Source organism: Halarsenatibacter silvermanii, from assembly GCF_900103135.1.
GTDB classification, from domain to species: domain Bacteria; phylum Bacillota; class Halanaerobiia; order Halanaerobiales; family Halarsenatibacteraceae; genus Halarsenatibacter; species Halarsenatibacter silvermanii.
In genome coordinates this window covers 1-115,343 of the sequence record NZ_FNGO01000007.1, presented here as the reverse complement: position 1 = coordinate 115,343, position 115,343 = coordinate 1, and the positions used below count along the sequence as shown (strand labels likewise).

Sequence of the window (115,343 nt, the reverse complement as noted above, 5' to 3'; positions counted from 1 at the left end):
TCAAAACATCATAGGATTCGGAGCGCAATTTTTTCATGGCCTCCTGGCCATCTTCCACCTCATCGACTATAAAATCCTCTTTTTTTAGTTTAAAGCAGATAAGCCTGCGGACAGAAGGCTCATCCTCCGCCACCAAAATCTTAATATCTTTATCATCGGCCATCTATTTCACCTGCCATTTAATAATCGTCTTCCTGGCTGCTGAATTTTTTTCTTTTTTGTTCGCCCCAATCACTTCTGCCTCGAATTATATCAAAAATTCCCTGCAGGCGCCACCAGGTGTGCAGCTGTCTGTAGCCAAAATTTTCCAGGAAGCCAAAAGTGAATAACTTCAAAATATCTTTCAGACCTGTATATTTACGAAAAGTCAGCTCCTCAAATAGGATAGAAAGAGTGGACAGCAGTACGCCCAGCAAAATTGCCGTCAGGAAAAATAAACTGTAAATTTGTATATTGCCGATGCCCAGAATCAAAGACAGTAAAACCACCGCATAACCGGTAAATTCAAAGATGGGGCTTAAAAACTCCACGAAAACAAAAAAGGGAAAAGCTATCAGACCTTTTAGACCATAACGGGGATTGAAAAACATCTCCTTATTTTTGGCCAGGCTTTCTCCCAGCCCCCGCTGCCATCTACGCCTTTGTTTGCCCAGACTTTTCCTGTCTTCAGGCACCTGCGTCCAGCAGACCGGATCGGGCAAAAACACAATTTTTAGCTCCCGACCGTAATTTTTAATATACCGGGTTAATTTTAATACCAGCTCCATATCTTCCCCCACGGTATCGGTGCTGTATCCCCCGGCCTCAACCAGATATTTGCGCTTGAAAACCCCAAAAGCTCCGGAAATTATCAATAAACTATTTATGGCCGCCCAGCCCACGCGTCCGAAAAGAAAAGCCCGGAGATATTCAACTACCTGAAAAATCACCAGAGGTCGGGAGCTCAATCTGACCTTCTGCACCTGTCCTCCTTTGATTTCACAATCATTGGCGATCCTTATACTGCCCCCGGCTGCCACAACTCTCCAGTCATTGGTGAAAGGTTCCACTACCTTTAATAGAGCTTCACCATCGATCAAAGAATCGGCATCAATATTACAGACGAGAGGAAATTGAGCAACATTAATGCCGGCATTAAGAGCATCGGCTTTCCCACCATTACATTTATCAACCACCGTCAGCTGAGGATAATCAGGCGACTTATATATTTCCTTTATCTCCTCAGTTTCCAGCTCAGCAGTTTCCACCCGGCTGGAGGGTATTAGATCAAATTCATTCTTAAGCCTATCAATTGTATCATCTTTAGAACCATCATTGATCACTACAATTTCAAACTCTGGATACTGAAGTGCCAGAATGGATTTGATGTTTTCATTAATGGTTTCTGCTTCATTATAAGCCGGCACAATAATGCTTAGCGGTTTATAAAACTCACTCCGAAAAGTTTTTTCGTAATCTGCCACACTCTGAAAAAACCAGCTCTGACGGATGGAAAAAAAAGCTGCTATATTCAACAGAATGTAGGAACCATTTATGATAGCAAAGAAAATAATAGCCAGATAATCCATTCTTAAAATTATGTATTCCAGCAGCTCCATATATAACTAACTCCTGTTTGAAATTTTACTAAACTCTGTAAATTATCTAATCTCTATTCTTTATTGAGAATATACTCGCTCATCCGGGAACCAGCAGCCTGAGTTCCAGCGAGAGTTTCCAGAATTTCAGTTTCTCCAATTTTCAAAATCGTCTCGCCTGCATAATATTTAACCCACCAATTATTATCTTCTTTCAGCAATTTTGTATATTCAGCTAAATATTTGTCCTCTCCCACAATTCCAGCATATTTCACCGCCTGACTTCTCACCACCCAGTTTTCATGTTGTAAGTACGGCTCCAGATCAGTATCAATAGGCTGGCCTATCTTAATTAAGGCTTTAAAAATATGAATAATAATCTCCGAATTATCCTCCTTTTTCAAGATATCTTCCAGCAAAGAAGAGGCCCGAACATAATTGAAATGCCCCAAAAGATCGATCAGCAGAGATACGATGATCTCTTTGGAAGACTGGTAGGTATCTTCCAGATCGCTATCAGCTTTCAGCCAGCCCGAAAGCAGCTCGGTGATCTCTTCACAGATCTGTATATCAAATTTGGTCAATAACTCAGTAATACCTTCGTAGGTCATATGAGTTTCATTTATTACTTTTTTTAAAACCAGGGTAAAATACTCCTTATCCGCTATTTCAGCGGCCGCCCAGGCAGCCGCGATCATTAAATCGCTGTCCTCATCGATGAGAATCTCTTTTAATACCGGCAGAGCCTGCTTATCCCTGACCTTGCCCAGAAAATTGGCAGCCTTTATTTTTTCCTTTTTGCTGCCTTTTTTTAATTTCTGCAGATAATGGTCGGTAACCCCTGCCGTTCGGGCCAGATTCACCAGCCTGTCATGATCTTCCCCCCGAAGATTTTTTAAATAGGGCATTAAAAAATCCTTTAAAATTTTGCTGTCGCCGTCCAGTTCCGCAGATAATTCTTCAGCTTCCTTCTCGCCGGCTAAATACTCGTATAAAGCAGGCTCCCACCTTTCTTTTTTCTGCTCCAATTTCTGATTATAACGGGTTTTACTCCAGTGATTGTACAGAATTATCCCCAGTATAACAGCAATCAGGCAGAATAATATAATAATGGCCAGGCCAATAAGATTAATCATTTTGTCACCTTCTTCATATTTGCGTTTACCTGTTATCTTATAATTCTAATAATTTTTCCTGATTCCTTCCTTAACTGCGAAATAACAAGTTTCCAGGTAAAAAATTAAGCCGGCAAAAATGCCGGCTTCTGTTTTCTCTGCTAATAATTCCTGCTGAAAGAACTGCATGAGCCAGGCCAGCCCTTCTTCTTCGCCGGGAGCTGTCCACCAGCTGAATATCTCCAGCTGGCCCGGGTCCGGATCGGGGTTGAGTGAAGCCGGAGATGTCTCTAAATCATACCCGGAGGCAGCGGCCGCAGGCGGCAGCCGGGGAATCTGCAGAAGCGGAAAGGCCAGAAAAAAACAAAACAGCAGCATAATAATAGATGTTAAAAACACTAAAATTTTCCACCTTCATCTCCCGGTTTTCCATCAATTGTCTTACAAAACACCAACCTTCTTCTTAGCAAGATTTATTTAGAACATTTAGGGAATACAAATGTCTGTCTTTTTTAAAGCCTTTAGAGGCATAAACTGAAATTAAATGCTATCAATTTTCTTTTCAAATTCTTCTGATGTTTCAGAATCGTATAAAACATTTTCTACTTCAGTAAGTTTTGATTGCTTATCCAGCTTCTTTACTTTCTTAATGGTAGTTGGATTCAACTCTCCAAATTTTGAAGTGATTTGCACTAAAATATCATAGGTTTTTTCTTTTCCTTCTTTCCTTCCTTCTTCACGTAACTTTTTTTCAATGGTCATCTAAATCATTTCCCTTAATTCTTCAATGCTATCTGCTTTCTCAATCGCAGTATTAATTTCCTCTAACTTATTTACATCAGAATCTTCAATTTCTAATACCAAATCAATAGTTTTATCACTGCCAAATTTGTTTTTCATTTTTTTAATAGTTTCCTTCATGAGGTTTAACGTATCTCTACTGCCTTCTTTTCTACCTTCTTTCCTACCTTCTTCGCGTAACTTTTCTGCCATAGCCATAAATTTTTCCCTCCTTTCGGGGAATTCTTCATTTACAATTTTTTGCATCAAATGAGGCGGCAGCTCAATCGCAGCAATGATGTAACGAAAAACATACTTAAATTCTTCTGATATATTGAATTTTTCCACGGCCTTATCGAAAAAATTCAGCGCTTCTCTTAAAGCATTAACAATTTTTGCCTGTTCATCATACAACTGAGCAGCTTCCAAAAGAAGAGTGTAAGCTTGAAACAAAGGGTCATCAGATTCTTTTTCAGATTTATGAGTTTCGTACACCTGATAGTCAAAATAAGGAGTAAATCTTTCCGCCCAGTCAGGAACATCTGTCAGCACTTCATCCAGTGACTCCCCATAATTCCAATCAGTTTCTCCGTGGTAAAATAGAATGGGTAGTATGACTGGATATTCTTCTTTCTCTTCAAAAGCTTTTTCCCAGATTAATGTCATATACCTGAGTAACTGAAATACCGTATTTCTGTCAGGACTGCTTTTGTGTTCGAAAAGAAAGTAGAAATAAGCATCCTGCCCATCTTCCAGCTTAGTTTTGAACACCAAATCCGTTCTGTAATCATCCAACTTTTCGTCAGTATATTCCTCAGTTTTATCCTTAAAAAGCGACAAATCAACCTTATCTACTATTTTTTCAGGTAGATATTCCCTTATAAAATTTTTGGTAGTCTCCGGATGTCCCATTACATGCTTGAATAGCTCATCGTGGGGCGTATATTTCATTGACATTTTATCACCTTCACTTTATTTCGCAATATTATTATACCACATACCTATCGGGAAGTTAATTTTATCACCTGAAAATATTTTAATTTCTACACCTGTGAAAACTTATTAGATTTTCTTTAACTTTTTATGATTGTTGGGATACCTGCACCTCAAAAATTTTCAGCTCCAGGGCTGAATTCTTTGATTAAAACATTTTCTCCACTTTTAATAGGTTCAGTCATCACAAAAGAATGTATTTGGCGAATAAAAAAAGCTGGAGGAAATTAATCCCCCAGCTCACAATTTAGGCCTGTAATTAAATTGGTCCAAATTGAATTATATGAGCTAAAGCCATAACAATTGAATATATGCTTCAATTCTTTACTGCCGAAAAATCCAGAAATTCAACGAAATTCAAGCGATTCAATGGCAAACTGAATTTCCATATCCTGCTCCGAAGAAGAAAAATCATAGCTGATTACCATCATAAAATCCTCAAACTCGGCCAGCCTGGTTACAGCATTATCTATTTCATATTCTGGTCTATCCTGTATCTCTATGCGGACGATGTCCACTTCCTCTCCAGCTATCTCTTCTCTGCTCCTGCTGACATCCCCCAATTTACTCAAGTCCTCTGCAGCAAATTCTGCAAAATTGTAAAAGGGAAACATTACTGACCGCAGCACTGTATCCTTCATCATTTCAGCCATTTCTGCCGGTATAAATTCCCCATCAACTTCCATCTGGCGAACTTCTTCCCCATCAAACCAGACCTTGAGCGAAGAAAGCTGTTCTTCGACACCTGTCATGGTGAAAGATAAAACTTCGGTTTCTACTCCCTGGAGGGTCTCGGATCCTTCATACTGATAATTTATGAGAGAATCCTGTGTTAACTGTCCCTGAGAATGTACTTTCACGCTATACTCCAGACTGTGGAAGAGCTCAATTAACTCGCTCAATTCTGTGGGAGTCTCAAGTTGTTCCATCGATATATCTTCCGGGTTATCCTGAGCCTGCAGGGGATTAAAGCCAGCGGTTAGGACGATAAACAGAACAGCGATCATAATAAATAAAGTGATCCCGGCAGTTAATCTGCTTTTAACTTTCATTTTATCGGCCTCCTCAGGGGAGTATAAATAACTTCTCATTTTCAAAAAGATTTATTTTGCTTTCAGCAAGGTATCTCGCGTGAGACTCCGGCGCTTAATCACTTAATCAATGGGGTGCAAATTTAATCAAGGCTTAACTAATTCCACCCTGCGATTTTGCTCTCTTCCTTCTTCTGTCTCGTTGGTAGCCTGAGGAGCAAGGGGGCCGACTCCAAAGGAACTAAGTCGGTCTTTATCTATATTATGATTATTTACAAGGAATTCTACCAGAGATTCAGCTCTTCTTTCTGACAGATCAATATTGTAATCTAAATTTCCGGTACTATCTGTATGTCCTACAACATTGAGTTCCAGGTCAGGATTTTCTTTTAAAAGCTCTGCAATTTTTTCTATGGTTGGCACTGATTCATCTTCGATTTCATCATTATCTACTTCAAAGTGGATACCGTAAATAGCTGCTTTACCTTTGCTTTCTATATCCTGCATGACGCTTTCCATGTCAATTAAACCAGTATCAAGCTCGGTTTCCTCCACGACAACCTGGAAAACTGCCGGCTGTCCGTCAGGCCAGCTTCCTCCATAATAACCATGTCGGGCGGTAAAGATAGATATATGGACATCACCCTCGGCCCGGCTCAGTTTAGCCATCAGGTAGCGGCCACTTTGTTTATCAGGATCCAGGCCTTCAAAACTGGTTTCAGAAGCATCCTGGAAGTTTACCTGTTCATAAAGCGGTCTGCTGAACCACTCATCCACATCAGCATCTTTTTGAACTAAAATTTCAAAATTATTTTCTTTTAAAGCTTGCTCATAATTTCTGAATATTTCCAGCGAGGAATGCCTTTCAGGTACCACATAAAAATGCTGGGTTATTTTGCCTTCAAGTCTTAGATCTTTATCCGCAAATTCTTCATATTCATCCTCGAATTCCGCTGTTTCCAGCTCACTAAAAGGAAGGGTAAACTCATCATAATCTTTACTCTCGTAAAATCTGATATAGGATCCGGGAAAGCGGGAGATTAAAGGATGATCGCTGCTGTCTGTAACATCTTCAGCCGGTGTGTCTGCCGGAAAAGCCAGAGCTGTCGTAAAAGAAAAAACCACAAATACCATAATCACCATTATTGTCAGAAAGGCTTTTTTATAAATCATTAATAAACTGACCCCCTTTATCTCGATTCTATTTCAAAATCGCAGCTGAATTTTATTCAACTTTCCGGTTCATCCTTTTCCATCAACTGTTTTGCCGCAAACTCTCCGGCATAGGGCAGTCTGTAAGTTTCTCCCTGATAGGCTTTAACCATAAGTAAAATCCAGAGAACCAGACCCGTTATGAAAATCAGAATAGAAATTAACCAGCCTATAATCGGTATCCAGCCGATGACAACGGATAAAATAAACAGGGAAAGAAAGACCACCAGTGACTGCATGGCATGAAATCTTACATATTCATTTTTCTTTTCTACGACCAGAAATAATATACCGGTAAGCCAGCCCAGAACATAACAGAGCACCGCCTCAAAATTCTCATCGATACCCAGAGCAGTTTCACTGTCAGCCATATAATTTATACCTCCTTTGACTTTCAATTGTCATCTAAAATTTTGGCCCTTTTCTCTTGCAGCTGGTTTAATAACTCCAATTCATCTTCTGCTGAAAGCTTTAAAACCTGCAGGCGGGGATACTTTTTGTATTAATATTCAAAATTTATAATTTATTAAAAACTAATCAACTGTTTCATTGTTTAATTCAATAAAGTATTTAATTCTCCTTCAAAAGTTTATAAAATAATGAATAATTCCACTAAAAAAATAACCCCTGGTCAAAAGCCGGGGGCTTGCGCGCACTATATTAAATTAAATCTTCCGCGATGGTCATGTAATCATCCCTCCTTTCAGGAGTTTCCTTTTCTACAACTTCCCTCATATCCCGGTGGGAAAATCTATAGCTACCGTCACATACTGAAAAACACGCTGGTAATCTTGCTTGATAACTCTGCCGTATACAATCTCAGCTTTATCGATATTTCGAAAAGCTTTCGAAGATTTCCCTTTTACTCGAATTTCTTTCAAAACGGCTTAGGGATGATAACTAATATCTAATTTTTATTTAATCCTGTTCATCATTTTCATAAGGTGAAATAAAATCTTCTTCGCTATCATCATTGTTTATGTTATTGTTATTTTTATGGTTATTTTTGTCCTGCTCAAATTTATCCTTTTTTAAACACTTTAAAGAACAGACAGGTTTTTCACCGCGCCACAGCTTCCAATCAGGTTGTATAAGCTTAAATTTATCACCACACACTGAGCATTCAGTTTCATAAACTCGTGGAGTGAACTCTTCACAGTTTCTGGCCATCTCTTCCGGCATCCAGTTATATTTGTCGCCAAACTGATAACTTATATTAGTATTTACACAATTGTATATGATATCTTTCTTATCTCCGCGTTGAAAATTGTCCCTTTCTGTGGCAGCACGATAATGTTTGCAATCATAGCAGGATTTATAAAGTCTTTTGATTACCACAATTATCACCTCGCACCTTATTTATATTAATTTTATATCATAAGCCCCACATCATCAAGGATATCACGCATAGTATCCAGATGATTTAATGACTCCCGTAAATCTTCCACTCGAAAATAGCACATGCTGTTTCTAAAATCCTCACTCAAGGTGGATATTTCATCTTTGAAAGCCTCAATCTCCTCTTTATATGAAACCAATATTACTTTTTGAATTGAGTGTTCAAGTCTTAAAACTCTCTGCAAGTTTAATATTGCCGAATCTCTGCTTCCTTTTCTATGAACTTCAAAAGCATAAGAAATAGTACCGAGATTAGCAATTCTGCTGCGCCAAATAGCATCTATACGGCAACCTGGAGCTACTACATACTCACTTTCAACTTCAAATCCTAAACCATCACCTAATTGTGTTACCTGTTCAATAACCGCATCATGAGCAAAATCTTTTGGAGTTAAACCAGTTTTTTGTGAGGATTCTTCTCCATCTTCATCGTCCAATTTGTTATTCGATATATAAAATAGAAGAAAATCTAACTCAAGCAAATCATTTACCAAATTAGTCTCTTGATTTATTTCTTGCAATACTTCCCGGCATAATTCACAAAAATCTTCATACTGACTACCTTTTAAATTGTTTTCAGCTAATCTTTCACTCTCAACCCCCAGCCATTTCAAACCATCTAAAGCTCTTCTATTCCAGATAGCATAATTTGTGTCAATGTGAGCTAAAATTTCTGAAATTCCTGCTGGCCCCATCATTCTAATATTTTCATTTACATAGTCAAACCGCTCTGAGATTGGTCTCTCCACATCATGCAACAATATTTTAAAGCCTTCTTTTATTTCCTCCATACCAGTCTTCATCATCTCTGTAGCAGGATAGTTTTTGTTATTCCAGCTGAAAAATGCCCAAAGCTTTTTTATAAGTTCTCTTATAACCCCTTCATCAATATCTTCTATATTATCTTCCGAAAAATATTTATCAAGAAATCTGTTCTTTTCAATTCTTTCCTCTTTGTGTTTCTGACCTTCACCATCCATGAATTTTTCAAACTCATCGATTACACTACTTATTTTTTTAATTTCAATGTGTTTGTGTTTCAAGGTTCCCTCCCCCTAATAATTCTTAATTAATTTGGTATTCACTCTAAAAATCCAGCCTCCTGCCATTAACCCTAAGCCACTCCCGCCGCTCATCATAGTCGGGAATTATCGTTTCTACCGTCTGCCAGAAATCCTTTGAGTGATTGGGATACTGCAGATGTGTAAGCTCATGAATAACAATATAATCCACTATCGTCATGGGAGCCATGATTATCTTCCAGTTGAAGTTTAAATTGTTTTTGCTGCTGCAGCTCCCCCAGCGCTTTTTCTGCTTTTTTACCCTGACATTATTGGGACTTACACCTACTTTATCTTTATATTTATCCACTCTTTCTTTAATTTTTGTTTCTGCATGATTTCTGTACCAGCTTATGAGTTCCTCTCTGATGGCTTTTTTTCTTTTCTCCTCATTCTGCTCCAATTTCTCCGGATAATATATCATAAATTTACCTCTATACAGTTTAACATTTACACTGCCAATACTATTTTTAGCATTTACTTTTAATCTATATCTTCTGCCCAGATAGGGAAGCTTCTCTCCGCTCAAAAACTCTTTAGGCTGTGGTCTGGGTTTGATTTCCTCTATTTTGTCCAGCTTCTCTTTAATCCAGCTGGATTTATCCTCCACCAAATCTTTTATCTCGCTTTCCGACAAATCCTTAGGAGAACGAACCACAATGCCCTTCTCAGGGTCGATGTTTATCCCCACAGTTTTCCTGTCGGTCCTGACAACATCATATTCAACTTTCTCTGAACCGAGCTCAAGTACCCTCATTATCTTCCTCCAGTATATGCAGTATATGATATAATGTCATATCTTTTTAAAGAACAAATACTTTTCTGGCCAGTTTCATGATTTGAGTGGTAATACCGTCCAGCTTGGATTTAAATTCCTCATATTCACAAAGGTTAATCTTTATTTCCTTGCGCATCTTCTTCTGCACCTCTGATTTTTCCTTCCAGAGGTCTATTTCCGTGTATTCTTCTATGCTGTCCATGATATTTTCCGTAAGCTTCTTCATCTTCTCGTCTATATTCAAACCGTCACCTTCAGCAGTATATGCTTTTGTTGGTTCACTGAGTTTAATATTATCACTTTCTTTTTCCTTTCCCTCTTCTTTTTCCTTTTCCGTCTTTTGTTCCTGCAGCAAAAGTTCATACAAAGCATACTCCTGCTGGTTAAAGCCCAGCTTTTCCGCTTTCGTTTTAACTGTCCGCATCTCCACCACTATTTCTTCCATCTCCTCTAACTGCTCACAAAAACTCATCTGCTTTTCCTTGCGTCTTTCTATTATTTCCTCCAGTCTCTCGCTCAAACTCTGGTATAAAGCAGGATTTTCCTCCATCCTGACGCTTAACTCTTTCTTTATGGCATGCTCCATCTCTATTGCTTTGGCTTCCTCATCCTCTATCTCCTCCATCACTTCATCAAACTCCTGTTCATCCAGTATCGATACCGGTCCATACAGTCTCTTTATATTTTGAGAGCTTACGTGGTTATCTATTAACTTTCTCACCTTCTTGCCGGCACCCTTTATATTGATGCTGTCATCCCTGTAGGTGTTTCTTACCGCCCGGTAAATCTTGCCTAATTTCTTTAAATCCTTGCGGTAGGGGTCAGCTATGGGGGCGGGCATGATAATATCCATGCTTTTGGAGAATGCTTTAAATTTGTTTTTGAACTCTGCCCGCTTCTCCTCATCTTCAAAAAGTTTAACGCAGGCATCCAAATCATCCATATCCACACCCTCAAATAGCTTCATCACCGCCCGGTAATTGCTCTCCAGCCGGGGCTTTTCATCTCTTATGGGAGTGACTGCATTTTCCACATCTTTGGAGCTGAATATGGCCAGGGCCTTCTGCAAATCATCGAATACGCCGTAGTAATCAACCACCAGTCCGTAGTTTTTATCGGGGAAGGGTCTATTAACCCTGGCTATAGCCTGGAGCAAATTGTGTTCTTTAAGCGGCTTATCCAGATACATAACCTGTTCTACCGGGGCATCGAAGCCCGTAATCAGCATATTGCAGACGATAACAAATTTGAGGCTGGAGCGGTAGTCTTTAAAGCGGCTTACTATCTCGCTTTTTTCCGCATTATCCACGCTGTATTTCTTTATCAAACCCTCATCGTTATTGTCGCCGGAAATTACAGGAACTGATTCGGGACCGTTGAGTTCATCCAGTATCTTTTTATATCTGACCGCAGCCCGCCTGCTTACGGTAACTATCTGACCTTTCAAAGGCTTTATTTTCTTTTCATAGTGGTCAATAATATCATGGCAGATACCTCTTATCCTTTTGGGAGCCTGGGCTATATCGCGTTCTGTGGCGTATTTTTCTTTTATCTTCTTCTTTTCTTCCTCGCTGTAATCGGAGAATACCCTCTCAAAACTTTCATCCAGGTAACTATCCTCCAGGTGTAACTCCGCCAATCTGCTCTCGTATTTGATGGGGAGGGTGGTTTCATCATCGACGGATTCTTCAATGGTATAGGTATCTATGTAATCGCCGAAAGTTCTTAAGGTGCTTTTGCTTTCTTTATCTATAGGAGTACCGGTGAAGCCTAAGTAGGCTGCGTTGGGCAGAGCTCTTCTCATGTTGGCTGCTAACTCTTTGAACTGGGTTCTGTGAGCCTCATCGGCCATGACAAATATACTTTCATCCTCGGATAGGACGGGATATTTTTCCCTCTCCTCATCCTGAAATTTATGGATGGTGGTCATTACAGTTCTGCCAACATCGGAGGTGAGGAGCTCTTTTAAATTCTCCACGCTCTCTGCTCTTTTGGGATTGGGAAAGCCGCATCTTTTGAAGGTACCGGTTATCTGTTCATCCAAATCCACTCTATCCGTCACTATCAAAATGGTGGGATTGCCTATCTCTTTAAAGCGCTTTAGTTTCAGGGCCAAAAACAGCATGGTAAGTGATTTGCCCGAGCCCTGGGTATGCCAGACGGTGCCGCTTCTGTCATCGGGAGAATCAGCATTCTTTATTCTTTCCATGGCTTTGACAACCGCCCTGTACTGCTGGTATCTGGCCGCCATCTTGACCATAGAATTGCCTTCTCTCTCGAATACTATGAAATTGCGGATATAATCCAGGAATCTATCCTTCTTGAACAGGGAAAAGAGCAGTATATTCTGCAGGTTGGGAGAGAAGCCGGTTATCTCGGTAACCTCTTCTTTGCTGTAGGGATAGGGGTCTTTCCAGGGCTTATATACGCGGGCAGGTGCGCCCACCGTGGCGGCAGAGGCGGAATTACCCCAGGCAGTAACCAGTATTTGATTGGGGTAGAATAAATGTTCAGCACCTTCCTCGCCATCGCGGACATTCTGGTATCTTCTCAGCTGCGTTATTGCTTCTTCCTCCGGCTCATTGATGGTAGTTTTATTTTTGCATTCTATAACAGCCAGGGGAATTCCGTTGACAAAGACAACAATATCCGGTTTGATTCTATCGCGGCCTTTGACGGCAAATTGGTTCATGACGGTAAACTGATTGTTTTCCGGGTTATCGTAGTCTATATATTTTACAGTCTGATTTTTCTTGCCCTGGCCCAAATCCTGAGTTAAGGAGATGTGTTTTACCAATCTCTGGTATATGATTTCGTTTGCTTCCATCAGGTCAGTGGCTTTAATCCGGGCCGGTCTGATTTTGTTGACGGCTTTGTTGAGGTTGTTTTCATTTATCCAGGGATTAATTCTCTTTAAAGCATCGCGCAGCTCCTCCTGCAGTATGACGTGATGTTCGGACTCTCTTAGCGGTCTATCTCTCTCGTCATCTGCGTGGAAATCATAGACATCATATCCTAACTTTTCAAATAAATCCAGGGCGGGCTTTTCCGCCTGGTGGTATTCATCCCAGTTTCTCTGCATATTAATCACCTGCTGCCTCTTCTACTTGTTCTATTTGTTCTATTTGAGCATATTCATCTTCATCTACTTCAACCCTCACCTCACCTGTGAGCAGCTTCTGCATGAGGCCTTTTTTCAGGTGTTCTAATTTTTCTTTGTACTCTTTTTCTTTCTGGATTTTTTTGTCTACTGAGGATAGTATAGATGCTATTTTCTTCTGTTCCTGAAGGGGAGGAACCGGAACATTTAAACCTCGTAAGGTTTTTAGGCTTAAATATTGTTGAACCCCTCCTTGCAAAATTCTTTGAATAAAATTTTGAACAATATTGCTCTCTAATGAAAACTTAAAGTATCTACTTTTTACTTGATTATTATCTGGTTTAAATAAAGCTACATTCTTTATGCTGAATTCAAAATTAACATCTACTTCAACAACTTCGCCTATAGTTCCTATATGGGTAAATAAAATATCCCCTTGTTCTGGCTTGCTTCTGCTAATAATCTTTTTATGTTCTTCTGATGAAACATAATTACAATCACTAAAATCCAATTTCCCATTTGTTATATTCTTTGCTGTAACAAAAGGATAACCATTATCCTTAAGCGGCGGCGTATCGTGAGTTCCATCCGTTATTTTATTGCATATGTTCCGCATTTGTTTAATTTCCCAGCTTTGCGGAATAGTACCTAATATAGTTTCCTTAAACTCATCATGCTCAATTCCTTTTGTCAGAAGCTTCTGCATCAAACCTTTTTTCAGCTTTTCTGTCTTTTCTATAATTTCATCTGTTTTCCCGATTGCTTTATCAACTGATGATAATATATCAGCCATCTTTTTTTGTTCGGGGAGTGGGGGAACAGGAACATTTAATGATCTAACACTTGTTCTGCTTATTTCTAAAAAAGTACTCCCCCCTGCTAAAGCTTCTAATCTAGGGGAAATTTTTTCTAACAGATAAAGTAAAAAGTGATTATAAATTTTCTCATTATCACAAATTATATTAGCAAATCCTTGATTTGTAGCCATGGGAACTTCATTAATAACACATTCGCCTATAGTAGCTCTACTTGTTAACATTACTGTACCTGGAGGTAAAACTTTAACTGAGCAACTGTCTAATCCCATCTCTGTTAAATATTCTTTTGTTTCATCAACTCGATTTGCTATATTATCTGTTATTTCTGAGGGAGTTAACCAGGGAATCTCTCCTCCCCAAAATTCTGGATTGCTTCTTTTGGGAGTAGTTCCTCCGGTTACTTCCCCTAATTCGTTTAAAGGTTTCAATTCCCAATCTTCAGGTATGAACCCAAATGAGGTTTCTTTTAAATTCTGCTCAACCATCATACCCCAACTCTTCAAGATAACCATACATCTCATCTTCTACTTCATTTCTTTCATCTTCCAATTCACTCAATTCATCTAACACCTCATCAACATCTATAGGCTCCTCCGGCTCGGTGGTATCAACATATCTCGGCACATTTAGGTTATAATCGTTCCTCTCTATTTCTTCCATATCAACTACCCGACAATATTTTTCTACATCCTCATAATCACGATAAGCCTCAACTATTTTATCTCTATGTTTTTCCCTCAGATAGTTTTGATTGCTGCCTTCTTCAAAATTCTCTTCACCATATATGAATATGACTTTATCCCGGCGTTCACTCGGTTTATCTTTATTAAATATCAGGATACAGCCCGGAGATGAGGTGTTATAGAATAAATTCTCCGGCAGGGCAATAACAGCTTCCACCAAATCATCTTCCAGCACTTTTTTCCTTATTTTACCCTCCGACCGGCTGCGGAATAATGCTCCATTATCGAGCACAACACCGACTTTACCTTCTCTATTGGCGCTGGCCAGCATATGCTGTATCCAGGCCCAGTCTGCGGAGTTTTTAGGTGGGAAACCATAGGAGAATCTGCCGTAAGGATTGGCCTCCTGCAGGTATTCCTTGCTCCATTCTTTCTGGTTCCACATGGGATTGGCGATTACCCTGTCGAACTGCTGCAATTCTCCATCCTGGGTAAATTCGGGCTCCCTCATCGTGTCGCCGCGTTCAATCCGGGCATCAAATAGCTCATGTAAAAACATATTCATTTTGCAGATAGCCCAGGTATTTAGATTTCTTTCCTGACCGAATAAGGATATATGTTCCATACTGTTGCCGTTGTCTCTTATATGTTCGGCGGAATAAACGAGCATACCTCCAGACCCACAGCAGGGGTCATACACTCTCATGTTTTCTTCCGGGTCGAGAATTCTCACCAATAATTTAACCACACCACGGGGAGTGTAGAACTCGCCCCCCTTCTTGCCCGCATCATCAGCAAACTGTCGTATAAGATATTCATAAGCTCTTCCCAGTATGTCGGGGTCATCCAAATCATCATTACCCAGATTTATATCAGAATAGTGCTGTATCAGCTCTTCTAAAACGTGGTCAGGTAATCTCTCTTTGTCATTAAAATCAACCGGTGTCAGCACACCTTCAAGGACAGGGTTTTCCTGCTCCAGCTTCTCAAAGGCTTTATTGATATCTGCTCCTATATCCTGAGTCTGTTCTTTTATGTGTTCCCATCGGGCTCTCTCCGGTACATATACATATGATTCGGTATAAAAATCAGGGTCATCAAGAAATTCTTCGCCATACTCTTCTTTAATATGTTCTCTATTTTCCTGGAAGACATCGCTTAATCTTTTTAAAAATAAAAGTCCGAAAATATAGTTCTTGTAGTCAGCAGAATCTATGCTGCCTCTTAATATATTTGCCGATTCCCAGAGGTGCGATTCCAGTTCATCAAGTGTTAATTTATCTGTCAATAAAATCACTCCTTTAGATATCAAATATTGCTCATTATTACAAGGTTATTATCGCATGGATGCTCCATTTTTATATTTATCCCTTTTTATTCCTGTTTAATTCTGACATATTTCCGATAAATACTGGCTTTTTCAAGGCAACTGGAAGGGTCCATTTCGCAGCTTTGAGAGTCCTTCCTGCAGTCATTGCAGAACTTTTTTAAGGTGATAACCTCCCGATTATTCTCAGCAGGAATATTGTATCGGCCTCGGTTCATGATATCCCTCCAGTTGATGTAATTCTTTTATTCTTCTAATTTATGTAATTCTGAGTAATTCATTAAACACCTGCATAACAGTTATTCATATAAATATTGATACAAACATAATCTGCTTTTATCCTTGCACAATTTGCTATACCCCCACTCCCAGAAGAAAATTTTCGTATATAGTTTATACATGAAGAAGGGAGCTCAACCATCTTATGAGTAATAAGTCAGCACTACCTCGGTTAACCCGCCAGCTCCAGATGAAATACGACAACATTCACTATTCGGTAATTGATATACTTATACCTTTTTCAACAAGACAAAAATTTTTCATGTTTAACAGACCAGCAAATATATGTATAGTTAATGTGTTTTCAGAGAGCGCATTTTTCGAAAGTTCAATAAGGGATGTGAGGGTATTGACTTCATTATTCTTTCATATTATTATTCTCGAAAATCGATATCTTTTTGTCTTATATTTTTATTTCGCAAAAGCTGATTAAAATAAATTGTTGCCTAAACTATCAGTTATTCATTTGCCTTCTTCAAAACGAAGTTATAGAGTTTATCATCTACATGAAATCCTTCTTCTATCATTTTATCCACAAGTGGCTTAACACTATCAATCAGCCCTTCATTTTTAGCTCTCAATAAAACTCCCAAAGTCCCCGTGACATTCAAGTCCAAATACCGGGCGTGTTTTCTTGCTGCGTAGTCGTCAATAATAACCCTGGTTGCCTCGATTTGTTTTGCCAGAGCAATAACTTCTGCTTCCCCTTTATGAATGGATGAAGAGAGAAAATCGCTAGCTTTAATATTCTCTGAATTAAATTTTTTAATATAATCAGCTTTATCCATATTTCGAAAAGCTTTCGAAGATTCCCCTTTTACTCGAATTTCTTTCAAAACGGCTTCCGGAATGTAAATTTCCTCATATAGCTCTTTTATCAGCCATAAATGCCCGATATTAGATAAAAATATTATTACTGTAGAATCAGCAACAACTTCAGGCATTTTCAATATCTTCCTCTAATTCTTCCAAATCATCATATCTAAAAACAGATATTTCTTCTTCTCCTAGATATCTAATAAAATCTTCTTCTGGCATTTCTGCCAGTTCAGCGGCCTGACCTACGGATAATTTTTTCTCCTTAAAATATTTGACAGCCAGCGCCAGTTTCATCTCTTTTATTAATTCATCTTCACTGGTTTTTAAACTTACAAGTATTTCTTCTGGAAATTCCACTTCTTTTTTAGCAGGCATCTTTATCTCACCTCTAAATTAATTTATTTCTCAGCTGAATATTCATTCTTCATAACTAATTATAACACCATTACCTCTAACCTAAAAATCATCTTCAATCTTCACCGGAAACTCGTCATATTCTTCGATATATTCTCTATCCTTCATTTTCTCCAGGATGATATCGTATCTCCAGTCATCGCCGAAATCATATCGATAAATGAAACTCTGTCCCTTTTTCATCAAAAATTTAGCCAGCTTAGTTTTATCCTGCTTATAATAATCTCCTTCGTCACTCTTCGCAAAGCTAAAATGTCCCAGACCATTGGGAGCTCCGTTCTCCTCTGGGGCAACTTTTATGTTCTTTTTTATGATGAATTCATGCAGATGAGTCCTATCATGTCGACCCAATATATCAAATAGAAATTCATGCAGATCTTGAAAGGTATCTTCACTTTCTATCAAAAACCGCTTACAGGTTCCGGTGCCAGGAAATTTAACCTTCAGCTGCAATATTTCTCCCATGTTATCACCCTCTTTATATTTGAGCTTCTTTTGTTGTCCTTCTTAATATACATTTCTAAAAATTTCATCAAAATCCTTTAATATCAAGCAAATTCTACATTGTTTAAATTAAAAAAGCCTGAGCTTAATAATTGCTTAATTATCGCTCAGACCGTTCTTGCCTGCAGTAATATTAAATTTCAAAAGCTGCCATTAATTGAGCTGCCATTAACGATTTAACGGGAAAGAAAAAACCGCAATGCCCAGAATCACAATTTTCCTGCCGGGTGCGGGACGAACTTTGAAGGTGCTGAATAGAATTTAAATCAACCAAATATCACGCCGTTCCCAAAAGCTGCAGCACGGTCTGCGGCTGTTGATTAGCCTGGGCCTGCATCGACAATATGGCCTGATTTAAGATATCAAGCCTGACCTGTTCTGTCAGTTTCCGGGCCATATCGGCATCTTCTATACGAGAACGAGCGGATTCAAGGTTTTCATTATAATTTTCCACGTTGCTCAAAGAATGCTCCAGCCTATTTGTGAAAGCTCCTATTTCCGAGCGGGCAGAACTCAGCTTTTCAATGGCGCCATCTATGGTTTCTAAAGTTTCACTGACAAATTCCTCATCGGAAAAATCACCGTCGAGCCAGCCTTCCTCAAAACCTAAATTTTCGGTTCTAACATTATCTATTTCCAGAAAAATCTTATCAGAGGAATCCGGTCCAACCTGAACCCCAAATTTAGAATCGGTATGCTGCTCGCCTTCTGCCGACATATAGGTTACTTCTGAATTCTCCCAGTTATATTCGACTTCGGCATTATCCAGTTCAAGAAATATCTCCCCGGTACCATAAGGTGCCGGCTGTTCTGCCTCTTTATCGGGAGATAAAGTCTCGCTATCTATCTCAAGGCTGTAAGCAACAGTCCACATAGCCTCTTCTGAGTCGGCTGAAGGGTGAGGTGACACATCGCCATCAGGCTGTATTTCGCCATTTTGTCCGTTATTTTCACCATTTTCCTGGTCTTCCCAGGTTCCAGAAGATGTGACCCCGGTCATAATATACCTTCCCTCTTCGTACTGCCGGATAGATTCCCCGCTGTCATCTCCGCTGCCGCCGATAGCATCAGCCCATTCGATTTCACCATCAGCATCAATCATCATGACAAGCTGATCCTGATCACCTTCAAGTTCCCCGGCTCTGCCAGCAAAATCTTCAGTTGAGGTGCTGCCGGTTAAAACATAATGCGGTTCTTCATCCACGAAAACTTCTTTTATGTGATTTCCATGATCTTCACCGTCATTTTCTGTAAAAGTACTGTAAAAATCCTGGCTGCCGTCACTGTTGAGTTTTCTTGCCCAGACATTGCTGTTGCCATCCTGTTCAACACTGCCTGTCATTACATATCCACCATCATCAGTGGCAGAAATATTGCCAACTTCGTAAGAGTTTTCAGCCTCCATACTATCAATCCAGGCAATCTCCGGCTCTTCATTGCCATCATCGGCTTTGAGTCCAACCGTTATTACATCTTCACTGCCATCCTCTCTTTCTCTGTGAGCAGTCATTACATATCCATCCCATTCACCTTCAGAATCAAAACTATCCTGAACATATACTCCTTCCAGACTATCTTCATTATCTATTATATCAAGATTTTCAGGCATATCATCATTTCGAAGAGCTCGCCCCAGTTCAAAATCCCACTGCCAGCTGCCATTATCATCAACTCCGGTAATAACAGCATCCTTTACAGAAGTGGCCTCGGCATCATCTGCCGAGTCACCTTTAGCCTTTGGATAGGAATAGCTGGTCCTGCTGCTTGCGGCAACAAAGCCGCCTTCATCGGAAGGATGAACATTGCCGGCCAGATCATCATCAGCCCCGTAATCCCGCCGCCACTCTACTTCTCCATCGGAATCGAGCTTCAATGCAGTGATATCCCGCACATCTGTTTCATCGACTTCACCATGATTGTACTGATAAAGCTCATCCGGATTTTCCATCTCCCGATGTCCGGTAACAAGGTATTCTCCTTCCTCAGTCTCACTAATACTTAAACTGCTGAGGGCATCAAATTCCTGAGACCAGTTCTCATCACCATTATCAGCTGAAATACCATACACAAACATTTCTTCCTCATTCAAACTGCCTGTGACAACCAGCTCATCTTCATCCTGTGATAGATGCATATTCTGAACAATTGGTGTTTCACCGTTTTCGGAGATGTCGTTCTCCCACTCAAGTCCACCCTCATCGTTTAGTTTGCGGATATTTCCGCTTTCATCATGCTGGCCCAGATATTCTTTATTTCCCCCAACATATACATTCTCATCCTCGTCGACAGCAATACTGCGAGAAAAAGCCCTGTAATCAGACAGATCGGCTTCGTCGCCAAAATCATCTTCAGCAACTTCAACTCTCTGAAGATTATCGTCAGATGAACCGGAAATAAAACCGGATACCAGACTAATATCTTCATCAAAAGTCAGATCAGAATAATCCATATCAAGGTCTTCTTCATCTGAAATCCGATCCATTACAGCAGCATCATTTTCATCTTTTCCTGCTACAATGAATCCCCCATTATCATCCAGAATTTCAGTAAGTTTTATATTTCCATTATCATCAACACTATCATGGTCTACATTTAAGTCATCATCCACCATCAGTACCCGGGGATTATCTCCGTCAGTCCGGCCGGTGGCTATAAACCCATCACTCCTTGATTGGAGCTGCAGGCCGCCGTCATCTCCAAATATCTTTTCCAAAGTTGTATTTATCCCATTATTTTCTGACTCCAATTCGGCCAGCCACATCCCCCCGAATTCCTCGCTTTCACCGGAGTATTCATCTCCATTTTCTTCATCCAAAGTTATCTCCTTGCCGTCCCAGCTTCTTCCGGCCATTTCAAAATCTATACTATCATCAGATTTTTCAATATCAAATTCATCAAGTTTTAACTCTTCTCCAATCCTAATCGTCAAATTATTATTCTCGATATCATAATCGGTCTCTCCCGGATCAAGATCATCTGTAACTTCAAAATCTATGGTGATATCATCATAATCCTCATGTCTGCCTCCGGTAATTGTAAGAGTAGTATCATTAACATCCTCTTCACCTTCAGCTTCTTCACCTTCATCGGCACCAGTCAGGTCAAAATCACTGTTGTCTAAACCTCCGGAACTGATATTTACGCTGTCTGCGTCATTGTCTGCGTCCGCAAACTCAAAATCTACTGCGAAATTTTCTCCCTCAATATCTTCCAGTTCACCATTTCCATCTTTTGCATCTTCAACTGCATTTTCTATAGCATCTTTCAGATTTTCAGAATTATATTGCTCTGATTCCGCAATATTTACAGTTAGTGTGTCATCTTCATAATTTCCTGTTTCCTCTCCCATATCTACATCTTCATCTTCTTCAAACTCAATATCAATATTATATTCTTCAATTGTTTCATAATCATCTGTATCGCCGCCAAGTATTTCCACATCGATATCTTGATCAATATCTCTAACAGTCTCCTCATCATCCAGATCAAATTCTTCACCCTCTAAATTTTGCGCCAGTAGATCGCCATCAAATTCAAAATTTATATTTTCAAGATCAACCTCATCTGGAAGCTCATCATCATCGTTTGCTTCTCCATGTAGAATATCATCTATATCCCCTTCACTATAAACCTCCTCATCTTCCAAAGTGATTGTTACATCTGTTTGATCATTTTCGGAACTAATATCAAGATCTTCTTCGTCACCAGCTTCAAATGTTATTTCTAATTCATCATATTCATCGGAATGATCATCGTATTCATCTTCATCTACAGACAGCGTAACCTCTATATCATCAGTCAGTGTATCATCTGCAGATGCTCTTTCAGGGCTCTCACCTCCGGAGAGTTCAATTTCTTCCTCAAAATTTTCCAGATCAAGAAAATTTATTTCATCATCAGCTTCAAAGTCCAAATTATTGACACTGGCTTCGTTATCAAAATCATCACCATTTTGATTAGATATTATATCTTCAAAATCTCCACCCTCAAAGTATGTAATGACTTCTTCATTTTCAACATGTTCATCAAAAACATCTTCTACATCCTCAACTCCATAAATCTCATCTTCTTTTAGACCTACAGTTAATTCATCATCTTCGAAACTAACGCCCTCTTCATCGCTTTCCTCAAATCCCACAGTTATATTTTCATATACATCTCTGCCCTCAGCAGAAACCTCTATTGCAGAACCATCACCCGTTTTGCCAGCAGCGGCAATGCCTTCTTCCGTGCGGGTAATCCCATTTATCTCTTCGACATCATAATCCAGATCTGAAAATCCTGTATATTCATCTTCATGTCCTCCGTCTTCATAGACATGAATGCTCAATTCCTCCATATCATTCTCTTCTGTTATAACGGCAAAACCATCTTCGCCCTGATCAAGAAGCTGTAATTGGGAAAAATCTTCCCCGTTTACTTCCTCCAGCTGGAATTCTTCCTGGTTTATATCTCCATCCGTATCAATTTCCGCTGCATACAAATCACTGCTTTCCTCATCCTCTATCAAAACCAGATAGCTGTCTCCAGCAGCTGCTACTTCTTCGATATTAAGGTCACCGCTATCCACTTCCTCAAATACCTCAGTTAAATCCTTTTCCCACTGATAAACTCCCTGTGAATCAAAATGTGCTATTGTGTTCTCAAGCTCATCTTCGTTTTCTTCGGGGTTAAAAGCCAGATAACCCCCGTCACTGTTGGGAGATATCTCTGACATTTTATTGCCGTGAGAACCGCTGTCCAGCTCTGTTGAGTCCCATTCTTCCTCAAAATCTTCATCCAGCTTTACAGTTTTCATCTCCCGGCTTCCATCGTTTTCATTCGCAGATGCTGAAATTATGTATGCCTCCTCATCAGGATCACCATCCGGTCCTTCCACAACCTCCAGGCTAAAATCGTGATTTTCATCAATGTCGGTGAAATCCGAATATTCCGGAGCAGCGTCAATATTGTTGGAGTCCTCTTCTTCAAGCTCGTTACCATTGTCTGCAAACTTTTTGACTTCAAGACCATCATTCCCATCATAACCCGCTGCAATTATATTCCCCTCAGCATCTTCTTCAATATCGATAAAATGATCTAAACTATCTTCAGTATGTGTGGAGAGGATTTCTCCCTCGGAGCTCATTTTATGTAAAGCTGCAGCTCCTTCACTCTCACCCGCTATCACAAAATCACCATCAGATGTCTCTTCTATATCCCAGACGATATCATCACTATCGCTATCCTCTATTCGCTGTTCCCACTCATAGATGCCATCTTCATTCAATTTTAAAACAAGTAGATCTTTATTACCGTGGGCAGCTTCAACACTGGCAGCCAAAATTTTGCCGCCTCCCTCAAGCCCTTCGATGCTGCGTCCAAAATCGTCATTGCTGCCAATAATCTCCTCAAACTCAAAGTCATCATCCAGAAAAATAGATTCATTATCCCTTTCTACTTTCATCAATATTACTTCTCCATCCCCATCTTCACTGCCCGTCTGACCGGAAATTATAAACTCATTTCCTTCCTGATCCAAACGATCAATGCTGATGCCTTCAGCACGCAAATCTTCTTCATAGCGGTAACTGTCCTCCCACTGCACCTCAAGTTCTCCGTCTTCAAAAGCGAATTCAGCTGCAAATATATGTTCTTCCCCTTCGCCTTCATCTGTTTCTGCTGTTCCAACTGCCATAAAAGTATTATCACCATCTCCGGGGACAAAATCTACAACATCTGCGCCGCCGGTGAAGAGAGAATCAAGCTCATCATTAAAATTTAATTCTTCCGGATCACCAGCAGCAGCTTCTCCTTCGATTGGATCCTGGATAAGTTCATCCCGGGCCAGCCTGGTCCCCTCGCTCCAGAGCTCAATATTCAAAATATCATTTCCTTCTTCGTCGACATCTCTCTGGAAACGATATTCGACAGTAAATTCCCCCACTTCTAGCTCCTGAGAATAAAAGTTACCATCATCGGGCACATCTAAACCTGTTTCCTTCTCTCCTTCTACATCCTCAGTTTTCTGGCTTAAACTGCCGTCAATTATAGGAATTTCATTGAATTCCGTCTGCTTGCTGGTGCGGCTCATCTCCGCCTCTAAAGATCTCATTTCCTCCTTTATTGATTCCTGCTCACTGTCCGTCAGTGTTCCATTGGCGGCCTGAATTGTGAGTTCTCGCATTCTTTGGGCCTTGTCCTGCATCTGACCTACAGCGCCATCGGCGGTATCGAGTAAAGACTTGCCATCCTGAATATTTTGCCTGTTCTGCTCAAGCCCTCTATTTCGTGCTTCCATGCGCTGACTGATGCCCAGACCGGCCGGATCATCGGCGGCTCGATTTATTCTCTTACCGGAGGCAAGGCTTTCGGAATTGTTTCGTATTGCTGAATTGTTTTTGCGAAGCCTGTTATTAGCCTGTACAGAGATATGGTTGTGATTTATTCTCATATATTGCCCTCCATTCGATAAAAGACTAAAGAATGAGAAAGTATGTAGAGAAGAAAATTGAAATTACGATATTTCCAGGTTTGAGTTAGCATATTTACTTCATATTTACCTTTTTTATGATTATATTTGTGTTAAATTGTTTTTATTTCCATCTCAATAATATTATCGTAAGATTACCTGATAAATTTGAACATCTTAAATTGCTATTATTAACTATTAAAAGCAATTATATAGTTAAAGCTTTTATTAGCTGCTATATATCCCCGATTTCTTTTATTTTTCGAAATCGCCGACTGGAAAATTCACTGTAAAATAAAAAAATACCAGCATCTCACTGGCATATCATAAAATATTATTTTATATACGGATTAAAGCCCTGAGTATAATTTGTAACTTCACCAAAATATCACGCCGTGTCCAAAAGCTGCAGCACGGTCTGCGGCTGTTGATGGGCCTGGGCCAGCATGGCCAGACCGGCCTGCTGGATAATCTGCTGACGGGTAAAGCGGGCCATCTCGCGGGCCATGTCGGCATCTCTAATGCGCGAGCGGGCCTCGGTCAAATTCTCCTCGGCCACCTCCAGATAGTTAACGCGGTGCTGCAGTCTGTTCTGTATGGCGCCCAGCTCTCCCCTCTGTGAGGAAACTCTGCCTATGGCATCGTCAATCTCCCCTATGGCAGCATCGGCGCTTTCGCGATTTGATACGTCCAGCCCCGCTATGCCCAGCGAGTGGGAGGTCATATCGTCTATCTCCAGGGTGATATTCTGGCCGGAGTTGGGGCCCACCTGGAAGGTAAATTCAGTTCTCTCCTCCTCGTCGGGCTCTTCCACGCTGAAGCTCTCGGTGTACTCGTCGATGTCGGGATTATCCAGCGTATCAGGTAGCTCGTCGTCTTCGGGAAAGTCCAGACCTATCTGCGCCTCATAATGCTCTCCGGTCTCGGGGTCTATCTGGTGGGTGGTAAATTCCACTCCCTCTTCCTGCAACAGCTTCTCCTCCAGAACCAGCTCGGCCGCGGGATTATTGCCTCTATTGAGTCGGATGGCTTCAAGCGCTCTCTCCAGGCCGGGATTGGCCCTGCCGCCTGCTGTCTTCTTATCGCCCTCTGTGGCTTCATCAGAAGCAAAGTCATCTATGCTGAACTCCATACCACCTATCTCGAAGGATTCCTCTCCATCTGATATAGTTATCTCACCGGTCTCGATGGAAGTTGTCCCATCAACATTAACGGTATCCAGCTGGTAGCTGTAGGTGACAGAATCTTCTTCAGTATCAATTACCTCCAGGTATAGCGAGAAGTTGTCCTCAATTGTCTCATCCTCATCTACCGCTTCTACCTCATCATTTATATCCAGCACGGTCTCGCCCGAATCGGTGTACTCCTCTTCGTAGATAATTTCCGAAGTTTCATCCCACACATCGTCCTCCGTATCGACCTCGGGGTCGGTCTCGATGTAGTAATCCCCGGGCATTATCTCCGTTATGTCTGCTACCTCAACTTCCAGCGCGCTTTCCCCTTCCACATCTATCTCCGGCACCGCACCGGAGAGAAGCTTCTGGGTGTTGAACTCCGTGGTTTGGGCTATGCGGTCTATCTCGTCGATTAACTGGTCGGCTTCGGCCTGCAGGGCCTCCCTATCAGAGTCGGTAAGCGTGTCAGTGGCCGCGCTGACAGATATCTCCCTGAGTCTCTGCAGGATGGCATGCGTCTCGTTCAAAGCCCCCTCGGCCGTCTGGATGAGGGAAATAGCATCCTGAGCATTCTCCTGCGCCTGACGCTGGCCTCTTATCTGACCCGTCATCTTCTCGGAGATGGCCAGACCCGCGGCATCGTCGGCGGCGGAATTTATTCGATAACCGCTGGCCAGCCGCTCCATGGTGGTGCGCATGGCCCTATTATTTTGATTTATATATCTATTTGTCCTGATGGCGTTGATATTGGTTCTGATGCGCATCTCTCTCACCCGTTCCAGGAGAAATTTTTAACTTCAACAGACTTGCATATAGCTCAGGAAAATTTTATCTCCACAGTGTTCTTACCAGCTTCTCTTATTCTCAAATCGTCATTGAAATACTCTCCTACCGCCTCGGCCAGGGATTTAAACAATTCGAACATACCTCTCTCGGAGTTATAGGTCATCAGCAAGCTGCCATCGTCTTTTTTTTCGTAATCGAATCTGGGAGGACTGGCATCATCGATGTTTTTGGTGAGGCGCCTATGAACATCGTCCATCTTGAGCAGAAACTCCCTGGCGCTGTCGCTCTGGCTGAAGTACATGTTTATGGCAAAGGTATCGAGTGCGTATTCCAGGATAAAATAATGAGCAAACCTGTCCATCGCCTCTTTTTTGGATATATCCAGCACCTCGGCTGTAGTGTTTAATAGATTCTTGAATTTCTCGTCCTCGACGTCGGCTAAAATATTGACATCAAAATCATCACCGAGCATGCTCGTTTCTATAATCCGCTGCCACATATTCTGGCCGTGCTCATTCTCGACCATTTCCTGCATAGCCTTCACCAGTGTTCCTTTCAAGATAACATCCTCCTCGTTGGTGGAATTATCTATTACGTGCAGAATGTTCTCCCCCAAGCTCTTCATCGTACCTGAAGCTCACCCGGTAGCCGTCCAGGGTGTCGTTGAAATTCACGTCCTGGAAGTTATCGACCTGTTTGGGGGCCACTCTCTCAATATTTCCCGCCAGAAAATTACGGTATTCAGCTAAATCTAAGCTGGAAAAACCCGGGCTCTCTACCTGCATCTCAGCTCAGCTCCTTTTTTGATATAGGGTGAATTCCTACGATAATCCCAAAATTCAAGCTAAAAAGTCTATATTCTCGGCCAGCCCCGGCATCGTAGCCACGTCGAGCTGCTGTTTAACCTCCTGTATCTCCTCCATCTGTTCTAACTGCATCATGGCTGCTTCTAGCTCCTGTTCAGTAGCCTTTTTCTGCACCACGGCATCTATGGCCCGCTGCACCGCCGGTGATAGGTCTGCACCTGAAGCTCTCATCTGAATACACCTCCAGACTCCTTTTGAAGGCTGGGTATGTGATGAAAAGTAAAAAGCTTTCACCTAATCTGCTCATCTTCTATCTTCATACCTGCTTATCCTTCTATCTTTGCCTCCAGCTCCTCAGCTTCCTCTCTCAGTTCCTCGTACCTATCTACAACCTCATCCTTCTCATTTTCTCCATAATCCTCATCTCTTATCTTCACCGCCAGCGCCCGCATGCTTCTAAGTTTCTGCTCTAAGCGCGTTAATCTTCTCTTACGGGTTTTTACTCTCTCCAGCCTGGATTTGAGCCGGTCAATTAGGGCTTCTATATTGTCTATTAACAGTGTTAGGTCGGATAGAATTATGATTAACATATCGATGTCCTCCAAAAATACAGTATCAATCTATCGCAATTTACATTTTACCTTTATCAGTTGAGTTTATCTATCACCGGTGATATTATATATCATAATAGCAGGGATTAATTATTGCCGGGTTTAACAGGATTAGTATTTTAGAAAGGAGTGTTGATTTATGGCGCCTGAAGATATCGAAAATATCAATGAACTATTAAAACTGCTCAAAGAACATGGAAGAAATGAATACGAACAGGGCAACACAAGAGATTTGCGCAAATATGCTGAAGAAAAAGGTATAAAAGTTGATACAGATGAGAGTAAGTGATGGATTTGAAATTTACCTGGCCTCTTAAACTCGCGGTATATTATCTATAAACCAGCACAAATATAGCTCCCAAAATCACCGCCGGCAAAAGCCAGGCGCGTCCTGCGTACTCGGCATAGCCAAAAACGGTCACCACTATCGCCAGATAGGAAAAAACATTTATCCAGGTTTTGCTGCCTGCCGCTTTGAGATAGTACTCCATACCCCAGTAGATGTTGCCCAGAATCCAGAGCCCGGATACACCAAGCCCCACAACTCTCGCCACTTCACTGGGCATGAACTCGAACCGGCCCAGCCAGGGGAAGAATATCAGCGTGCCTCCCTCGAGCAGCACCGGCCTCGCCATAAAGGCTAAAAATACTGTAATCCCCAGGAATAATCCCATACAGATGAACCGGCTCACGGGCTTGCTTTTGCCGATGAGATGATACCAGATTAGGGGGAGGATGATGCTGTGGGTTAGGGCCGAACGGCGCATTATGATATTGGTTACCGGATAACTTAAATCAAAGTTGGGAAATATCAAACCAAATAGAACTGCCAGGACGAAAAATATTACTGCTATTGCGTATTTGATGAGCTTCATTCTCTGCTGTGACCCCCAGATGTGATGACAGGCTGTATATATTATATCATATACTCTGTCTTTCCCCTATCTCATTTTCCTTATCTTTTATATCTTACGCTTTATACCGGTCTGCAGCTGTCAGTTTTTAATCTGCTATTAGCTGCAAAACCAGCTATCCACCTATCAAACCACCTTTTTCTCCGCCGCGTATTCAGATGCCATGGTAGTAACTTCCTGCTCAATGCTCACCTTCTCAATCTCTATCGAGGAGAAATCAACTCTCTCCCTGGGCTCGCCTCCGTTGTGATACCAGTTCTTCAAATCTTTAATTGCCTGCTTGTGGGCTCTGTGGAGTAGATTATTATTCCCTTTCACTCCGTTATCATTATTCTTAAAATGTCCTAACTTCCTGCCTCCGCCGTTTCGTGCACCGTTAATGCTATTACCGGGCAGCAAATTGTTATCTTTGTCTCTTTTCATGCTGTTGAAACTGTTATCGAGAGCCTCCTTCGCTTCTGAATAAAAACTTCTCAGCTCCTCCTGGCCGGGATTGCCGCTTCCGCTCCTTTGCGCGTGGAAGTAATCACTCAAAAAATCAATTATATCGTCGGTCATTGCCTTTGCTCTCACGCTGGTCATGTTGATTTCCAGATAGTCGTAGCTGTAGGAGGTCTCCACCACTTGCTCTCCCGCGTCATTTTCGTAGGTTCTCATCTCCAGCGATTGGGTCATCTGCGCAAAACTCATGGAAGTGCTCTCCGCGATAATCATGCTGCTCAGCTCCTTTTCTAATTTTATCTATTATTGGTGGATTTGTCCCCTGTCTGTGCTTATTCATCTCAGTCCTAAAACAAAAACCCTTCCCAGGCAGGTAACCAGGAAGGGTAAAAATTGGGAGGAGTATTATGAGCGGCGTAAATGATGAAATGTGAAAAGGTTATATTTTGGCTATTATCGTGAATATTGTATTATCGTTTAAGGCAGGTAATTAGACAAAATATCAGGCCAGAAAGTCTACATTCTCGCCCATTCCCTGCATTGATGCTCTGTCGGTCTGTTGAGCTGCTTCCTGTATCTCTTCCACGCTTTCCATGAGCGCATCGATGGTTCCTGCATCCTGGTTCATAGCCTGCCTGGTCACGGCCGTGCTCATGGCCTGCTGTACGCTGTTACCTGCGCTTTCTGCTCCTGGTACTTCCATGACTAACACCTCCAGAGGTGCTTGATTGTGCACAATTAATCTATTTGTCTATTTTATGTCTATATAAACTCTTAATATACTCAATAATACTACAAATTATAAATTACCAATTATTATTTACTATTTATCCTCGCAGATAAACTCTTCTAACTTTTCAGCTACCTCGGCCATCTCCTCTGCGCTCTCTGCCGCTTCATCTGCTTCCTGCCGGAAAAGATTATTTGCTGTCATAGTTAGAACATCAGTATTCTGGTGTTCTTTCTTTATTTCTATAAACTCCTCGCTGGTAAGCAGCTCAGCTTTTTCACCAAATACATCGGTAAGTTCTTCTATGAACCGGTTTAACTCCTGGCCTGCGTCCATGAACATGTCCCAGGCTTTCTCTTCATCTCCCAGCATAAACTCCGAAGCAGCATTCTTTAAAGATTTCCGAAGCTCCGGCACTGTTTCTCTTGCCTCCGCCAGTACATCTTCGCTGGAATCAAAAAGCTCTCCGGTAATGAAGTTTAACCTCTCAACTTCATCTGTATCAATTGTCTTATCTGCAGCATCACCGGGAATGTATCCTTCATCATCGATTTCAACTCTTATGATAGTACCGTCGGAGACAATATCTCCAATACAGTCCATGATATCTATTATATCTACCTCATCCGCATCCATAATTTGTTTGTCGATATTGACCTCATCTCCATTTATATATACCTGCATCTCTTATCCTCCCACAATCGGTTAGTACCATCCAATCATTTACGCATAGTAATCTATATTCTCACCTATACCATCGGGAGTAACTCTTTCATTTTGCTGCGGTGACTGCTGCAGCTCATTCAATTCCAACTCTCTCAATCTATCGGCAGCTTCCTCCACGGCCTCACCATCATAGCTTATATTCTCCCTAATAGTTATAGAACTCATGGCCGACTGAAGAAAATCTGTCCTGCCGCTTACTGGAGTCACCATCGGCGACACCTCCAGATAATGTGATTTGTACTATAATTTATCATCACTGACCGAAAAAATCAATTATCAGGATGTCGTATCTGTTGTATCTGATATCTCTACTAGCTCTTCCAGTCTCTTCACCAAATTGCTTGCCTTTTCTGCCATCTCCGTAAGAGCACCTTTCCGGTCCGTATTTATTTCTGAGTCCAGCTCTTTGAGTATCCCATCGAAGCCTTCCTTTATGGAGTTAATCTCTTCTAAACCGTCCTCGTCATCATTCCTTTTCAAACTGACCTCTATTTTTAAAACAATCCATTCCAGGTTCTTGAGAGTATCATGCACCATTTCATAGCCTTTCTCCTCATCCCCAAGAGCAAATTCAGCCGCTGCCTGCTGGAAATTATCCCGCATCTCAGGTAGTTCTTCTATCACATTGGCTTTGATATTTTCTCTGGCTTTTTTCTTATCGTCAGTGGTTTTTAAGTTCACTCTGCTGACAGCATCCATATCCAGATTGAGTCCCGCTTCTATCTCTTCGGCAGTATATTCTTCCTCGTCAATTTCTACAGTTTTGACGATATCTTCGCCGATAAAGGTGTGTATAAACTTTATAAGTTCCCGCATATCGTCGATTTTATCATACATTCCCAAATCTTGCTTTTTGCCGTTGAGAAGTATCTCCACTATTTGTCTCCTTTTTATCTTTTTATCTTTTTATCGTAAAGTATTATCCTTTTTCGTCTATTACCTTACCCTCAGACTTCTTTTGGCTGGATTGGGACTGCGAGTAACCTTCCATCGTTTTTCTCCCGTCGGCCAGCGATTTAATCTCCTGGGCTAGAGAGGTCATGTGTTCTTCCATGAGGTCAACATTTTCCTCCTCCAGCTTGTTCAGCTTCTCCATAAGCTCTTGAAGTTCACTGAGAGTCTCCTCGGGGTTTTGATGGGCTCGTATCTCCTCTTCTACATTTATACCCTCGAGTTCTTCTATGATTTCCTTTTTATCCTGGAGGATAGACAAGACCTCATCCACATCCTTTTCCTGGATGGCCTCGTTCTGCTGGCGGCTTAAGTCGTACAGTTGATAATATAGTCTGAGGTTATCATTAACCATGGATAACATATCCTTCCCCAATAATTTTTGGTGTAAATGATAGGGAAAAAAGATGGTACAAAATTGTGTTTTGTATTAAAAATCTCGAAAAAACTTTTCGCGGTCAAAAATTACTCTTCGCTATCTGCCTCGATATCATACTTATCCACTAATTTTTCGGCCACTTCTTCGATATCATCCACAAGTTTCAATAATTCATCTATTCTGTTTATCAGCATATCTTCTTCGTTTTGCATCTCCTCGTCTATATCGACCAAATCCAGCATCTCCTGGAAACCACCCGATAATTCAGCGCTCATATCCTTAAGCTTCTCGCTATCTTCCATTTGGGCAATCCTGGTGGTAACGCTTAGACACCACTGAAAGCCCTGCAGAGCCTGTTCTAAAAGGTTGAAACCCTCATCATCATCGCCGAAGTTAAACTCCACCTGAGCGTTCTTAAAACCCCTTCTCACATTGGGCACGTAATCTACCAGAGTATTTACCGTCTCCTCAATTAAATCTTCTACATCTCTCAAACCAATCTCAATTTTATCTATCTCATCCAGGGACGGATTGTACTGCGGCCGGTTGGGGTCGACATTTTTTTCATCATTTATAACCAAGGTATTTACTATCTTATCGTCCAGGTTTGACTTTATCTCGGCAAGTAATTGCTGAAAATCCTCATCGCTTTTATATTGTGATACGTCCTGTTTTTCGCCATCTATGATTACTTCCATTTATATCCCTCAGTTTAATGTCTATTTTCTATTTTTCTATTTATTTATTGAAAATCTATAATTAAATTACTCTTCTAATTCACCATTGCCACAGATATGTTCGTAAAGGTCATCGGAAAAACACTCTATGGCTTCCGCGTAATCGATTAAACTGTCTATATTGTCGGTCATAAAGGAGGTCTCCTGCAGTTCATATCTCTCAGCCATCTCAATGATTTTCTTTATTTTATCGAACATCTGCTCTAAATTCTCTCTGGATTCCGCAGCCATCTCACCATTTTTGAGATTATCCAGCCTCTGAGCAACACCTACACACCACTCCATACCTTCCAGCGAACGCCTCAAAAGAGAATAGCCTTTATCTTTATCACCCAGCCTGAACCCAGCCTGAGCCTTCTCCAGTCCCTTTCTGACTTCTGGGGCGTATTCATGCAGGTTCTTCACGGTTTCTTCCATCAGCTTATTTACATCCTTGAGCTCGATATCTATTCTCTCCACATCATCCAGGTCGGGGTTTATTTCTGGCCGGTTGGGGTCAACCTGCTCACCGTCCACAACAACGGAGTCAACAATCTTCTCACCCAGGTGAGCTTTTGTACCCGCCAGAAGCTCAACCAAATCATCATCAGTTTCGTATTCAGATGGGTCCAGTCTTTGACCATCTATATAGACTTCCATGGTTATCCCTCATTTTTACCTATTATCTAATTACCCTCATCATCTTTTCTCAGCTATTATTTATCTTATTGTCCCTCTGCACTTATTCTTACCTTCTCCTGGCGTCTTTTTTCTTTCCGGGCCTCTTTTGCGGCTTCCTGCCAGGATTCCAGAAGCTGCATCATCATATCTTCAACATTTTTTATTCTTTCGGCATCCTTATCCAGGTTGGCCTGGACTAACTCATTGAGCATATAATCATACAATGCCTCTAAGTTGGCAGCCAGCTCACCACCCTGTTCGAAATCAAGTGTGTTCATAAGTTCCGTGATTATATTCTGCACTCTGATAAGTAAATTGTTGGCTTCCATAGGATTTTCCTCTTCAATCTGCTTCCTGGCCAGTTTCATGAACTTAATCGCACCTTTATATAATTCAACAACTAACTTGCCGTCATCAGCTGTCTCGATGGATGTCTTCTGGTATTTTTGGGCGGTATTGCCGTTCTGGCCGTAGGTTCCTGCTCCATTAACTTCACCATTGCCGCCGTTTCCATTATTTCCGTTGCCGCCGATGCCGTTGTTATTATAGCCGTTGTAACCTCTATTCATTATTAACAACACTCCCTGTAAAGCCTTTGTGATTGAATAGTTTTGTAGAATTAAAGATTATCTGTTAATCAATCTTATAATCAATCCTAATACTCAAATCCGCGATTCTTGCCTGAAGTTTATAAAAATGATGCTGCAAACCTTCTTTCTTAAACCCTTACTCTTCATGTGATTAATATTAGTCTCTGTAATTCCTGATGGAGTTTAATTGCTGTATCTGTCCTGATAGCCAGCTTCTTTGAGCCTGCATCTGATTTAAAGCCACTTCCATGCGGCCAAAGTTGCTTCTAATCTGCCCCTCCCTGCGTTCCACGCGGCGTTCTTCGCTGTCTATCCTTCTGTCTAATCTGTTTACCCTGCTCTCCAGCGAGCGCTCCCGGGAATCCAGTATGCCGCCGTACTGAATGTAGGATTGAATGGAATCGCTTACCCTTTCGGCCACTCCCTGTACGCCTTCATCATCCTCGCGGGCGGTGAAAAGGGCCTGAACACCTTCAGGGTCGGTGTCTATAGCGTCCGTGAGCACATCTTCATCCAGCCTCATTTCTCCCGTGAAACCGGAAGCTAAACCATCTGCATCTATCTCTATGCCTATATCGGCCAAATTTCTAAAATCATACTCTTCGCTGTCCAGAAATACGGTGTTGGTCAGCATGCGCCTGATACCGGAGTTGAGTCTTCTAATTGTGGTATCTCCCTGCAGCATATCGCCTTCGCCCATCTCTTCGCGTAAATTATCGATTAACTCGTTATAGCTTTCCACGAAACTTCTCACTGCATCCAGCGTTCTCTCCGAGTCATTTTCTACAGTAATTGTGACGCTTTCCTCGCTTACTTCCTGCAGATTAAGTGTGACATTCTCTATTACATCCTCTATACCCTCATTAATGCTCTTCTCCACTCTAAGGCCATCGACAAAAAAGATAGAATCCTGGCTCTGTCTTAATTCCTGCTGGAAATCAAGCTCACCATTATTCTCTTCCATTACTCCCAAATCCTGTAGAATATTATCCGTATCTGTAAAGGATATTTCGTTCTCCGCTCCCATCTCCGCATGATTTAATATCAGAGTTTCGTTCATAATCTCCGCTTCTATATCCGCCTCTTCGCTTTCAGCGTTGATTAAAGTTCTGATATCGTCGAGACTCATATTTTCTTCTACGGTAAACTCCATATCATTCAGCTCAAATGTGCCTTCTAAACCTAGCTCAGTATGGATGTTTAACTCTTCACCCTCATCCAGTTCGATATCCAGATTGAGCTCGTGCAGATTCTCCCCCGCCACTCTGTGGGACTGAGCCAGCTGGTCGACCTCTACTCTGTAGCTGCCTCTCGTAGCATTTCTGCTGGCGGTGGCGGTAATTATATTCTCATCATTGGACCTGGCAGTTCTGCTGGTAAATGTAGTGGTCCGTCTAAGTGAAGATATGCTGTTGTCAAACTCGTTCATTACCTGATTTATACTCTGCCAGACTTTTTTCTCATTCTGTGCGTTTTCTTTCTGTAGCTCAAGTCTTCTTATAGAGCTTCTTTCAATCTGTATTAACTGTTCTGTTATCTCGTCGGTGTCTATACCAGAAGCCATGCCTGTAAGTGCTATGCCCTGTACCATGATAGTTCGCCTCGATTCGATTGGATTTAACTTCTCCGGGGGCTGATGTCCTATTTTTATTTATTCTTCCCCGGCGCAGCTTATGGATATTGGACTAAAACCTAATGACGAAAAATACCTCCTCAGATTTTTGCGTAATAGATAATTTAGTACAAAATCTTCCCGTTTTAACTCCCTGACCACCTTTTACCTTTTGATAATCATTGTGTTTAAAACATAAAGGTTTATAAAGGTTTATGTTGAAAACATATTGATTAACTGTAGGTGAGGCAAAATATTTTTAAGTGCTATCAATGTTCAGCTGTCAGGGATAAAATGGATTACTTTAATTTTCGTGCTATCAGTCAATGTTGCTGAGAGTGGTGCTGAGCAACATTTTTGCTGTCAAAAAGGCCCAATTTACTTACAGATGTTGCTGAGATGGTGCTCATTTGTTGCTGAAAAGGGTCTATTTTGCCAGTATCTGTTAATTTATAGCGAAATGTTGCTGGGATGTTGCTGAGTTGTTGCCGGTTTGTTGCTGAGCAACATTACATATATGAACCAACAAGTGAAACAAATGAACCAAAACCTCTCATCATATATTCGGTAAATGATATAATTTATTGACTTTTACTCTAGTATTTACCTTACATCATCATGTCCGAGAAGCTGGCCGAACCTAACTGTTGTATCTGGCTCATTACCTGCTGCTGTTGCTGTTGGGCTTCGTAGACTGCCGTCTCCATTCGAGTAAACCGTTCTCTAAGTCTTTCTTCCCGGCTTTCCATCCGTCTTTCTTCCCGTGCTATGCTATCCTCTATGCGGCCAATCTCGTTCTCAAGGCTATCCTCTCTATCACCAATCAAACCACTTTCATGAGCTCTCTCACGCACGTAGGTCTCTACCTGCTCGTTGACTCTATCAATGAGGCCATCTACTCCTGCTTCTTCATCTCCTAAAAACAGGTTCTGTACTTCGTCCATGTGGTGGTCTAAGGCCTGATTGAACTCTCCCTCATCAGCTATGCTCATAAGCCCGTCAAAATCACCTGTTTCTGAGCTGGCTGCATCAATTTCTATGCCCATCTCGCCCAAGCTAAATATTTCCTCGTTTACCTCACCTATGTCTTCTACAGCTCCCATGACAGCGTTTCTTAAGGAACTCTGCAGTCTTCGAGCGGTAACGTCTCCCTGCAGAGGCTGTTCCTCATCGGTCATCTCAGAAAGATGAGTCTGTACCTCGTTGTAGCTCTCTACGAACTCATTAATGGTCTCATCGAACTGGGCTGTATCCTCTCTAACCTCTATATCGAATGTCTCCTCTTCTGCACTTTCGCCCACAAGGTCGATAGTAACATCATCGGTTAATTCTATATTCTCGTTGGTGGCACTGGTTTCCGTCATACCCTCTATCTGAAACTCAGCATCCCGGGCTTCGGTGTGTTCATCCTGACTTAGAGTTAAAGTCTCCAGTATTTCATCGTCACCAGTATCTTCCCAGGCTATGGCGTTCTCATCTCCAGTCTCGGCTGCTTCTATTAATAGTCTACCTCTAACTATTCTGGCTCCAGCTATATCTCCCGCCTCCTGATTGATGCTGCTTCTGATATCAGCAAGGCTGTCCTCTTCCTCTATATTTATATTCACTTCCGTATTTTCGTCTTCAGCCAGCGATAATTGGAAATCACCATCTAAACCCAGCGCTTCCTCGGTACCCTCTACATCCAAATCTTCAACATCCCATACAGCTTCATCGGCCATAAAAGAATTAGCACGAGCCCGATGTTCAACTCTCATATCTCTATAGGTTGCAGGCTGTGCCCCCGGCTCGGCATCTACTGTCATGACTTCCTCATCACCGGAGATAGCCTCTCTATCCTGGTAGATATCCTCGTTATCCAGGGCGGAGAATGTATTATCAAAGTCAACTAGATTCTGATTTATTTGCTGCCATACTTCCCTTTCGCTCTCAACCTCTTCTATGTCCTGCTGCTGTCTGACGATGGATTGACGTTCTATCTCCATCAGCTGATTTATTATTTCATCTGTTTCCAATCCTGTGGCCATACCGTCAAATGATACTCCCTGTACCATGTATATTCACCTCAATTCCTTACACTTCTTTAAATGTGATTAATGATGCAAATTGTGCTGGTAATAAATTGTGATAGTTGATTTGATTATTGGATAAAATTGTGTGCCCGAAATAGGTGAGTAAATACTAAATTACTTAATCTAATACTTCTCATTCTCTTATCTGGTAAAAGATATATAGTAATTACCTTCTCTCATCAAAGATTATACCTATCATCTCATCCAGTCTGGCCGCCAAGTCCAGCACATCCTCGGGCGGTATCTCTCTAATCAACTCATCCTCTACAATATCCCATACCTGGATAAAATAGTCGTTGGATTCCTCGTGTATCTGGAAGTCAAACCGTTTATCAAATGCCCGAACAAAATCATTTAATCTATCCAGCTCGCCCTCCAGGTAATCGGCCACCAAATCGTCCAAATCTCTATCGAGTCTATCCTCTCTCAGTCTTCTTCGCGGTTCAACTCCGTCTATTTCCAGTTCAACCGGTGCTTCTTGCTCTCTGGTTTCCGTCAAATCCTCGGCAGTTGGTGCATCGGCAGCGTCAGGTGATTCGGGTGATTGGGGTGCATCCTGAGTATCTTGTGCTTCTCTCTGCTGCGGATTTGAGCTTGCTTCGCGGACAGCTTCCGTATTTGATGTGGATTCTACTCTCATAATTTTACACCTCACAGGATTAGATGGCTTACCTTGCACGGAAATATATAATTAATTAAGCTCCTGCCTAACATGTTAACTTTATATTGAGTAAAAAAAGAAGGAAACCTTTTTGTGTAAATGATATATAAATATAGGGAGGTAAAGCCGCTAGCTGACCCGTAAAAGAGCCAGCCAGCAGCGTATTAAGTCCTCCCGGGTTAAGCAATTTGTCCAATCTGTCTATTTGGTCTATTAGTTGTATTAGCCGAGAAGCTGAAGTACGTTCTGAGGAGCCTGGTTAGCCTGTGCCAGCATGGCTGTACCGGCTTCTTCCAGTATCTGAGTTGTGGTGAAGTCGGTCATCTCTGCTGCCATATCTGTGTCGCGTATCCTTGACTCAGCAGCCTGCAGGTTCTCGCTGGCTACTTCCAGGTTGGATACTGTGTGTTCGAGTCTATTCTGTACGGCACCGAGTTCGCCACGCTGTTCGGAGACTGAAGTTATTGCTTCATCTATTGTGCTTATGGCTGCATCTGCTGCTTCCTGAGTTTCAACGTCAGTTCCTCCTACTTCTAGTAAAGTACCATCAACTAAAGCCCTATCATCATCTGGATTCAATACTTCTTCATCGGTCATTACCATTTCGCCATCTTCTTCCTCAACGGCAAAATATGCTCCCTCTTCTTCATCGAATTGTGCTATCATAACGCCATCATCATCTTCTATAATACTACCATATTCCTCATCTTCAACTGCCTCAAACTCGCCAGGTTCTAAACCCAGATTTTCAAATGATTCTTCATCGGCGCTGTCTATTATGGATGCATCGAAGGATTCAATGTCTCCATCTTCATCTACATTTGCTGTAACATCCAGTGTATCGCCTTCCTCAGCTGCTACATCATCGAAACTAAGTGTATAATTAGTTCCGCCTTCTATCCAGCTATTTTGGTCAGCATAAGCATCAGCCTCAAAAGTAATCGTTGTTTCGCCATCTTCTACCGTAACTTCGGTGAATTCTTCTGCTCCTTCGATGACTAAATTACCATCTTCATCTTCAACTATATCACCGTCATACTGTGAGATATCCCAGGTGACTGATTCTGTTTCCCAATCAACATTATCGATATCGGTGGTAACATCTCCAGATATACCACTATCATCTACTTCAAAGGGGTCATTTTCATTTATTGTTAGGGTTTCGTCTGCATTCAAACCATCTGTTGAAAGGGTCACACTCTCAGTTTCAGGGTCATCAGGATTTGCATAAATAGTTAAATCATTATCGACATTATGGTCCCATTCAGCACCCCAAACTTCATCGGTGTCTACGCCATCAAGTTCCACACCTTGCATCGAAGCACCGCTTAAATCGGCGCCATCATCGCCATCTAAATGCACTATACCTGAGGTGACTTCTCCACCAAAGCTAACTTCGCCTCCATCATCTAAGTCTCCATCTTCTATATCTTCAATACTTGTGCGTTCCGTATCTAACTCACTCCAAGTATCACCGTCTTCACTTACAGCATATATCTGGCCATCATCTGCTTCACCGTCTTCTCTACCTTCTAGAGCATAATCATACGTAGTGTCACCTATTTCAACACCATCTTCTACTTCAACTACATTAAATTCAGCATCAATATCACCATCAGCTAAAGTGCCTAACTCTCCATCAGTATCATCTAAACCATCAAGACCATCAATTTGTCTTGCCGTATAATCACCGGTTACATCGTAGTATTGTTCAACATCTTGTGTATTGAATCCATCAATATTATCCAGTTCTACACCCAATGCCTCAATATCACTTACAACATCCAAAGCATTGGCTCTCATATCAGAGATGTCCATATCGATGTTTTGACCTTCATTGGCACCTATATGGAAGATATTATCTTCAAAGGAGCCTTCCAGCAGTTCCTGTGTGTTGAATTCAGTGGTTTCGCCGATTCTGGTAAGCTCTGCAGCCAGCTGGTCCATCTCCCGTTGAATTTCACCTCTGTCCTGCTCGGTCAGAGTGTCGTTAGCAGCCTGTACGGATAGTTCTCTCATTCTCTGCAGAATCTCATGTGATTCATTCAGTGCACCCTCTGCTGTCTGGATGAGTGATGTGGCATCCTGTGCGTTCTCAGTTGCCTGGTCCAAACCTCCAATCTGACCTCTCATCTGCTCACTGATAGATAAACCAGCTGCATCATCAGCTGCGCGGTTAATTCTAAAGCCAGAACTTAATCGTTCCATGTGCTGTGACTGTTGCCTATTAGTCTCCGACAGATTTCTGTAAGCGTTGAGTGATTCAATATTCGTTTGAATTCTCATTAGTTTTCATCCTCCTTGATGAAAGTTTTTAAATAATCTTTTCTTAATTTGTTCCAATGTGGTTCTTTTAATGTGGTTCTTTAGTGAGTCTTCCATTTAGTATCTAGTGTCCAGATTTTCTCCGGTCCGGTGATGCCAGATGATGGTATCTACGTGATGATTTGATATTTTATTTTTTTGATGTAAACTTAATAGATGATTATTTGATGTTGCTGAGCTGCGATAGTTACATCGAGTAGTTTCAATTGCTGTCAGTTATTGAAACCTATTGTTAAAAGCGCATCACCGTCCCCCGCGGGCTTCCCTGCCGTTGGGGCCTTCCTGGTCGCCTACTTCCCCGCCCTGCACCGGGTCGGCCGCCCCCGTTGCTCGGGAAGGGGATTTCAGTAACCATCACTACTGCAAACTTTAGCAGGTTTTCTGCCTGCAGCAGTGAAAGTCACTGAAAAACCAATCGAACAAAACTTTCTTCTTACTTATTTTTCTCTCACTTATTATATCGAAAGATAGGGTGAATTTTTTAAGTATCCTAATTGCAACAGAAGCGCCATCAACTACTTTCAGATAAGTTTAACTGCCATATACTCCCCTATAACCCCTTTTTACTCCCTTTTTTCATCATCTTCGCCGCTGTCAACCGTCAGCTCTCCCAGCTTTTTAAATCCAGCAGCTTTAGCCGCTTCTACGTTCTCCTGACGTATTCTCTCATAAATCTCCTCCCGGTGCACCTCAATCGAACGCGGAGCCTCTATCCCAATCTGAACCTGATTGCCCTCGATCGACAGCACCTGAATTTCTATATTTTCTCCTATCATGATCTTTTCATCTTTTTTGCGGGTAAGCACCAGCATCAGGCGCTCCCCTCCTTAATAGGCTTGAGTTCGATGGGATGCCGCAGCGGATAATGATCCTGATCGAGTATCACCTGACGGGCCAGATTTTTCTCCACATTGATAACAACCGGCGCCGAAAGGTTGGCATAAATGCGATTATTCTCACCCTCCAGGTTAATTATCACCACAACCCCCACTTCTTCCTCTTTTTCTATCTCCAGAAGCTCCTGGGTGGCCTGATTTATCTCAAATTCATAACTGTCAGTAAAACTAACCGGCTCCAGAGTCACAAAGGCCAGCTCCGAATAATCCAGCGACTGCAGAATCAAAAAAGGCGATTCTTTTTTGAGCGGCTTCAATATAAACTCGTGGGCATCATCGAAGCCGGGGAGTCCCCGGGGAAAAGTTATTATCTCATCTTCCTCGATTTTGATCGTGCCAAATTCCTGCGTCTCCACTTCTCGCGTTGCCATATAATTTTACCTCCATCTTTGCTTAATTCTTTATGCAAACTATCTTCACTGAAAAGAACATCAAGCTCTCTCATCCACCTCGCTGCCGGGAGGAATAATCTCCATCCCCGGCTCCTGCCTCAGATAAATATTGATAGAACCCGGTTCAAATCTGTATTCCGGACGGTTTAACCTTCCTTCTCCCTCGCTTACAGCTTCGTATTGAGCCGGGTCCAGATTGAGCTCCAGCTCAGGACCCTCCACCTGAAATTCCGGCGGCGACAGATATTCAACTTCCACCCGAACATCATCATCCAGCATCTCCTCAAAAGCTATATCGGCGATATCGTTATTCTGAAAATCCATCAGCCGATCCCCGATCTCCCCGTAGCGGCCGATAGCTTCTAAAGCCACCTCGAAGCTCTCCTGCACCCGCATCTGCATCCGGTCGCTAAAATTATAAATCCCCATATCCTGACGCATCTCGGTCATATCAATATTGATGTTAATGGATTGGCTCTCGAGCTGCACCTGCGGGCTGTCAGAAGTTATTTCCAGCCTGTCCAGCCGCCCCTCAATCTCCAGCTGATGGGGCTGGATATCTATGCCCAGTTGACCGGACTGCTGATTTATCTGAATGCTGGAAATATCCATGGATTTTCACCCTCTAACTTTTTTCACCTTCTCACTCCTAACTCCTGCTTCCCATAACGCAAATCCAATACACTTAGTTTATTTATTCCTCCAGCAAAACATGAAATTCATGTGATGATCTTGATGTTTTCACCCTTAAAGCAGTCACCCACAGCAAAAATAAGACCGAATAGCATGGACGCTGAGAGTCGAGCGGGGCACAGGATGTGCCCTCGCGAGAGCAGTCTTATTTTTGCTGAAACACACTGTGGCGTTAGAAAACATCATGTGAAGAGCATTAATTTTCATGTTTTGCCGCGTCATTTATTGCAAGAAATCAACCAGCGTCGGCTGAATTATCCTCGCTCCCGTAGCCAGCGAAGCCTGATAAACCGACTCCTCCATGCGCATCTCCATAATCGTCTCAGCCATATCGGTATCCTGATTTTCCGAAAGCAGTTCACGCAGATTTATCGTATTATCCTCCAGCCGGCCTTCAGTCATCTCCAGCCGGTTCATTCTGGCTCCCAGATCCGCCCGCATAGCAAGATTATCATCGAGCGCATCATCAAAATCTTCAATATCACTTTCGCCCAGCATTCGCGGACCGTTGACATCACGAAATTCACCCATACCGTCCTCTTCTGCATATTCGCTGCCCTCGAAGAGCAGTTCTCCCAGAGGAGACTCTGACAGATCAACACTATCACCACCATCATCAACAAAATCTATGCTTAGTTCAGCTTCATCCCCTGTTCCGGGAGAACGAAACTCGATCCTATTATTCCTCAGCCTGGCGTATCTTTCGTTTTCAGTTTCCAGTTCTTCGTTAATTTTATCATTGACACGATTCGCAAATTCGCTGCGTGTGAGATCAGCTACATCTTCGTCATCTTCGACCAGATCAGCTTCGCCTATACTAAAAGACTCAGTTTCTCCAGCTTCTGGATCATATACTTCTATTTCCATATTTATCTCTTCTCCATTTATATCACCAAAATCCTTTCCCAGCGGTCCAGACTGGATCTGATTGCTGTATATGCGGGCGCTGCCTCCTTCCAGATCATCTATCACATTATCCAGAGCATCGATTGCGCTGCCGAAAGCTTGCTCACCATCGACATTCACAGCCATCTCCACGCCCGGACTTATCTGCCTCAATATATTTTTATGATCACCGACAAAATTGCCCTCATCGTCGAAAGGCGCCTCATCAGTCCTCTGACCGCTGAAAACATGCCTGTCGCCGTGCCTGGTCTCAGAAATCGAGATAAGTTCTTCCCGCAGCTGTCTCATCTCACTGGCCAGATTCTCCCGCTCATCTGCTGTAAGCGTATCATTGGCTCCCTGTATAGTAAGCTCCCGGGCCCGGTGTATCACGTTTACCGCATCGTCCATGGCGCTTTCGGTAGTTTCAATCCAGGCCTGAGCTCTATTGATGTTCTCTTCAAACTGCTCGCTGCTGGCGATGTCACCGCCTAAATCCATGCTTCTGGCCGCCTTGATGGGAGCCTCCGAAGGAAACCTGAATTTCTGACCGGAGGAAAGCTGCTGGCTGTAATCATCCAGCCGCTGCATATTGTGCTGCAGATTATTTTTCATGTTGTTTACCATTACGCCCTGAGTTATTCTCATCTGATTCACCCCTGTTTTAACTTTGCTGATCTAATTCCGCCCCGCTCCAAACTTTACTGCATCATGCCGATCAGCGTGTTCATGTTCTCCTGAAAGGTCGTGATAACGTTGGCCGCTGCCGCGTAGGCCTGCTGATATTTAACCATGTTGGCCATCTCTTCATCCAGCGAGACTCCGGAGATGGATTCCCGCTGATTGTGCAGCTGATCCGAAAGCGCTTCAGAATTCTCCACCATCTGATTGGCCCGCTGTCCATCCACGCCCAGCGAGGATATAACTCCTTCGAAATATTCTTTGACCGAGGATCTTTCCTCGCCGATATTAATTTCATCCTCATTTATGGTCCTGGCCAGCGAAGAAGCATTGGAACCGCTGCCGCGGGGAGTATCGAAGGATATGTTGGCCTCACCCCGATCGGCCACGGCCAGGTTGAATTCGTTATCGACGCTGAAAAGAGTTTCTTCATCATCGTCTACAAAAACTTCCTCAGTCGGCATTCTGCCCATGACTTCCCGGTAAATATCCTGACCTTCTAATTCATCCAGCTCTCCTTCCGGCACCCGTACCTCTTCATCTTCCCAATCGACTTCTATCTCTTCAATATCTTCGTCTTCTGGCACGTCCACGTCGAAATCGAGACGGTTGGCCGTGCCCGAGGCCTCTATCTCTACAATATCATCTCCCTCGGTTGAGATATTATCGATGTGAACCTCGCCTGCGCGAATATTATCGTTCTCCGACCCCGTCAAAACCGCATCAAAATCCAGCGAGAGAGGATCATCATCAATTTCCTCAAATTCTAAGTGATCATCTCCCAGCTCTCCATCTGGGTCAATTTCCACCGCTTTTTCCAGTAAATCAAATTCTTCTCTATCCTCGCTGACAGCGACTATCTCGTCGTCATTTTCATCTATTAGACCGTTATCATAGTTTGTTTCATTATTGTCAAAATAATCATCCAAATCTACAATCTCATATTGCTCATCTTCCTCGATGGCAATATCTTCTATATCTTCTTCAGCCGACATCTCCGTGGCTGTATTCGTCCACACATCCAGCTCCACATCTTCCTCGTCGAGCCCATTATCAACGTCGTAGTTCACATCCACCTGAAAATCCTGCTTGACCTCGCCGGCAGCAATCTCCTCAAAATCAAAGCTGGTGCCGTCCTCGCCAAATGTGCCGGCCTCAACCCGATAGCTGTAGCTGTCATCGACAATATCATCGGGATCAAAATCAATAACCCGGGCCACGGAAGGATTATCGCTGTAATTGCCGCCCGCTATATTATCCGTCGACTCGCGAATATTTCTCGATATCTCCAGCCCCCAGGCCGGATTATCCTCGTCCGCCGCATAGGTAAAAAACTCTTCCCCCGGATCGCCATTGAGGTCATAACCGGATTTATGAACATCGTTAAAATGATCGGCAAAAGCCCTGGCCATATCATTGAGCTCATCTATATAACCGCTGTCGTGACCTTCACTGCTCAAACCCCCGATCTCTTCATCCCTGATCTCCAGAAGACCGGAAAGTTCGCCTCCGGCAATGTTGGCCCTCTCCCCGGTATGCTGGTGATACACTTCATTTAAACCATCGTCATTCTCTCTTACCCCCAGAGGTTTAACGTTTTTCCCCGTTACCACCTGCGTGCCGCCCATGGTTATATTGATGCTGCCGGAAGCCTGTTCGCTAACGCTGATATCCGCCAGCTCATTAAGCTCGTCCAGCAGCCTATCGCGGGTATCCATGAGATCATTGGGCTGGTTGCCGCTGCCCTTAACCGCAATAATCTGTTCGTTTAATTCCGCTATCCTGTCAAAAATCGAGTTTATCTCATCGACTCCGGCTTCGACCTCGCCGTCCAGCGAGTTCTGATATTCGCGCATCTGCCGATAGATATCATTGAAAGAATCGGCCAGAGTTACACCTCTTTCGCGCACCGTGGTGCGGGCCGATCTGCTTTCGGGCTCGTTGCTCAGTTCAGATAATCCATCGCGAAAATCTATCATGGCCTGATCGAGATTGTTTTCGCTCGGTTCATTAAAGATCAGCTCCAGGCGCTCCAGACCTTCCGACCTCTGATTCCAGTAGCCGCCGATCTGGTTTTGCCGCCTCAGCTGTCCATCTATGAAATTATCCCGCAGCCGGCTGATCTGCTGCACCTCGACCCCCGTACCCACCTGACCGGCGGAAGTCGGCATGTTCCGGCCGGGTTTGGAATAGGGGCGGGTGGCTGCCAGCTCGGCCCGCTGACGGGTATAGCCGTCGGTATCGGCGTTGGCTATGTTATGACCGGTGGTATCCAGCGCTTTTTGGTGGGATTGAAGCGAACTCAGCGCTGTGTTAAGAACGGTAAACTGACTGGTCATGGCGGTTTACATCCTTTCTGCGATGCTTTCTTTAAAAAATTTTATCAAAAACTTTTATGCCCTGCGGTCGATAATGTTGCGCACCTGCTCCTTATCGACGCCGTCATCTCCGGCGGATCCTTCCTGCTCCGGCTTCTTATATACTCCCTGCTCGTCGGCTCCCTGCAAAAATAATTTAAAAGTTACTTCGTTAAATTTCATGGCCTGCAGCAGCAGCTGGCGATTTTGTTCGTTGACTCTATCCAGCTCCTCCAGCAGCGGATTCAGCTTATTCTGCAGCTTTTTGAGGCGGCGCCGGCGCTCGCCCGACACCTGCTCTTTCAAAGCGGAGATATTCAGCTCATCTTCTCCCGTCAGTCCGGCCAGTTTATCTGCCAGCCGGCCGCGTTCTTTTTCGAGAGTTTCTATCTCCTGCAGAACCTTTTCTTCCCTTTCGACAACCTCGCTCAAACCCTCTATGTCATTTTCTATCAGCCGCTCCTTTTTTTCTTCAGCCAGCTTCAGGGCTTTTTCATGTACATCGGCCATCTCTTTTAATATTCGGCACAGTTTATCCACCAGCGGCTCCAGTTCGGTCAAATTCTCTTCTCTGCCGAACTGACCGCCGGCCTGGGCCTGACCCTCTTTTTCGCTGGAAAATTTGGCCGGTTCTGGACCCTGAACATCCATCTTTTAGCTCTCCTCTCCTGAAGCTGGATTGGCGGCTTCCATCTCATCTATCATGCTCTCGGCTATCTGTTCTGGATCGATCTCATAGGAGCCGCTCTGCACTTCCTGACGCAGCTCGGCCACACGCTCCTGGCGGATATCGGGAGTTTCCTCCATCTGAACGGCGAATTCATGGATCTGCCGCGCTTCGGCGGATATCTCCATTCTATCGCCGCTTTCCCGCTCCTGATTGGCCTCGCTCTCGCTCAGGAGCTGACGCTGCTGCTGATAAATTTTCTGAATCTGCTGGGGATTGACACCATTAATTTCCACTGCAATTCACCTCACAAATTTACTCCGAGAATTGATTCATTCTTTCCTGACTCTTTTTTTGCTTTTCTTTCTATCTTCACTTATATTATCGTCATATTCGCGCAAAAATTAAAAGCAGCTGAGTTCATTTAAACGGCCTCAGCTGCCCTAAAAGCTTATTAGCTCCATTTTTTAGCCTCAAATCCCCTTTTTGCTCAATTTTTGCCCTTCCTTCTATCATTAATCCTGTCTTTCGTATGCATTTCCTTGCTGTCCGAGCGTTTTTTCTTCTCCTGTTTTTTCTTTTTATCGCTGGAATCATCACCGCTCAGGCCTTGGGCCAGCTCCTGTTTGCAGCTGGAACAATAGCGTCCCGAAGAGATCGAAACCCCGCAGCGTTCGCATTCTAAAAGACCGTCCACTACCACCTCGTCGGCCTCCAGCCGGCCTTCCTTGACGAATTCGATAATCAAATCTTTCTCGACTCCGGTCTCCTCATTAACCCGATCGACGGTGGCGTTGGGATTGTCCCAGAGAAAATCCTTAACCTTTTTGTATTTTTCCTCCCGCTCGCCCATGCAGTCAGGACAGAACTTCTCGCCTGCATCGGGAGCAAAAATATTGCCGCAGCTTTTGCAGTTTTTTATATTCACTTTCGCTCACCTCCTCGGACACTGATCAATCTTCCCGACCGCTTATCTCGATCGGCACCGGGTTAAATTCAATTCTTTCCTCGGCCGTTATCCATCCTTCCAGCTGATAAATGCCGGTCTCAAGAGCTTCATCGATTTCAAAGCTTTCCTGCCAGCTTCTGATCTCGCCCGGTTCAAATGTCTTGCTGTGCAGAGCCATGGTGAAACCTCTGCCTTCAGACCAGCGCCATTTGATCTCATCTTCATCATCGCCACCCTCGCGCAAAAGCAGCAGGTCATAAACCTGACCGTCCCGGAAATTCAGCGTCTGTTCTTCTTCTGAAATATTCCAGACCTTCATCTCAACTTCAACTTCGTCGCCGCTTTCTGCCGAAGTTTTATCCGCATCCAGCCAGGCGACGAATAAAGGCTTTATGCCCTCCAGTTCCTGCACCAGAGTTCGAACCAGCCCGGCATCGAGCGGGATATCATCTGAGATATCATCGTCTGCATCCGCATCCGCGGGCCTGGCAAATTGCTTACTCTCTTCTACGATAACCTGATCCTCTGCCAACTCATAATCCCAGTCAAAATGATCGGCCAGTTCGGACAAAAGAATGCCGGGGTCTTCGAGGTCTTCAATATCTTCAATATCTTCAATTTCTTCCACGATCGGCAGATTGAGAATCTGCTCTTCCGGCAGCTCTTCTTTTTCCTCAATCTGAAAACCGTTGGCCTGAACCGATTCTGCCGATCCGCCGCTCAAAAGAACACTCACAACCGCAAAAACCAAAAACATCACCGCCATAGTCAGCCCGACAGCCGTCAATCTTTTCATTGACGATCACCCGCCTTTTTAATCCTGCTGATATTATGCACTTCTACATCGAACTCTCTTTTCCTGCCGGGCTGGACTACAGCAGTAATATATGCTCATCTGTGAGGCCGTTTTAACCCTTCCAAATGATCGAAAATTTTCCCCGCATCAGGGGAGTTCGGTCAACTGCTCCATGTTGCCCTTGATATTTTGATATATATCCAGATACTGTTCGAAGTACTCATCATAAATTTCATAATTTTCTTCAGAGGGCTCGATGGCCGGCTTGAATTCCAGCCAGTCTTCGATCACTTCGGGAGAATCAAATACATCGGTTGCCAAGCCTGCCAGGAGCGCATCACCCAGAGGTGCTTCAACATCATCCTTGATTATTTTCACCGGATAGCCGGTTACATCTGCAAATATCTGCGGCCATAATTCTGATTGAGTCACGCCTCCGCTGATAATTATCTCCTCATCAAGCTCGGCTTCTGTTTTTTCGACCAATTCCACATTATGCTTCAGGGCATAGGCGACACCTTCGAAAAATGCTCTATAAAGATGCTCGCGAGAATGATATAGACTCAGGCCAACAATGGTGCCGCGGGCATTGCTGTCCCAGATTGGACTTCTTTCGCCCATAAAATAGGGCAAAACCAGCAGTCCCTCCGAGCCGGGAGGAATATCTTTTGCCTTCATCTCCAGCAGATCATAGGCTTCCAGATCTAATTTAGCACCAACATCCTTTTCGAGTCTGGCAAATTCATCCCGGAACCATCGGGCCAGAACTCCAGCAGTGCTCGATCCGCCGAAGGTATAAATCTTTTCTTCTGATTCGAGAGAATAGGGCATACTGACAAGTTTGGGCGAGAGGTTTCTCTGCCTGGTTATAAGTCCCCAGCACATGGAAGTGCCGGTCATGGCTACGTGACTTCCTTCCGCAAAAGCTCCTGCACCGACATTGGCCACAGGAGCATCTATACCGCCGGCCACCACGGCAGTATTCGGGCTTAATCCCAGCTCTTCAGCTGTTTCATCTGTGAGTTTACCCACCACATCAGTACAGGAGACCAGTCTGGGCAGCATCATATCTGAGGGTATGCCCAGATCATTCATCATCTCCTCCGACCATTCACGTTTTTTAAGGTCGAAGACTCCCCCTATGTTCCCGGCCGAAGAATAATCCACGGCCAGCTCTCCGGTCAGCTCGTGAATTGCATAATTCGCAGGAGGTATGAAATATTCTATTTCATCCCAGATTTCTTTTTTGTTGTTCTTGATCCAGAGCATTTTGGTAAAACCAAAATAGGAATTTACATGATTCCCCGTTATGTCGAATAATTTATCCAGATCCACGTTATTTTTAACCCAGTCAACTTCATCTTCAGCTCTCCTGTCCATCCAGATCAGGCAGGGAAATACCGGTTCCAGATTCTCATCAACCGGAACTCCTGCCCCGCCGTAGAGACTGCTTATGCCAATTCCCTTAACGCTTTCCTTATCCACCCCGCTAATGGCCTTAACTTCTGAAATCGTCTCTTTTACTGCTTCAACCCAGACATTCGGCCACTGTTCAGCCCAGCTCGGCCGGGGCGTATTCACCTCATATCCGCTGTAAGAGTGGGCAAGGACTTCTCCGCTTTCGCTCAAAAGCACGGCTTTCGTTCCCTGAGTACCTATGTCAACGCCTATCACATGGGACATATATAAACCCTCCTTTTGTCGTGTAATTTAAACTTTCTGTCATATAGTTTAAAATTCAATATTTACTGCCCATAATCCTCCTGATACCGCCTGTGAGCTCGTTCAATGGCCTCATCGGGAAGCCGGTCGGGCTCTCCCCGGGTCTGAGCCAGATGAACGGTTCGGGCTGCATCTTCCACCATCACCGCGGATTTGAGCGCCGCCTCCGGACTTTCGCCCACGGTAAAGACTCCGTGATTTTTCAGCAAAATCCCCGGCGAATCGCCTATGTTTTCCACGATCGCCTGACCGATATCCTCCTCCCCGATGGGGACAAAGGGTCCGACGGGAATATCGCCGCCAAATTCGTCGGCTATCTGCGTGAGGCAGGCCGGAATGGGCTCGCCTAAAGCTGCAAAACTGGTGGCATAATTGCTGTGAGTATGCACCATCCCATTTACATCCTGGCGCTGCCGGTAAACGTATAGATGGGAAGCAGTGTCGCTTGAAGGTTTTTTATCGCCTTCCAGCACCTCTCCCTGCAGATCGACCACCACCATATCCTCCGGCCCCATCTCCTCATAGGGCATGCCGCTCGGCTTGATGACCACCCGATCATCGCCGGGCCTGCGGCCGCTTACATTGCCGCTGGTCATGGCCACCAATCCCTGCCGGGGCAGCTCGACATTCATCTCATAAACTCTTTTCTTCATCTCGTCCAGCATCTGATCTGTCACCTCCAGTCTAAAATTTTTATTTTAAACTATTCTTCGCGCTATTTATTCTTCGTTCTATTATTATGGATCTTCTCTCCAACAGCTGGTGAAATTTGTTTAAGATCATCTTTATAATGTGAATTGCTATGTATATTACTGAAAGATATAAAGCTCTGTTCACAATGAAATTTTTCCCCAGCATAAGTTTAGTTTTCGGCCAAAAAATTGTGCTCCCTTCGCGAGAGCTCATCCCTGAGCTCGCGCTCAGCCCGGCACATCCTGAGCCGGGGACACTATTTTTTGGCCATGGACTTAACCTGAATTGCGAAAAATTTCAAGTATCACTTCGCTTTATATCTTCCAGTACTACTAAATGAAGTTTTTGACACACCTATTTACCAGCAGTTTCGGTGGAGAACCATTATTCTCTTTATTCCTTGAGCTGTCCCGTACTCCTTAAATAAGGCTTCAACTCCTGAAACACCGCACTTTTGATCAAATTCTCCGCCTTCATTTTATACTCTCCCCGCCGCAGCTCCCGGTACTGTTCCGGCAGATACTGCCGCAGAAGAGGGGGAGGCACATCCAGTCTGTCGAAGTTTTTCTTCAGCCTCTCCCGCGCTTTTTTCACCGCCGGTCGGGAAAGATAATAGCGGCTGCGATCAAAATAACTGTAACGGCAGGCCAGTTCGATCTCCTCTCTGCTGCCCTGATAATAACCCTGCCAGCTTTCCGGATTTTGTTTCATTTCCGCCAGCAGAATTTCGGAAAAATTAGCCTTTTCATCGCCCTCCGGCAGCTGCCAGCTCAGCTCTTTTACAATGGCCTCCAGGGCGAAAAGCGCCTCCCGCAGAACGAAGGTGAGGCCCGGGCCAACTTTCAGAATGGCTGTGCCATCAGCCACCATTCTTTTTAAAGCTTCAGGGGTCTGATAATCGGTCGAATGCCCTTCAAATACCAGATCATCCCGCCGGGAAATAAAATCGCTCAGATCTTCGAAGTCCTCCGGCCAGTAATCGAAAACTTCAAAACTTGCAAATTCCACCCCGGGCTGGACCACAAAAGCCATCACCCGCTCCCAGGCATCCTCGAGATCTCTTTTCTGGAAGGCCTTTTCCATGGCCTCAAGGCTCTGCTGCAGCTCGGCCAGTTCCGTCACCACCGGCCCCTTACCGCTTTCTGCATTTTCATCGCCGCCGGGGGAAGGAACTTCGCTGCCCACCACGTAATTGGGAGGAATCTCCCCGGTCGAATCGCCTTCGGCAAAGCCTTTCTCGGCCGCCTGGCAGAGCTCGGCGGTGCGGGCGGCTATTTTTTCCACCGGCAGCGGCAGACTGTCATCGGCCAGCGGCGGACTGGCATCGAGATGCAGCTTATCGAAACCGGCCCGGGCATAGTCATAGGCCATCTGCCGGCCCTTTTTCATGGCCTCAGCCGCCGGCTCATCCTGAAAGGGAACAACACCCAGATGATCGCCTCCCAGCTTGAGCTTATCCCGCTTTACTTCATACTCTTCTGCCATTTCCAGAATCCAGGAACAGAATTTGTCGGGAGTGCGTCCGGTATAACCGCCAAATTGATTGACCTGATTGCAGGTCGCTTCGATCAAAATATTTCCCTCTATGCTGTCGGCATGAGCCAGCACCGATTCCAGCACCTCGACGCTGGAGCTGCAGATAGAAGCTATTCCCGCCGGCCGGCCTGCTGCCTGTTCCTGCAATATATCTGCTGCAAATTTCTGCATATTTAATTACACCTCTGTAAAATAAATCGGCATATTCGTAGACAATCCTCAATTCTCCTTTTAATCCTCAATCTCTATTCACCAGTTTTCGAAACCGCCTATAGGCTTCATCCCAGCCCTCTCCCGAGCGGGGATGATACTCAGTGAGCTCGAAGGAATTTTCGATCAGCGTACGCCCCTCCTCGAGATCGGCCAGTTCATCCCGGGCTAAAAGCTGGGCCAAAATGTTGCCGGCAGCGGTGGCTTCCACCGGTCCGGTCACCACCCGATATCCGGTGGCATCGGCGGTCAGCTGCGAGAGTATCTCCGCCTTGATGCCGCCGCCCACGATGTTTATATTTTTGGGCTCCCGATCGACGAGTTCGCTCAGTCTTTCAATCTCATGACGATAGCTCAAGGCCAGACTTTCATAAATCCCCCGGGCCATCTCGCCGTAATTCTCCGGCACCGGCTGCTCGGTTTCCCGGCAGTAATCCCTGATCGTGGAGGGCATATCCTGTCTGTCCAAAAAGCGGGGCCTGTTGGGATCGAGCAGGAATTTAAAACTTTCGGCTTCGGCCGCCTTCTGGCTGATATCCTCATAGCTCAAATTCCGGCCCTTTTTCTCCCAGTTTCTTTTGCACTCCTGGATCAACCAGAGGCCGGATATATTGGTCAAAAAGCGGATCGTACCGGCCAGCCCGACCTCATTGGCAAAATTGGCCTTCCGGCTGGCTTTGTTGATTATCGGCTCATTGAGCTCCATGCCCAGAAGCGACCAGGAACCGCTGCTTATAAAGACGCTGTTTTCCGGATCTTCCAGGGGCGTGCCGGCCACCGCCGAAGCAGTATCGTGACCGCCTACAGCTGTAACGGAAATATCCTGACTCAAATTCAGCTCCTCCGCCACTTCAGAACTCAAATTCCCCAGCTTTTGAGCGGGTGATATTATCTCCTCTTTCAATTTTCCGGGCAGCTCCAGCCGTTCAAATATCTCCGACACCCAATCCCGGCTGCGGGGATCATAAAGCTGAGAGGTGGAGGTTATCGTCTCCTCCGCTCTTTTAACTCCGGTCAATAGATAATTAAAAAGATCGGGCAAAAACAGGAGTCTTTCGGCTGCATCCAGGGCCCAGCCCCGTTTTTTCTTTTCGGCATAAAGCTGGTAAAGAGTGTTAAGGCGCATAAACTGAATTCCAGTGCGATCATATATTTCTTCATGAGGCATGATTGCAAAAACCTGATCCGGTATCGGTTTCGTGCGCTGATCGCGGTAGCTGTAGGGATTGGAGATCAGCCGCCCTTCCCCGTCCAAAAGCGCATAATCCACTCCCCAGGTGCTGATACCCAGGCTTTCGATTTCGCCTTCGGATTCTTTTAAAGCCTCGAGCAGACCCTTTTTTATCTCGGCAAAAAGACCGGCGGCATTCCAGTAAAGCTCACCCCGCAGATTCACCGTCTCGTTGGTAAAGCGATGCACCTCTTTCAGTTTGAGTCTGCTGCCATCGTACTCCCCCAGCATGGCCCGCCCATTGGAAGAGCCGAGATCAAAAGCCAGCAAATTCACATTTACCACCCCATCTTTTGAAATTCATCTCTGTTCATTTATGGTCATTTTTATCGCCGAGTATTTTTTCTTTGAGATTTTCGGGATGCGGCGGGCAGCCCGGAATATATAAGCCCTGCCCGTCCAGTTCGGCAGTGCAGACACCTATTTTGATAATTTCTTTTTCGGCGGCGGGCGGATCGTTGTCATCACCGATGCAGATCGTCTTCCCGGCCAGCTCGGACAGCTCCTCCGCGCTCCAGTCCTTCAGCATACAGTCCAGCAGGTGCCGACAGCCGCTGCAGCCTCCCTCCTGATTGAGATCAATATCATAGCTGCCGTAAAAGCTCTCGTCAAGATCGATGACTTCAAAATCCCGTCTGATCTCAGCCGGCTCTAATCCAGAAGTTACCGAAGAGGGGGTGAGCCCGGGATCGCTCAAAGAAGGAAGATCCATCCGCCGGCGGGCCTCCTCAATATATTTAACCTCTTCGGGGGCTATGCCCATGCACTCAGCCGCAATTTCATCGCCCAGCAGAATATTATCGGCTGCAGCCAATTTCTTAAAATTGACCGCTTCTCCCTGAATGGGCCCGGCTCCCTCCATGGCCACCGTGCCATCGTAGATCGTGAAAATGTCCAGATCCCTCCCGGCAAGACATAAATTTAAATCGATGATCGCCTCGGCCAGGCCGCACTGATGGAATAGCTTTTTCTCCTGTTCCCGGATCAAACCCTTCAAATTTTTAAGTCCCAGAGTGGCCGGGAAAACATCATGAGTTTTAAAAACGGGCAGATTCACTATCAAATCTATCTCTCTCAAAATCGCGGGCAGATAAAGAGCGGTAAATGATCTGCCCCCGGGAAGAGAATATTCTTCAAATTCTTCCTCTTTGATATCCAGAATCTCTACATTTCTGCCGGCAAAAACTTCCTCATACCCTCCGGTTATCAGAGCTTTTTCAGTGCTCTGGCCGACAGAAGCTCCATCGCCCAGATAGATCTTTTTCTCTCCGGGCAAAAATTCTATTATTTCCGCCAGAGCCGCGGCCAGATGAGGATTGGTAACTGCCCCGGAAGTATAATCTCTGGGAGCAACCAGATTGGGTTTGAGCAAAATTGTATCCGCTTTCCCAAATATCTCCTCGCTGCCTCCGAAGGGTTTGAGCAATCTGACGGCCGCCTTCCTTAAATCCTCGCTGTTGTCTATTCTCTCCACTTCGGTCAGGGCCACAGTGTGCTGTCTTCCCGGATTATCGAAATTGTCGCTGCTCGCTTTCTTTCCTTCGCTCATCGATTTACAAATCCCCCTGCCTGATTGGTTTGATTTATCCTTAAGTTTTATTCCTTCTGAAATATCCGCCTGAGCCGGGCAAGATTTTCTTCCGAGATTTCGCCGGCATGCTCATAATCGATCAGCTTGAGAATTCGAGCATAAAATTCCAGCGTCTCCATGCGAAAATAGGCCTGTTTTAGATCCTCGCCCCAGCTTAATGCTCCATGATTTTCCAGCAAAACCGCATTATTATCTTCCAGATAATCCTCAACCTGCCTGGGAATCTCCTCGGTCGAGGGGGTGCCGTATTCAGCCACGGGCACCGTGCCGAGCGAGATAACCGCCTCCGGCAGTATTTTGCGTTCCAGTCCTCTGCCCTCCACCGCCCGGGCGGTAGCGTAGGGAGGATGAGCATGAACCACCGCGCCGATATCTTCAAGCTTATCGTAAATGTCAAGATGCATCTCAGTTTCGGAGGAAGGCTGCAGTTCATTTTCTTCCAGCTTTTCGCCCGCGCCATCGACCCGCAGTATCATATCGGGAGTCATAAATCCTTTGCTGACCCCGGTAGGTGTTACCAGAAAATCATCCTCGGCCAGTTTTATCGAAATATTGCCGTCGTTGGCCGCCACAAATTCTCGCTCGTAAAGTCTTTTGCCTATCTCACAGATATATTCTTTTTTCTCTTCAGTTCCCATCTTTCTGCCTCCTCTTTTCTTATTTCAGCAGCTGATCCAGCTCCGACTTAAATGCCGCCCCTTCCATTGGTCCCCGGGCCTGAACGCTTAAGGCCCCGGCGGCCATTCCGTACTGCACCGCTTTTTCAGCCCCATGCCCCCGGGAAAGCGCCGCAATAAAGGCCCCGTCAAAACAATCACCGGCGCCGGTCGGATCGACTTCTTCGGCCGGAAAGGGCTCGGCCCACCAGTGTTCATCACCGTGAAAAACCTCTGTCTTTTTTTCGCCGGCTTTTAAAATCACTGTCTCAGCTCCTTCGGCGATGAGATTCCGTGCGCCCTCTGCTGCATTTCCTTCCGTCAGCTCGTCCAGTTCCTCGCGGCCGGAGAGCACTATATCGGCTTTCTGCAGCACTCTCTGGCTCAAATCGCGAAATCTTTCCAGCTCCAGCAGTTCAATTCTGAGATTGGGATCGAAGGATATTTTCACCCCGGATTGATCGGCAGCCTCTATCGCTTTCAGTATTGCTTCTTTTAAGCTTTCGCTGCCGGAGAGCGAACAGCCCATCACGTGCAAAAAATCAGCGGATTTTACGTATTCCGGATCGACATCTTCCGGTGAGAGCTGACCGGCGGCCGCGTGGGTGAAGTGGTATATAAATCTGCGGCTGCCGTCGGAGAAGTAGGTAACAAAGGCGGTGCCGGTGGTAAAATCATCTTTGGTCGCTACCTGAGAGACATCGGCCCCATCTTCAGCCAGCCTCCGTTTGGTCATCTCTCCAAATTCATCGTCGCCCACAGCCGCTATCATGCCGGTTTCAGCGCCCATGCGGGCTGCCTGATCCAGAAAAATCGCCGGGGCTCCGCTGGGATAGGGGCCCATCAGCGTGCCCGGTTTTTCAAAAGTTTGATCGGTTTCGGTCGCCATAATTTCGACGAGTATCTCACCGGCGGTAATTACCTCAGGCATAATTTATCTTCCTCCTTTCTCAGGCCAGCAGATCTTCTAAAAACTCTCGCGCTCTTTCAGCTCTCTCATCCAGATCGAGCTCATCATCTTCGCCGTCTCTCCAGATCATGATATCCTGCGCTATATCTCCTCCGTCCCGCACGAAGGGTTCCATCACAATCGACCCCTGATAATCGATCCCCTTCAAAGCATCGAAAACCTCCTGCCAGGGTATGATCTCCCCTTCTCCGGGAGGACGCCGGTTGTTTTCTCCCACGTGAAAATGAAATAGTTTATCGCCGGCAGTTTCGACTGCATCCGCAAAGCTGTGTTCCTCTATATTCATATGGAAGGTATCGAGATGGATGCCCAGCCGGGGGCTATCGATCCGCTCGACGTATTCTACCGCTTCAGCGCTGGTGTTGAGCATAAACTGCTCAAATCTATTGACGACCTCCACCGCACAGTTAACCTCGCACACCTCAGCCGTCTCCATCACCCTTTTCATGCTGTCGATGCTGCGCTGCAAAAAGTCGGATTTATCGCTGAGTCCGGGAACCAGCCCCTCACCCCAGCCCCCATAAAGCAGACCTCCGATCAGCTGGCAGTCGAATTCCGCCGCCTTTCTGATGGAATTTTGCAGATAGTTTATTCCTTTTCTCCTCACCTTGCTGTCGGCCGAAGAAATATCGTACTCAGCCGGCAGCCCCATGCTGAAACTTATCTCCAGATCCAGTTCATCGATGGTCTCCTTCAGCTCCTCCTGCTGCCCTCCGCCGGCAGTTAAAACAGAATCCAGCTCGTACTGAATTTCATCGAACCCCAGTTCAGCAGCTCTGCGAGCACATTCAGCAAAATCGGTCATCCAGTCCTTCTGCCAGTAGGCATAAAAAATCCCGAGATTATTTTTCATTTTTATATACTCCTCCCCATCTTTTAAACTTCAAAATAGGAGCTCTAAATACTTTCTTATTAGTTATATTGTGGTTTTGCTTGTGAATTCCTTCTTATTTTTTGGTTTGTTCGGGCAAAAACCAAAGATAATTCCAGGGTCGAGATCGGCAAAGATCCTGAAATTTTTTTAATTAAATTTAGCCGGCCGATAAAAAACCGGCCGGCTAAATATTAAAAATTCGAACTATATTTTATTGGTCCAGTTCATCCAGTTTTTCCTGATACTGTTCCGCCAGCTCTTCTGCTGATACCTCGGCCTGCTGCGCTTCATATTTCATCTCATTCAGGATGTCATCCCTCTGTACACTCCTGACATGAGTGGGATAGGGCTCCTGCTCGGCATGAGCATCTTCCAGGATTTCAAAGTAAGGATGGGCTTCCCGGTATTCTTCTGTTTCCAGAACATCAGCTCTGTTGGCGGGCTGATATCTTTTGGCTACATCCATGACGATTTCCGGATCGAACAGATATTTCAATACCTCCATCACTTCTTCAGGGTGCTCGGTGTTGGAACTTACCATATGGGGCCAGCCGAAGGTGTTGACCACAAAGTCCTCTTCGGCTCCTTCCCTGTGAGGCTGCACCATAACTTCCCATTCCTCATTGTATTCCAGCTCTTCCTGAGTGTAGGCAAAGATATTGATAGCTTCCGGGAAGAAGCCTGCTCTGCCGCCCATGAAAGCACCTCTCATGTCACCCGAGGCCCAGACGTCAGCTTCAGGATCCTGCAGTCCTTCTTCGCCAAGAGCCATGTAGAATTCGATCAGCTCTATACCGGCTTCCGAATCTATGATGGGCAGACCTGACTCGGTAAACTCTCCTCCCATCGACATGAAAGTCGACATCATCCAGAAGGGAGGATGATGGGCTCCGCCGGGCTGAGCATAGGCGTACTCGTCCGCATCTTCTTCGAGAACTTCATCCTGTAAAACTTTCAGCTGATCCAGAAGTTCACTCCAGGTTTCTGGTTCATCCAGACCGGCTTCATCCAGCCAGTCCTTGCGATAACCCATATAATAAGGGGCAGAATGTATGTTTACACCGTAAATCCCGTCGTTATAAGTGGTTAAATCCCAGGCTATATCGTAAATTTCGGCAAAATCTTCCGGATCGTCCTCTTCCCAGGCTTCTATATATTCGCTGATATCCATTACTGTGCCTTCTGCTACCATTGTAGCTATAAATTCATGGAAGATCTGCACGATATCTGGATCCTCACCCACAGCATGATTTCTCATGAAATCCGTGTGGCTTTCCTCTAAAGGAATGACGTCGAATTCAACCTGGATGTCGGGATTTTCCTCATGAAAGGTTTCAAATTCATCATCAGGTACGAATTCTTCCCGGCCGAACCAGACCTCTATCGTCGTCTCTTGGGCCTCGGCCTCCATGGCAAATCCTGTGAATACGAAGATTAGCAATAATGAAATTAAAAATAATTTTTTCATTTTTGTCCCCCTTAATAATTATAAAAATAGGATTTTTTATTTTGTGATGACTCCTTTTCGAAATAATCAAAGCGCAGTTCAGCGGTAAAAAACCAACACATTATAATTTTAGCCGGCCGATAAAAACCGGCCGGCTAAATATTAAAAATTCGAACTATATTTTATTGGTCCAGTTCATCCAGTTTTTCCTGATACTGTTCCGCCAGCTCTTCTGCTGATACCTCGGCCTGCTGCGCTTCATATTTCATCTCATTCAGGATGTCATCTCTCTGTACACTCCTGACATGAGTGGGATAGGGCTCCTGCTCGGCATGAGCATCTTCCAGGATTTCAAAGTAAGGATGGGCTTCCTGGTATTCATCCGTCTCCATGACATCGGCCCTGTTGGCGGGCTGATATCTTTTGGCCACATCCATGACGATTTCCGGATCGAATAGATATCTCAGTACTTCCATAACTTCTTCAGGGTGTTCGGTGTTAGAGCTTACCATGTAGGGCCAGCCGAAGGTGTTAACTACAAAGTCCTCTTCGGCTCCTTCTCTGTGCGGCTGAACCATAACTTCCCATTCCTCATTGTATTCCAGCTCTTCCTGGGTATAGGCAAAGATATTGATCGCTTCCGGGAAAAAGGCTGCTCTGCCGCCCATGAAGGATCCTCTCATGTCACCCGAGGCCCAGACATCAGCTTCAGGGTCCTGTAGTCCTTCTTCGCTAAGAGCCATGTAAAATTCGATCAGCTCTATGCCGGCTTCCGAATCTATGATGGGCAGACCTGACTCGGTAAACTCTCCTCCCATTGACATAAACTTCGACATCATCCAGAAAGGAGGATGATGGGCTCCACCGGGCTGGGCATAGGCGTACTCGTCCGCACCTTCGTCGAGAACTTCTTCCTGCAGAATTCTCAGCTGGTCCAGAAGTTCACTGAAGGTCTCGGGCTCGTCCAGGCCGGCTTCATCCAGCCAGTCCTTGCGATAACCCATATAAAAAGGGCCGGAATGTATATTTACGCCGTAAATCCCATCGTTATAGGAGGTCAGATCCCAGGCTATATCGTAAATCTCGGCAAAATCCTCCGGATACTCTTCCTCCCAGGCCTCTATATGCTCACTGATATCCATTACTGTGCCTTCCGCTACCAGAGTGGCTATAAATTCATGGAAGATCTGCACAATATCAGGTGCTTCTCCTACTGCGTGATTTCTCATGAAATCAGTGTGGCTTTCCTCTAAAGGAATGACGTCGAATTCAACCTGGATGTCGGGATTTTCCTCATGAAAGGTTTCAAACTCATCGGCAGGTACGAATTCTTCCCGGCCGAACCAGACCTCTATCGTCGTCTCCTGAGCCTCGGCCTCCATGGCAAATCCTGTGAATACGAAGATTAGCAATAATGAAATTAAAAATAATTTTTTCATTTTTACCCTCCTTTTAATCTCCGTTTCGATCACCGGGTTTGAGTGCTGGCTAATGTCCGATCGACTGCTCTGCGACCGAAAACGTCTCCAATTCCTGCAGATCTTGAATGCACTGCTTATTTGCCGGCGTCATCACCCCCCTTTAAAGGAAAAGCAGACTTTATTCTTTAATAGCACCCTCAATGAGACCGCTTGTTACCGTTCTCTGGAAGATCAGATAGAATACAAGTATGGGTACAATAGTGACCGTGGCAAAAGCAAGAACCACCGGCCAGTCCTCGATGCCCATCGCGTCTCTCATCATGAAAAGCTGATAGGGCAGCGTTCTCATGGCAGTTTCTGTGGTGAGAGTGAGCACAAAGGGAAATTCATTCCAGGCTTCCCGCAGCGACATAACCGATACTGTAATTATAGCCGGTTTGGAAAGGGGTAAAATTATATGCCATATTCTCTGCCGCATGGAGGCACCGTCAATGGCAGCTGATTCTTCCAGCGCTGTGGGAATTGTCCCAAAAAATCCGGTCAATACCATTGTATTTAAGGGGATAGCTGTAGCGGTGTAGGAAACTATCAGAGAAACGTAACTGTTTAAAAATCCCAGACCGGACCACAGTTCAAATAAAGGGATTATCAGGCTGGCCCGGGGAATTATTCGCGGAATTAAAAACATCATAAAGAATATCGACGAAAATTTAAATTTGAATCTGGAAAATCCGTAGGCTGCCAGTACGCTCAGACTCACTGCTAAAAAGGAGGAAGTTACGGCCAAAAAAGTGCTGTTGAATAAAAATCTGTAAAATCCCCTAAAATTGAATACATATCTGTAAGCTCTCAAAAGAGGATTAACGGGAAATAATTGAGGGGGTACCTGATATATAGCAGTATAGGATTTGAAAGAGGATGTTATGCCCCAGTAAAGCGGAAAAAGGGTGAAAAAGACCAGCATAAATATGGCTATCCAGTGCAGACGTCTGTTAATATATTGAAATGCATTCCTGACTTTTTTAGTCAATTGTTCACACCTCACTTCTAAATATTCTCAAAAACACAACACTGGTTATTACGTTGGCTATTAAGATTACTCCCATAACCACTGCTCCGTCAGAATATCGAAGACTATCAAAACCCAGCCTGTACATATAAAGAGCCAGCACCTCTGTGGCTCTGCCCGGCCCTCCTCCAGTCAGGGGAAGGATAACATCGAACATATTAAAGCTGGCAAAACTCATCCAAACCATGGCAATACCTATCATGGGTTTTATTAAAGGGATGGTGATTTTCCGCAAAATATCCATTTTGGTCGCTCCGTTAACGATAGCAGCTTCTATCAAATTGGGATCGATCGATTGCAAACCTCCCAGCAAAATGAGAGTGGAAAATGGAACAATAAACCACACATTGGCCAGAATTGCCACAATCATGGCGAGGTGAGGAACGCTCAAAAATTCTATTCTGCCAACTCCCAGAATAAGCAATATCTGATTGACAAAACCAACCCCCCGGGCGAATAAAAATCTGTAAATTATGGCTGTAGCTATACCGGAAACCAGATAAGGAATAAGGGCCAGACCCTGAAACCCGACGGAGAATAATTTTACCTTCTTCAATCCCAGAGCAAAGCTAAAAGACAATAAAAATCCCAGCCCCACACTCCCGGCTACAAATATTAAAGATAGTTTAAAAGAATTTTGAAATCTTGATTCACCAAACAAATTGACCCAGTTATCCAAACCCACAAATGGTTCACCGGGAATACCAAGCTCTATCTGATAAAAAGACATCCTTATCCCATAAATAACCGAAAACCAGAGTATAAAAGCTACAAAAGCAAAAGCCGGCAGAACGAGCAGATAAGGCACTGAATTTTCTTTTATTTTTTGAAATTTGCTCTTACCTGTGTATTTTTTCAACGATAAACCTCCTTAACCGATTGTGTGCGGTTAATTCGCTCAATCCAGAGACAAATTTTTAAAATCTAAATAGAATCATCCCGGTAAATTCACCCGCCCCCTTTGTTTTTCTGTATTAATTTTTGTTTTTTATGTTATTTATATTATAACAGTTTTTTAAGCCGCCGTCAAAAATAAATAGCAGCAAATAAACCCGCTATTTAACTTCCAAAATGTGTTTATGTCCTGACTGATTTCCATTGCTTTATTTTTGTTTAATATACTGATATCATATTATAAAGGGTATAATAGTACCATTAGATGCTTCAGATGTCAGAAACCAGGCTTTAAAGGGGGATTTTCAGCCAAAATGCTAGCGGAAGAAAGACGCAAATCGATCGCCGAAGAGGTAGAAACCAAAGGCAGCGTCGAGGTCAGCAATTTAAGTAAAAAGTTCGGCGTCACCCGGGAAACGATCCGCCGGGATCTCGAAAAGCTCGAAAAACAGGGGGTACTGCAGAGAACTCACGGCGGCGCCGTCAATTCCGGTCGGGAAAAAGAAGAGCTGGATTTTGATCTGCGCAAAAAACGCAAAACCGAGGCCAAAAAAAAGATAGCTGAAAAAGCATTTAGATATATTGATCCCAACGACACTATTTTTATGGACGGCAGTTCAACCTGCTTTTTTCTGGCCCGCCTCATACAGAACTCAAACTACGGAGATCTCACAGTAATTACCAACTCAGCCAGCACCTGTACTGAACTTGCCAAAAACAAGGATATTTCTGTCATCTGTTCGGGTGGGCTTATCCGCAATCACAATTATACCATGGTCGGTCCCAAGGCCCGGTCTATAATAAGCGACTATAACGCCAGCAAATTTTTCGCTTCCTGTACCGGTATCACCGCTCAAAACGGCGCCACCGAGGCCAATGATCTGGAAATTGAAATCAAGCGTGAGATGGCAGACAGATCGGACAAAGTGTTTCTGCTGGCCGATCATTCCAAATTCAGTTTTATCGGCCTCTCGACATTTTTAACTGTCGACAGCATAGATACTATAATCACCGATAATATCGATCATGAAAACGTCCACGGGGAATTCGGCAGCCGCGATATTATCATCTGAATAACCTTTCAGCCAAAAATACCGGGAAAGGAGATCGATAATGACAGGTCAAAACCAGCTGAAAATAGCCCTGATCGATGGTTATCTCGATGAACCCTCCTGCCTGGGGGTACCTCCCTACGTTTCACCTCACATCCGCTATCTTTATGGAGCTCTGCTGGATGCAGGCCTTCCCGGCCAGAACATTACCTACTTCACCGCCGATCGCCTGCGGGAAGAGTGCCGTTTTCGCGAGGCAGAAAATCACCGCAGCACCCGTCTGGAAAAATACGATCTGATCCTGGTTTTAGCCGGCACCACCGTGCCGGGCAACTATCTCAGCGGGCAGCCGCTCAGTCTGGCTGAACTCCGGGATCTGAGCAGCAATGTTTTTTATCCAACCCTGGTTTTATGCGGTCCTATCACTATGGTTTTAGGTCAGCTGCCCGGCGGCAAAAAGCTGCGCGAAAATTTCGATATAGTCTCAGGAGAGCTTTCCGCGGCCGATATCTATCTCAGGCTCTGCCGGCGCGAGGGAAAAAGCGGCAGCATAGAAGCCGACCTGCTTGCCCGTGATCTCAAAAAAGGAGGCGGGTCCGTTCTGACCGATGCTCTGGCCATCTGGGCTGAAAAAGGAACTGAACTTCTCGAGCGCCATCCCCGCTATCCCCGGCTGGTCATCGAGCTGGAGACATTCAGGGGGTGTCCGCGACGCCGCGGCTGCAGCTTCTGCAGCGAACCGCTCAAAAAGATAAGTTATCAGCGGCAGCCCGATCAGATCGCCGCCGAAGTCGAAGCTGCCGCCGTACGAGGGGTACATAACTTTCGTCTGGGCTGCCAGACCGATCTGCTCTCATATCACGGCGGCCGGCTGCCGCCTGAAAAGGCCAGCAATCGTCCCTATCATTCCCGACCAGATGGGCCTGAAAGCAGAAGTTCAGCCTATCTCACCGCTCTCCGTGAACTTTATCGCGGCATCCGCCGGGCCGATCCCGATCTCAATGTTCTCCATCTCGATAACATAAATCCCGGTCCTTTAGCCCGCCATCCCCGGCTGGGCAAGGAGGCAGTCCGAATCATCTCCCGTCACAATACCGCCGGTGATGTGGCCGCCTTCGGACTTGAGTCGGCCGATCCGGCGGTTCTGGCTGCCAACAATATCGATACCGATGTAGAATTGACCTTCAAAGCGATAAAAATTTTAAACCAGATCGGCGGCCGGCGGCAGTCGGGAATTCCCAAAATTCTCCCCGGTCTCAACTTCCTTTTTGGTCTTGAGGGCGAGAGCGAGGAGACATACAGGCTCAATTACAGGTTTTTGGAGCGCATAAAGTCGAACGACCTGCTTTTAAGACGCATAAATATCAGACAGGTCAACGCCCTGGGACAGTATCAGGCCCAGGAGGTTGACCGCGGCCGCTTCGAGGAGTTTAAGAAAAAGGTCAATCGGCAGATAAACAGGCCCATGCTCGAGGGAGTATTCCCGAGAGGCACGGTGCTCGAGGGGCTCTGGCCTGAAAAGAAGAAAGGTAAATTGACCTACGCCCGCCAGCCGGGGAGCTACCCTATTCTGGTTGGAATTCCCGGCGATCACAGCCAGCGCGACCGGCTTTCAGCCCAAATTATAGACTGGGGCTATCGCTCGATCACAGCCCTTGCTCATCCCTTTCATGTCGATAAAGCCAGCCGGGCCGAACTTGAAGCTGTACCCGGAATCGGCCAAAAAAGGGCTGGAAAAATAGTCGCTGAAAAGCCCCGCAGTTCAAAAGAACTCAGGGAGCTTTTAGGGCCATCTTTCCCCTGGGCCGAATGGAAGGATATATTTAAATTCAGCAGCGAGGATACGGCCAGCGAAACACAAAACTGAGAAGAAAAAACTCAGTAACCCAGCTCATAACTCACTCTGTTTTTGAGCTCATCTCCCCGTCGATACCTCTCCAGATTATCCTGAAATATTTCCAGGGCTCGATCATAATATCCCGGAAAAATACCGGCCACATGCGGCGTCATAATAACATTATCTCGCTCAAAGAAGGGTGAATCCTCCGGCAGCGGCTCCTGGGCAAATACATCCAGGCCGGCTCCGGCCAATTCTTTATCGTCCAGAGCCTGCAAAAGCGCCTTCTCGTCGACTACTTCCCCCCGTCCGACATTTACAAAATAGGCATCATCCGGCAGGGCGGAGAAAAACTCTCCGGCCAACATTCCTTCAGTTTCGGGGGTGTAGGGCAGTATCGAGACAGCATAATCGCATTCTGCCGCCGCTTCCTCGAGTTTTTCAGAAGGATACAACTCGTCCACCTCTTTTACATCCTCCGAAACATCGCGTTTGATTCCGGCCACCTTCATATTCATAACTCTGCCAACCCGGGCGATCTCCCGGCCTATAGATCCCATCCCGATTATCAGGAGCTTCCTCCCGCTGAGGCGGTCCATCTCCAGACGCTCCCAGGTATTCTCCCTCTGCTGGTCGCGGTACTCGTGAAATCTCCGGGAAAAACCGATCAAATATCCAAAGGTATGTTCGGCCATGACATCGCCATGAATACCGCTCATGCTGGTAATTTTTACGCCTCTCTCTTCCAGTTTCTCAGCCCCGGGCGAATTGATAATCTCATCCACCCCGGCCGTCAGAGTCTGAATCCATTCGACTCCCTCTGCCTCGACCAGCAGGTCTATTTCGAATTCACGAGCCAGACCCACCACTATCTCAGCCCGATTAAGCGCCTGCTGCTGCTCCTCTCGCTCAATAGCCTGAATAACTCTCAGGTCGGGCTCTTTTTCCTCCAGTCGTTCAGTATATTTTTCCGGCCAGTCCCTGGTCAGCATCATAACAATTTCCTGCGAATTTTTTGTCATCTGAAGTATCCTCCTCTGTCTAAAATATTTATCGAACCTGAGGCTCTTCCTGTTATCGGTTTATAGATGTCGTATAAGATCGCTATCATTGAAGGCAGGAAGATCCGAATTTCAATTACCAGCTTATTCTGATGCCCAGCTTTTCAAAATCGAATACTTTCAGATCAAATGAGGAGGCGAGCTCAAACCGCAGCCTCTGCTCGGAATCTCGTCCGTTGAAGTAATTTATATAGCTGGCCACAAGCCTTCTGAGCCGCAGGTCATAGCGCAGCCGCCCGGTCAGATCAGCACTGCTGTGCGGTTCATTCAGCCCACCGCCCAGCCAGAGTCGGTGCAGATAGGAGCTGTAAAAATCGTATTCCGCCCAGGCCGCGCTGTCTCCGCCGCCGAAGTTATCATAACCCAATCTGACCCGATAGGTCGGGGAAAAGCTCAGGCTGCCCCCGGGCTCACCCGCGCCGGTCCAGAGGCTCAGGCTGTGGTTTTCTCTTTCGGGCTCTGCCCCATCAAAGTCGACATCCAGCCTGTGCGAGAAAATATCAGGCAGCCAGATATATTCCTCCCCATAAAGCGATTTTAACTGATCGCCGCGAACCAGAAGCGGTACAGTCATATCCCGGGCCTCCAGCGATTGATGAGAAGCGTGCCTGACATAACCGCCGCCGGTGAATTTGGGCGGATTGAGCACCACCACAATATCGCCGGCTTCGGGATTCTTCATAAGGCTCATCAGATTGACAGGAGCGGCCGGAAAATCAAGATGGCCGGTCTTCTCCAGCCATTCTTCCGGGGTGAGATATTCGCCCTTATAACCGGCGTCATAATAACCGAAAACATCTCTGCCTTCGTACTCATAACTAATTCCCCCGTCGATATCTTCGCCGGCCAGGGAAAGTCGGATTCTGCTCTCCGGCCCGTAACCCTTCACCTCTCCCGATGGTGTTCGATAAAAAGCCAGATCGAGCTCGCTTTTTTCAACAACGTCCCGGGCCAGCTGATCCTTTTTCTCACGGGAGCGGCGAATGCCCCTTATCTCCTCCAGATACAGGTTGGGATAGCTGTAGGCCCGAAAATGCTCGCCTGCCAGCCTTTTAACATCATCTTCAACCTCCACCATTTCACCGAAATTCATGCCGTGATCGGCATAGATAATCACGTTCAAATTCTCCAGCTTTTCCTCATCCAGCCCTTCGACAAAGCGGCCAAACTCGCGGTCGAATCTCTCCAGCTGCCGCTTTTGAGCCCCGCTGCCAAAAGCATGAGCAAAAAAATCGGTGCTGAACCAGTAAAATTCCAGCGCCTGATAATCATCCAGAAGATAGGGGAGATTGCCCAGTGAACGGCCGACCGGAATGTGAAAACCCGGCACTCCCTGCAGGAAAGTTCCCCGGGATCTGCGGCCCTTGCTGGATACCATCTCAGCCGTGCTCTCCAGCTGGCTGTAGGTTCTCCCGGCTTCGGGGCTGTACCCCTCCCAATCGACAATCGAGCCCTGAGCAGGTGTTTTGCCCTCTTTTAACCGGGTTATCACCGCAGGAGTTGAGGGAGGATAGTAAGTTATAGCCCGTCCGCGCATTTCTTCTTCATAAAAAAAATCAGCCAGATTGGGCAGCTCGCCTGCCTCCATATTATTATAGAAATTTTCGCCCGAGATGCCGTCCAGATGAATCAATACATACCGGGATTCTTCTGAAACCTCAGCAGCCCTCAATTCACTCCCGGCTAAATTCAAAAAAATAAATCCTGCCAGCATGGCCAGGAATAAAACCGACAGAAATTTTTTAGATGGTGATTTCAACTTGTTCTCCCCTTCCAGTTCGATTAAATTCAATTTAATCGCGGTTAACCTGCTGTTATTGCTGCGGATCTATCCGCTGACAGCTCACATTATATCCTCCAGATCATCCATGGCAGCCCGCCCCCGGCGCAGGCTGTTAAGAGCTCTGATATAGCTGCCTGACTCATAATAGGCATAGGCTCGCAAAAGATGGGTATAATCGTTATCCTCAATCTCCAGCGCCTGTTTCAAAATTTCATGGGCCCTATCCATGTCTTCCAACTCCTCGATATAAAGAGTAGCCTTGTAATTATAGGGCCAGACATTGCCCTCATCGCGCTCGATAATGCGGGCGAAATAACCGGCTGCTTCCTCCGGCTCCCTTATGATGCTGTAATAAAAGGCAGCATAGTTCATGTAAAGAATATTCTCAGAACCCATCCGGGCTAAATGCAGCTCCTTATCGATCTCTTCCTCCAGCTTATCGACATCGAAATCATCGGCAAATTCATCGATCATCTCCATAGTTTCTCTGACGTATCCCAGATTGGCCTGACTGACCGCCAGCCGATAATTATCCTTTAAGCTGCCATTTTCAGCGATCGCCTCCTGGGCTTCTTCTCGATGCAGCTCCCAGAATTCCTGCGAGGAAAGTTCATCCCGGCTGATTTCTTCGCCACTTTCGGCCAGCCCGGGAATTGCAAAAACCATAAAAGCCATGATGAGGACAGGCAGAAATATCGATATTTTTTTCAGATTTTTCATGTTCATATCAACTCCGCGGGTTTGTTTTTTTTACAGATGAAAGGTGAGGGCCTTAAAATTTAGTTTATTTTTAGGTTTCCACTGGAAGCTTTAAAGCTTCCAGTTAATAAAATAAATCCTTTCTTCTAAAATAATCAAAAATCCCGCCTCTTCCCTGAAGAAAGCAAGCGGAAAAATTCAATCGCGGTCGACCGGTTTTAATTCTATCAGGGTTATTTCCGGCGGACAGTTTATCCGCAGGGGAACTGCACTCACTCCCAGACCGCGGTTGACATAAAGATGACCGAGATTTTCCCCTTCCAGCTCGAAAAGCCCGGAGACAAAATCCTCCTGGTAAATCAGATCAAAAAAGAATCTGACCACCGGCAGATCGACCTGGCGCCCGTGGGTATCCCCTGCCAGAATAAGTTCCTGTCTGGGCAGAGAATGGGTTCGTCCCATCTCTTCAATCTGCTCGATAACCTGATAGGTATGAGAGAGCACCAGATTAAAACCGCTGCCGCTTTTCTTCGGCGTACAGGCATGGGCAAATCTGTGCCTGTCCATCCGCGGACAGCCGACACCGACGATATTGATCGAGCTGCCGGAAACTTTCAGCTCCACATGTTCATTTCTGAGAAGGCGGATCCCGGCTCCGGACAGCCCCCTGCCGATCTTATCCAGATCATATCGGTAATCATGGTTGCCCGGGACGGCAAAGGCGGGAACCTGCCGGCTCAGCTGCTGCAAAAATGTTCTGAATTTATCAAAGTTACGCATATTATCTATATAATCGCCGGTCATAACCATCAGATCAAACTCGAGACCGGCTACTTCAGCCAGAAGTTTATCTTCAAGACGCCCCCAGCGTGTAAAATGCAGATCGCTGAGATGTAATATTTGCAAAGGTTCACTGATCTTTTCGGACTCCAGCTCGAATTTCTCCAATTCCAGGCGGGAATTAGGAGATGGAACGGGAGCAGTCAGGAAGGAAATCGTGATCACGCCCTTTCCCTAAATTCTTTATAATATCAGTAATAATTGCTGTCTATCAGCTCTCCCACCGTGGTGAAGGTAAAACCCTCATCCTGGAGCATTTCGATTAATTCGGGCAGTATCCTGATGGTGCTGCTCCTGTCGCCGCCTCCATCGTGAAGCAGGATGATGGCGCCGGGATGCATCTGCAATTGAATGCGGGCCAGCAGAATTTCCGGTTGGTTCTCCTCCTCGTAATCTCCTGCATCTACCGACCAGTTAACCAGCTTATAATCGCTCTGCTCAAATCTTTGCAGCTGGCCTATTGTAACACCACCATAGGGAGGACGAACAAGCCGGGGATACTCGCCGGTAATGTCATCGATCAGCTGGCCGGTGCGCCTGATTTCTTCCTCTACAGCCGACCATTCCAGGCCGGTAAAATTGCGGTGGGTGTAGGAATGGTTGCCCAGTTCATGACCCTCCCGGGCAATTCTTTCCACCAGCCAGGTATGTTCAGCAGCTTCCTGCCCCAGCAGAAAAAAAGTGGCCGGGACGCTGTATTCAGCCAGAATATCGAGAATTTCCGGTGTATGCTGTGGTGATGGCCCGTCATCAAAACTCAAAGCCACCTTTTGCTTCTCTCTGTTTCCGGACATATAAAAGGTGCCGGGAAACTTATTCTCCAGCTCTCGATAGCGGGAAATGTACTCATCGGCCACCAGATCATGACCCCTGACTGGATGACCCGGCAGCAGCAGAAACAGGATAGCTGCCAGGATTAGCACAGCCGCTCTCACAAATAAAAATCGATATGATTTTTTTCCCGTGTGTGCTTTACTTGACAATTTTTTGATCCTTCCCCTTAATCAGTTTTGGCGGATCAATCCTCCTGTTCTATTTCCCCGTTCAGCAGCTTTTTTAAATAACTGCGAAATTCATCGGATATATCCTCCCGCCTTAAGGCGTGCTCCACTGTAGCCTGCAAAAAACCCTGCTTGCTGCCAACATCATACCGTCTGGCCCGAAAGTTAAAAGCTTCGACATGCTGCCTTTCAGCCAGAATTTTGATGGCATCGGTCAGCTGAATTTCTCCTCCTTTGCCGGGAGGTGTTTCATCGATAATTGGAAATATCTCGGGTGGCAGCACATATCTCCCCAGTACTGCCAGAGTCGAAGGAGCCTCTTCCGGAGCTGGTTTTTCTATCAGGTCGGAAACTTTAGCCCGACGCTTTGAACGCTCCTCGCAGTCGACAGACCCGTAAAGTTGAATGCTTTCGCGCGAAACCTCCTGACAGCCTATAACGGGTTTGCCGCTCTCCCGGGCATGATCGATCAGCTGTCCTATGACAGGTTTTTCGCTGTGCATAATATCATCGCCCAGCAGCACGGCAAAATATTCATCTCCGACAAATGCTTCCGCATGAGCAACAGCGTGCCCCAGACCTCTCTGCTCTTTTTGCCGCACGGTATGAATTGTAATCAGATCGGAGACATATTTTACCCGCTCGAGCATTTCATTCTTGCCCTTTTCCGCCAGAACCTGTTCAAGTTCAGGATCACGGTCGAAATGATTTTCTATCTCTTCTTTATTTCTCCCGGTCACCAGCATTACTTCCTCAATACCTGCTCTAACGGCTTCTTCAACCACATACTGGATAGTGGGTTTGTCGACGACCGGAATCATTTCTTTAGGAATTGCCTTCGAAGCCGGCAAAAATCTGGTTCCATAACCAGCCGCAGGAATTACAGCCTTATTTATATTCATTTTAACACCCCGCTTAAACTTCTTCGAGGATTTCTTCTATCATTTCCAGCGAACTCTCACGAACTTCTTCCAGACGATTTTGCGCTCCCGGCTCGGTATTGGCGCAGACGGCAGAATAAACTTTCAACTTCGGTTCGGTGCCTGAAGGTCTGATGGTCAAAAGAGAATCGTCCTGCAGACGGAACTGCAGCACATTTGATTCGGGCAGATCTATCTCCTCTGCCGCTCCGCTTTCGCACTCGACAGTTTGACCTTCTTTATAATCGTGAATTCTTATAACACCGCTGCCGGCAATTTCATCCGGATATTCTTCTCGCAGCCTGGCCAGAGCACCTGCTATCTTCTCTTCACCGCGCTTGCCTTCCATCCAGATAGACCTGACCTCTTCTTTATAATAACCGTATTTTTGCCGCAGCTCTTTCAGTCTGGTCAGAAGATCGATCCTGTTCTCCTTTTGATGATATAAAGCCAGCACAGCCATCAGAGCTGCAGCAAGCACAGCATCTTTGTCGCGGGCATAATTGCCGGCCAGATAACCGTAACTCTCTTCGAAGCCGAAAATGAACTCGCGCTCCTCTTCTTCAAACTGGTTCATCTTCTCCCCGATATATTTAAAACCGGTCAGCACGTCCATGACCTCACAGCCGTATTCATCGGCCAGCGGCAGAATCATCTCGGTGGTAACTATCGTCTTGATAATTACTCCTCTATCAGGAATTTTACCCTGGTCCTCCATCCTTTCCAGCAGATAATCCGCCATAAGGACTCCGATTTCGTTGCCGCTTAAGAGCCGGAAATTCTCATCATTGTGCTCCGGAACCATAACCCCCAGTCGATCGCAGTCAGGATCGGTTGCCATGATCAGATCGGTGTCTGAGCTTTCAGCCACCTCCAGCGCCAGCGTAAAAGCCTGTTCTTCCTCGGGATTGGGCTGGCTTACGGTAGAAAAATCCGGATCAGCTTCAGCCTGGCGCTGCACAACCAGAGTTTCGCTAAAGCCCAGCTTTCCCATTAACTTCTGGATGGGCCGGCTGCCTGTTCCGTGCAGCGGTGTATATACTATGCTGAGCTCATCTCCGCTTTTTTCGGCCAGATCGACATCGGGCAGCACCGAAGCAACCGTTTCCAGATAGGAATCTTCCAGCTCTTCTTCTACGTCCTCCACAAGATCTTGCTCTCTAGCTTTATCCAGCTCCATGGTATTGACCAGCGAAAAGTCATCTATTTCGCCGATTTCTGCCATGACCTTGCGGGCTTTATCAGGCACCAGCTGACCTCCCTCGCCGCCATAAACTTTATAACCGTTGTATTCGGGCGGATTGTGACTGGCAGTGATCATAATGCCCGCTCCAGTGCCCAGCTTTCTTACGGCGTAAGATAGCTCAGGAGTGGGGGAGATACGGGTGAAAATATAAGACCTGATATCGTTGGCAGCCAGCACCCGCGCTGCTTCCTCTGCGAACTCGCGGGATTTATGGCGAGAATCGTAGGCTATAACGGCGCTCTTTTTCTCCTCATTATCATCAAAATAGTTGAGCAGATAATTGGCCAGACCCTGAGTGGCTCTGCGCACGGTGTATTTATTCATACGATTGGTTCCGGCGCCGATCTTGCCGCGCATACCGCCGGTGCCAAACTCAAGATCCTTATAAAATCTATCCTCTATCTCCTCTTCATTATCCTCAATGCTCTCAAGCTCGGCTTTAGTTTCTTCATCAATATAATCGCTCAAAAACCAGTCTCGATATCGGGACATATAACTCAACGTAAAATCCTCCTTTACTGGAAACCTGGGTTTTTTAGCTCACAGTCCAAAAAGCAAGCTGATATTTTAATCAGCCAGATCCATTCCTGCCCCTAATTATAACACAAATTGGGACGGATGTCATAAATCTCAGGCATACTCAAAAACCCAAACCTGTCATCAGGCGGTATTTGATTTTCTAAAAAATTAAATCCCCCATAAAAAGACGGGGGATAGGGATAAATCAGGTGTCTATTAAAATTGATAGCCCAGACTAACACTGACAAAGGCTCCGGAGAGATCCATATCGTCGGTGTAAGAAGTATAATCATCCGGCACGTCCATATCCAGTCTGCGATAACCAGCTTCGGCATCTACAAGAACATCGGAGGCAAGGTTATGCAGGAGTCGAAAAGAGAGACGATAACCCATCTCGCCATCGATATCGTGCTCATCCCCATTGTCTATAGTTCCTTCATAATAACCGGCGCCCGCAGTTATGGCCTGGCGGGTACGCTCAGAATTAGAAGCCTCTTCAGCTTCTTCTTCTCTCTCATCTTCATCGGGGTCGGCTCTACCGATCTCAAATGAAGCTACAGCGCTGATGCCATGCAGACTCAGCTCATGTTCTTCATCGTTGACCTCGATATCCGCCGGATAGTATTCGTAATTCAATCCGGCCCGAATTCTGTCGCTGAGACCGTAATCTCCCGTGAAGGTAATTCCCACCGTTTCCTCCACATCATCAGCTGCAAAATCGCTAAATCGCAGTCCACCGGTCAAAGTGAAAGTATCCTCAAACCTCACCCTTTCGGCTTCTCCGGCAGCTGCCGGCTGTACTGTCAAAAAAGCCAGCATCACCAAAAATAAAACTGTGAAAAGGGTAAAACCGAAAACACGGCCGGTTAAGAGTTTTCTCATTTATATAAACCTCCTGACGGTCAACTTTCATAGGAGAGAAGGGCAGAAGCTATGACTTCAAGATCTTCATCCTCCACTCCGGGATGAACAGGCAGAGAAAGCACTTCCTGCACGGCCCCTTCGGTCTCGGGCAGGCTGACCTCTTCATAACCTCTCTTTTTATAGACAGGCTGATTGTAAACCGGTTCCGGATAATAAATTCCGCAGCCTATCTCATTGTTTTCGAGATAGTTAATGATACTCTCGCGTTTTTCAGCCGGCACCCTGACGGTGTACTGGTGATACACATGATAAAAATTCTCCCCGGCTGTGGGAACTTTCAGCCAATCGAGATCCTGCAGCCTGTGATTCAAAAAGAGAGCATTTCTTCTTCTCACCTGATTGAATTCGGGCAGTTTATTTAACTGCTCCCGACCTATAGCGGCGGAGAGATCGGTCATGCGGTAATTATAGCCCAGAACTTCATGATGATAATGATCGCTGCGCCCGTGATTTGCGTACAATCGGGCGTTCTCGGCTATTTTATCGTCGGAAGTTACCAGCATGCCGCCTTCACCGGTGGTCATATTTTTGGTCGGATAGAAGCTGAAAATACCAGCATCCCCAAAACAGCCCACTTTTTTACCGTCTATGGCAGCTCCGTGGGCCTGAGCAGCATCTTCTATCACTGTCAGATCGTATTCGCTCGCTATCTCCATTATTCGAGGCATATCTGCCGGCAGCCCAAATAGATGCACGACCATAATGCCGGCTATCCCGGGATCGTTATCGAGCGCCTCTTTGATGCATTCGGGATCTATATTGAATGTCTCGGGGTCTATATCTACAAAGACCGGCTCCAAATCATTGTATAAAAGAGCATTGGCGCTGGCGATAAAAGTAAAGGGGGTGGTTATGACCTTATCACCCTGACTTAAATCGCTGGACTTTACGGCCAGGTCCAGAGCACAGGTTCCATTGGCAGCAGCTATCGCATGAACGGTGCCGATATAATCGGCAAACTCCTCCTGAAAATTTTCAACCTGTTCCCCGGCTGCCAGCATGCCGCTCTTAATTACCTCAAGCACCTGCTCCTGTTCGGCTTCATCCAGCCTGGGACTGGCAATCGGTATCATATATTAATTCTCCTTTTGTATTTTTATCCGGAGAGAGAATAAGAATCTTTGGTTTCATTCAGCCTCTCACAATTTTCGCTCTTATTATAGACCAGATTCTGGATTTTCTTGGTCAGTTTGAGCGCTTCCATCCCGTCGCTTCCGTTGATGAGAGGACGGGTGCCGTTCTCGATAGAGCGCAGGAAGTGGGCCAGCTGAGACTTCAGCGGTTCCTCTTCGCTGCCGTAGGTCTCCTCCAGCTCATTTTCGCGCTGGTAACCGCTTTTATCCGATCTTATTCCTCCGCGGCGGGTAACCTTTATTTTGCGCTGCAGATAATCCAGTTCTATATAGGTGTTTTTGGTGGTTATAGCCATCTGACGCACCTTTTTGTTCGTGGCCCGGCTGGCAGTCAGGGTAGCGATAACTCCACCATCTATCCGTATATTGGCCACGGCATAATCTATATGAGAGTTGGAAGCAACATTCCTGCCGAAAGCGGAAAGATCTTTGATCTCACCCGGCACTAAAGAGCTGACTATATCCATATCGTGGATCATAAGATCCTGAATAACATCTGTGTCATCTATGCGGGGGTCATAAGGTCCCAGGCGGTGAACGTCGAGAGCTAAAACTTCTTTATCCTGCAGAACTCCAGGTAGGGCCTGGATGGCAGGATTGAATCTCTCTATATGTCCGACCTGTACTCTGAGATCCTTCTCGTTTGCCTTGCGCAGCAAATTCTTCGCTTCTTCCAGCGAATCGGTTATCGGTTTTTCTACAAGGATATGTAAGCCTTCCTCGAGAGCCCGATCAGCGATTTCGTAATGGGTGGTGGTAGGGGTGGCAATATTGACAGCATCCACCTCTTTCATCAACTCCTGATTGGAATCAAAAGCTTTGACACCATAACTGTTGGCTATCTCATTTTTTCTCTCATCGTTGATATCATAAACCCCGATCAGCTCGCACATCTGATTCAAAGCAGCATAAGCTCTTACATGATTTTTCCCCATGCTGCCCACGCCAATAACTCCAACTTTCCTTTTTGACATTAGCAAAAAACCTCCTGTATTCTAACGACAGATTCCCCGATCACTGCTATCAAGAAATGTCAGAAATTCAGTTATTTCGGCTCCGTCAAGATTTGCTTCTATTTCTTTTGCTGCCTGACTGACGTTGAGATCAGATCGGCAGAGCAATTCAAAAGCTCTGGCTATCTGAAGTTTAACCTCGCTGTCAGGACAGTTTCCCGGCCCTTTCAAACGGGCAGGATGCCCTCCGGCCTTGAGGTAGGGAGGAACATCCTGATTGACCTTGGCCTGCGGCTCGACCTGGGAACCGCTGCCCAGACGAACAAATTGATGAATTCCGGTTAGAGCACCTATCTGACTGTGACTTCCTATTTCTACATGGCCGCCCAGCTGGGTAAATTCCTCCATTCTTATATTATCGGCCAGCAGGCAATCATGAGCAATATGCACACAGGTCCCCAGATGATTGCCATCACCTATTTTGGTCATGCCTCTTTCTTCTGTCCCGCGATGCAGGGTAGCTCTGGTGCCGATATAGTTATTGTTCCCTATAATAAGTCTTGTCCTTTCATCGTCATAGCCGAGATGCTGGGGTTGAAAACCCATCAGCACCCCTCGGTCTATGTAATTATTGCAGCCGATATAGGTATCGCCGCGTATCTCAACTCCTGATGATATAAATGTTCCCTCTTTTATCACCACTTCCGGACCGATAATTACCCCTTCGCCCAGCTCGACATCTTCAGCTACTTCAGCTTCTGGATCGATTAAAGATCGGTGGCCGGAATCTTCAGAATGACCTTTTTGTGCCATAATTAACTATCCTTCTTTCTCCCTTCTGCCCTGCTCAAAAAGCGGCAGCTAATTTCATAGGTTCAATAAGTTATATAATCCTCTGCATGATGGGAAATATACTGGTTTTGTCCATCTTAATTTATTCTATCGAGCCTATTATATCATGATTACCCGGCAAATATCAAAGGTTAATTTCCTCAAAATACTTTTCGGACTCCTTCAGGCGGCGCTCCAAAAAGATCAAACCCGAAACGATAGGAGTTATCGCTAAAATCATAGCCCACGTGATAGCTAAAACAATCTCGCTGACGGCGCAGACCCACCAGCTTATAATTCCAGTCCTCCTCATGGTAATCATATTCAAGCCTGGTTTCGAGCTGAATGCCTTCCCGCAGCTCTTCGTCAGTCTCATAAAAACTGGCCGTCCGCAGCCCATAAATCAATTCCTCATCATCTTCATCCTTATCATCATCTATATCAAAATAAGGCTCTCCTCTCACACTGGTCTCCTCCCGGTTCAGGGTGATGTCGTTATGAATCGTATCCCCCTCACGTTCATAATTAAGCCGTAAATCCGAAAATGTTTCCTGATAATAATCATAATCCGGCTGATCGGTGTAATTGATATGACGAAACGATATATCCGCCGCCAGGGTAAATCCCCGCCCGAGCTGCAGACTATCCCCCCAGGCCGGCTTTACTTCGAGCTGACGGGCCTCTTTATCCTCATCGACCTTGCGCCCATAACCCGTCCGCAGCGAAGAAGTAGATGTCAGATCCAGTTCGGTCTCGACATAGGGTAGATATTCCTCGTCAAATCCTCTTCTATAGCGCAGAGAAGTGGTGGTCCTATCGGTATCATGGGTCAATTGATACTCATCCCTATCAAGATCCCCATCTCTATAATCATGATAAAAATCGATGGTAAATTCATCGCTGAGGTACTCGTTATGGGTATATTCCTGCCGCCACTCCTCCAGTTCAAAATCATAATGCAGATCAAAACGCTGATTGCGGCCAGGAGGCGAATAATTTAAGGTGGTGACAAGCGGCCTTTCTTTATAAACATCATCCTCATCATCTTCATGCCATTCTTCCGTAATCGTATAGCGCTGGCGCAGCCAGAGATCATCCCGCAGATCCCGCTGCCAGCCAAGATACCTGTCCTCTTCTATATCTCCCTCATCATCCTCATAATCATAGCCGAGATGAGTTGAAGTCCGTTCACCGACCTGAAGTTCGCTGTAACCGCCATAGCCTTCCTCCCATTCATCCTCATAATCATCGTATCTATCGTAATAAGTTTCCAGCATCAGCCAGTCGGCAGGCTGCAGATTAAGCCTGCCGCCGTAACTTTCCTCCCATTCATCCTCTTCTTCGTCCTCAATATGCTCATCATAATAGGTCTCCAGCATGATACCGCCGGTCGGCGTGAAAACATTTTCCAGCGATATTTCCCGGGCATCTTTTTCCGTATTGTCAAAATAAATTACTCCCTCGGTCAGCTCTTCCCGATAATAGGGATATTTTATCTCGGCAATCACTCCCTGTTCTCTATCGTAGGTGAGTTCGCGGATGATGGAATCCGACTCCTCCCCTTCTTCATCGTACTCTATGGTGTAGGAGGGCAGATAAAAAACCCGGGTATCCCCCCAGAGGACATCCACCCTCTGGGCCTCGATCTTCTCGCCGGGATATATTTTCATCACCTCCGGCTCAAAACGATAATGCGGATCGGGATATGCACAGGGTGTGACGACAGCATCTTCCAGCTCAGCCGCGTGATCTTTTTCACTAACAACTTTAAAAACCTTACCCTCCACATGCACATCGTTGATATGAGATCGGGCCGATACCAGTTCCCCTTCCTCGCTGAAATAATTATATGTAAGAGATTCGCCTTCGATGACCTCATCGGCCGTATATAAAGTTACGGGGTCACCCTGGGCGTATATATCACCGGCATCCAGAAAATATTCTATCTTGCGGGCGTGGACTTCAGTTTCACCGCGGCTGAAAACTGCTTCCCCTTCAGCCCGCACATAACCCTTTTGATAATCGACATGAATGCTGTCCCCGGTCAGCTCATAATAATCCCCCTCCACAGATTCCTGCAGAGAACCCTCCGGATCCGTTTCGGCGATTATCGATCCGCTGAATCCGGGCAGGCCGCCGGGGTATAAAAAGATAAATAAAAAAATGATCAAAAAAAATAAAGCCGGTTTTAAAATGATGAATACAGCGGTGCTGTAAACTGTCTTATCCCTCATATTACTGTTCCTCTTCGAGGGGAAGACCGTAAACGTCCGCCCTTCTGGTTATCTCCATTTCTACAATCTCGCCCTGCTCTAACTCTTCCTCGCGACCGGGCACCGCCCCCGCAAACAGCATGCCTCCCGGATGTTCTAAAATTGCAGCTCCGGCCACTCCTCCGCCCAGAGCCAGAAAACGGGAGTTATCGAAGCTGAAAAACTCTCTGATCCTATCCGTGGTACCATCAGGTTCTTCAGGCGGGAGAAAATCAAACCGGAGCCGCTGTCCGTCCAGTGAGTAAAGCTGATAATCTTCAAAATGAATCTCTCCATCCTGACCGAAATAGCTGCGCGAATCTGTCCCGGTAACCCGCAGTTCTCCGACTGCTCCAGCCGGCAAGATCAGTACATCATCGACAACGAAATCCTCTTCCAGAGAGAAGTTAACCCGTCGTCCGGTTTCAATATCGCCGGAATTGACAGCAGTTTCAATTCTAACCGTAAAGCTCTCACCTGGAGCAATTTCAATCAGTTCTTCAGCTTCGTTTGCTGTTATATTCCCCTCTTCTTCACTTTGAACCAGCAGTTTTTGCAGCCGGGGTAAAGCGCCGTCCCGGCCCAGTTCGCGGCCCGTATAATCCGCCTGTATACTTTCGGGCAGAGCCAGCTCGCCGCTCAACCCAAATTCTGCTTCCAGTGCTGCCAGCCTGTCCAGCAGGGGCTCAGTCCGGGGAGAACCGAATTTATTTCTCTCAAGGGCAGCCAGCAAAAATTCCATTCCCGGCGATCCATCTCCACCCAGCACATAACTTTCCAGCGATCTCAATCTGAGCTCCGGCTCCCCCTCTCTAACCCGACCATAAAGCTCACGTTCCGCCCTTTCCAGACGTTCGACGGTTTCCTGCCCGGAAATTTCACCTCTGAGTTTCTGCTCCACTTCGCCCAGGCTGTTTCTTTCTCCTTCAGAAAATTCAAGGGCCGCAGCGGGTACTGTCACTGCGGCTGTCGCTATCAATATATTGAAAACCATAATAAACGCAAAAATCAGCGCTGAACTGTCATTTTTGAGATTTGACAAAATGCATCACCGCCTCTAAAAATCTATGGTGAAGCTAGCTCTGATGTTGTATTCATCTTCCCCTTCTTCATCTTCAGGAAAAAGTAAGTTCTCATGGCGCTGATAACCCAAAAACATCGAGCCCAGTTCGGTAAAATCTACACCCAGACCCAGATCGAGAGTTGTCTGCTGTTGTAGTTTATCCTCGATCTCTTCTATGTCGAGAAGTGAATATGAGGCTGAGAGCATGGCCGAATCCATAACATCCAGCTCGAGACCTGTGGTTCTCTCGCGGAACATATCTCCTTCATCAACCTCATAGTTGGCCCGCAGTCTATCAACTCTTTCTCCGAGGTGATTGTTGATATCACTGTACTCAAAACCCAGCTCTGCAGTCTGCCGGGAAGGAGAAAGGTAAAGATCCTCATAGGTGAAACCGGCTGAAAGAGATAGCTCTTCCAGCGGACTGTAATTAACTCCCAGACGGCCTGTTTCAGTTTCTTCTCCGTCGCTCCAGAGATAATCACCTTCCCGTGTTATACCTTCATTCATATTTCCGGCCGAAGAATTCGACTCCAGCCCGGAAAAATCATCTTCATATTCGAGATAATCGAGCTCCTCTGCGGAATTTTCCCGACGATGAAGCTGATCGGTCTGTTCTCTGCTAAAACCGGCACTCAGGGCGGTGCTGTCACTCAACGATAACTCGACATCGACACCGGTCAGCTCACCGCCATCAGAGTAAAATTCATCTTCAGTTTCTATAGCATTCAAGCTCAGACGGGAGGTGAAACTATCGTCTTCGGCTGTTTTGAGTTCACTCAATCCAGCCCCGGAATAATCCGGATTCCGACTGTCTCCATCTGCCATAAGATGATCGGCCGTATCTTCAGGGCTATCGCCGTCATCGAACTGGCTGGCCAGGTCGTACAATTTTTCCCGGCCCTGTTCGGAAAAGCTGCGGTAATTTTCCTCGTTTTCAGGCAGTTCTAGCTCCTCATGCTCGAGGCTGATAACCTGGGCTCCCTGATCCACATGCAGGTTCTGCCACCAGTTATTGGCCCGCAGGCCATTATCATTGCTTTCGGCCTGGAGAGGAGCGGCCAGCACAGCGAGTAAAATAAACATACTTATAACACCCGCTGTAACTCCGACCGGTGAGAGGCCGATAATATTCTTTTTTATAAACATTATGGGTCGGAGATAGGATTTTATGTTAGCCATCTTTGAATCTTCCTCCCGCAGCTTTTATTTCAATATCAGCACTTATATTATAACAAAATCAGAGACACAAATCCAGCAACTTTAGGATCAAAACCTATATTTTTTCAGATTTTTCTGCCGGCCTGGCAGCCCTCCCCACTCCGATATATCTTATTCCGCGGGGAGCCACCTCTTTTTCATTGTATACGTTGCGCAGATCAAAGAATACAGGCTGGTTTACCACTCTTTTCAGGCGCTCAAAATCCAGCCGGCGGAATTGATTCCATTCAGTTAGAAGAACAACCGCATCGACGTTCTTCATCACATCATATTCGTTGGCACAATAAACTATATCCCTTTCATATTCATCCAGACATTCAGCCGCGTTCTTCATCGCCTCGGGATCGAAAGCCTGAATGGCCGCTCCCTCTTTTATGAGACGGGGAAGTATGGTCAGAGCCGGAGATTCTCTCATATCGTCGGTTTCCGGCTTGAAGCTCAGGCCGAGCACTCCGATGGTCATGCCCGCAAGCTGACTGCCTTCTTCACCGCTGCCCAGCTCATTGATGATCTTATCGGCCATATATTCCTTCTGCTCTCTGTTAACCTGGATGCCGGTTTTTATCAGCTCGAGATCTATACCGGCCTCCTCGGCCATGCTCACTATCGCCCGGGTATCCTTGGGAAAACAGCTGCCGCCATAACCGGGACCGGCCCGGAGAAACCTGTGAGAAATCCTGCTGTCCAGCCCCATGGCCTGAGCCACTTCATTCACATCGGCATTGACCTGCTCGCACAGGCGCGACATCTCATTGATAAAAGAGATTTTGCTGGCCAGAAAAGCATTGGAAGCATATTTTATCGTCTCCGCCGTCTCCAGATTGGTGAAAACAAAGGGCACATCGTCCAGGAATAGCGGGCGATAAATTTCAGTCATTATCTCCTGCGCTTCCTCGCTTTCGGTGCCTATAACCACCCTGTCCGGATCGGTAAAATCATTTACAGCCCTGCCCTCGCGCAGGAACTCCGGATTGCTGACCACATCGAAATTATAGTTTTCGCCCCGTTTTTCCAGTTCTTCCTCGATGACCTCCGCTACCTTACGGCCGGTGCCGATCGGCACAGTCGACTTATTGACCACAACCCGATAACCATCCATATATTTACCCACCTGACGGGCGACTTTTAACACGCTGCTGATATCGGCAGTTCCATCATCATTGGGGGGAGTGCCGACCGCTATAAAGATAACCTCGCTCTCCTCCATCGCTTCCTGAGAGTCGGTGGTAAAAGAAATCCTCTCGTCCTTGAGATTTCTCTCCAGAAGCTCCTTGAGGCCCTGTTCATAAATAGGAACTTCGCCCTGATTCAATTTGGCCACTTTTTCCTCATCTATGTCGACGTTAATGATGCTGTTGCCGAAATCAGCCAGGCAGACACCGCTGACCAGCCCCACATAACCCGTTCCCACAATACTTATCTTGTTCTTATACATAAAACTTATAACCCTCCAGAATTATTGCCGTTTTATCGCGGTTAAGATTTGATCAAAGATCATAGACCTCTCTTATGTACTCGACCTCAGCTTCAATCCCTGCTTCCAGGCCCGTTTTCGGTTCATACCCGAGCATCTCTGCCGCCTTAGAGCAGTCGGCCGCGGTGTGGCGCACATCTCCATCCACCTCACCCTGATACTCCCGCCCGGGGCTTTGACCCGCCTTTTCTTCGATAATATCGACAGCTCTATTGAGCTCTATATTTCCATCCGGCCCCCCGATATTGAATACCTCTCCGCTGACATTAGTCCTGGCGGCCAGAAGATTGGCGGTGACAGCATCCTCGATATAGGTAAAATTGCGGGACTGCTGCCCGTCGCCAAAAATAGTTATCGGCTCGCACTGCAAAATGCTTTTGATGAATATGTGAAAGGCCATATCCGGCCGCTGTCTCTCGCCGTACACGGTAAAATAGCGGAGCGAGACGACCGGCAGCCCGAAGTTATGATGATAAAGCTGGCAGAGATTCTCGCCGGCCAGTTTGGTGACGCCATAGGGCGAGACAGGTCTGGTGCGGCCATCTTCCTGCATGGGCAGATCCTCGGTTTCCCCGTAAACTGAAGAGGAAGAAGCGTAGACAAACTTATCTATCCCGACCTCATTGGCCGCCTCCAGAAGCCTCTGGGTTGCCAGCACGTTGCTGTCCGAGTAAATTTGAAAGTCTTCGCCCCAGCTGGCCCTCACTCCCGCCTGAGCCGCCTGATGAAAAACTAAATCTCTATCGGCCAGAATCTGCGGAAGCCCCTGCTCTAAGAGATCAGCCTCCAGCAGTGAAAAATTATCTTCATCGCGCAGCCGGCGCAGATTGTAATCCTTCAGCCGCCGGTCATAATAATCGCTGAAATTATCTATGCCCAAAACATCCATTCCTTCAGCCACAAGCTTTTCAGCCAGATGCGATCCAATAAATCCAGCAGCACCGGTCACCAAAGCTTTCACAATTTTACCTCCAGTACCTGCTTTTTGTGCCAAAACTTCTGCGTTTTTATAAAAGCTGCTTGAGATCATCCAGAGTTTTAATTTCGGAAATTCTATCGACCACAAAGAGAAGTTCGGCATAGCTGCAATCTGCCAGCAGCTTCTCCGCCTTTTTATTTTCCTCCTCGGAAAAACGCCGATCCAAAAGCAGTTTGATGACATCCAGCGCTCCTCTGCGTCTGGTCTGCAGAACTCCCGCATCCATTTCCTCATCCAGCCCCAGTTCGGCCAGCTTTTCCTCAAAATCCATAATTTCATCTCCTCCAATACTTAACTTCGCGGCCGGATTTGTATTGTCCTCCCTCAAAAACGGCCGACTTTTTTTCACAAAGAGAGGTTTCAAAAAAATTTTTCGGCCCCGATTCAAAAACCCGCCGGCCGGCAGAAATACCGGCAGGCGGGTTTGATTATAGGCTGACTTTCAGAATGAAAATTTACCGGGGAGGATTTTTCCCGCATTTACCAGCTCATCAGCTCGTGCTCCAAAAACACCTCGTATTCCAGCCGGCTGTCCTCGCTGCCTTCGTATTCTTCAGACCCATTAGGACCTACTTCAATTTCCCTGTAATCATCGGCATCTATCGAGCCGTCCTCATCGAGCACATCCTCGCCAAAATCGGTGTAGGTGGTGGTGAGCTCCAGCACCGTATCTTCGGCCAGATCGCGGGATTTCTGCCACTCGAAGACATAATCATCGATGCTGCTGTCGTAATCGGAGCCGGAAATATGTTCTCCCAGCTCTCCTTCCTCGACGGAACCGCCATAATAGATCTCGGGATCGCTCTCCCAGTATTCGACCTTGAAGGTGTGATCGAAACCTACAGCGTCATCGACATCGAGCGCAGCCCGGACCAGCTCGGCCTCAGCGCCCTGGATGCCGGCAAAAACGTTTTCGCGCAGAAAACCGTCGCCGGCCGGATGATCATCGGGAGTGCCGTCGGTGAAGGGCCAGATACCGGCGCTCACACTGGCGTAATCGAGATGGGCGGAATATCTCTCGCTCAGATGATAACTGACTCCCAGCTCAAAACCATCATAATCCTCCTCAACCTCAAAAGAATCTGCTGGGCCAGGTATATCTTCCATCTCACCTTCGTCGTCGTGATAATAATAGGCGGTGCGGAAATCGAGATTTTCCACCACCTCCGCCGCCTCGAAGTTTAGCTCGGCGGTGACGAACTCGTATTCATCCGGGGCAGCAGGATCAGGCATATTAACCAGTTCGATCACCGGGTCTTCATCGGGATAGGTATCATCAGGATCGGTTATGGCCGCTCCCGCTTCGAAATGGGAGACGTCGATGCCGTAATCTATCCCGGCCTCTTCCACGCTGCCATCCAGGCTCAAACGGCCCATCTTGCCCGATTCATCGAGCAGGCTGTCGGTGGAATTATCGAAGACATAATCGAGATCCGTGCCCAGCATGAGATCGAGCTCATCGCTGACATCAAAGGTGGTCTCCAGATGTCCCCGGCGCAGATAATCGAAGGTATGACCGCCGTAAGAGGTTATATCATCGCGCATGACAGAAAAATGCATACCGGAAAGACCGTGCACCTCATCGCCGACATTTATTCTGAGCACATCTCCCTCGACATCGGGGTGAACGGTGGTATCGTCAGGAGACCATTCGACGTAAAAATCGAAGCCGTCCATAAGCCGGTGGGCATGCTCAAAGGTGAGCTGATAATCGGTGCCCACACTGACCGTCTCCGGAGAGAGACGATTATGTATAGTGTCCAGCTCCATGACCAGTCTGCCCACGTATTCGTCCTCCTCCTGCTCCAGCTCATCCATGCGGCCCTCGATTTCCTTCAGATTGGCGTTTATCTCATCCATGCCGGCCTGCAGATAATCAGTCTCAGTGGCTATCGATTGATCGAGCCCGGCTACATCGGCTTCCAGCTCGGCCAGTTCATCTTCAAATTCATCCACCAGATTGGCCACTATTGCAGTGACCTCCTCGGCCTGCTCTTCGGTAAGCTCCTCGGGCGCTTCCGGGGCAGCCTCCTCCAGAGCCGACTCGATGATGAACTCCATCTGCTCTATCTGTTCAGCTGTGAGGCCTTCACCGGCCGTCTCGATATCGGCTTCTATATCCTCCATCTCATAGGTGAGATCGCTCAAAGCCCGGTCGATAATGACCGCCATCTCATACCGGGTCATATTCTCCTCTCCCCGATATTCACCGTCGGGATAACCCTCAATTATACCGGCGTCGACCAGCTGTGCGATCGCTTCATAGGCCCAGTGATCCTCTTCCACATCGACCATTTCCGCCTCCAGCACCGGCGCGGCTGTTAAAACCAGTGCTAGGGCCAACACTATTACCAGCTTTCTCATCTTCCTGAATTACCTCCTATTTTGATTTATAAAAGTTTTTGACTCTCCCCTTAAAGGGCATCAAAAGTTATAACCCAAACCGAGGCTCATCTCCAGACTCGAATCGAGATCGCTGACCCCGGTAATCCACATGGCGTCGACTCTTACGCTGGTCCTGTCTCCCACAGCCTGTTCCAATTTGCCGCCAAAATGAAGATCTAACTCGGTGGTGTCATCGTCAAAATCATCGAACTCATCGTCATCGACAGATATCCTGTAAAGCCCGACTCCGGCCAGCAGGCTGACCTCGGAATCCCTGAGCATCAGACGCGGGGTGAGATCATAGGCAGCGCTCACCCTCAAAGGCGCAACGCTTCCATCGGAATAGGAATAATAGCCGGCCTCGCCGATTACATTTACTCCCGGCAGCAGCCTGCCTTCCAGCCCTGTTTTAAAGCCCATCTCTCCGTCAGCAAAAGAAAGATAAGAAGGGGCAAAAAACACCCGGGCGTCAAAAGGTTCGGGAATTTGCGCCTCAGCTGAGCCGGATACAAAGGCCAGCGTCATCACCAGCATTAAAACTGCAAAACCTGTCAGCAAAGCTTTTTTCATATTATGTAATTCCATCCCTCCCCGGTTTCCTGTTTAAAAATCAAAGGAAACGCCGAAACTCGTTTCCACGCTGGTATCAAGATCGCTCAACCCGGTGACCAGCAGCAGATCAGCCCGAATATTGGTTCCTTCGCCAACTTCCTGATCGATCAAACCGCCCAGATGAAGATCGAATTCGGTCGAATCATCATCAAAATCTTCGAGTCTGCGGTTGTCCACCGAAACCCTGTAAAAGCCGAGGCCGGCGACTGCACTGACATTAAAACCGCCGGGGGCATCCAGGCTTTCGGTAACATCATATAAAGCGCTCAATCTCAGGGGAATAATGCTGCCATCTGAATAGGAATAATAACCCGTCTCAGCCAGGGCATCGACTCCCGGCACCAGTTCCCATCTGAGACCGGTTCTAAATCCCAGCTCGCCATCGCCATAGGAAAAATAACTGGGAGCGATAAAGGCGTTGACGGTGGTTTCCTCATCATCGATCGGCTCTTCAGCCCCAACCGCCATAGGACCGGCCAGAAGAGCCGCGGTCACCGCCAGAGCGATAAAAATTAACAAAAAATTTCTCTGCATTTCTGCCAAACCTCCTGTTTTTATCTGATTTTCTGGCCAAAATTCATTTAAAAACTGATATGTTAAATCAATTTATAGGGTGAATTTATGTATCCCATAAAATACCTGACGTTATTATATCATATAATTTTTAGATTTGTAAGCTTTTTGGAGCCTTCGCGGCTGTAAAACCGTGCCGTTTCAATATCTGCTTAAAATTAGTCCTCCTATTAAAGAATGTATGAGAATTTAAGCAATCTCTGTCACGGTGAGAAATAAAAGCTCGGTTCCCGCGGCCAGATCCTCCATATCGGTCCATTCCTCCGGCGAATGACCCTGGCCGTCCCGGCTGGGGACAAAGATCATACCGGTTTTGGCGATATCAGCCATCATCATGGCATCATGACCGGCGCCGCTGTCCATGGTGAGACAGCTGATATCGGCATTTTCAGCCTTATCCTGCATAATATCGATTATCTCTCCGGACATCCCGGTCGGCTCGACCGAGATCATCTCTTCAATTTCATATTCCAGCGAATTCTGCTGACAGATGCCGTCCATTATCTCCGTCAGCTCTGAAGATATATTCTCGACGTCCTCCATGTTTTTAGAGCGGATATCCACGGTAAATTCTACCCGCCCGGGGATAACATTGGTAGCTCCGGGCGAAACATCCACATTACCCACGGTAGCCACCGTGCCCTCACCCGTCTCCAGAGCCAGCTCCTCTATCCTGCCGAAAATGTGGCCAACAGCAGCCAGAGGATCCCGGCGCATATCCATGGGAGTCGTGCCGGCGTGATCGGGGCTGCCCGTAACACTTACGTTCAAATGAGTGATGCCGACAATTTTGTCGACTATTCCCACTTCCTTATCCTCCGCTTCCAGCAGAGGGCCCAGCTCGTTGTGCAGCTCCAAAAACACAGCTATTTCCTCCGGCGAACGACGCGCTTCCTTAACTTTTTCCGGCGGGAAACCGAAATCTTCCAGAGCCTCAGCAAAAGAAATCCCCTGCTCATCGTAACTTTCCTCCAGCTCTTCTCTCGCTACCCTGCCGGTCATAGCTCTGCTCCCATATAATCCGCTGCCGAATCTGCTCCCCTCTTCCTCGATCAGGGCGACAAATTCCAGCGGATGATCGGTGGTTATCTCCTGTTCTTCCAATACCCGGGCCACTTCCAGAGCAGCTACCACCCCGGCGGTACCGTCAAAACGGCCCCCCTGACGAACAGAATCAAAATGAGAGCCCAGCATGACAGCCGGCAGCTCTGCTTTTTGATCTCCGCTGCCCGCCCGTCGGCCGATTACGTTACCTGCCTGATCCTCTCTCACTTCCAGGCCGGCTTCTCTCATTTTCTTCTTGATATATTCCCGGGCCTCTCTATCCTCCTCGGTCAGTGAAAACCTGGTCACTCCCTGACCCGGAGTGGCTGTAAATTCCGCCAGTGCCTCGATATCCCGGGCGATTCTCTCCTTTTTGACATTCATCGGATTTTAGCCTCCTGATATGATAATAATCGGAGCTTAAATTAAATAAAGGCGACAAATACCTGCCGTCATTGCATCATATAATTTCTGGATTTTTGACATCCTCCCCGCCGATTCACTTCGTTCATCAACGAGGATTCCTGGAAGGAACTTGCGAGGTTGTTTGCTGATTAAACGCCAGTCTATTTCTAGGAGACTGTTGAAAAACCTCGTTCTTTGAAAATAAAATATGCGATAATTTCTTGAAAAAATGTTTGCGAGGAAAAAATAAAACACCAGCAGCACCTATACTGTCGATGAAGTGGCCTTTTTCTCATTGTTTCCGGTTCCAAGTACATCTTTTGCCTTCTCAAGACATACTCCTGGTACATCACCCAGCAGTTTAGGCAGCCTTTTTATGTTTACCGCTAAAGCTTTACAGATCATCTGAAACTCTATTTTGCGTTTGCCAAAAAACCGGGCACGTCTCATGCCGTGCCTGAAGAATAATTCAGCTATCTTTCTTTCAAAGATATAACGTTTATGATAAGTTTCTTCAAAATCTTCCTGCTCAGTTACTACTGAAACACCCGTTTTGCTGTCTCTTTCATTGGCTGGAGTTACCATTACATTGGTGATCCACAATGTAATCAGCATTATAAAAAGATTTCTGGGAAGACTTCTTGCCCATCATGAATTTTTGCCCCCATATATGTATTGAATTCAATCCTTTACTTAATTATATTATACCACATAATCGCCTGCATTAACAAGGTTTATGGGAATTTTATGGAGGAATTTGTATTAAAAACATGGGGGTTTTTCAACACCCTTCTAGAATTAACTTTTTAATTTCAGGATTATCTAAAATTGTTTTTCTATACTTTGGTATCCATACAAAATGATAATTTAAAAGAAACTTTGCGTGTCTTGTGCTTTTATAGGTATTCATTAATATAAACCCCTTTGTTTCAAATATTTATATCATTATAACATAAAAGGGTTTACGTACAAGAAAGAGGGAACAACGCCGATTCATCCCCGCCGATTACATCAGCGGGGCTTTCTCGGATGAACTTCGGTAAGTTTTACTGGCCGAAGTTTGCTGCTATTAGCTTGTTAATTTATATACAATATGTGCTGAAATTTTGATTATTTTCGGCAAATACTTGAAAAAATCCCATTTTGTTTGATAAAATTATGGCCTGTAGAAGGATCATGTCTGCTTTATTACTTTATTTTATTTGTTTTTTAACTGACTAAATCTTTGTTATACCAGCATCTAGCGCACAGTCGGTGTTTTTTTCTGTTTTCTGTATATTTCAATTAGAAGAATAGTTAATATAATAACAAACTATAGGAGGCAAAAGATGTCAGCTGAAAAAAACAATCAGCAGAATCGCGGGATTATCGACGCTCTTCTTGACCGCGTCGAGAGAGCTGGAAATCGGCTGCCGCATCCCCTAATCCTGTTTTTCATCATGGCTCTTTTTGTCATAATAATTTCTGCGGTGGTAGCAGCTGCGGGAGTAACTGTAGAACATCCCACCACCGGCGAGACTATCGAGGCTTTCAATTTGATTTCGGTCGAAGGATTTCAGAGAATTCTCACCGAAGCCGTCGACAATTTCACAGGATTTGCCCCGCTGGGCGTGGTTCTGGTAGCCATGATAGGAGTCGGAGTCGCCGATTACGGTGGTCTCATTACGGCTCTGCTCAAAAAGGTCATCATGGGAACTCCAGAAAAATACATCACTTCAGCGGTTGTTTTTGCCGGTATTATGTCAAACCTCGCTTCTGATGCCGGTTACGTAGTGCTCGTTCCGCTGGGGGCGGTTATATTCAAGGCGATGGGACGACATCCAATAGTTGGTCTGGCAGCTGCCTTTGCCGGAGTTTCGGGAGGCTTCAGCGCCAACCTGCTGCTCGGCACTCTGGATCCTATGCTTGCTGGAATAACAGAAGAGGCGGCACATATCATCGATCCCGATTACTTCGTCGATCCTTCGGTGAATTATTACTTCATGATCGTTTCCACTTTTGTTATAACTCTGGTCGGTACTCTGGTCACGGAAAAGGTGGTAGATCCCCGGTTTGGCACCTACTCACCGGAAGATAGCGCCTCCGAGGATGGTGGACCGGGAGCCAGTGAAGAAGAACTGGAAGATCTAAAACCCGAAGAAAAAAGAGGGCTGCGTTCAGCAGGTCTTTGGTTTTTGGTATGTGTAGGTCTCCTGATTTTAGGTACAGTGCCGGAATGGGGCATACTGCGCACAGAAGCGGGTGAGCTTATAGATGCCGCCTCACCTTTTATGGCCGGAATGGTACCGATAATAACTCTTTTCTTCATCATTCCGGGCATAGCCTACGGCCGCAAAGCTGGAACTATAACCAGCAGCGATGATGTTGCTGGCTTTATGGAGCAGGCTATGGAGGATATGGGCGCTTACGTGGCTCTGGCTTTTGCCGCCGCTCAGTTTGTGGAGTATTTCAGCTGGTCGAACCTGGGCGAAATTCTGGCCATCGCCGGAGCTGATTTTCTGGAAGCTATAGGTTTTACCGGCCTGCCCCTGATTCTGGTATTCATCATAGTATCGGGTTTTATCAATCTATTCGTGGGCAGCGCTTCTGCAAAATGGGCAATAATGGCCCCGGTATTCGTGCCGCTTTTGATGCAGCTGGGATACAGCCCCGAATTTGCTCAGATGGCCTATAGAATTGGTGATTCAACCACAAACATCGTCACACCTCTTTTGCCCTATTTCCCCATAATCATCGCCTTCGCCAAGAAGTATGATGAAGATATAGAGCTGGGGACTATAATCTCCACGATGGTACCATACTCAGTGGGTTTTATGCTGGCCTGGACTGTGCTGCTCATCATCTGGTTTGGTCTGGGGCTTCCCCTCGGTCCGGCTGGAACAATATATCTTTAAAGACAATTGTGCTGAATGAGCTGGATTTTTCTGCCGATAGGCTGCTCTCTGATTTGCCTCCGTTATACCGCTGAAAACAAAAACCCTAAAAAATTATGGGCAGCGCCGGCTGACTGAAACTGACCGACGCTGCCCTGTAGTTATTCAATCCACTATCAATCCAAAAACCAGGAAAATATCCAGAATCCTTTTGCTGCGGCACATACCCGGGACTCTTTAAACTGTCATCCATTCTGCTCGTTAGTTTGTTCTGACTCCGACGCCCAGTGATCAAGCTTTTCCATGACGAGATCATAGGTTGTTTCGGAAACTTCAGGAAGACTGCCGCCCAGAATCCTTCTGGCTTCATCAAAGCCTTTATCGATGGCCTCCCTTAAGAGATCATACTTTTCCGTATCATCGCCGGAAATTGCCCGGGCAAAGTTGACAATCCTGTCGCTAACTGCTTCCGAGCTATATATACCGCCCTCTGAAATCATCTCTCTGGCTTCAGCTGCTGCCTCTTCATCAACTTCTACTTTTTCCGGAGAGGCCATAGCTTCTTCAAAAGTCATACCCTGTCTGGTCAAAAGTTCTTTAACAAGTGCTCTAAGACGGTTTTGGGCCGAATCGGCTGCCTTTTTAATCTCATCCAGAGCTTTTTGATCTATCCTGTCAGCCGGCCTATCATAGGTGGTCTTATTTGAATTGCGGATGCCCGGCAAATATTTATCATTTTCATTATTGCTGACATTGTTATCGCTGTTATTGCTGCGGTTTTTTTCAGCTTTATTGGCTTCATTTTTGCCAGCAGACCCCCTGCCAGTTTCAACAGGATTTACTCCCGGAATTTTATCAATCTTCATCTGCTTCACCTTCTTTTAATTAGTTACAGCAAAATCCGCGAACTTTTTTTCCCTCAGTTCCAGGCTCGCCAGGGCGCCAGGGCCGCTAAAATTTGACGATTTTCTTTGTAATCTCATTATATCATCAAATTCCGGGTTTGGATAGAAAAATAATAAAAAATATCTTAAAATGTATAGGTCAACTGCAGACCCAGCTCAGGCCCTCTGAGATTTGATATGGGATCACTTTTTACGGATTCGTTCCCTATCTCCCAGCCCCGGCCCAGATCATGAGTGAAAAGATAGCCAACGGATAAATCCATTGCCAGCGATCCCCGCAGCCTGTGATGCAGATTAAAATTGGGTTTTAAAGCCAGAAAATCTTTTTTCAGGGTGACAGAATTATGTTCCTTTAGGGAAACTTCCTCCAAAATCTCGGGAAATTCACCGGGTTCACCGGCATTTAAATATAACTCCAATATAACTCCATGCTGCCTATCCCTCCCATTAATCCCAGAGCTATATCTGTGTTCTCTCTATCCTCTACCTCTCTGCCTCTTTCATATATCAAACCAGCATAATTTAAGCTCAACCCGGCTTGATTACCATCAGTGCTGGAATCAACAGAACCCCGGCGATAAACCGCTCCCAACCGGTCCCCTTCTACCCTGCCGGCTACAGCTCCAGCGCCATAAAGAAAAACATTGCGATCTAGAGCCGGAAAACCATCCTCCTCCAGCAGATCATTAAGATCCCCTATGTTCATGCGAAGAAAACCGACCGCCAGCCCCGAGCCTACACGCAGATTAAGTCCGGCCAGCCCCTGCTCTAATATCTCTGTGTCAGCTTCCATATCCACAGTCTCCGCCCTTATATTTCCCGGAATATAGACAAATGTCATAAATATTATCAACACCGCACTAAGGCTTAATGTGATAACTTTTTTCATTTTTTACCTCCTTTAGCCTCCTTTAAACTGATCCGCTCCCTCTCATATACCTTTTTTTCTGTAGAGAAATACCAGAGCTATGAAAGAAACGAATATGCTAATAACCAGAACCGCAAACTCCAGCGCTAAATCTCCCGGCTGGAGTGCCTGGGCGATAGCTTTTTCCTGAATCTTAAAATAATAGGTGGTCGGCAGTAATGACGCCAAAAAATTCATCACTCCCGCTCCGGACAGGGCAGCCAGCTGGGGCACCAGCAGTAAAAGCATATATACAGGCAGACCGATGGTGCCTGTAGATCTCTGATCGGGAGATAAAAGTCCCACCATCATCCCCACCATAATAGAGAATATGGAAATAAGTGCTGTGGACAAAAAGATAATTATAAGACTTCTGCCTTCCAGCCCCACAATCAGGACCAGCAGCAGAGTGACGATCAGAATTGATATATATGTGAGAAGACCCTTGCCGATAAGAACTTCTTCTGCACCGGCCGGTGAGAACAGCAGCACCTCAAGTGTTTTCTTCTCTTTTTCTTCGGCAATCAGCATAGAAGGCACATACATCCCCATCATCACAACCAGAAATAAAAGCCCAATATTGAGAGCGAAGCCTGAGGGCATATCAGGCACAAAATAGGTAAAAATGATCGTTAAAAGCACGGGCAAAAAATACATAACCAGCAGATTTTTATTCTTTTTTATATCCTGAAATTCTTTGAGCAGTATGGCAGCGATTATCCTCAGGCGATAATTCATTTGAGTTCACTCCCGGTGATGTCGACGAAAATTTCAGCCAGTGTAGGTTCACTTGAATGTACTGCCCCCAGCCTGCCTTCTTTCATCCAGCCGGCAATTTTATCGGCAGCTTTTTCAGAATTAATCTCTAAAGTTCTCTTTTCAATTTTCCCCTCAACTTTCAACAGCACCTCGAGTTTGCCAGGAGAATGATTAAGTTTAAGTGAGGTAGGATGATCAAGTGCGGCTATTTCTCCCTCATCCAGAAAAGCTATCCTGTCGCTTAGTCGATCCACTTCTTCCATATCGTGAGAGGTGAGAAGTATTGTCAACCCCTTATTGTTCAATCTCTCCAGCAGCCGATGTATGCTGGCAGCCGAAGCCGGATCTAGACCGGAGACTGGTTCATCCAAAAACAGGACTTCAGGTTCATGCAGCAGAGATCTGATCAGCAAAACCTTTTGCTTCATTCCCCGGGATAACTTTTTTACCGGTGTATCAGCCTCAGCAGCCATCCCCACAAAACTGAGATATTTTTCTATCCGATTAAAATCGACCCCATATAGCCGGCAAAAAAACTTCAAATTTTCCCTGACGCTGAGCCGTTCGTAGAGGTTGGTTTCTTCCGGCATGAATCCCAGGCGAGGACACAAAAATTTCCGATGGCTGAAAACATCTTTCTCCATGATCTGCACACTGCCGGCATCAGGGTCTAACTGTCCGGTTAAAATTTTTATAGTGGTCGTCTTACCCGCACCATTGGGTCCCAGCAGAGAAAAAATCTCACCGGTTTCTATAAAAAAATCAAGCCCTTTCAGCACTTCTTTGTTTCCATAATTTTTTTTCAGATTCTCTACCCGGATCAAGATTATCCCTCCCGATTTGTTGTATTATAGCATAACAAAAAAAATTTTACTACGCTTAAAATTTTAAATCAGTAAAAAACATTTATTGATTTTCAAAACTTTCTGTGGTAAGCTCAAAATCACAAGTTGACAGACTAAATAAAAATTGGAAAGCAGTTAAGGAGGTGGATTAAATGGAAGCAGTTTTGCTGCTCGTGATTGTATTTATTCTGCTGGGAGTTATCTAATGTTTTCTCTTCGATCGGTTTTAAAATCATCTGTTCTAATCATATTAATCGCCCTTTTGTTGTTTTTAACAGTTCCGCCAATCTCCATCGTAGAGGCCGGAGAAACTGCAGACACAGACCTGCCATCTGACTGGCAGGAAATAGCAAAAAGCCTGGCGGAAAACGAAACCCAATATAAAGTGACCGACGCCATCATTTCCGGTCTGGATGAGTTAATCCGCGGGGATGAACAGGCCAGGATACTGACATACGTGAGCCTTCTGGAAAATTTCAAGGAGAGAGCTGAAAATGAGCCGGAAAAGTTCTCAGCGGAAAAAAGTCTCGACGAAACGCTGAATCTGCTCGAGCATTTCCGTGAGGATTATGGCCCTGCGGAAGATTTCTCCTATGATTTTGAAATTAAAACAAAACAGACCGAGTCAAAGCTGGAAGATATAGATCAGCAGCTGAATAATTTGAGCCAGGGAGATTTTTCCGAAGATATGGATCTGGCCGAACTTTATCTGGATTTAAAAGAACTAAACTATCAGGAAAAACTGGAAAATCTCGGAGGACTGACCGCGCGCAGCGATAAAGAGAGAGGACGGGTCTTTTTAAAGCTGGCCGAATCATTGACAATCTATCTCGACGATGAACAGCAGACCGATGACATTCAGGATGAGGAAACAGCTGATCTTTTTGCTTCCCTGCTGGAGGAGGAGCTCAGGGGTGATATTAAAACTGATAAGCTGAAAAATTCTATCAGCAATCTTCTGGAAACCTCCGAAGATTATACCGAAGCAGGCTCTGATCTTTACGAAGAGATTAATGTTTTAAGGGAGCAGCTGTGATGCTGGAGCATCTGAGATATTTGACCAGCTCCATACAGGACATACTCTTCCTTTCGGGAAGATTCATCAAAAAAACCATGAGGGGTAATCAAACCTCCTCATGGTTTTTTTGATATTGGTGAATATTTTTTTATCATCTCATAAAATTCTTAGCTCCACAAAATAGCCACCATACGATATAATTACCTTGACCTGTTCAAAAAAGAGTGGCATTATTGAGTTTAAACCCACAGGGAGGAAGTAAATTGGGCCCCAATGCTGCCACGAGGCCGCTATCGGCAGTGCAGACAGCAGCCAGCTGCAGAAACTACTATCCAGGGTATGCTGAATGGGTAGTTATAAACTTCAATACTCAATAAAAGCTGGCAGATTCTTCAACCCTGCTCTTCCCAGTCATGCTCGAGCATGACTTTCATCCTGCCGCTTTGGGCCGCGTCCTGACTTCCGGCCAGCTCGAATCCCTTTTCGTATTCACCTAGCGGCAGCACATGTGTGATAAGCGGCTCGACAGTCAGCCTCCCGTCATTTATAAAGTTTATAGCTCTGATGTAATCCTTATCAATATACTGCAGACTGCCTATAATTTCCAGCTCTCGATCCTGAACGAAAGCCATATTTACCGGAATTTCAGTAGGAGGCGGGACGCCGACCATTATTATCTGCGAACCCTTTCTGGCAATATTTATTGCTGTATCAAGTGTTTGCTCAATCCCCACACAGTCAAAAATAATTTTGAGATTTTCACGTCCGAGATTATCCTCTATCCACTTCGGCAGGTCTATATCGGCTGAATTTAAAGCCTCATTGCAGCCAGTTTCTTTGGCTTTTTCAATCCTGTCATCAATAACATCTGTGATAATAACTCTGCTGGCTCCGGCAGCTTTCAAGGCCTGGGCGGTTAAATTACCTATAACTCCCGCTCCCAGGACCAGGGCCGTATCACCCACCTGAAAATCAGATCTTCTGACTGCATGAATCCCAACAGCTGCGGGCTCAACCATAGCTCCCTGCTGCGAAGTCAGCTCTTCAGGGAGCTTATGAACTTTATCTGCATACATAACCAGATATTCAGCCATGGCTCCATTCCAGCCTACATTTCCCAGATATTTTCCGTTTTCACAAATTTGATATCTGCCGTCACGACAGTTATGGCATACTCCGCAGTTGATAACTATTTCAGAAGTTACCCGCTGACCTATTTCCAGATCATCAACATTTTCACCGACTTTGCGAACGATTCCCGAATACTCATGCCCCAATACGATAGGAGGATCGACAAAAGGATGGTGACCGGTATAGGAATGGACATCAGAGCCGCATATTCCAAATATTTCGGGTTCTATCAAAACCTGATCCGGACCGACCTCGGGAATTTCAACCTCTTTTTCTGCAAATTTTTCTATATCCACCAGTTCAATTTCCTTCATAGTGGCCATAATATCACCTTTGAATTAATTATTTGTGCTGCAGTAAAGTCCGGGTCCGAGCTTAAAAAAACTTTAATAAATAGTATAACCGCCGTCGATAACCAGTGAATGTCCGGTCATAAAGCTGGAAGCTTCTGAAGCCAGATAAACAGCCGCTCCCTTTAACTCTTCGGGTTCTCCCATTCTTTTCATAGGAGTGGGCTCTATCCATTTATCCTGAACATAATCCTTATCCTCAAATTTTTTGGTTATCTCAGTTCTCATATAGCCGGGTGAAATGCAGTTTACTCTTATATTATATTCTGCCCATTCTGCTGCCAGAGAGCGAGTGAGATGCTCCACCCCTGCTTTTGAGGCATTATAACTGGCCTGAGGTTGAGGATTATTGACTATTTTCGCGGACATAGAAGCTATGTTGATTATAGACCCCGATTCCTGCTCAATCATAGGTCTGGCAGCTTCTCTGGAACAAAGATAAACACCATTTAAATTTACATCTATTACTCTTTTCCATTCTTCAAAGGACATCTCTTCAGCCGGTTTATTGATAACTATCCCGGCATTATTAACAAGTATATCCAGAGAATTAAATTCTTTTAAAGTTTTATCAGTCATCTCTTTTACAGCATTTTTATCGGTGACATCTGTTTTTGTGACCAGAACCCCTCCTTCCCATCGTTCACGCAAAATCTCGGCCGTCTCCCGAGCCTTTTCGATTTCAATATCGGGTATTACCAGATCGGCTCCAGCTTCCATCAACCCTTCTGCCATGGCTTTTCCCAGACCTCTAGCCGCTCCTGTAACCAGCGCTGTTTTGCCTTCCAGCCTAAAATCATCAAATAAATTTGACATGACATCATTCCCCCAGCCTATAATTATTTTGTTCTAATTTGTCTTAATAAAAGCTTGACAGCCTCCCGTTAAAATAATATAATTATGAGTGCAATTGTAGAATTTAAAAAACTTTATCATTCCTTAAATATTAGAGGTCAAGAACCTAAGAGAAGGCCTGCTTAAAAGTCGGGAGACCGACCGGGTGGGTTTTCTCTGTTTTTTTAATCCAACTTTTTCACTTCTGCACTGGAGGTGGCGCTCAACTCGAATAAAATTTGCTTTCACAACACTTAACAAAAGGTGGGAAATATTATGAGCAGATTATGGGGAGATTTTAACAGGATAGAGTCAAATTTCGACGATCTCATGGAAAAAGTTGGCGACTGCATGAGCTGTTCTTTTCAGGCTATGCTGTCCTATCTCGAAGAGGGAGAGACCGATAGAGTTCGCAAACTCAATAAAAGTGTACAGACAAGCGAGACGGAAGCAGACAGCATCCGGCGTGAAATAGTCAACGATATTATCAGCGGCTCGCTGATGCCCAATACCCGCATAGACATGCTCAATCTCATAGAGGCTATTGATGATATAGCCGATCATACCGAGGATATGCTGGATGAAATTATATTTCTTCACCTCGATTTTTGCTGTTTGGACGAAGAGAAACTTCAGAAGATGACGGAACTGATAGAAGATCAGTATGAAAAGATGACCAGAGGAGTTGGAGTTCTTTTTGAAGATATGACCAGGGCAATCGTTTATGCCGGGGAGCTGGAGGAAATAGAATCGAAGGTGGATGCTATCGAGGAGGAAATCACCAGAGCAGTAGGAAGAACAGAAAACATCAGTGCTGGAGAAAAGATGGCTCACCACAGCCTGATAAAAAACGTCTCGGACACCGCCGACATCATCGAAAACGTCGGCGATAACATGGAAACGATCGTCTCGGTCAGGAAGGGCTGACGTCATGTGGTATCTGCTTTCAGGAATCTATCTGGGAGGAACGCTGGGAGCCAATGACGCGGCCAATATTTTCGGGACGGCGGTTTACACGCGGGTGGTAAAGTTTCAGACAGCCATTTTGCTCACCACCATTTTCGTCATTCTGGGCGCCGGCCTGGAGGGTGCCGGCGGCATGGAAACCTACGGCCGTCTGGCCGATCAAACTCTTCTGACCGCCTTCATAAGCTCGCTGGCAGCAGCGGTGACGGTTACAGGAATGACCTATCTGGAACTGCCCGTATCTACCTCTCAGGCCGTGGTGGGATCGATTATCGGCGGCAATATACTGGCCGGCGACGTGGATTTTACCCCGCTCATTCCCATCGTGGCAGCCTGGATAACCACTCCCATCGGGGCCATGATCATCGCCTATCTTTTATATAGGATTTACGGAGTTTTTATAGAAGCGCGCATTAACAACATGCAGCGTTTTGAGTATTTTGTGAGAATCGGTTTAATAGTCGCTGGTATATACGGAGCTTACTCTCTGGGCGCCAATAATGTGGCCAACGTGATAGGAGTTTATGTCGAGGCCGGTATGTTCGAACCACAGATCGGCGGTGTGATCGGGGGAATGGCTATCGGCATCGGCTGCGCATACAGCCGGGGAGTGATGAGAACGGTGGGAGAGCGCATCACCAAATTGACCCCTCTAACCGCGCTGATAACAGTTTTGGCCCATTCGATTACCCTCTATATTTACGCTCGCATAGGCATTCCAGTGTCCTCGTCTCAGGCTATTGTCGGCGGCGTGATAGGAGTCGGATTTGTCAAAGGAACCAACATGCTCGACTGGGAGACCACCAGAAATATATTTCTGGCCTGGATATTAACTCCCACGATCGGGCTTATCGCAGGAATACTGCTGCATCTTTCTGCCACTACCCTGGTCGGCTGAAACCGCTGGATAAAGACAGCAGATTTTGATATAGTAATAAGCGGTTAGCCCGACTGTTTATCAGTTGTGCTAACCGCCTGTCTCTTTCTGGCAGCAGAACATTAGTCAGTTTTTCTAAAAAACAGGAGGGTTATTATGAGCAGTGTGGCTGTAATTTATTTCAGCAAAACCGGCAACACCGAAGCCATGGCCGAAGCCGTCCGCGCCGGCATGGAAGAATATGAAGGCGATGTGGAGGTTGAACTCGCCTCAGTCGCTGAATTCGACCCTGCCGATCTGACCGAGTACGAGGGTATAATTTTAGGTTCTCCAACCTACTATGGCATTGTTGCCGCCCCCATGAAAGAATTTCTCGATGAAAGCATAAGTGTGCACGGCGACCTGTCCGGCAAATATGGAGCTGCTTTCGCTTCCTGCGGCATTGAAGGGGGAGGTTCGGAGACCACCTGCCTCACCCTTGTCAAAGCTATGATGGTTCACGGCATGACAGTGAAAGGATTCCACGATATCGGTCATTACGGGCCGGTCAGTGTGGGCGAACCCGGCGCCGACAAAAAAGAGGAATGCAGACAGGTTGGAAGAGAAATAGCCACAATAGTTGCGGAAGATTAAACTGAAATAAACTGCATATAATAAGGTTTTAGAAATAATAGGTCAGGCCGGCGGTGACCCCGCTGCTGGTCTGGCCCTTTTGATTGCGCAGCAAATTGCCTTCCAGTCTCAGCTCTAAATCTCCTCCCAGATCTGTTAAATAATAAGGCGAAAACGCCCCCGAATTTTCACCTGTCTCAAAGATCAGAGCAGTTCCGATCTGAGAAAAAGGATCTACATCTGCAGTTAAATTTACAGCCAGCAGGTCGTAGATATCTGCCTCTTCACCTCCAGCAATCCTGAATTCGCCGGCCTCCTCCGCCAGCTGACGAAAAAATACTGAGCCCAGCTCTCTATCGATAAATCTTATGTATTCTGCCTGCAGATAAAGATTCTGATCGCGATATCTGGAGCCGATAGTCCAGCTGTAATCCATCCCCACCTGCAGCGGGTAATCTTCTCTTCCTGATTCTCTCAGGCGATAATAACCGAGAGCACCATAAATGCCCGCGCTGCCAGCATCAGCGCTGTAAGCAGCGCCCAGCCTTAACAGATTGTCCTCCTTTTTGAGGGGTTGATAGGCTGCGTTAAAGCTCAAATCGCGTTCAGGCCGCGGCAGGCGCAGTCTCAATCCATAACCCAGCTCGGTGAAAAGTTCAGCAGCTGGTTCATCGAATTCCACCATCCCCTGCAGGCTGCGTCCTTTGCCCAGCCGACGCAAATATCTAACTCCATCAGCGGCGGGGCTGATCGTCTCCCCTGCCAGTTCTTCGACGCCGAAGCCATAATCAAAAGGATTGAGCATGGCTCCATAGGACCAGGATATCGGCTGCCGGCCCAGAGTAATATGTCCTTTATCCTGGCGGTAGCGCAGGTAGGAATATTTTATTTCCAGTTCATCTCTGCGTTCGCCCCCCGGTGGATCCGACAGATGACCGGCCAGCACCAGCCGCGGCCGGATGCGTTCGGTCGGCGGAATAAAAAACTCCAGTTCGCCAGCACCATAAAACGTCCCGAACCATCTGTCATCATAAAATAGTCCCGTCCGCATTTCCAGTTCTCCCCCTATTTCCACAGCCTGAAGTCCGGGAACAGAAGTTATCATCTGGCCTGGCAAAAATCCCGGCGGAAAAAACAAGAATAATATCAGGAACAGCACTGTAAAAAAACCGGGGATAGATTTATTTTTCAAAAAACCATTCTCAGATTGATTCGCGTTTGAAGAGTCCAAAATGCTCACCTCTGTTCCCCTGGCTTTCTCTGTTCCTCTTTTTATCCTTTAAGAGTTATTCTTTAAGAGCTCTGCTGACCGCTCACTGCAGCTCATCCAGCGTCAACATGCCTTCAGGAACCCTGTAACCGAGATCCAGCTCGGTTATTCTGTAGACGGTTTCGGTATCCTGCCTTAATTTGTCCTCCATCACCATCTCAACCGGCATAAACCGCCCTTCTTCCACTTCTTCCACTTTTTTTGTGATCATCTCTTTTAAAAGACGTCCCTCCCGGGCATACATATGCTCCTTCAAAATCACAAATCTTTCGCTGTCGACCCAGAGCCTGCGGGTGTGATAGGCTGGCTCCTCCCCTTCGGCCGCCGCCGCTTTGATGACATACACAGGGCGTTCAAAAAGAAAATCTCTTCCCTCCAGCTCAAAGTCGTAAAGGTCAGTCAATTTTTCCATCTCCAGAACATCCTGATAGGAAAAATCACTGCCCATCATGCCCTGTTCCAGCATATGACCGGATATCCTCACCAGGTCCTCCGCATCAGGATAATACATCCACATATCCTCATCGAGCAGTAGATATCTGGTGCCTCGATCGCGAGGATTAACAAATTCCGCCAGGGCATCGGTCCTCTCTCCGTCGCTTTTGAGATGAGTTATCAGTTCTTTTTTTGTCTCTCTTCTCCCCGAAACAATTACCATCTCAGCTTCATATCTGGCCTCAGCCATAAACTGGTTATCATCCACCCTATCCATTATCTCCTCGCCGGTCAATTCAACTTTCTCTTCCCCGGCCGCCTCCCTCTCCAGATTGTTATTTTCTCCATAAATTTCAGGAGCAAAAAAAGCTGAGAAAATCAGAATCATCGCCGCCAGAAAGCAGATCAAAAGCCCTCGCAAATTTTTCAAAAGCTCAGTCGACAGAGTCATGATAAAATCAGCTCCATAATATTGATGATTTTCTTTGCTTCTCCTGGTAAATGGGTGTGTCAAAAAGTTTTATTTAGTTATACTTGGCAGGTCTATCTATCCCTTTGCAAGGCCTCGACAGGATCCAGTCGAGCAGCCCTGAAAGCAGGATAAAGCGAGGCTAAAATCGTTATTATTGAGCCCAGCGCAAAACTAAAAAGCAGATTTTCCAGATTATAGGAAGTATAAATTATCGGCTCCATCATCAGATCTATTCCGTCGATGAGATCTGTGAGTGCTTCAGCCTGCAGCCCCTGGCGCGAAAGATAAAAATTAATAAATCCGCCCAGTGAAGTTCCCAGCAGACTGCCTGTCAACCCGATGAAAGCACCTTCCAGCGTGAAAATCGTCATTATATCGCGCTCTCTCAGCCCCAGAGCAGCCATCATACCTATCTCCTCTTTGCGTTCCCTGATTATCATAAAAAGAGTGGTGATCACCACCACAGCCCCCATTAAAATAAAGAGAACATAAACAAAATTCATCAGATTGTCGTACTCGAGCATGATCTCCACAAAAGGATCGGCGCGGTTCCAGGCCACCGATTTATATCGGTCGAGTTCTAAACCCGCAAGCCAGCTGTCGAGCGACTGGCTTAATTTTTCAGCGCGGCCGGCGTCTTCAGCGAAAACCATGATCTCGGTGACCTCCCCTTCGAGATCGAGCATACGCTGAACCTCGGCCAGGGAAAGATAAAAAAAGCGTTCGTCAATATCGCTCGCGCCGGTTCTTCTTAAGCCGACGATCTCGAATGTTCGCGCGCGCACGGATTGAAACGCATCGGAAAAAATAAAGGTAACCCGGCTCCCCCTTTCAGCTCCCAGCTTTTCAGCCAGATCCCTGCCGATGATAATCTCACCATTCTTTTCTGGCTTCCGCCCTTCCTCTATATTATCGATCAGTGCTCCCTGAGCTGATTCCCGTTCGAAATCAACACCGACACCGATCATTCTGATGAGATCATCATCCACGCTGGCTGCAGCCCCGAATCTGATCCGCGGGAGAATATGCCTGGTCTCCTCCAGCTCCTCGAGTTCGAGCAGAAATTCTGCTAAATCTAACTCCAGAGGACCGGTGATTGTGTGCTCGAGCGAAAGCAAAATCTCCCGACCGGCATAATCCTGATTGAGCAGCCGCACGTGACCGAGCTCATTGTCGATATACATGCGAAAGGAGCTCTCGGTAAATCCCACCATCAATCCCCGCCCAAATACAACTATGGCGACAACCGCCGCCACCGCAGCTATGGCTATGGCAGTTCTGATCAAATTTCTTTTTAAATTGCGGGCCGCCAGACCGGCAAAATAAAGCATCAACATCATCCTCCACGAATTGCTTCTATGGGATCCTGTCTTGCTGCCCAGATCGAAGGAATTAAGCTGATCACAACAGCCAGCAGCACGACGAATATAAATACAAAGATAAATGCCCGTGGATTCCACACCCCATAAAGCCTTTCCAAAACCGGTATACCCAGACCATGGACTCCTTCACCGTAGAAAATTTCCAGATCGAGGCCGAATTCAGCCAGCAAGGCCACTGCAGCCGCCCCGGAGACACAGCCCAGTATGCCTCCGATAATTCCTATGCCTGCTGCTTCCATGGCAAAAACTCCTACAATCTGCTTTTCGGAAAGTCCCATGGCCTTCATCAATCCTATCTCCTCCATGCGTTCTAAAGCTGAAAGCACCACAACATTGACGATACCTATCGCCCCCACCACCAGGATAAGGCCCAGAATAACGAAGTTTTCCAGCCTTATCCAGCTCTCCATTGCTTCGAGAATATCCGAAGTTTCACGGTAATATCTGGCTGAAATTTCTGCCCCCATATTTTTATCAAGCCGACGGGCAGCTGCTTCCGCCAGTTCTCTATCGCTGAGCCGTACCTTGACCTGACTGACGGCTTTGTCTGCCACTCCTGCCGCCGTTTTTCCGTATTCGCGTGAAACCAGCACGGTATTTCGATTGAGGCGGGGAGAGGGGGTGGAAATTATGCCCCGCACTTCACCCTGCATGACATTATAAGCTCCGGCTGCATCTCGAAAATGAAGGGTATAAATATCCCCCTTTTCCAGGTTCATTAGCTCTGCCAGATCGCTGCCGATTACTGCACCTCTATCGCCAGGTTTGAGGAATTCTCCTTCCACCAGATATTCCGGCACCCGCATCACCTCACTAAAACTATCCGGTTCCACAGCTGTGGTTCTGACCGGAAAGTCCTCCCGGCCGGCTATTATTTCGGCCTGAAACTCAATCAGCGGGGTGAAAGATTCGACCGCTTTTTCCCGTGCAAGTTCATCCCTCATTTTCCGATCAAATACAAACACTTCATCGAGAGAAAGATATTCTTCCTCTTCAAAAAAATCCTTCCGGGCCAGCTGCAGGTGAGCCGTCTCAAAATCGATAAGATTGCCGAAAGAAAGTTCCATCATTCCCAGCATAAAAGAATCGATGACCAAAAAAATAAAGACGGCTAAAGCCAGAACTCCGGAAGCTAAAAGAGTTCTCTGTTTCCGGCGAAAAAGGTTACGAAAGGCCAGACGCAGCGGATACATCAAAATCCCCTCTTTTTGTCCTGAACGACGCGGCCGTCTTTGAGTTCGAGCAATCTCCGTGCGTAATCCATCACCATTGGATCGTGAGTGGAAAAAAGAAAGGTGGTATTCAGCGTCTCATTCATATCGAGCATCATATCCAGGACCTCCCGGCCTGTTTCAGAATCCAGATTGGCAGTAGGCTCATCGGCCAGCACCAGGCCGGGTTGTTTGATCAGCGCCCGGGCAACAGCAACCCGCTGTTTCTGTCCTCCCGAAAGTTCAGACGGCTTTCTCTCCTCCATCCCCTTTAAACCGACATCTTCCAGCAGTTTCATGGCTTTTTCTCTGCTTTTTTCTCCGCCTGCTATGCGCAGGGCAAATTCGACGTTTTCTCTAGCAGAAAAGACCGGTATCAAATTATAGCTCTGAAAGATAAAACCTATCTCGCGCCTTCTGAAAAGGGCCAGGTCGTTTTTATCAAGATTTTCGAGCTTTTGGCTTTCAAAAATAATGCTGCCAGAAGTAACCCTATCCAGCGCCCCGATGAGATTTAAAAGGGTTGTTTTACCTGAACCCGAAGGACCAAAAACCGTGGTGAATTCCCCGCGGGTAATCTCCAGGTCGACACCGCGCAGAGCCGGAACCTCCACTTTTCCCTGTCTATAAATTTTCTCCACGGATATAAGCTTTACCAGCGTCATTTAAGCTGTTCCTCCCCGGTCAATTTATCCTTCCTCATCTGAATCTGAAATTGACATACATATAATAAATTTATAAAATTTCACTTAATTATAGTATATCACCGGCCGGCAGCGGACGTCAATAAAATTAGGATAACTAAATGAAGTTTTTTTTAACCTATTAAAAAATAACTTCACCCCTGATATAATTTAAGCAGGAGGGAGGCAAATTTAACGCAATGACTAAAAAAATTCTCAGGGATATAAATGTGGTAGGCCCCCAAAATATTTATAAGAATTCCCGGGTTGTTATCAAAAATGATAGAATCGTCTCCATTGAACAGGTTGATTTTAGCTCTGAAGATCAGCAGGCCGATGTCTTTGAATTCGCCGGAAATTATTACGCCCTGCCCGGATTTATCGACATTCATATCCACGGTGCCGCCGGCAGCGATATTACCGACGGAACTCCTGCAGACTGGCAGAATATTTCCCGGTTCAAGCTTAGTCAGGGAACAACCGGATATCTGGGAACTATCCTGACCAGCCCCAGAAGCAAAACTCTCAAACTGTGCCGAAACCTGGCCGATTTCTTCCAATCCGGCCAGAATCAGAATCTTATCGGAGTGCATATGGAAGGCCCTTTTATAAACCGGGAAAAGAAAGGCGCTCAGAATGAAAATTTCATCAGGCCGACGGATGTTGAGGAATTACAGAAATGGCATCAGCTGCTCGGGAAAAACCTCAAACTAATTTCTCTGGCACCCGAGCTCGAGGGCAGCCTGGAAGTGATAGAATATGCCGTCAGCAATTCGATCGTGGTCGGAGCTGTTCATTCAGCAGCTTCCTATGAAAGGATGCAGGAAGCTTTCTCAGCCGGTCTCAAATTAGGAGCCCATCTCTTCAATGGCATGGAAGGTTTTCATCACCGCCGGCCCGGAATAGTGGGAGCTTTTCTGGAAGCTGAAAACCGCTATGTCGAACTTATAGCGGACGGGATTCATCTGCATCCAGCTGTGATCAAATTTGTTCTCAAGAGCCGCCATTATAAAAATACTGTCCTCATAACCGATGCCATGCGCGCCTGCGGTAAGCCGGACGGAAGTTATGATCTCGGCGGCCGCAAAGTGGTAATAAAAGAGGGAGTGGCCCGAACTCAGGAGGGCAATCTGGCCGGCAGCACTCTGACCATGAACCAGGCTCTCAAAAATATAATTTCATTCGCCGATCTCGACCTGACCGAGGCCTGCAAACTGGTAAGCACCGAACCGGCCAGCCTGCTCGGTCTGAAGGATAGAGGTCGTCTCATGCCCGGAAATAGAGCCGATATAGCGGTTCTCGATGAAAATTTAGATGTTAGAATGACATTTCTGGGAGGTCGCCCTGTATATGATGATCTCTCGTGATGATCTCCCGCAAAAATTTCGATCACCAAAAGGAGGAAATCAATCTTGAAGCATTCAATCGGCATCGATCTCGGGACCTCCAGCGTTAAAGTAACAGCGATAAGCAAAGACGGCAGCATTATAGCCGAAACAGGCCGCTCCTATCCAACCTCAAAGCCCGAACCGGAAGCTGCAGAACAAAATCCTGATCACTGGTCTGGCGAAACTTTAAAAGCTCTGCAGGAGGTAAGTGAAAAACTCAAGAAGAAAAATCCCGCCGGCAATAACGACGGACCGGAGGCTTTGGGTATAAGCGGTCAGATGCATGGCCTCGTGCCCTGCGATAGTGATATGCAGGTGCTGCGCCCGGCTATAATTTGGGCCGATAATCGCCCGCGCCGGGAAGTAAAACAAATAAAAGACTCCCTTTCTCAATCCGAGCTAAAAAAGCTCGGCAGCCCTGCAGTAACCGGATTCACCCTCCCGAAGCTTTTATGGCTCCGCCGTCAGGAACCGGAAATATGGAAAAAGCTGAACAGGGTTATGCTGCCGAAGGATTATCTCGGCTACCATCTGACCGGTAATATAGCAACCGACTATACCGATGCCTCCGGCACTCTTATCTTCGTTGTGGAAAAAAAGAATGGAGCCGGACTGTACTTGATAAATTCAACATAGAATCAGATCTGCTGCCCGAACTGAAACCGCCAGGATCAGCGCTGGGAACACTCAAACAGGAGATAAGAGAAAACCTCGGCTGGAAAAAAGGCAGGAAAATTCCCGTGATTATCGGCGGAGGTGATGCTCCTCTGACAGCTCTGGCCAGCGGCGTTACCGACAGCGATACAGCCGGAATTTCCCTGGGAACCGCCGGACAGATTATTATGCCGATGGACAGCTTCGAAGTAGAGGCTGATCTTCGCCTGCACACTATGGCTTTTGCCCGTCCAGGACAGTGGTTTATAATGGGAGCTGTGCTGGCTGCGGGTTATAATCTCAGATGGCTGCTGGAAAATATTATTAAAACCGAGCAAAAGGACGGAGACTTTCTCAAATCCCGGGAAGATGCCGTCAGAGAAATTCCACCGGGCAGCCAGGGACTTATTTATCTCCCCTATATTCTGGGAGAAAGATCGCCTATCAACGACCCCCAGGCCTCGGCTTCCTTCTGGGGACTTAAAGATTTTCATGAACAGCAGCATCTGCTGCGGGCCGTCATGGAAGGGGTGGCGATGGCTATGCGGTGGAATCTTTCTCTCATGCGCGCGACAGCCGGCGAGCCGGAAAAAATTTATCTCAGCGGTGGAGGGGCCCGCAGTGAAGTTTGGCCGCAAATACTGGCCGATATTCTAAAAATTCCCGTTTACAGCTGCGACAGGCTCCGGGGACCGGCCTACGGGGCAGCTCTTTTGGCCGGTGAGTCGGCCGGATTGATAAACGGAGTAAAAAAAGCGCTGGAACAAAACCGCAAAAATTATAAATGCTTTCAACCTGCAGATGAAAATTCATCGCTTTACGGGGAAATGTTCGAAATCTACCAGGATCTCTACCGGGATAACCGCGATAAAATGCACAGGCTGAATGATCTGCGCCGCAGCCTGGATTGAAAGCTCGATAGCTCAAATTCTTCCGAAAAAATTAACTCAGCCAGAAAAACCGCCGGCAAAAAATCGACCGGCGGTTAGGATTGTTTGACACCCTTTTACAAATTTTGATACTATAATTTTGAGCTAAATTAAATATTTAATACTTTTAGTGCTTTTCAGCAGGGGGGTTACAAAAATTAAAGCTCTGATAGTGGATAAAGGGACCGTTGAACTAAGAGATACTCCTGTGCCACGGCCGGATCCCGACCGTGATGAAATTTTGATCAGGGTCAAAAAGGCTGGTATCTGCAGCACTGATTTCGAAGTTATAGAGGGAATGATAAATTTCAGCGGAGTTTTGGGTCATGAATTTGTAGGCGTGGTCGAAAATGATCCGTCCGGCGGTCTGGAAGGGAAAAGAGTGGTGGGAGAGATAAATATTCCCTGCTGGGAATGCTCCCGCTGCCAGAAAAATCAATACAAACACTGTCTTAACATCGAGACTCTGGGTATGCGCCGGCGCGATGGGGTTTTTGCCGAATTTTTGACACTCCCCCGCTCAAATGTTCACCTCGTCCCCAAAAGCATCACCGATAACGAAGCCGTCTTCACCGAGCCGCTGGCCGCCGCGGTGGAAATTGCCGAACAATATCATCTCAAACCATCGGAGCCGATAACTATCATCGGCGACGGCAGGCTGGGCCTGGTCACGGCCAGAGCGCTCTGGGGAATGGGTTATTCTATCGAAGTGATAGGCCGTCATCAGGATAAGCTGGCCACTCTCGATCTGCCTGGAATTACCGCTCACCTGGAAGCTGACTTCCCTGCCGAAAAACATACCGATCTTCCCGTCGTTATCGAGGCTTCCGGTAGTACCTCTGGTCTGGAAAAAGCCCTGCAGCTGACAGCTCCCCGCGGTAAAATAATATATAAAACCACCACCGCCCAAAGCCATGAGATCAACCTGGCTGATCTGGCCATAGATGAAATTCAGCTGCTGGGTTCGCGCTGCGGCCCCTTTGCCCCGGCCCTCAATCTGCTCGCAAGAAATGATCTGCATCTGGAAGAACTGATCACTGCCGAATACTCTCTCGACGAAGCTAAATTGGCCCTGAAGAAAGCAGCCCAAAAAAGCTCTCTCAAAGTCATATTGAAGCCATAATTTATTCCAGCAAGGCCGGAGTTTTATCGACCTGTCTCCAGGCAGCGCTTTTCTACTCTTTCATAAATATCATGAGCGATTTCGTTGTCGGTCCGGGGCAGAAAGAGCAAAAACTCATCTTCGCTCCCAAATGCTTAATCATTCCTGCTATCTATCATCTTGGCCATATCATTGAGGGTCGAGGCCATATCGTCCAGCTCCTGAGTGGAGGCTGAAGTTTCTTCGAGATAGGCGGCCTGGCTGTCGGCTATTTGCTGAACATCCTCTGTAACATCCTTTATGCTGCCGCTGAGTTCCTCTATCTTACCCATTATTTCCATAATCTCACCCAGCGAATTTTCGGTCTGCTCGGAAAGTTCTCTGATCTCCTGAGCCACGACTTCAAAACCTCTTCCTTCTTCCCCTACTCTGGCCGCTTCTATCTGGGCGTTAAGCCCGAGAAGATTGGTCTGCGAGGCAATATCTCTGACCATATTTATGACCTTTTCTACGCTCTCCATCTCCTCATCTGTCTCTCCTGCCAGATCATCCAGTTCATTTATCGAGGCAGACAGCTCCTCTGCCTGGGCGGAAATTTCTTCGGAAGCCTTCCTCAAATCACTGACGCTTTCCTTTACTTCGCCGGCTATCTCCTTAAGGTGGTCCTGCCTGTCGGTGCTTTCGCCCAGAAATACAGCTCCGATCACCTCACCCGATTCATTCTGCACCGGCCGGGCCACACCGATATATTTTACTCCGAACAACTCTTCGTCTTCTACCCGGTCAGAAACTACTTCCCTCTGCTGCATCGCTCTGACCACCAGCGAGCCTTCTTTGAGCTCTTTTCCGGCTGAGACGCCGTGATCGAGCTTTTCTCCAGATTCATAACAGAGATACTCATTTCTATTGGTAACTGCCACAGCCGTATCACGGGTAACCAGTTCATTCAGATACGGCGCCACATCGATAAAACTCTCCAGCAGACTCATTTAATAACCCCCATTAAAATAAAAAGCGGTCCTAAATCAACAATCAAAGAGGTACCGCTAAAGTCATAATAGATCATATATCCCGGTTTAAAAATTTAAATTTTTTACTTTGAATGTTATAGTTAAAGTATATTTATAAAATATGCCATAATGAATTTCACAGGATTTACCCTGCCCAAACTTCTCTGGCTGCGAGGCCGGGACGACTGACCGCCAGAAAAATAAATTCATGAAAAACCGCCGGTAAAGAAGCAACCGGCGGTAAGATTTTTATCATTGTTTTATTATTTTACCAGCTCATAATTTCGTGCTGGAAAATTACCTCGAAGGAAATTCTGTCATTTTCCTCTCCATCCGGGCCATCATCGGAAAACATTTCATTTACATCTATATTCCCGTCCTCATCGAGTATATCCTCATCGAAGTACTCATAGGTGGTGATAAGCTCCAGCTCGGTATTATCTCCCAGTGATCTGCTTTTATTCCACTCAAAAACGTAGTCCTCGACATCATAATCTATTTCAAAATCTCCATCCTCAAAATCTTCCGGGTCATATCCGTAATAACCTTCAAAATCCTCCCAATCAAGATCAACATCGGTATTCCAGTACTCCACTGTAAATTCATGTTCAAAGCCGGCAAATTCACCTGCACCGAAAGAGCCCCTGACAAGTTCGGCTCCATCGCCGCCAAAATAACTTCTATTGAATTCAATTAAATCGAAATAGGGATAATCGGCCATCGTACCGTCAGAAAACTTCCACTGACCCAGCTCCAGGTCGGCATACATGAGACCAAAATCATAACGGCTGTCTTCAACATCATAATCAAACCCAATCTCCCACCCGTCATAATCTTCATCATAATCGACAATCTTATCTCCATCTGACTCCAGCGTCATCTCATCATCATACTTATAATAGGCTCCGTAGATATCCAGATTATCCACGACATCCCTGACTTTAAAATTGACTTCATAGGCTGTAAAATCGTAACTCGTCTCATTTTCATCAATAAAATCTCTGTCAAGATCGTCCCAAACATCGTCTTCAAACGTTTCTCCATACACCTCTTCATAGATATAAAACTGCCTGCTCTCCCCATCAATAAAATTGCCACCAAACTCAACCCTGTCCTGAGAGCCCTCAAAACCTAAATGAGCCATCTTCCCATATTCTTGATCATGCATATCGTATCTTTCATTGTCAAATAGATAATCCACATCAAGTCCCAGCGTTAAAGCCAGATCCTCATCAACATTAAATACCCCTTCCAGATGGTAATCTCTGTGCTGATCCATGATATGGCCGTTATAGGAAGAAAGATCATCATGATAGGCTTTGAATGTTAGCTGAGGCATACCGTGTAATTCTTCTTCGAAGATGAGGCCAAAAGCATCACCTTCGCCCAGTGTTTCAGTATCATCCGGCGACCACTCGACGTAGGCTGTAAAGCCGTCTCTGATATAATGAGTGTGATCGAAAGTCAGGCTAAAATCGGTATCGACGCTTACGGTTTCGGGCGAAATTCTCTGTTCGATCGAATCAATTTCCAGAGTGAGCGAGCCCTCGTACTCTTTATCACCGGCTTCAAGCTCAGCGACTCTCCCCTCCATGCTCGCAAGAGTCTCCTGTATCCCCTCGGTCTCAGCCCAGAGAGCTTCGGTTTCAGTTTCCATCGCATATTCCAAAGCTCCCAGCTCAGCCTCCAGCGCATCGAGCTCCTCTTCGAATTCACCGACCAGCGCCTTAACTATAGCAGTTACATCCTCCGCCTGCTCTTCGGTCAAACCCTCCGATGCTTCAGGCATCTTCTCGGCGATCATCTCCTCGACGATCTCCGTCACGTCAGCCGCCTGGGCGGCGCTGAGTCCGTCTCCCAGATCAGCCACATCCGCCTCAAGAGCCTCTATATCAGCGTTGATATTATCAAGAGTTCTCTGTATAATCATGGCCATTTCATAACGGGTCATGGTCTGCCCGCCTTTATACTCACCGTCCGGATAACCCTCAACTATACCCGCCGCCACCAGCTGCTCTATAGCTTCATAGGCCCAGTGGTCCTCATCGACATCCTCCAGCTGATGTGAAGCCGACTGCACAGCTGGCCCCCCCATAAATACCAGCGCCATCACCAAAATCACCGTCACAATAATATCTCTCATCGATTGTAATCCCCCTTGCAGCATTTTTTTATTTTACTCCAGATCGATCATCTTCCGCAGCTTTCCATCTTTATCGCTGCTTTTCCATCCGGCCCATCTCAGACCGACCGGGGGATTGCGATGAGTTGCCGTATTTCCTCATCCCTTATCCCGGGCCCGCCCAAAATTAAAGCCGCAATAGAACCTATCATTCTCTCAGCTCCGGCTTTCAGGGGGTCAGCTCCTCTCTGCCGCATATTTGGCCGGGAATGATAAGAATTTCGGCAAAAAATATTTTGATTTTCCTTTAGCTCCATTACAAAAATTTATATGTTACACTTAGGACATTTGTCCGCCCTGTTCCGCGGTTAGACGTGGTTGTACGGTGTTGACTGGTTCATCAGGGGGTTAACCCCCTGATGAAAATCTGAAGATCGAATTAACTTTCTTCTTAATCATTGCCATTATCGGGATGATAATGCTCTATAATCTCAATATACTGCTCAATTACTGATTTACCTCTGCCAGTCATATGCTGTATTTGCGCGGGTTCAATACCTCTTCTGACAAGAAATTTCACTCTTTCATAGTCTTTGATGTATCTATCAACAGCCTGCTGCGAATGATTGGTCTTACGGGCTATATCAGGAGGCTG

The 115,343-nt window shown here is 45.8% G+C and carries 107 protein-coding genes and 2 pseudogenes (1 of these 109 running past the window's edge); 12 read left to right on the top strand and 97 right to left on the bottom strand.

Going from position 1 to position 115,343, the window contains the following annotated elements; genetic code table 11:
• The 24 genes from BLT15_RS05445 to BLT15_RS05330 form a co-directional block, all read right to left on the bottom strand.
• On the bottom strand, window positions 1-163 hold the start of the coding sequence (locus BLT15_RS05445; RefSeq protein WP_089759460.1) for a response regulator transcription factor. The gene continues 209 nt to the left of window position 1, outside the view; 163 of the gene's 372 nt are visible here — the first part of the coding sequence; its start codon is at window positions 161-163; the stop codon falls past the left edge of the window.
• Window positions 164-179: 16 nt separating this feature from the next.
• Window positions 180-1,598: a glycosyltransferase family 2 protein gene (locus tag BLT15_RS05440; RefSeq protein ID WP_089759458.1), complete on the bottom strand. Its 1,419-nt coding sequence runs from the start codon at window positions 1,596-1,598 to the stop codon at window positions 180-182.
• 53 nt (window positions 1,599-1,651) lie between these two features.
• Complete coding sequence (locus tag BLT15_RS05435) at window positions 1,652-2,713, bottom strand: HEAT repeat domain-containing protein (RefSeq protein ID WP_089759456.1); 1,062 nt, start codon at window positions 2,711-2,713, stop codon at window positions 1,652-1,654.
• Between the two features lie 45 nt (window positions 2,714-2,758).
• Window positions 2,759-3,070: a hypothetical protein gene (locus BLT15_RS05430; RefSeq protein ID WP_143423022.1), complete on the bottom strand. Its 312-nt coding sequence runs from the start codon at window positions 3,068-3,070 to the stop codon at window positions 2,759-2,761.
• A gap of 162 nt (window positions 3,071-3,232) precedes the next feature.
• Window positions 3,233-3,454: a hypothetical protein gene (locus tag BLT15_RS05425; protein ID WP_089759452.1), complete on the bottom strand. Its 222-nt coding sequence runs from the start codon at window positions 3,452-3,454 to the stop codon at window positions 3,233-3,235.
• A complete protein-coding gene (locus BLT15_RS05420) occupies window positions 3,455-4,429 on the bottom strand; it encodes an Rpn family recombination-promoting nuclease/putative transposase (protein WP_089759450.1) in 975 nt (324 codons plus the stop codon).
• A 383-nt stretch (window positions 4,430-4,812) separates the two neighbouring features.
• On the bottom strand, window positions 4,813-5,517 hold the full coding sequence (locus tag BLT15_RS05415; protein ID WP_089759447.1) for a hypothetical protein: 705 nt from the start codon (window positions 5,515-5,517) through the stop codon (window positions 4,813-4,815).
• Window positions 5,518-5,643: 126 nt separating this feature from the next.
• Entirely contained in the window at window positions 5,644-6,669 is a 1,026-nt protein-coding gene (locus BLT15_RS05410) for an OmpA family protein (RefSeq protein WP_089759445.1), read from the bottom strand.
• Window positions 6,670-6,725: 56 nt separating this feature from the next.
• A complete protein-coding gene (locus BLT15_RS05405) occupies window positions 6,726-7,079 on the bottom strand; it encodes a DUF4870 domain-containing protein (RefSeq protein WP_089759443.1) in 354 nt (117 codons plus the stop codon).
• Window positions 7,080-7,626: 547 nt separating this feature from the next.
• Window positions 7,627-8,046 (bottom strand): hypothetical protein, encoded by a 420-nt coding sequence (locus tag BLT15_RS05400; protein WP_089759441.1) that lies wholly within the window; start codon window positions 8,044-8,046, stop codon window positions 7,627-7,629.
• 32 nt (window positions 8,047-8,078) lie between these two features.
• Window positions 8,079-9,149 (bottom strand): hypothetical protein, encoded by a 1,071-nt coding sequence (locus BLT15_RS05395; protein ID WP_089759439.1) that lies wholly within the window; start codon window positions 9,147-9,149, stop codon window positions 8,079-8,081.
• 43 nt (window positions 9,150-9,192) lie between these two features.
• Window positions 9,193-9,924: a M48 family metallopeptidase gene (locus tag BLT15_RS05390; protein ID WP_089759437.1), complete on the bottom strand. Its 732-nt coding sequence runs from the start codon at window positions 9,922-9,924 to the stop codon at window positions 9,193-9,195.
• Window positions 9,925-9,970: 46 nt separating this feature from the next.
• Window positions 9,971-13,027, bottom strand: coding sequence for a type I restriction endonuclease subunit R (locus BLT15_RS05385; protein ID WP_089759435.1), 3,057 nt, complete (start codon window positions 13,025-13,027; stop codon window positions 9,971-9,973).
• 1 nt (window position 13,028) lies between these two features.
• Window positions 13,029-14,348: a restriction endonuclease subunit S gene (locus BLT15_RS05380; protein WP_159429830.1), complete on the bottom strand. Its 1,320-nt coding sequence runs from the start codon at window positions 14,346-14,348 to the stop codon at window positions 13,029-13,031.
• On the bottom strand, window positions 14,341-15,834 hold the full coding sequence (locus tag BLT15_RS05375) for a class I SAM-dependent DNA methyltransferase (protein ID WP_427854221.1): 1,494 nt from the start codon (window positions 15,832-15,834) through the stop codon (window positions 14,341-14,343). The genes BLT15_RS05380 and BLT15_RS05375 overlap by 8 nt, the downstream gene beginning before the upstream one ends.
• Window positions 15,835-16,610: 776 nt before the next feature.
• A complete protein-coding gene (locus tag BLT15_RS05370; protein WP_089759430.1) occupies window positions 16,611-17,096 on the bottom strand; it encodes a PIN domain-containing protein in 486 nt (161 codons plus the stop codon).
• A complete protein-coding gene (locus BLT15_RS05365) occupies window positions 17,089-17,346 on the bottom strand; it encodes a UPF0175 family protein (protein WP_089759428.1) in 258 nt (85 codons plus the stop codon). The genes BLT15_RS05370 and BLT15_RS05365 overlap by 8 nt, the downstream gene beginning before the upstream one ends.
• Window positions 17,347-17,427: 81 nt before the next feature.
• A complete protein-coding gene (locus tag BLT15_RS05360) occupies window positions 17,428-17,850 on the bottom strand; it encodes an IS1096 element passenger TnpR family protein (protein WP_089759427.1) in 423 nt (140 codons plus the stop codon).
• A 316-nt stretch (window positions 17,851-18,166) separates the two neighbouring features.
• The gene (locus BLT15_RS05355) at window positions 18,167-24,322 is read right to left on the bottom strand and encodes a flagellin (protein WP_089759425.1); all 6,156 of its coding nucleotides are present in this window, start codon (window positions 24,320-24,322) and stop codon (window positions 18,167-18,169) included.
• A gap of 406 nt (window positions 24,323-24,728) precedes the next feature.
• The gene (locus BLT15_RS05350; protein ID WP_089759423.1) at window positions 24,729-26,279 is read right to left on the bottom strand and encodes a flagellin N-terminal helical domain-containing protein; all 1,551 of its coding nucleotides are present in this window, start codon (window positions 26,277-26,279) and stop codon (window positions 24,729-24,731) included.
• Between the two features lie 53 nt (window positions 26,280-26,332).
• Entirely contained in the window at window positions 26,333-26,926 is a 594-nt protein-coding gene (locus BLT15_RS05345) for a heme NO-binding domain-containing protein (RefSeq protein ID WP_089759421.1), read from the bottom strand.
• Entirely contained in the window at window positions 26,886-27,086 is a 201-nt protein-coding gene (locus tag BLT15_RS05340) for a hypothetical protein (protein ID WP_089759419.1), read from the bottom strand. Before BLT15_RS05340 ends, BLT15_RS05345 begins: the two co-directional genes overlap by 41 nt.
• A gap of 54 nt (window positions 27,087-27,140) precedes the next feature.
• Window positions 27,141-27,338, bottom strand: a complete 198-nt coding sequence (locus BLT15_RS05335; RefSeq protein ID WP_089759417.1) for a hypothetical protein — start codon at window positions 27,336-27,338, stop codon at window positions 27,141-27,143.
• 95 nt (window positions 27,339-27,433) lie between these two features.
• Window positions 27,434-27,697, bottom strand: coding sequence for a hypothetical protein (locus tag BLT15_RS05330; protein ID WP_089759415.1), 264 nt, complete (start codon window positions 27,695-27,697; stop codon window positions 27,434-27,436).
• A gap of 160 nt (window positions 27,698-27,857) precedes the next feature.
• Between BLT15_RS05330 and BLT15_RS13210 the strand changes: the two genes are divergently transcribed.
• A complete protein-coding gene (locus BLT15_RS13210; RefSeq protein WP_159429829.1) occupies window positions 27,858-28,007 on the top strand; it encodes a hypothetical protein in 150 nt (49 codons plus the stop codon).
• A gap of 40 nt (window positions 28,008-28,047) precedes the next feature.
• Here the strand turns inward: BLT15_RS13210 and BLT15_RS05325 are convergent, their stop codons facing one another.
• The 35 genes from BLT15_RS05325 to BLT15_RS05150 form a co-directional block, all read right to left on the bottom strand.
• The gene (locus tag BLT15_RS05325; protein WP_089759413.1) at window positions 28,048-28,593 is read right to left on the bottom strand and encodes a hypothetical protein; all 546 of its coding nucleotides are present in this window, start codon (window positions 28,591-28,593) and stop codon (window positions 28,048-28,050) included.
• 165 nt (window positions 28,594-28,758) lie between these two features.
• Window positions 28,759-29,346 (bottom strand): hypothetical protein, encoded by a 588-nt coding sequence (locus BLT15_RS05320; RefSeq protein WP_089759411.1) that lies wholly within the window; start codon window positions 29,344-29,346, stop codon window positions 28,759-28,761.
• Window positions 29,347-29,575: 229 nt separating this feature from the next.
• Window positions 29,576-29,776, bottom strand: a complete 201-nt coding sequence (locus BLT15_RS05315) for a hypothetical protein (protein ID WP_089759409.1) — start codon at window positions 29,774-29,776, stop codon at window positions 29,576-29,578.
• A 120-nt stretch (window positions 29,777-29,896) separates the two neighbouring features.
• Window positions 29,897-30,487 (bottom strand): hypothetical protein, encoded by a 591-nt coding sequence (locus BLT15_RS05310; protein WP_089759407.1) that lies wholly within the window; start codon window positions 30,485-30,487, stop codon window positions 29,897-29,899.
• A 39-nt stretch (window positions 30,488-30,526) separates the two neighbouring features.
• Window positions 30,527-30,739, bottom strand: a complete 213-nt coding sequence (locus tag BLT15_RS05305; RefSeq protein WP_089759406.1) for a hypothetical protein — start codon at window positions 30,737-30,739, stop codon at window positions 30,527-30,529.
• 66 nt (window positions 30,740-30,805) lie between these two features.
• The gene (locus BLT15_RS05300; protein WP_089759404.1) at window positions 30,806-31,405 is read right to left on the bottom strand and encodes a hypothetical protein; all 600 of its coding nucleotides are present in this window, start codon (window positions 31,403-31,405) and stop codon (window positions 30,806-30,808) included.
• Between the two features lie 43 nt (window positions 31,406-31,448).
• A complete protein-coding gene (locus BLT15_RS05295) occupies window positions 31,449-31,835 on the bottom strand; it encodes a flagellar protein FliT (RefSeq protein WP_159429828.1) in 387 nt (128 codons plus the stop codon).
• A gap of 110 nt (window positions 31,836-31,945) precedes the next feature.
• Window positions 31,946-32,557 (bottom strand): hypothetical protein, encoded by a 612-nt coding sequence (locus BLT15_RS05290; RefSeq protein WP_089759400.1) that lies wholly within the window; start codon window positions 32,555-32,557, stop codon window positions 31,946-31,948.
• A gap of 66 nt (window positions 32,558-32,623) precedes the next feature.
• Entirely contained in the window at window positions 32,624-33,235 is a 612-nt protein-coding gene (locus BLT15_RS05285) for a hypothetical protein (protein WP_089759398.1), read from the bottom strand.
• Between the two features lie 65 nt (window positions 33,236-33,300).
• Window positions 33,301-33,825, bottom strand: coding sequence for a flagellar export chaperone FliS (gene fliS, locus BLT15_RS05280; protein WP_089759396.1), 525 nt, complete (start codon window positions 33,823-33,825; stop codon window positions 33,301-33,303).
• Window positions 33,826-34,003: 178 nt separating this feature from the next.
• Window positions 34,004-35,437, bottom strand: coding sequence for a flagellar filament capping protein FliD (gene fliD, locus BLT15_RS05275; RefSeq protein ID WP_089759394.1), 1,434 nt, complete (start codon window positions 35,435-35,437; stop codon window positions 34,004-34,006).
• A 629-nt stretch (window positions 35,438-36,066) separates the two neighbouring features.
• On the bottom strand, window positions 36,067-37,512 hold the full coding sequence (fliD, locus tag BLT15_RS05270) for a flagellar filament capping protein FliD (protein ID WP_089759392.1): 1,446 nt from the start codon (window positions 37,510-37,512) through the stop codon (window positions 36,067-36,069).
• Between the two features lie 184 nt (window positions 37,513-37,696).
• On the bottom strand, window positions 37,697-38,170 hold the full coding sequence (locus BLT15_RS05265; protein WP_089759390.1) for a flagellar protein FlaG: 474 nt from the start codon (window positions 38,168-38,170) through the stop codon (window positions 37,697-37,699).
• A gap of 243 nt (window positions 38,171-38,413) precedes the next feature.
• Window positions 38,414-40,477 (bottom strand): flagellin N-terminal helical domain-containing protein, encoded by a 2,064-nt coding sequence (locus tag BLT15_RS13730; RefSeq protein ID WP_282549716.1) that lies wholly within the window; start codon window positions 40,475-40,477, stop codon window positions 38,414-38,416.
• 602 nt (window positions 40,478-41,079) lie between these two features.
• The gene (gene csrA / locus BLT15_RS05250; RefSeq protein WP_089759389.1) at window positions 41,080-41,328 is read right to left on the bottom strand and encodes a carbon storage regulator CsrA; all 249 of its coding nucleotides are present in this window, start codon (window positions 41,326-41,328) and stop codon (window positions 41,080-41,082) included.
• Window positions 41,328-41,783 carry a flagellar assembly protein FliW gene (gene fliW, locus BLT15_RS05245; RefSeq protein WP_089759387.1) on the bottom strand — a complete coding sequence of 152 codons (456 nt, stop codon included), beginning with the start codon at window positions 41,781-41,783 and terminating at the stop codon, window positions 41,328-41,330. Before fliW ends, csrA begins: the two co-directional genes overlap by 1 nt.
• Before the next feature lie 60 nt (window positions 41,784-41,843).
• On the bottom strand, window positions 41,844-42,416 hold the full coding sequence (locus BLT15_RS05240; protein WP_089759385.1) for a DUF6470 family protein: 573 nt from the start codon (window positions 42,414-42,416) through the stop codon (window positions 41,844-41,846).
• A 303-nt stretch (window positions 42,417-42,719) separates the two neighbouring features.
• Window positions 42,720-44,030: a flagellar hook-associated protein FlgL gene (gene flgL, locus BLT15_RS05235; protein WP_089759382.1), complete on the bottom strand. Its 1,311-nt coding sequence runs from the start codon at window positions 44,028-44,030 to the stop codon at window positions 42,720-42,722.
• 53 nt (window positions 44,031-44,083) lie between these two features.
• Entirely contained in the window at window positions 44,084-46,402 is a 2,319-nt protein-coding gene (gene flgK, locus BLT15_RS05230) for a flagellar hook-associated protein FlgK (protein ID WP_089759380.1), read from the bottom strand.
• Window positions 46,403-46,456: 54 nt separating this feature from the next.
• Window positions 46,457-47,071, bottom strand: coding sequence for a flagellar protein FlgN (locus BLT15_RS05225; protein ID WP_089759378.1), 615 nt, complete (start codon window positions 47,069-47,071; stop codon window positions 46,457-46,459).
• Between the two features lie 3 nt (window positions 47,072-47,074).
• Window positions 47,075-47,383, bottom strand: coding sequence for a flagellar biosynthesis anti-sigma factor FlgM (gene flgM / locus BLT15_RS05220; RefSeq protein WP_159429827.1), 309 nt, complete (start codon window positions 47,381-47,383; stop codon window positions 47,075-47,077).
• Window positions 47,384-47,577: 194 nt separating this feature from the next.
• The gene (locus BLT15_RS05215; protein ID WP_089759374.1) at window positions 47,578-48,015 is read right to left on the bottom strand and encodes a hypothetical protein; all 438 of its coding nucleotides are present in this window, start codon (window positions 48,013-48,015) and stop codon (window positions 47,578-47,580) included.
• Window positions 48,016-48,040: 25 nt separating this feature from the next.
• Window positions 48,041-48,832 (bottom strand): BsuPI-related putative proteinase inhibitor, encoded by a 792-nt coding sequence (locus BLT15_RS05210; RefSeq protein WP_089759372.1) that lies wholly within the window; start codon window positions 48,830-48,832, stop codon window positions 48,041-48,043.
• 147 nt (window positions 48,833-48,979) lie between these two features.
• Complete coding sequence (locus BLT15_RS05205) at window positions 48,980-50,515, bottom strand: FGGY-family carbohydrate kinase (RefSeq protein ID WP_089759370.1); 1,536 nt, start codon at window positions 50,513-50,515, stop codon at window positions 48,980-48,982.
• Between the two features lie 62 nt (window positions 50,516-50,577).
• Window positions 50,578-51,219, bottom strand: coding sequence for an L-ribulose-5-phosphate 4-epimerase (locus tag BLT15_RS05200; protein ID WP_089759368.1), 642 nt, complete (start codon window positions 51,217-51,219; stop codon window positions 50,578-50,580).
• Between the two features lie 421 nt (window positions 51,220-51,640).
• Entirely contained in the window at window positions 51,641-52,954 is a 1,314-nt protein-coding gene (locus BLT15_RS05195; RefSeq protein ID WP_089759367.1) for a class II D-tagatose-bisphosphate aldolase non-catalytic subunit, read from the bottom strand.
• 67 nt (window positions 52,955-53,021) lie between these two features.
• Entirely contained in the window at window positions 53,022-54,500 is a 1,479-nt protein-coding gene (locus BLT15_RS05190) for a rhamnulokinase (RefSeq protein ID WP_234985516.1), read from the bottom strand.
• A gap of 34 nt (window positions 54,501-54,534) precedes the next feature.
• Window positions 54,535-55,773: a DUF362 domain-containing protein gene (locus BLT15_RS05185; protein WP_089759365.1), complete on the bottom strand. Its 1,239-nt coding sequence runs from the start codon at window positions 55,771-55,773 to the stop codon at window positions 54,535-54,537.
• A 47-nt stretch (window positions 55,774-55,820) separates the two neighbouring features.
• The gene (locus tag BLT15_RS05180) at window positions 55,821-56,453 is read right to left on the bottom strand and encodes a class II aldolase/adducin family protein (RefSeq protein WP_089759363.1); all 633 of its coding nucleotides are present in this window, start codon (window positions 56,451-56,453) and stop codon (window positions 55,821-55,823) included.
• A gap of 19 nt (window positions 56,454-56,472) precedes the next feature.
• Window positions 56,473-57,402: a sugar kinase gene (locus tag BLT15_RS05175; RefSeq protein ID WP_089759360.1), complete on the bottom strand. Its 930-nt coding sequence runs from the start codon at window positions 57,400-57,402 to the stop codon at window positions 56,473-56,475.
• Between the two features lie 19 nt (window positions 57,403-57,421).
• Window positions 57,422-58,294, bottom strand: coding sequence for a D-psicose 3-epimerase (locus BLT15_RS05170; protein ID WP_089759359.1), 873 nt, complete (start codon window positions 58,292-58,294; stop codon window positions 57,422-57,424).
• Window positions 58,295-58,526: 232 nt separating this feature from the next.
• Window positions 58,527-59,783, bottom strand: a complete 1,257-nt coding sequence (locus BLT15_RS05165; RefSeq protein ID WP_089759357.1) for an ABC transporter substrate-binding protein — start codon at window positions 59,781-59,783, stop codon at window positions 58,527-58,529.
• A gap of 161 nt (window positions 59,784-59,944) precedes the next feature.
• Window positions 59,945-61,201, bottom strand: coding sequence for an ABC transporter substrate-binding protein (locus tag BLT15_RS05160; RefSeq protein ID WP_089759355.1), 1,257 nt, complete (start codon window positions 61,199-61,201; stop codon window positions 59,945-59,947).
• Between the two features lie 160 nt (window positions 61,202-61,361).
• Window positions 61,362-62,213 (bottom strand): carbohydrate ABC transporter permease, encoded by an 852-nt coding sequence (locus tag BLT15_RS05155; protein ID WP_089759353.1) that lies wholly within the window; start codon window positions 62,211-62,213, stop codon window positions 61,362-61,364.
• Between the two features lie 4 nt (window positions 62,214-62,217).
• Window positions 62,218-63,111 carry a carbohydrate ABC transporter permease gene (locus BLT15_RS05150; protein WP_089759351.1) on the bottom strand — a complete coding sequence of 298 codons (894 nt, stop codon included), beginning with the start codon at window positions 63,109-63,111 and terminating at the stop codon, window positions 62,218-62,220.
• A gap of 349 nt (window positions 63,112-63,460) precedes the next feature.
• Between BLT15_RS05150 and BLT15_RS05145 the strand changes: the two genes are divergently transcribed.
• A complete protein-coding gene (locus BLT15_RS05145; protein ID WP_089759348.1) occupies window positions 63,461-64,219 on the top strand; it encodes a DeoR/GlpR family DNA-binding transcription regulator in 759 nt (252 codons plus the stop codon).
• 40 nt (window positions 64,220-64,259) lie between these two features.
• Window positions 64,260-66,065, top strand: coding sequence for a radical SAM protein (locus BLT15_RS05140; protein ID WP_089759346.1), 1,806 nt, complete (start codon window positions 64,260-64,262; stop codon window positions 66,063-66,065).
• A gap of 11 nt (window positions 66,066-66,076) precedes the next feature.
• On the opposite strand, the gene BLT15_RS05135 is transcribed toward BLT15_RS05140, so the two are convergent.
• From BLT15_RS05135 to BLT15_RS05025, 23 genes and pseudogenes are all read right to left on the bottom strand, one after another.
• Window positions 66,077-67,057 (bottom strand): D-2-hydroxyacid dehydrogenase, encoded by a 981-nt coding sequence (locus BLT15_RS05135; RefSeq protein ID WP_089759343.1) that lies wholly within the window; start codon window positions 67,055-67,057, stop codon window positions 66,077-66,079.
• A 115-nt stretch (window positions 67,058-67,172) separates the two neighbouring features.
• The gene (locus tag BLT15_RS05130) at window positions 67,173-68,888 is read right to left on the bottom strand and encodes an alkaline phosphatase family protein (protein WP_089759342.1); all 1,716 of its coding nucleotides are present in this window, start codon (window positions 68,886-68,888) and stop codon (window positions 67,173-67,175) included.
• A gap of 51 nt (window positions 68,889-68,939) precedes the next feature.
• On the bottom strand, window positions 68,940-69,599 hold the full coding sequence (locus BLT15_RS05125) for a tetratricopeptide repeat protein (protein ID WP_089759340.1): 660 nt from the start codon (window positions 69,597-69,599) through the stop codon (window positions 68,940-68,942).
• A gap of 177 nt (window positions 69,600-69,776) precedes the next feature.
• Window positions 69,777-70,583, bottom strand: a complete 807-nt coding sequence (locus BLT15_RS05120; RefSeq protein WP_089759338.1) for a metallophosphoesterase — start codon at window positions 70,581-70,583, stop codon at window positions 69,777-69,779.
• Window positions 70,584-70,609: 26 nt separating this feature from the next.
• Window positions 70,610-71,353, bottom strand: a complete 744-nt coding sequence (locus BLT15_RS05115) for a polysaccharide deacetylase family protein (protein WP_143423021.1) — start codon at window positions 71,351-71,353, stop codon at window positions 70,610-70,612.
• Window positions 71,354-71,436: 83 nt separating this feature from the next.
• Window positions 71,437-72,321, bottom strand: a complete 885-nt coding sequence (gene galU / locus BLT15_RS05110) for a UTP--glucose-1-phosphate uridylyltransferase GalU (RefSeq protein WP_089759333.1) — start codon at window positions 72,319-72,321, stop codon at window positions 71,437-71,439.
• A 13-nt stretch (window positions 72,322-72,334) separates the two neighbouring features.
• A complete protein-coding gene (locus BLT15_RS05105) occupies window positions 72,335-74,077 on the bottom strand; it encodes a phospho-sugar mutase (protein ID WP_234985517.1) in 1,743 nt (580 codons plus the stop codon).
• 243 nt (window positions 74,078-74,320) lie between these two features.
• Window positions 74,321-74,986 (bottom strand): porin family protein, encoded by a 666-nt coding sequence (locus BLT15_RS05100; RefSeq protein ID WP_089759329.1) that lies wholly within the window; start codon window positions 74,984-74,986, stop codon window positions 74,321-74,323.
• 20 nt (window positions 74,987-75,006) lie between these two features.
• Window positions 75,007-76,101, bottom strand: a complete 1,095-nt coding sequence (locus tag BLT15_RS05095; protein ID WP_089759327.1) for a DegT/DnrJ/EryC1/StrS family aminotransferase — start codon at window positions 76,099-76,101, stop codon at window positions 75,007-75,009.
• Window positions 76,102-76,124: 23 nt separating this feature from the next.
• Entirely contained in the window at window positions 76,125-77,135 is a 1,011-nt protein-coding gene (locus BLT15_RS05090; RefSeq protein WP_089759325.1) for a Gfo/Idh/MocA family protein, read from the bottom strand.
• 21 nt (window positions 77,136-77,156) lie between these two features.
• Entirely contained in the window at window positions 77,157-77,927 is a 771-nt protein-coding gene (locus BLT15_RS05085) for an acyl-ACP--UDP-N-acetylglucosamine O-acyltransferase (RefSeq protein ID WP_089759323.1), read from the bottom strand.
• A 179-nt stretch (window positions 77,928-78,106) separates the two neighbouring features.
• Window positions 78,107-80,179: an LPS-assembly protein LptD gene (locus BLT15_RS05080; RefSeq protein WP_089759321.1), complete on the bottom strand. Its 2,073-nt coding sequence runs from the start codon at window positions 80,177-80,179 to the stop codon at window positions 78,107-78,109.
• Between the two features lies 1 nt (window position 80,180).
• A complete protein-coding gene (locus tag BLT15_RS05075; RefSeq protein WP_089759319.1) occupies window positions 80,181-81,239 on the bottom strand; it encodes a hypothetical protein in 1,059 nt (352 codons plus the stop codon).
• Window positions 81,240-81,254: 15 nt separating this feature from the next.
• On the bottom strand, window positions 81,255-82,442 hold the full coding sequence (locus BLT15_RS05070) for a hypothetical protein (protein WP_089759317.1): 1,188 nt from the start codon (window positions 82,440-82,442) through the stop codon (window positions 81,255-81,257).
• Window positions 82,443-82,536: 94 nt separating this feature from the next.
• On the bottom strand, window positions 82,537-83,916 hold the full coding sequence (locus tag BLT15_RS05065; protein WP_089759315.1) for a UDP-glucose dehydrogenase family protein: 1,380 nt from the start codon (window positions 83,914-83,916) through the stop codon (window positions 82,537-82,539).
• 52 nt (window positions 83,917-83,968) lie between these two features.
• The gene (locus BLT15_RS05060; RefSeq protein ID WP_089759313.1) at window positions 83,969-84,916 is read right to left on the bottom strand and encodes an NAD-dependent epimerase/dehydratase family protein; all 948 of its coding nucleotides are present in this window, start codon (window positions 84,914-84,916) and stop codon (window positions 83,969-83,971) included.
• A gap of 46 nt (window positions 84,917-84,962) precedes the next feature.
• Window positions 84,963-85,283, bottom strand: a complete 321-nt coding sequence (locus tag BLT15_RS05055; RefSeq protein ID WP_143423020.1) for a hypothetical protein — start codon at window positions 85,281-85,283, stop codon at window positions 84,963-84,965.
• A gap of 131 nt (window positions 85,284-85,414) precedes the next feature.
• Window positions 85,415-87,298, bottom strand: a complete 1,884-nt coding sequence (locus BLT15_RS05050) for an S-layer homology domain-containing protein (RefSeq protein ID WP_089759309.1) — start codon at window positions 87,296-87,298, stop codon at window positions 85,415-85,417.
• Between the two features lie 60 nt (window positions 87,299-87,358).
• Entirely contained in the window at window positions 87,359-87,904 is a 546-nt protein-coding gene (locus tag BLT15_RS05045; RefSeq protein WP_143423019.1) for a hypothetical protein, read from the bottom strand.
• An 18-nt stretch (window positions 87,905-87,922) separates the two neighbouring features.
• On the bottom strand, window positions 87,923-88,465 hold the full coding sequence (locus BLT15_RS05040; protein ID WP_089759305.1) for a hypothetical protein: 543 nt from the start codon (window positions 88,463-88,465) through the stop codon (window positions 87,923-87,925).
• Window positions 88,466-88,693: 228 nt separating this feature from the next.
• Window positions 88,694-89,932 (bottom strand): Zn-dependent hydrolase, encoded by a 1,239-nt coding sequence (locus BLT15_RS05035; RefSeq protein WP_089759304.1) that lies wholly within the window; start codon window positions 89,930-89,932, stop codon window positions 88,694-88,696.
• A gap of 285 nt (window positions 89,933-90,217) precedes the next feature.
• Window positions 90,218-90,568: a transposase gene (locus BLT15_RS05030; RefSeq protein ID WP_089759302.1), complete on the bottom strand. Its 351-nt coding sequence runs from the start codon at window positions 90,566-90,568 to the stop codon at window positions 90,218-90,220.
• Between the two features lie 181 nt (window positions 90,569-90,749).
• A pseudogene (locus BLT15_RS05025) lies at window positions 90,750-90,863 on the bottom strand (transposase); the annotation flags it as partial.
• A 418-nt stretch (window positions 90,864-91,281) separates the two neighbouring features.
• On the opposite strand from BLT15_RS05025, the gene BLT15_RS05020 reads away from it, so the two are divergent.
• Window positions 91,282-92,847 carry an AbgT family transporter gene (locus BLT15_RS05020; RefSeq protein WP_089759300.1) on the top strand — a complete coding sequence of 522 codons (1,566 nt, stop codon included), beginning with the start codon at window positions 91,282-91,284 and terminating at the stop codon, window positions 92,845-92,847.
• A gap of 224 nt (window positions 92,848-93,071) precedes the next feature.
• On the opposite strand, the gene BLT15_RS05015 is transcribed toward BLT15_RS05020, so the two are convergent.
• The 5 genes from BLT15_RS05015 to BLT15_RS04995 form a co-directional block, all read right to left on the bottom strand.
• Window positions 93,072-93,692 (bottom strand): hypothetical protein, encoded by a 621-nt coding sequence (locus BLT15_RS05015; protein WP_089759297.1) that lies wholly within the window; start codon window positions 93,690-93,692, stop codon window positions 93,072-93,074.
• Between the two features lie 164 nt (window positions 93,693-93,856).
• Window positions 93,857-94,150: a hypothetical protein gene (locus BLT15_RS05010; RefSeq protein WP_089759296.1), complete on the bottom strand. Its 294-nt coding sequence runs from the start codon at window positions 94,148-94,150 to the stop codon at window positions 93,857-93,859.
• Window positions 94,135-94,620: a hypothetical protein gene (locus BLT15_RS05005; RefSeq protein WP_089759294.1), complete on the bottom strand. Its 486-nt coding sequence runs from the start codon at window positions 94,618-94,620 to the stop codon at window positions 94,135-94,137. Before BLT15_RS05005 ends, BLT15_RS05010 begins: the two co-directional genes overlap by 16 nt.
• Before the next feature lie 42 nt (window positions 94,621-94,662).
• Entirely contained in the window at window positions 94,663-95,376 is a 714-nt protein-coding gene (locus BLT15_RS05000) for an ABC transporter permease (protein ID WP_089759292.1), read from the bottom strand.
• The gene (locus BLT15_RS04995; RefSeq protein ID WP_200769698.1) at window positions 95,373-96,221 is read right to left on the bottom strand and encodes an ABC transporter ATP-binding protein; all 849 of its coding nucleotides are present in this window, start codon (window positions 96,219-96,221) and stop codon (window positions 95,373-95,375) included. The genes BLT15_RS05000 and BLT15_RS04995 overlap by 4 nt, the downstream gene beginning before the upstream one ends.
• A 226-nt stretch (window positions 96,222-96,447) precedes the next feature.
• On the opposite strand from BLT15_RS04995, the gene BLT15_RS04990 reads away from it, so the two are divergent.
• The gene (locus BLT15_RS04990; protein ID WP_089759289.1) at window positions 96,448-97,278 is read left to right on the top strand and encodes a hypothetical protein; all 831 of its coding nucleotides are present in this window, start codon (window positions 96,448-96,450) and stop codon (window positions 97,276-97,278) included.
• A gap of 374 nt (window positions 97,279-97,652) precedes the next feature.
• On the opposite strand, the gene BLT15_RS04985 is transcribed toward BLT15_RS04990, so the two are convergent.
• Both BLT15_RS04985 and BLT15_RS04980 read right to left on the bottom strand, forming a co-directional pair.
• Entirely contained in the window at window positions 97,653-98,714 is a 1,062-nt protein-coding gene (locus BLT15_RS04985; protein ID WP_089759287.1) for a zinc-dependent alcohol dehydrogenase, read from the bottom strand.
• A gap of 63 nt (window positions 98,715-98,777) precedes the next feature.
• Window positions 98,778-99,557 (bottom strand): SDR family oxidoreductase, encoded by a 780-nt coding sequence (locus BLT15_RS04980; RefSeq protein ID WP_089759285.1) that lies wholly within the window; start codon window positions 99,555-99,557, stop codon window positions 98,778-98,780.
• Between the two features lie 294 nt (window positions 99,558-99,851).
• On the opposite strand from BLT15_RS04980, the gene BLT15_RS04975 reads away from it, so the two are divergent.
• The 3 genes from BLT15_RS04975 to BLT15_RS04965 all read left to right on the top strand — a co-directional run bounded on the left by BLT15_RS04975 (window position 99,852) and on the right by BLT15_RS04965 (window position 102,051).
• The gene (locus BLT15_RS04975; RefSeq protein ID WP_089759283.1) at window positions 99,852-100,502 is read left to right on the top strand and encodes a DUF47 domain-containing protein; all 651 of its coding nucleotides are present in this window, start codon (window positions 99,852-99,854) and stop codon (window positions 100,500-100,502) included.
• A 4-nt stretch (window positions 100,503-100,506) separates the two neighbouring features.
• A complete protein-coding gene (locus BLT15_RS04970) occupies window positions 100,507-101,439 on the top strand; it encodes an inorganic phosphate transporter (RefSeq protein ID WP_089759281.1) in 933 nt (310 codons plus the stop codon).
• Window positions 101,440-101,574: 135 nt separating this feature from the next.
• Window positions 101,575-102,051, top strand: coding sequence for a flavodoxin family protein (locus BLT15_RS04965; protein ID WP_089759279.1), 477 nt, complete (start codon window positions 101,575-101,577; stop codon window positions 102,049-102,051).
• A 28-nt stretch (window positions 102,052-102,079) separates the two neighbouring features.
• On the opposite strand, the gene BLT15_RS04960 is transcribed toward BLT15_RS04965, so the two are convergent.
• From BLT15_RS04960 to BLT15_RS04940, 5 genes are all read right to left on the bottom strand, one after another.
• Complete coding sequence (locus BLT15_RS04960; RefSeq protein ID WP_143423018.1) at window positions 102,080-103,135, bottom strand: hypothetical protein; 1,056 nt, start codon at window positions 103,133-103,135, stop codon at window positions 102,080-102,082.
• 208 nt (window positions 103,136-103,343) lie between these two features.
• Window positions 103,344-104,186, bottom strand: coding sequence for an outer membrane lipoprotein-sorting protein (locus tag BLT15_RS04955; protein WP_089759275.1), 843 nt, complete (start codon window positions 104,184-104,186; stop codon window positions 103,344-103,346).
• A gap of 92 nt (window positions 104,187-104,278) precedes the next feature.
• A complete protein-coding gene (locus tag BLT15_RS04950) occupies window positions 104,279-105,547 on the bottom strand; it encodes an ABC transporter permease (protein WP_089759272.1) in 1,269 nt (422 codons plus the stop codon).
• Entirely contained in the window at window positions 105,544-106,782 is a 1,239-nt protein-coding gene (locus BLT15_RS04945; RefSeq protein WP_089759269.1) for an ABC transporter permease, read from the bottom strand. The genes BLT15_RS04950 and BLT15_RS04945 overlap by 4 nt, the downstream gene beginning before the upstream one ends.
• Window positions 106,782-107,465, bottom strand: coding sequence for an ABC transporter ATP-binding protein (locus tag BLT15_RS04940; protein WP_089759267.1), 684 nt, complete (start codon window positions 107,463-107,465; stop codon window positions 106,782-106,784). The genes BLT15_RS04945 and BLT15_RS04940 overlap by 1 nt, the downstream gene beginning before the upstream one ends.
• A 218-nt stretch (window positions 107,466-107,683) precedes the next feature.
• Here BLT15_RS04940 and nagA point away from each other — a divergent pair, with 218 nt between their 5' ends.
• The 4 genes and pseudogenes from nagA (at window position 107,684) to BLT15_RS04920 (ending at window position 111,577) form a co-directional block, all read left to right on the top strand.
• Window positions 107,684-108,850 (top strand): N-acetylglucosamine-6-phosphate deacetylase, encoded by a 1,167-nt coding sequence (gene nagA, locus BLT15_RS04935; RefSeq protein ID WP_089759265.1) that lies wholly within the window; start codon window positions 107,684-107,686, stop codon window positions 108,848-108,850.
• Between the two features lie 45 nt (window positions 108,851-108,895).
• Window positions 108,896-109,590: pseudogene (locus BLT15_RS04930) on the top strand (FGGY family carbohydrate kinase); the annotation flags it as partial.
• A 21-nt stretch (window positions 109,591-109,611) separates the two neighbouring features.
• The gene (locus tag BLT15_RS04925) at window positions 109,612-110,436 is read left to right on the top strand and encodes a xylulokinase (RefSeq protein WP_089759261.1); all 825 of its coding nucleotides are present in this window, start codon (window positions 109,612-109,614) and stop codon (window positions 110,434-110,436) included.
• Window positions 110,437-110,626: 190 nt separating this feature from the next.
• Window positions 110,627-111,577: an alcohol dehydrogenase catalytic domain-containing protein gene (locus BLT15_RS04920; protein ID WP_159429823.1), complete on the top strand. Its 951-nt coding sequence runs from the start codon at window positions 110,627-110,629 to the stop codon at window positions 111,575-111,577.
• A gap of 134 nt (window positions 111,578-111,711) precedes the next feature.
• Here the strand turns inward: BLT15_RS04920 and BLT15_RS13725 are convergent, their stop codons facing one another.
• The 3 genes from BLT15_RS13725 to BLT15_RS04900 form a co-directional block, all read right to left on the bottom strand.
• A complete protein-coding gene (locus BLT15_RS13725; RefSeq protein ID WP_089759257.1) occupies window positions 111,712-112,545 on the bottom strand; it encodes a methyl-accepting chemotaxis protein in 834 nt (277 codons plus the stop codon).
• A gap of 289 nt (window positions 112,546-112,834) precedes the next feature.
• Entirely contained in the window at window positions 112,835-114,709 is a 1,875-nt protein-coding gene (locus tag BLT15_RS04910; RefSeq protein ID WP_159429822.1) for an S-layer homology domain-containing protein, read from the bottom strand.
• Window positions 114,710-115,139: 430 nt separating this feature from the next.
• Window positions 115,140-115,343 (bottom strand): DUF1670 domain-containing protein (locus BLT15_RS04900; protein ID WP_143423017.1); only part of this gene is annotated, 204 nt, incomplete at its 5' end.

Excerpts from the sequence above, each read along its gene's own strand:
- BLT15_RS05440 (WP_089759458.1), bottom strand. The coding sequence starts at position 1,598 with ATGGAGCTGCTGGAATACATAATTTTAAGAATGGATTATCTGGCTATT.
- BLT15_RS05435 (WP_089759456.1), bottom strand. The coding sequence starts at position 2,713 with ATGATTAATCTTATTGGCCTGGCCATTATTATATTATTCTGCCTGATT.
- BLT15_RS05430 (WP_143423022.1), bottom strand. The coding sequence starts at position 3,070 with ATGCTGCTGTTTTGTTTTTTTCTGGCCTTTCCGCTTCTGCAGATTCCC.
- BLT15_RS05425 (WP_089759452.1), bottom strand. The coding sequence starts at position 3,454 with ATGACCATTGAAAAAAAGTTACGTGAAGAAGGAAGGAAAGAAGGAAAA.
- BLT15_RS05420 (WP_089759450.1), bottom strand. The coding sequence starts at position 4,429 with ATGTCAATGAAATATACGCCCCACGATGAGCTATTCAAGCATGTAATG.
- BLT15_RS05415 (WP_089759447.1), bottom strand. The coding sequence starts at position 5,517 with ATGAAAGTTAAAAGCAGATTAACTGCCGGGATCACTTTATTTATTATG.
- BLT15_RS05410 (WP_089759445.1), bottom strand. The coding sequence starts at position 6,669 with ATGATTTATAAAAAAGCCTTTCTGACAATAATGGTGATTATGGTATTT.
- BLT15_RS05405 (WP_089759443.1), bottom strand. The coding sequence starts at position 7,079 with ATGGCTGACAGTGAAACTGCTCTGGGTATCGATGAGAATTTTGAGGCG.
- BLT15_RS05390 (WP_089759437.1), bottom strand. The coding sequence starts at position 9,924 with ATGAGGGTACTTGAGCTCGGTTCAGAGAAAGTTGAATATGATGTTGTC.
- BLT15_RS05385 (WP_089759435.1), bottom strand. The coding sequence starts at position 13,027 with ATGCAGAGAAACTGGGATGAATACCACCAGGCGGAAAAGCCCGCCCTG.
- BLT15_RS05380 (WP_159429830.1), bottom strand. The coding sequence starts at position 14,348 with ATGGTTGAGCAGAATTTAAAAGAAACCTCATTTGGGTTCATACCTGAA.
- BLT15_RS05370 (WP_089759430.1), bottom strand. The coding sequence starts at position 17,096 with ATGCCTGAAGTTGTTGCTGATTCTACAGTAATAATATTTTTATCTAAT.
- BLT15_RS05365 (WP_089759428.1), bottom strand. The coding sequence starts at position 17,346 with ATGCCTGCTAAAAAAGAAGTGGAATTTCCAGAAGAAATACTTGTAAGT.
- BLT15_RS05360 (WP_089759427.1), bottom strand. The coding sequence starts at position 17,850 with ATGGGAGAAATATTGCAGCTGAAGGTTAAATTTCCTGGCACCGGAACC.
- BLT15_RS05355 (WP_089759425.1), bottom strand. The coding sequence starts at position 24,322 with ATGAGAATAAATCACAACCATATCTCTGTACAGGCTAATAACAGGCTT.
- BLT15_RS05350 (WP_089759423.1), bottom strand. The coding sequence starts at position 26,279 with ATGCGCATCAGAACCAATATCAACGCCATCAGGACAAATAGATATATA.
- BLT15_RS05345 (WP_089759421.1), bottom strand. The coding sequence starts at position 26,926 with ATGAAGAGCTTGGGGGAGAACATTCTGCACGTAATAGATAATTCCACC.
- BLT15_RS05340 (WP_089759419.1), bottom strand. The coding sequence starts at position 27,086 with ATGCAGGTAGAGAGCCCGGGTTTTTCCAGCTTAGATTTAGCTGAATAC.
- BLT15_RS05335 (WP_089759417.1), bottom strand. The coding sequence starts at position 27,338 with ATGAGAGCTTCAGGTGCAGACCTATCACCGGCGGTGCAGCGGGCCATA.
- BLT15_RS05330 (WP_089759415.1), bottom strand. The coding sequence starts at position 27,697 with ATGTTAATCATAATTCTATCCGACCTAACACTGTTAATAGACAATATA.
- BLT15_RS13210 (WP_159429829.1), top strand. The coding sequence starts at position 27,858 with ATGGCGCCTGAAGATATCGAAAATATCAATGAACTATTAAAACTGCTC.
- BLT15_RS05325 (WP_089759413.1), bottom strand. The coding sequence starts at position 28,593 with ATGAAGCTCATCAAATACGCAATAGCAGTAATATTTTTCGTCCTGGCA.
- BLT15_RS05320 (WP_089759411.1), bottom strand. The coding sequence starts at position 29,346 with ATGATTATCGCGGAGAGCACTTCCATGAGTTTTGCGCAGATGACCCAA.
- BLT15_RS05315 (WP_089759409.1), bottom strand. The coding sequence starts at position 29,776 with ATGGAAGTACCAGGAGCAGAAAGCGCAGGTAACAGCGTACAGCAGGCC.
- BLT15_RS05310 (WP_089759407.1), bottom strand. The coding sequence starts at position 30,487 with ATGCAGGTATATATAAATGGAGATGAGGTCAATATCGACAAACAAATT.
- BLT15_RS05305 (WP_089759406.1), bottom strand. The coding sequence starts at position 30,739 with ATGGTGACTCCAGTAAGCGGCAGGACAGATTTTCTTCAGTCGGCCATG.
- BLT15_RS05295 (WP_159429828.1), bottom strand. The coding sequence starts at position 31,835 with ATGGTTAATGATAACCTCAGACTATATTATCAACTGTACGACTTAAGC.
- BLT15_RS05290 (WP_089759400.1), bottom strand. The coding sequence starts at position 32,557 with ATGGAAGTAATCATAGATGGCGAAAAACAGGACGTATCACAATATAAA.
- BLT15_RS05285 (WP_089759398.1), bottom strand. The coding sequence starts at position 33,235 with ATGGAAGTCTATATAGATGGTCAAAGACTGGACCCATCTGAATACGAA.
- fliS (WP_089759396.1), bottom strand. The coding sequence starts at position 33,825 with ATGAATAGAGGTTACAACGGCTATAATAACAACGGCATCGGCGGCAAC.
- fliD (WP_089759394.1), bottom strand. The coding sequence starts at position 35,437 with ATGGTACAGGGCATAGCACTTACAGGCATGGCTTCTGGTATAGACACC.
- fliD (WP_089759392.1), bottom strand. The coding sequence starts at position 37,512 with ATGGTACAGGGAGTATCATTTGACGGTATGGCCACAGGATTGGAAACA.
- BLT15_RS05265 (WP_089759390.1), bottom strand. The coding sequence starts at position 38,170 with ATGAGAGTAGAATCCACATCAAATACGGAAGCTGTCCGCGAAGCAAGC.
- BLT15_RS13730 (WP_282549716.1), bottom strand. The coding sequence starts at position 40,477 with ATGAGAATTCAAACGAATATTGAATCACTCAACGCTTACAGAAATCTG.
- csrA (WP_089759389.1), bottom strand. The coding sequence starts at position 41,328 with ATGCTGGTGCTTACCCGCAAAAAAGATGAAAAGATCATGATAGGAGAA.
- fliW (WP_089759387.1), bottom strand. The coding sequence starts at position 41,783 with ATGGCAACGCGAGAAGTGGAGACGCAGGAATTTGGCACGATCAAAATC.
- BLT15_RS05240 (WP_089759385.1), bottom strand. The coding sequence starts at position 42,416 with ATGGATATTTCCAGCATTCAGATAAATCAGCAGTCCGGTCAACTGGGC.
- flgL (WP_089759382.1), bottom strand. The coding sequence starts at position 44,030 with ATGAGAATAACTCAGGGCGTAATGGTAAACAACATGAAAAATAATCTG.
- flgK (WP_089759380.1), bottom strand. The coding sequence starts at position 46,402 with ATGACCAGTCAGTTTACCGTTCTTAACACAGCGCTGAGTTCGCTTCAA.
- BLT15_RS05225 (WP_089759378.1), bottom strand. The coding sequence starts at position 47,071 with ATGGATGTTCAGGGTCCAGAACCGGCCAAATTTTCCAGCGAAAAAGAG.
- BLT15_RS05210 (WP_089759372.1), bottom strand. The coding sequence starts at position 48,832 with ATGAAAAGATTGACGGCTGTCGGGCTGACTATGGCGGTGATGTTTTTG.
- BLT15_RS05205 (WP_089759370.1), bottom strand. The coding sequence starts at position 50,515 with ATGTCCCATGTGATAGGCGTTGACATAGGTACTCAGGGAACGAAAGCC.
- BLT15_RS05200 (WP_089759368.1), bottom strand. The coding sequence starts at position 51,219 with ATGCTGGACGAGATGAAGAAAAGAGTTTATGAGATGAATGTCGAGCTG.
- BLT15_RS05195 (WP_089759367.1), bottom strand. The coding sequence starts at position 52,954 with ATGCAGAAATTTGCAGCAGATATATTGCAGGAACAGGCAGCAGGCCGG.
- BLT15_RS05185 (WP_089759365.1), bottom strand. The coding sequence starts at position 55,773 with ATGAGCGAAGGAAAGAAAGCGAGCAGCGACAATTTCGATAATCCGGGA.
- BLT15_RS05180 (WP_089759363.1), bottom strand. The coding sequence starts at position 56,453 with ATGGGAACTGAAGAGAAAAAAGAATATATCTGTGAGATAGGCAAAAGA.
- BLT15_RS05175 (WP_089759360.1), bottom strand. The coding sequence starts at position 57,402 with ATGCCTGAGGTAATTACCGCCGGTGAGATACTCGTCGAAATTATGGCG.
- BLT15_RS05170 (WP_089759359.1), bottom strand. The coding sequence starts at position 58,294 with ATGAAAAATAATCTCGGGATTTTTTATGCCTACTGGCAGAAGGACTGG.
- BLT15_RS05165 (WP_089759357.1), bottom strand. The coding sequence starts at position 59,783 with ATGAAAAAATTATTTTTAATTTCATTATTGCTAATCTTCGTATTCACA.
- BLT15_RS05160 (WP_089759355.1), bottom strand. The coding sequence starts at position 61,201 with ATGAAAAAATTATTTTTAATTTCATTATTGCTAATCTTCGTATTCACA.
- BLT15_RS05145 (WP_089759348.1), top strand. The coding sequence starts at position 63,461 with ATGCTAGCGGAAGAAAGACGCAAATCGATCGCCGAAGAGGTAGAAACC.
- BLT15_RS05140 (WP_089759346.1), top strand. The coding sequence starts at position 64,260 with ATGACAGGTCAAAACCAGCTGAAAATAGCCCTGATCGATGGTTATCTC.
- BLT15_RS05135 (WP_089759343.1), bottom strand. The coding sequence starts at position 67,057 with ATGACAAAAAATTCGCAGGAAATTGTTATGATGCTGACCAGGGACTGG.
- BLT15_RS05125 (WP_089759340.1), bottom strand. The coding sequence starts at position 69,599 with ATGAAAAATCTGAAAAAAATATCGATATTTCTGCCTGTCCTCATCATG.
- galU (WP_089759333.1), bottom strand. The coding sequence starts at position 72,321 with ATGAATATAAATAAGGCTGTAATTCCTGCGGCTGGTTATGGAACCAGA.
- BLT15_RS05105 (WP_234985517.1), bottom strand. The coding sequence starts at position 74,077 with ATGTCCCGATATCGAGACTGGTTTTTGAGCGATTATATTGATGAAGAA.
- BLT15_RS05100 (WP_089759329.1), bottom strand. The coding sequence starts at position 74,986 with ATGAGAAAACTCTTAACCGGCCGTGTTTTCGGTTTTACCCTTTTCACA.
- BLT15_RS05095 (WP_089759327.1), bottom strand. The coding sequence starts at position 76,101 with ATGATACCGATTGCCAGTCCCAGGCTGGATGAAGCCGAACAGGAGCAG.
- BLT15_RS05090 (WP_089759325.1), bottom strand. The coding sequence starts at position 77,135 with ATGTCAAAAAGGAAAGTTGGAGTTATTGGCGTGGGCAGCATGGGGAAA.
- BLT15_RS05085 (WP_089759323.1), bottom strand. The coding sequence starts at position 77,927 with ATGGCACAAAAAGGTCATTCTGAAGATTCCGGCCACCGATCTTTAATC.
- BLT15_RS05080 (WP_089759321.1), bottom strand. The coding sequence starts at position 80,179 with ATGAGGGATAAGACAGTTTACAGCACCGCTGTATTCATCATTTTAAAA.
- BLT15_RS05070 (WP_089759317.1), bottom strand. The coding sequence starts at position 82,442 with ATGGCTAACATAAAATCCTATCTCCGACCCATAATGTTTATAAAAAAG.
- BLT15_RS05065 (WP_089759315.1), bottom strand. The coding sequence starts at position 83,916 with ATGTATAAGAACAAGATAAGTATTGTGGGAACGGGTTATGTGGGGCTG.
- BLT15_RS05050 (WP_089759309.1), bottom strand. The coding sequence starts at position 87,298 with ATGAGAAAGCTGGTAATAGTGTTGGCCCTAGCACTGGTTTTAACAGCC.
- BLT15_RS05045 (WP_143423019.1), bottom strand. The coding sequence starts at position 87,904 with ATGGAATTACATAATATGAAAAAAGCTTTGCTGACAGGTTTTGCAGTT.
- BLT15_RS05040 (WP_089759305.1), bottom strand. The coding sequence starts at position 88,465 with ATGCAGAGAAATTTTTTGTTAATTTTTATCGCTCTGGCGGTGACCGCG.
- BLT15_RS05035 (WP_089759304.1), bottom strand. The coding sequence starts at position 89,932 with ATGAATGTCAAAAAGGAGAGAATCGCCCGGGATATCGAGGCACTGGCG.
- BLT15_RS05030 (WP_089759302.1), bottom strand. The coding sequence starts at position 90,568 with ATGCTGATTACATTGTGGATCACCAATGTAATGGTAACTCCAGCCAAT.
- BLT15_RS05020 (WP_089759300.1), top strand. The coding sequence starts at position 91,282 with ATGTCAGCTGAAAAAAACAATCAGCAGAATCGCGGGATTATCGACGCT.
- BLT15_RS05015 (WP_089759297.1), bottom strand. The coding sequence starts at position 93,692 with ATGAAGATTGATAAAATTCCGGGAGTAAATCCTGTTGAAACTGGCAGG.
- BLT15_RS05005 (WP_089759294.1), bottom strand. The coding sequence starts at position 94,620 with ATGAAAAAAGTTATCACATTAAGCCTTAGTGCGGTGTTGATAATATTT.
- BLT15_RS05000 (WP_089759292.1), bottom strand. The coding sequence starts at position 95,376 with ATGAATTATCGCCTGAGGATAATCGCTGCCATACTGCTCAAAGAATTT.
- BLT15_RS04990 (WP_089759289.1), top strand. The coding sequence starts at position 96,448 with ATGTTTTCTCTTCGATCGGTTTTAAAATCATCTGTTCTAATCATATTA.
- BLT15_RS04985 (WP_089759287.1), bottom strand. The coding sequence starts at position 98,714 with ATGGCCACTATGAAGGAAATTGAACTGGTGGATATAGAAAAATTTGCA.
- BLT15_RS04980 (WP_089759285.1), bottom strand. The coding sequence starts at position 99,557 with ATGTCAAATTTATTTGATGATTTTAGGCTGGAAGGCAAAACAGCGCTG.
- BLT15_RS04975 (WP_089759283.1), top strand. The coding sequence starts at position 99,852 with ATGAGCAGATTATGGGGAGATTTTAACAGGATAGAGTCAAATTTCGAC.
- BLT15_RS04970 (WP_089759281.1), top strand. The coding sequence starts at position 100,507 with ATGTGGTATCTGCTTTCAGGAATCTATCTGGGAGGAACGCTGGGAGCC.
- BLT15_RS04965 (WP_089759279.1), top strand. The coding sequence starts at position 101,575 with ATGAGCAGTGTGGCTGTAATTTATTTCAGCAAAACCGGCAACACCGAA.
- BLT15_RS04960 (WP_143423018.1), bottom strand. The coding sequence starts at position 103,135 with ATGATAACTTCTGTTCCCGGACTTCAGGCTGTGGAAATAGGGGGAGAA.
- BLT15_RS04955 (WP_089759275.1), bottom strand. The coding sequence starts at position 104,186 with ATGACTCTGTCGACTGAGCTTTTGAAAAATTTGCGAGGGCTTTTGATC.
- BLT15_RS04950 (WP_089759272.1), bottom strand. The coding sequence starts at position 105,547 with ATGATGTTGATGCTTTATTTTGCCGGTCTGGCGGCCCGCAATTTAAAA.
- BLT15_RS04945 (WP_089759269.1), bottom strand. The coding sequence starts at position 106,782 with ATGTATCCGCTGCGTCTGGCCTTTCGTAACCTTTTTCGCCGGAAACAG.
- BLT15_RS04940 (WP_089759267.1), bottom strand. The coding sequence starts at position 107,465 with ATGACGCTGGTAAAGCTTATATCCGTGGAGAAAATTTATAGACAGGGA.
- nagA (WP_089759265.1), top strand. The coding sequence starts at position 107,684 with ATGACTAAAAAAATTCTCAGGGATATAAATGTGGTAGGCCCCCAAAAT.
- BLT15_RS13725 (WP_089759257.1), bottom strand. The coding sequence starts at position 112,545 with ATGAGTCTGCTGGAGAGTTTTATCGATGTGGCGCCGTATCTGAATGAA.
- BLT15_RS04910 (WP_159429822.1), bottom strand. The coding sequence starts at position 114,709 with ATGAGAGATATTATTGTGACGGTGATTTTGGTGATGGCGCTGGTATTT.